Annotated in this window: 106 protein-coding genes and 2 tRNA genes (2 of these 108 cut by a window edge); 59 read left to right on the top strand and 49 right to left on the bottom strand. The window is 65.7% G+C overall.

The window, feature by feature from the left end; all coding sequences use genetic code 11:
• Positions 1 to 870: the 3' portion of a replication-associated recombination protein A gene (locus XH93_RS25150; protein ID WP_194469552.1), read on the top strand. It extends 465 nt beyond the left edge of the window; only the last 870 of its 1,335 coding nucleotides appear in the window; its start codon lies beyond the left edge, outside the window; its stop codon occupies positions 868 to 870.
• Between the two features lie 197 nt (positions 871 to 1,067).
• Positions 1,068 to 1,574, top strand: a complete 507-nt coding sequence (locus XH93_RS25145; RefSeq protein ID WP_194469551.1) for a hypothetical protein — start codon at positions 1,068 to 1,070, stop codon at positions 1,572 to 1,574.
• Positions 1,575 to 1,598: 24 nt separating this feature from the next.
• Here the strand turns inward: XH93_RS25145 and XH93_RS25140 are convergent, their stop codons facing one another.
• A complete protein-coding gene (locus tag XH93_RS25140; protein ID WP_194469550.1) occupies positions 1,599 to 2,501 on the bottom strand; it encodes an alpha/beta hydrolase in 903 nt (300 codons plus the stop codon).
• A 166-nt stretch (positions 2,502 to 2,667) separates the two neighbouring features.
• Here XH93_RS25140 and XH93_RS25135 point away from each other — a divergent pair, with 166 nt between their 5' ends.
• From XH93_RS25135 to blaOXA, 8 genes are all read left to right on the top strand, one after another.
• Positions 2,668 to 3,921, top strand: a complete 1,254-nt coding sequence (locus XH93_RS25135) for an RluA family pseudouridine synthase (protein WP_194469549.1) — start codon at positions 2,668 to 2,670, stop codon at positions 3,919 to 3,921.
• Between the two features lie 167 nt (positions 3,922 to 4,088).
• Positions 4,089 to 5,297 carry an amidohydrolase family protein gene (locus tag XH93_RS25130; RefSeq protein WP_194469548.1) on the top strand — a complete coding sequence of 403 codons (1,209 nt, stop codon included), beginning with the start codon at positions 4,089 to 4,091 and terminating at the stop codon, positions 5,295 to 5,297.
• Between the two features lie 89 nt (positions 5,298 to 5,386).
• Positions 5,387 to 5,695: a hypothetical protein gene (locus XH93_RS25125; protein WP_194469547.1), complete on the top strand. Its 309-nt coding sequence runs from the start codon at positions 5,387 to 5,389 to the stop codon at positions 5,693 to 5,695.
• 115 nt (positions 5,696 to 5,810) lie between these two features.
• Positions 5,811 to 6,590: an ATP12 family chaperone protein gene (locus XH93_RS25120; protein ID WP_194469546.1), complete on the top strand. Its 780-nt coding sequence runs from the start codon at positions 5,811 to 5,813 to the stop codon at positions 6,588 to 6,590.
• 303 nt (positions 6,591 to 6,893) lie between these two features.
• On the top strand, positions 6,894 to 7,367 hold the full coding sequence (locus XH93_RS25115) for a hypothetical protein (protein ID WP_194469545.1): 474 nt from the start codon (positions 6,894 to 6,896) through the stop codon (positions 7,365 to 7,367).
• Positions 7,368 to 7,547: 180 nt separating this feature from the next.
• Positions 7,548 to 9,212, top strand: coding sequence for a flagellar hook-length control protein FliK (locus tag XH93_RS43125; RefSeq protein ID WP_194469544.1), 1,665 nt, complete (start codon positions 7,548 to 7,550; stop codon positions 9,210 to 9,212).
• Positions 9,209 to 9,472 carry an EscU/YscU/HrcU family type III secretion system export apparatus switch protein gene (locus XH93_RS43120; RefSeq protein ID WP_139484382.1) on the top strand — a complete coding sequence of 88 codons (264 nt, stop codon included), beginning with the start codon at positions 9,209 to 9,211 and terminating at the stop codon, positions 9,470 to 9,472. The genes XH93_RS43125 and XH93_RS43120 overlap by 4 nt, the downstream gene beginning before the upstream one ends.
• A gap of 64 nt (positions 9,473 to 9,536) precedes the next feature.
• Positions 9,537 to 10,349, top strand: a complete 813-nt coding sequence (gene blaOXA, locus XH93_RS25100; RefSeq protein ID WP_371814787.1) for a class D beta-lactamase — start codon at positions 9,537 to 9,539, stop codon at positions 10,347 to 10,349.
• A 136-nt stretch (positions 10,350 to 10,485) separates the two neighbouring features.
• Here the strand turns inward: blaOXA and XH93_RS25095 are convergent, their stop codons facing one another.
• Positions 10,486 to 11,841, bottom strand: a complete 1,356-nt coding sequence (locus tag XH93_RS25095; RefSeq protein WP_194475329.1) for a PLP-dependent aminotransferase family protein — start codon at positions 11,839 to 11,841, stop codon at positions 10,486 to 10,488.
• 372 nt (positions 11,842 to 12,213) lie between these two features.
• On the opposite strand from XH93_RS25095, the gene XH93_RS25090 reads away from it, so the two are divergent.
• A complete protein-coding gene (locus tag XH93_RS25090) occupies positions 12,214 to 13,077 on the top strand; it encodes a DMT family transporter (RefSeq protein ID WP_194469542.1) in 864 nt (287 codons plus the stop codon).
• A 161-nt stretch (positions 13,078 to 13,238) separates the two neighbouring features.
• Here XH93_RS25090 and XH93_RS25085 read toward each other — a convergent pair whose 3' ends face one another.
• Complete coding sequence (locus tag XH93_RS25085; RefSeq protein WP_139862971.1) at positions 13,239 to 13,697, bottom strand: cupin domain-containing protein; 459 nt, start codon at positions 13,695 to 13,697, stop codon at positions 13,239 to 13,241.
• Positions 13,698 to 13,796: 99 nt separating this feature from the next.
• On the opposite strand from XH93_RS25085, the gene XH93_RS25080 reads away from it, so the two are divergent.
• Positions 13,797 to 15,350 (top strand): winged helix-turn-helix domain-containing protein, encoded by a 1,554-nt coding sequence (locus XH93_RS25080; protein ID WP_194475328.1) that lies wholly within the window; start codon positions 13,797 to 13,799, stop codon positions 15,348 to 15,350.
• Positions 15,351 to 16,163: 813 nt separating this feature from the next.
• Here the strand turns inward: XH93_RS25080 and XH93_RS25075 are convergent.
• Positions 16,164 to 17,165 carry a dienelactone hydrolase family protein gene (locus XH93_RS25075; RefSeq protein WP_194469541.1) on the bottom strand — a complete coding sequence of 334 codons (1,002 nt, stop codon included), beginning with the start codon at positions 17,163 to 17,165 and terminating at the stop codon, positions 16,164 to 16,166.
• A gap of 112 nt (positions 17,166 to 17,277) precedes the next feature.
• Entirely contained in the window at positions 17,278 to 17,691 is a 414-nt protein-coding gene (locus XH93_RS25070; RefSeq protein ID WP_194469540.1) for a DUF4260 domain-containing protein, read from the bottom strand.
• A gap of 174 nt (positions 17,692 to 17,865) precedes the next feature.
• Here XH93_RS25070 and XH93_RS25065 point away from each other — a divergent pair, with 174 nt between their 5' ends.
• The 3 genes from XH93_RS25065 to XH93_RS25055 all read left to right on the top strand — a co-directional run bounded on the left by XH93_RS25065 (position 17,866) and on the right by XH93_RS25055 (position 20,755).
• Complete coding sequence (locus XH93_RS25065; protein WP_139862930.1) at positions 17,866 to 19,398, top strand: acyl-CoA carboxylase subunit beta; 1,533 nt, start codon at positions 17,866 to 17,868, stop codon at positions 19,396 to 19,398.
• 2 nt (positions 19,399 to 19,400) lie between these two features.
• Positions 19,401 to 20,078: a hypothetical protein gene (locus XH93_RS25060; protein WP_194469539.1), complete on the top strand. Its 678-nt coding sequence runs from the start codon at positions 19,401 to 19,403 to the stop codon at positions 20,076 to 20,078.
• 326 nt (positions 20,079 to 20,404) lie between these two features.
• Complete coding sequence (locus XH93_RS25055) at positions 20,405 to 20,755, top strand: hypothetical protein (protein ID WP_194469538.1); 351 nt, start codon at positions 20,405 to 20,407, stop codon at positions 20,753 to 20,755.
• 146 nt (positions 20,756 to 20,901) lie between these two features.
• Here the strand turns inward: XH93_RS25055 and XH93_RS25050 are convergent, their stop codons facing one another.
• The 4 genes from XH93_RS25050 to XH93_RS25035 all read right to left on the bottom strand — a co-directional run bounded on the left by XH93_RS25050 (position 20,902) and on the right by XH93_RS25035 (position 24,707).
• On the bottom strand, positions 20,902 to 22,479 hold the full coding sequence (locus XH93_RS25050; RefSeq protein ID WP_194469537.1) for a winged helix-turn-helix domain-containing protein: 1,578 nt from the start codon (positions 22,477 to 22,479) through the stop codon (positions 20,902 to 20,904).
• Between the two features lie 119 nt (positions 22,480 to 22,598).
• Entirely contained in the window at positions 22,599 to 22,889 is a 291-nt protein-coding gene (locus XH93_RS25045; protein WP_194469536.1) for a cupin domain-containing protein, read from the bottom strand.
• 86 nt (positions 22,890 to 22,975) lie between these two features.
• On the bottom strand, positions 22,976 to 23,326 hold the full coding sequence (locus XH93_RS25040) for a cupin domain-containing protein (protein WP_194469535.1): 351 nt from the start codon (positions 23,324 to 23,326) through the stop codon (positions 22,976 to 22,978).
• 133 nt (positions 23,327 to 23,459) lie between these two features.
• Entirely contained in the window at positions 23,460 to 24,707 is a 1,248-nt protein-coding gene (locus XH93_RS25035) for a glycerophosphodiester phosphodiesterase family protein (protein WP_194469534.1), read from the bottom strand.
• Between the two features lie 161 nt (positions 24,708 to 24,868).
• On the opposite strand from XH93_RS25035, the gene XH93_RS25030 reads away from it, so the two are divergent.
• The gene (locus XH93_RS25030) at positions 24,869 to 25,189 is read left to right on the top strand and encodes a twin-arginine translocation signal domain-containing protein (RefSeq protein WP_194469533.1); all 321 of its coding nucleotides are present in this window, start codon (positions 24,869 to 24,871) and stop codon (positions 25,187 to 25,189) included.
• A gap of 86 nt (positions 25,190 to 25,275) precedes the next feature.
• On the opposite strand, the gene XH93_RS25025 is transcribed toward XH93_RS25030, so the two are convergent.
• Both XH93_RS25025 and XH93_RS25020 read right to left on the bottom strand, forming a co-directional pair.
• Positions 25,276 to 25,545: a GCG_CRPN prefix-to-repeats domain-containing protein gene (locus XH93_RS25025; RefSeq protein ID WP_139484396.1), complete on the bottom strand. Its 270-nt coding sequence runs from the start codon at positions 25,543 to 25,545 to the stop codon at positions 25,276 to 25,278.
• A gap of 308 nt (positions 25,546 to 25,853) precedes the next feature.
• A complete protein-coding gene (locus XH93_RS25020) occupies positions 25,854 to 26,549 on the bottom strand; it encodes a helix-turn-helix transcriptional regulator (protein ID WP_194469532.1) in 696 nt (231 codons plus the stop codon).
• Positions 26,550 to 26,702: 153 nt separating this feature from the next.
• Between XH93_RS25020 and XH93_RS25015 the strand changes: the two genes are divergently transcribed.
• Complete coding sequence (locus tag XH93_RS25015) at positions 26,703 to 27,011, top strand: NIPSNAP family protein (protein WP_194469531.1); 309 nt, start codon at positions 26,703 to 26,705, stop codon at positions 27,009 to 27,011.
• Between the two features lie 116 nt (positions 27,012 to 27,127).
• Positions 27,128 to 27,940: an oxaloacetate decarboxylase gene (locus tag XH93_RS25010; protein ID WP_194469530.1), complete on the top strand. Its 813-nt coding sequence runs from the start codon at positions 27,128 to 27,130 to the stop codon at positions 27,938 to 27,940.
• Positions 27,941 to 27,999: 59 nt separating this feature from the next.
• Here the strand turns inward: XH93_RS25010 and XH93_RS25005 are convergent, their stop codons facing one another.
• Positions 28,000 to 28,395 carry a hypothetical protein gene (locus XH93_RS25005; RefSeq protein ID WP_139484399.1) on the bottom strand — a complete coding sequence of 132 codons (396 nt, stop codon included), beginning with the start codon at positions 28,393 to 28,395 and terminating at the stop codon, positions 28,000 to 28,002.
• 146 nt (positions 28,396 to 28,541) lie between these two features.
• Between XH93_RS25005 and XH93_RS25000 the strand changes: the two genes are divergently transcribed.
• The gene (locus XH93_RS25000) at positions 28,542 to 29,186 is read left to right on the top strand and encodes a trimeric intracellular cation channel family protein (RefSeq protein WP_194469529.1); all 645 of its coding nucleotides are present in this window, start codon (positions 28,542 to 28,544) and stop codon (positions 29,184 to 29,186) included.
• Positions 29,187 to 29,189: 3 nt separating this feature from the next.
• Here the strand turns inward: XH93_RS25000 and XH93_RS24995 are convergent, their stop codons facing one another.
• Complete coding sequence (locus XH93_RS24995) at positions 29,190 to 30,428, bottom strand: cytochrome c (protein WP_194469528.1); 1,239 nt, start codon at positions 30,426 to 30,428, stop codon at positions 29,190 to 29,192.
• A gap of 232 nt (positions 30,429 to 30,660) precedes the next feature.
• On the opposite strand from XH93_RS24995, the gene XH93_RS24990 reads away from it, so the two are divergent.
• From XH93_RS24990 to XH93_RS24945, 10 genes are all read left to right on the top strand, one after another.
• The gene (locus XH93_RS24990) at positions 30,661 to 34,155 is read left to right on the top strand and encodes an indolepyruvate ferredoxin oxidoreductase family protein (RefSeq protein ID WP_194469527.1); all 3,495 of its coding nucleotides are present in this window, start codon (positions 30,661 to 30,663) and stop codon (positions 34,153 to 34,155) included.
• A gap of 37 nt (positions 34,156 to 34,192) precedes the next feature.
• The gene (locus XH93_RS24985; protein WP_194469526.1) at positions 34,193 to 34,537 is read left to right on the top strand and encodes a hypothetical protein; all 345 of its coding nucleotides are present in this window, start codon (positions 34,193 to 34,195) and stop codon (positions 34,535 to 34,537) included.
• Positions 34,538 to 34,662: 125 nt separating this feature from the next.
• The gene (locus XH93_RS24980) at positions 34,663 to 35,820 is read left to right on the top strand and encodes a thiolase domain-containing protein (RefSeq protein WP_194469525.1); all 1,158 of its coding nucleotides are present in this window, start codon (positions 34,663 to 34,665) and stop codon (positions 35,818 to 35,820) included.
• Complete coding sequence (locus XH93_RS24975; protein WP_194469524.1) at positions 35,820 to 36,209, top strand: Zn-ribbon domain-containing OB-fold protein; 390 nt, start codon at positions 35,820 to 35,822, stop codon at positions 36,207 to 36,209. Before XH93_RS24980 ends, XH93_RS24975 begins: the two co-directional genes overlap by 1 nt.
• Before the next feature lie 205 nt (positions 36,210 to 36,414).
• Complete coding sequence (locus XH93_RS24970) at positions 36,415 to 37,275, top strand: MaoC family dehydratase (RefSeq protein WP_194469523.1); 861 nt, start codon at positions 36,415 to 36,417, stop codon at positions 37,273 to 37,275.
• A gap of 184 nt (positions 37,276 to 37,459) precedes the next feature.
• The gene (locus tag XH93_RS24965; RefSeq protein WP_194469522.1) at positions 37,460 to 38,341 is read left to right on the top strand and encodes an SDR family oxidoreductase; all 882 of its coding nucleotides are present in this window, start codon (positions 37,460 to 37,462) and stop codon (positions 38,339 to 38,341) included.
• A 107-nt stretch (positions 38,342 to 38,448) separates the two neighbouring features.
• The gene (locus tag XH93_RS24960; RefSeq protein WP_139862861.1) at positions 38,449 to 39,405 is read left to right on the top strand and encodes a dihydrodipicolinate synthase family protein; all 957 of its coding nucleotides are present in this window, start codon (positions 38,449 to 38,451) and stop codon (positions 39,403 to 39,405) included.
• A 4-nt stretch (positions 39,406 to 39,409) separates the two neighbouring features.
• The gene (locus XH93_RS24955) at positions 39,410 to 40,210 is read left to right on the top strand and encodes an NUDIX hydrolase (protein WP_194469521.1); all 801 of its coding nucleotides are present in this window, start codon (positions 39,410 to 39,412) and stop codon (positions 40,208 to 40,210) included.
• Positions 40,211 to 40,591: 381 nt separating this feature from the next.
• Complete coding sequence (locus tag XH93_RS24950) at positions 40,592 to 41,500, top strand: DMT family transporter (RefSeq protein WP_194469520.1); 909 nt, start codon at positions 40,592 to 40,594, stop codon at positions 41,498 to 41,500.
• A 307-nt stretch (positions 41,501 to 41,807) separates the two neighbouring features.
• Positions 41,808 to 44,489, top strand: a complete 2,682-nt coding sequence (locus XH93_RS24945) for a PAS domain S-box protein (RefSeq protein ID WP_194469519.1) — start codon at positions 41,808 to 41,810, stop codon at positions 44,487 to 44,489.
• A gap of 411 nt (positions 44,490 to 44,900) precedes the next feature.
• On the opposite strand, the gene XH93_RS24940 is transcribed toward XH93_RS24945, so the two are convergent.
• The gene (locus XH93_RS24940) at positions 44,901 to 45,251 is read right to left on the bottom strand and encodes a GrlR family regulatory protein (protein WP_139484411.1); all 351 of its coding nucleotides are present in this window, start codon (positions 45,249 to 45,251) and stop codon (positions 44,901 to 44,903) included.
• 238 nt (positions 45,252 to 45,489) lie between these two features.
• On the opposite strand from XH93_RS24940, the gene XH93_RS24935 reads away from it, so the two are divergent.
• Positions 45,490 to 45,930 (top strand): hypothetical protein, encoded by a 441-nt coding sequence (locus XH93_RS24935; RefSeq protein ID WP_246799294.1) that lies wholly within the window; start codon positions 45,490 to 45,492, stop codon positions 45,928 to 45,930.
• Between the two features lie 202 nt (positions 45,931 to 46,132).
• On the opposite strand, the gene XH93_RS24930 is transcribed toward XH93_RS24935, so the two are convergent.
• Positions 46,133 to 46,516, bottom strand: coding sequence for a VOC family protein (locus XH93_RS24930; RefSeq protein ID WP_194469518.1), 384 nt, complete (start codon positions 46,514 to 46,516; stop codon positions 46,133 to 46,135).
• A 398-nt stretch (positions 46,517 to 46,914) separates the two neighbouring features.
• On the opposite strand from XH93_RS24930, the gene XH93_RS24925 reads away from it, so the two are divergent.
• Both XH93_RS24925 and XH93_RS24920 read left to right on the top strand, forming a co-directional pair.
• Positions 46,915 to 47,466: a hypothetical protein gene (locus XH93_RS24925; RefSeq protein ID WP_194469517.1), complete on the top strand. Its 552-nt coding sequence runs from the start codon at positions 46,915 to 46,917 to the stop codon at positions 47,464 to 47,466.
• Positions 47,467 to 47,677: 211 nt separating this feature from the next.
• Positions 47,678 to 48,214 (top strand): hypothetical protein, encoded by a 537-nt coding sequence (locus tag XH93_RS24920; protein ID WP_194469516.1) that lies wholly within the window; start codon positions 47,678 to 47,680, stop codon positions 48,212 to 48,214.
• A gap of 121 nt (positions 48,215 to 48,335) precedes the next feature.
• Here the strand turns inward: XH93_RS24920 and XH93_RS24915 are convergent, their stop codons facing one another.
• Positions 48,336 to 48,746 carry a hypothetical protein gene (locus tag XH93_RS24915; RefSeq protein WP_139484415.1) on the bottom strand — a complete coding sequence of 137 codons (411 nt, stop codon included), beginning with the start codon at positions 48,744 to 48,746 and terminating at the stop codon, positions 48,336 to 48,338.
• A 293-nt stretch (positions 48,747 to 49,039) separates the two neighbouring features.
• Between XH93_RS24915 and XH93_RS24910 the strand changes: the two genes are divergently transcribed.
• Positions 49,040 to 49,486, top strand: a complete 447-nt coding sequence (locus tag XH93_RS24910; RefSeq protein ID WP_194469515.1) for a MaoC/PaaZ C-terminal domain-containing protein — start codon at positions 49,040 to 49,042, stop codon at positions 49,484 to 49,486.
• A gap of 284 nt (positions 49,487 to 49,770) precedes the next feature.
• On the top strand, positions 49,771 to 50,064 hold the full coding sequence (locus XH93_RS24905; protein ID WP_139484417.1) for a hypothetical protein: 294 nt from the start codon (positions 49,771 to 49,773) through the stop codon (positions 50,062 to 50,064).
• 326 nt (positions 50,065 to 50,390) lie between these two features.
• On the opposite strand, the gene XH93_RS24900 is transcribed toward XH93_RS24905, so the two are convergent.
• Complete coding sequence (locus tag XH93_RS24900) at positions 50,391 to 50,738, bottom strand: hypothetical protein (protein WP_194469514.1); 348 nt, start codon at positions 50,736 to 50,738, stop codon at positions 50,391 to 50,393.
• A 122-nt stretch (positions 50,739 to 50,860) separates the two neighbouring features.
• Here XH93_RS24900 and XH93_RS24895 point away from each other — a divergent pair, with 122 nt between their 5' ends.
• A complete protein-coding gene (locus XH93_RS24895; RefSeq protein WP_194469513.1) occupies positions 50,861 to 51,241 on the top strand; it encodes a hypothetical protein in 381 nt (126 codons plus the stop codon).
• Between the two features lie 26 nt (positions 51,242 to 51,267).
• On the opposite strand, the gene XH93_RS24890 is transcribed toward XH93_RS24895, so the two are convergent.
• The 4 genes from XH93_RS24890 to XH93_RS24875 all read right to left on the bottom strand — a co-directional run bounded on the left by XH93_RS24890 (position 51,268) and on the right by XH93_RS24875 (position 54,933).
• Positions 51,268 to 52,128, bottom strand: coding sequence for a DMT family transporter (locus XH93_RS24890; RefSeq protein ID WP_194469512.1), 861 nt, complete (start codon positions 52,126 to 52,128; stop codon positions 51,268 to 51,270).
• Between the two features lie 82 nt (positions 52,129 to 52,210).
• Positions 52,211 to 52,747, bottom strand: a complete 537-nt coding sequence (locus XH93_RS24885; RefSeq protein ID WP_246799293.1) for a TetR/AcrR family transcriptional regulator — start codon at positions 52,745 to 52,747, stop codon at positions 52,211 to 52,213.
• A gap of 197 nt (positions 52,748 to 52,944) precedes the next feature.
• A complete protein-coding gene (locus XH93_RS24880; protein WP_139484420.1) occupies positions 52,945 to 53,418 on the bottom strand; it encodes a hypothetical protein in 474 nt (157 codons plus the stop codon).
• A gap of 321 nt (positions 53,419 to 53,739) precedes the next feature.
• Complete coding sequence (locus tag XH93_RS24875) at positions 53,740 to 54,933, bottom strand: alkane 1-monooxygenase (RefSeq protein ID WP_194469511.1); 1,194 nt, start codon at positions 54,931 to 54,933, stop codon at positions 53,740 to 53,742.
• A 149-nt stretch (positions 54,934 to 55,082) separates the two neighbouring features.
• Here XH93_RS24875 and XH93_RS24870 point away from each other — a divergent pair, with 149 nt between their 5' ends.
• On the top strand, positions 55,083 to 56,093 hold the full coding sequence (locus tag XH93_RS24870; protein WP_194469510.1) for an AraC family transcriptional regulator: 1,011 nt from the start codon (positions 55,083 to 55,085) through the stop codon (positions 56,091 to 56,093).
• Between the two features lie 119 nt (positions 56,094 to 56,212).
• On the opposite strand, the gene XH93_RS24865 is transcribed toward XH93_RS24870, so the two are convergent.
• From XH93_RS24865 to XH93_RS24855, 3 genes are all read right to left on the bottom strand, one after another.
• A complete protein-coding gene (locus XH93_RS24865; RefSeq protein ID WP_139484422.1) occupies positions 56,213 to 56,455 on the bottom strand; it encodes a hypothetical protein in 243 nt (80 codons plus the stop codon).
• 281 nt (positions 56,456 to 56,736) lie between these two features.
• A tRNA-Arg gene (locus tag XH93_RS24860) sits at positions 56,737 to 56,813 on the bottom strand.
• Positions 56,814 to 56,898: 85 nt separating this feature from the next.
• Complete coding sequence (locus tag XH93_RS24855) at positions 56,899 to 57,183, bottom strand: hypothetical protein (protein WP_194469509.1); 285 nt, start codon at positions 57,181 to 57,183, stop codon at positions 56,899 to 56,901.
• 223 nt (positions 57,184 to 57,406) lie between these two features.
• On the opposite strand from XH93_RS24855, the gene XH93_RS24850 reads away from it, so the two are divergent.
• Positions 57,407 to 57,850 (top strand): hypothetical protein, encoded by a 444-nt coding sequence (locus XH93_RS24850; RefSeq protein ID WP_139484424.1) that lies wholly within the window; start codon positions 57,407 to 57,409, stop codon positions 57,848 to 57,850.
• 75 nt (positions 57,851 to 57,925) lie between these two features.
• Here the strand turns inward: XH93_RS24850 and XH93_RS24845 are convergent, their stop codons facing one another.
• Positions 57,926 to 60,190 carry a cation:proton antiporter gene (locus XH93_RS24845; protein WP_194469508.1) on the bottom strand — a complete coding sequence of 755 codons (2,265 nt, stop codon included), beginning with the start codon at positions 60,188 to 60,190 and terminating at the stop codon, positions 57,926 to 57,928.
• A 252-nt stretch (positions 60,191 to 60,442) separates the two neighbouring features.
• Between XH93_RS24845 and XH93_RS42790 the strand changes: the two genes are divergently transcribed.
• A complete protein-coding gene (locus XH93_RS42790; RefSeq protein WP_256436477.1) occupies positions 60,443 to 60,565 on the top strand; it encodes a hypothetical protein in 123 nt (40 codons plus the stop codon).
• A 270-nt stretch (positions 60,566 to 60,835) separates the two neighbouring features.
• On the opposite strand, the gene XH93_RS24840 is transcribed toward XH93_RS42790, so the two are convergent.
• The 3 genes from XH93_RS24840 to XH93_RS24830 form a co-directional block, all read right to left on the bottom strand.
• Positions 60,836 to 61,138, bottom strand: a complete 303-nt coding sequence (locus XH93_RS24840; protein ID WP_139484426.1) for a plasmid stabilization protein — start codon at positions 61,136 to 61,138, stop codon at positions 60,836 to 60,838.
• A 21-nt stretch (positions 61,139 to 61,159) separates the two neighbouring features.
• Positions 61,160 to 61,372: a hypothetical protein gene (locus XH93_RS24835; RefSeq protein WP_194469507.1), complete on the bottom strand. Its 213-nt coding sequence runs from the start codon at positions 61,370 to 61,372 to the stop codon at positions 61,160 to 61,162.
• 90 nt (positions 61,373 to 61,462) lie between these two features.
• On the bottom strand, positions 61,463 to 61,687 hold the full coding sequence (locus XH93_RS24830) for a hypothetical protein (RefSeq protein WP_194469506.1): 225 nt from the start codon (positions 61,685 to 61,687) through the stop codon (positions 61,463 to 61,465).
• Positions 61,688 to 62,048: 361 nt separating this feature from the next.
• Here XH93_RS24830 and XH93_RS24825 point away from each other — a divergent pair, with 361 nt between their 5' ends.
• Complete coding sequence (locus tag XH93_RS24825) at positions 62,049 to 63,719, top strand: L,D-transpeptidase (RefSeq protein WP_194469505.1); 1,671 nt, start codon at positions 62,049 to 62,051, stop codon at positions 63,717 to 63,719.
• Positions 63,720 to 63,823: 104 nt separating this feature from the next.
• Here XH93_RS24825 and XH93_RS24820 read toward each other — a convergent pair whose 3' ends face one another.
• Positions 63,824 to 64,651, bottom strand: a complete 828-nt coding sequence (locus XH93_RS24820; protein ID WP_139484430.1) for a YkgJ family cysteine cluster protein — start codon at positions 64,649 to 64,651, stop codon at positions 63,824 to 63,826.
• A gap of 388 nt (positions 64,652 to 65,039) precedes the next feature.
• Here XH93_RS24820 and XH93_RS24815 point away from each other — a divergent pair, with 388 nt between their 5' ends.
• Complete coding sequence (locus XH93_RS24815) at positions 65,040 to 65,912, top strand: DMT family transporter (protein WP_194469504.1); 873 nt, start codon at positions 65,040 to 65,042, stop codon at positions 65,910 to 65,912.
• A gap of 35 nt (positions 65,913 to 65,947) precedes the next feature.
• Here XH93_RS24815 and XH93_RS24810 read toward each other — a convergent pair whose 3' ends face one another.
• A complete protein-coding gene (locus XH93_RS24810) occupies positions 65,948 to 66,607 on the bottom strand; it encodes a peroxiredoxin (RefSeq protein ID WP_139484432.1) in 660 nt (219 codons plus the stop codon).
• 388 nt (positions 66,608 to 66,995) lie between these two features.
• On the opposite strand from XH93_RS24810, the gene XH93_RS24805 reads away from it, so the two are divergent.
• Positions 66,996 to 67,577, top strand: coding sequence for a hypothetical protein (locus XH93_RS24805; RefSeq protein ID WP_194469503.1), 582 nt, complete (start codon positions 66,996 to 66,998; stop codon positions 67,575 to 67,577).
• 41 nt (positions 67,578 to 67,618) lie between these two features.
• On the opposite strand, the gene XH93_RS24800 is transcribed toward XH93_RS24805, so the two are convergent.
• The 5 genes from XH93_RS24800 to XH93_RS24780 all read right to left on the bottom strand — a co-directional run bounded on the left by XH93_RS24800 (position 67,619) and on the right by XH93_RS24780 (position 74,811).
• Complete coding sequence (locus XH93_RS24800; protein ID WP_194469502.1) at positions 67,619 to 69,457, bottom strand: alkaline phosphatase family protein; 1,839 nt, start codon at positions 69,455 to 69,457, stop codon at positions 67,619 to 67,621.
• Between the two features lie 138 nt (positions 69,458 to 69,595).
• The gene (locus XH93_RS24795) at positions 69,596 to 72,820 is read right to left on the bottom strand and encodes an efflux RND transporter permease subunit (protein ID WP_194469501.1); all 3,225 of its coding nucleotides are present in this window, start codon (positions 72,818 to 72,820) and stop codon (positions 69,596 to 69,598) included.
• Positions 72,813 to 74,033 (bottom strand): efflux RND transporter periplasmic adaptor subunit, encoded by a 1,221-nt coding sequence (locus XH93_RS24790; protein WP_194469500.1) that lies wholly within the window; start codon positions 74,031 to 74,033, stop codon positions 72,813 to 72,815. Before XH93_RS24790 ends, XH93_RS24795 begins: the two co-directional genes overlap by 8 nt.
• 113 nt (positions 74,034 to 74,146) lie before the next feature.
• Positions 74,147 to 74,509: a hypothetical protein gene (locus tag XH93_RS24785; protein WP_194469499.1), complete on the bottom strand. Its 363-nt coding sequence runs from the start codon at positions 74,507 to 74,509 to the stop codon at positions 74,147 to 74,149.
• Between the two features lie 74 nt (positions 74,510 to 74,583).
• Entirely contained in the window at positions 74,584 to 74,811 is a 228-nt protein-coding gene (locus tag XH93_RS24780) for a hypothetical protein (protein WP_194475325.1), read from the bottom strand.
• Between the two features lie 186 nt (positions 74,812 to 74,997).
• On the opposite strand from XH93_RS24780, the gene XH93_RS24775 reads away from it, so the two are divergent.
• From XH93_RS24775 to XH93_RS24760, 4 genes are all read left to right on the top strand, one after another.
• Positions 74,998 to 75,537, top strand: coding sequence for a hypothetical protein (locus XH93_RS24775; RefSeq protein ID WP_194469498.1), 540 nt, complete (start codon positions 74,998 to 75,000; stop codon positions 75,535 to 75,537).
• Positions 75,538 to 75,645: 108 nt separating this feature from the next.
• Complete coding sequence (locus XH93_RS24770; RefSeq protein WP_194469497.1) at positions 75,646 to 78,354, top strand: EAL domain-containing protein; 2,709 nt, start codon at positions 75,646 to 75,648, stop codon at positions 78,352 to 78,354.
• Between the two features lie 96 nt (positions 78,355 to 78,450).
• Complete coding sequence (locus XH93_RS24765) at positions 78,451 to 78,897, top strand: PPC domain-containing DNA-binding protein (RefSeq protein WP_194469496.1); 447 nt, start codon at positions 78,451 to 78,453, stop codon at positions 78,895 to 78,897.
• A 336-nt stretch (positions 78,898 to 79,233) separates the two neighbouring features.
• Positions 79,234 to 79,530, top strand: coding sequence for a septal ring lytic transglycosylase RlpA family protein (locus XH93_RS24760; protein WP_139484442.1), 297 nt, complete (start codon positions 79,234 to 79,236; stop codon positions 79,528 to 79,530).
• A gap of 22 nt (positions 79,531 to 79,552) precedes the next feature.
• On the opposite strand, the gene XH93_RS24755 is transcribed toward XH93_RS24760, so the two are convergent.
• A complete protein-coding gene (locus XH93_RS24755) occupies positions 79,553 to 82,015 on the bottom strand; it encodes a PAS domain-containing sensor histidine kinase (protein WP_246799292.1) in 2,463 nt (820 codons plus the stop codon).
• Between the two features lie 71 nt (positions 82,016 to 82,086).
• Complete coding sequence (locus tag XH93_RS24750) at positions 82,087 to 82,851, bottom strand: thermonuclease family protein (RefSeq protein ID WP_194469494.1); 765 nt, start codon at positions 82,849 to 82,851, stop codon at positions 82,087 to 82,089.
• Between the two features lie 203 nt (positions 82,852 to 83,054).
• Here XH93_RS24750 and XH93_RS24745 point away from each other — a divergent pair, with 203 nt between their 5' ends.
• From XH93_RS24745 to XH93_RS24730, 4 genes are all read left to right on the top strand, one after another.
• Positions 83,055 to 83,261, top strand: a complete 207-nt coding sequence (locus XH93_RS24745) for a hypothetical protein (protein WP_194469493.1) — start codon at positions 83,055 to 83,057, stop codon at positions 83,259 to 83,261.
• Positions 83,262 to 83,412: 151 nt separating this feature from the next.
• Positions 83,413 to 85,428 carry an acetyl/propionyl/methylcrotonyl-CoA carboxylase subunit alpha gene (locus tag XH93_RS24740; RefSeq protein WP_139484446.1) on the top strand — a complete coding sequence of 672 codons (2,016 nt, stop codon included), beginning with the start codon at positions 83,413 to 83,415 and terminating at the stop codon, positions 85,426 to 85,428.
• 117 nt (positions 85,429 to 85,545) lie between these two features.
• Positions 85,546 to 86,412, top strand: coding sequence for an oxaloacetate decarboxylase (locus XH93_RS24735; RefSeq protein WP_194469492.1), 867 nt, complete (start codon positions 85,546 to 85,548; stop codon positions 86,410 to 86,412).
• Complete coding sequence (locus XH93_RS24730; protein ID WP_194469491.1) at positions 86,409 to 86,708, top strand: acylphosphatase; 300 nt, start codon at positions 86,409 to 86,411, stop codon at positions 86,706 to 86,708. Before XH93_RS24735 ends, XH93_RS24730 begins: the two co-directional genes overlap by 4 nt.
• A gap of 21 nt (positions 86,709 to 86,729) precedes the next feature.
• Here the strand turns inward: XH93_RS24730 and XH93_RS24725 are convergent, their stop codons facing one another.
• Positions 86,730 to 87,542 carry a class I SAM-dependent methyltransferase gene (locus XH93_RS24725; protein WP_194469490.1) on the bottom strand — a complete coding sequence of 271 codons (813 nt, stop codon included), beginning with the start codon at positions 87,540 to 87,542 and terminating at the stop codon, positions 86,730 to 86,732.
• A 219-nt stretch (positions 87,543 to 87,761) separates the two neighbouring features.
• Here XH93_RS24725 and XH93_RS24720 point away from each other — a divergent pair, with 219 nt between their 5' ends.
• The 4 genes from XH93_RS24720 to XH93_RS24705 are packed head-to-tail and all read left to right on the top strand — an operon-like array spanning position 87,762 to position 90,878.
• Positions 87,762 to 88,319 carry a GbsR/MarR family transcriptional regulator gene (locus XH93_RS24720; protein ID WP_194469489.1) on the top strand — a complete coding sequence of 186 codons (558 nt, stop codon included), beginning with the start codon at positions 87,762 to 87,764 and terminating at the stop codon, positions 88,317 to 88,319.
• Positions 88,320 to 88,343: 24 nt separating this feature from the next.
• Positions 88,344 to 89,009 carry a DUF4166 domain-containing protein gene (locus tag XH93_RS24715; RefSeq protein ID WP_194469488.1) on the top strand — a complete coding sequence of 222 codons (666 nt, stop codon included), beginning with the start codon at positions 88,344 to 88,346 and terminating at the stop codon, positions 89,007 to 89,009.
• Positions 89,006 to 90,442, top strand: a complete 1,437-nt coding sequence (locus XH93_RS24710) for a TIGR01777 family oxidoreductase (RefSeq protein ID WP_194469487.1) — start codon at positions 89,006 to 89,008, stop codon at positions 90,440 to 90,442. Before XH93_RS24715 ends, XH93_RS24710 begins: the two co-directional genes overlap by 4 nt.
• 10 nt (positions 90,443 to 90,452) lie before the next feature.
• On the top strand, positions 90,453 to 90,878 hold the full coding sequence (locus tag XH93_RS24705; RefSeq protein ID WP_194469486.1) for a hypothetical protein: 426 nt from the start codon (positions 90,453 to 90,455) through the stop codon (positions 90,876 to 90,878).
• Between the two features lie 15 nt (positions 90,879 to 90,893).
• On the opposite strand, the gene XH93_RS24700 is transcribed toward XH93_RS24705, so the two are convergent.
• Positions 90,894 to 91,748 (bottom strand): LysR family transcriptional regulator, encoded by an 855-nt coding sequence (locus XH93_RS24700; RefSeq protein ID WP_194469485.1) that lies wholly within the window; start codon positions 91,746 to 91,748, stop codon positions 90,894 to 90,896.
• 121 nt (positions 91,749 to 91,869) lie between these two features.
• Here XH93_RS24700 and XH93_RS24695 point away from each other — a divergent pair, with 121 nt between their 5' ends.
• A complete protein-coding gene (locus tag XH93_RS24695) occupies positions 91,870 to 92,298 on the top strand; it encodes a 4-oxalocrotonate tautomerase family protein (protein WP_194469484.1) in 429 nt (142 codons plus the stop codon).
• 16 nt (positions 92,299 to 92,314) lie between these two features.
• Here XH93_RS24695 and XH93_RS24690 read toward each other — a convergent pair whose 3' ends face one another.
• The gene (locus XH93_RS24690; protein ID WP_194469483.1) at positions 92,315 to 92,977 is read right to left on the bottom strand and encodes a GDSL-type esterase/lipase family protein; all 663 of its coding nucleotides are present in this window, start codon (positions 92,975 to 92,977) and stop codon (positions 92,315 to 92,317) included.
• Between the two features lie 4 nt (positions 92,978 to 92,981).
• Positions 92,982 to 93,713 carry a lipoyl(octanoyl) transferase LipB gene (lipB, locus tag XH93_RS24685; RefSeq protein WP_194469482.1) on the bottom strand — a complete coding sequence of 244 codons (732 nt, stop codon included), beginning with the start codon at positions 93,711 to 93,713 and terminating at the stop codon, positions 92,982 to 92,984.
• A gap of 61 nt (positions 93,714 to 93,774) precedes the next feature.
• Here lipB and XH93_RS24680 point away from each other — a divergent pair, with 61 nt between their 5' ends.
• Together XH93_RS24680 and XH93_RS24675 are read left to right on the top strand one after the other, a co-directional pair.
• Positions 93,775 to 94,020, top strand: a complete 246-nt coding sequence (locus XH93_RS24680) for a FliM/FliN family flagellar motor switch protein (RefSeq protein WP_139484458.1) — start codon at positions 93,775 to 93,777, stop codon at positions 94,018 to 94,020.
• Between the two features lie 108 nt (positions 94,021 to 94,128).
• Positions 94,129 to 94,213, top strand: a tRNA-Leu gene (locus tag XH93_RS24675).
• A gap of 54 nt (positions 94,214 to 94,267) precedes the next feature.
• On the opposite strand, the gene XH93_RS24670 is transcribed toward XH93_RS24675, so the two are convergent.
• The 5 genes from XH93_RS24670 to XH93_RS24650 are packed head-to-tail and all read right to left on the bottom strand — an operon-like array spanning position 94,268 to position 104,806.
• Positions 94,268 to 96,340, bottom strand: a complete 2,073-nt coding sequence (locus XH93_RS24670; protein ID WP_194469481.1) for an SWIM zinc finger family protein — start codon at positions 96,338 to 96,340, stop codon at positions 94,268 to 94,270.
• 7 nt (positions 96,341 to 96,347) lie between these two features.
• The gene (locus XH93_RS24665) at positions 96,348 to 97,508 is read right to left on the bottom strand and encodes a VWA domain-containing protein (RefSeq protein ID WP_194469480.1); all 1,161 of its coding nucleotides are present in this window, start codon (positions 97,506 to 97,508) and stop codon (positions 96,348 to 96,350) included.
• Positions 97,505 to 99,922, bottom strand: a complete 2,418-nt coding sequence (locus XH93_RS24660; RefSeq protein WP_194469479.1) for a DUF5682 family protein — start codon at positions 99,920 to 99,922, stop codon at positions 97,505 to 97,507. The genes XH93_RS24665 and XH93_RS24660 overlap by 4 nt, the downstream gene beginning before the upstream one ends.
• Positions 99,923 to 99,932: 10 nt before the next feature.
• A complete protein-coding gene (locus tag XH93_RS24655; RefSeq protein ID WP_194469478.1) occupies positions 99,933 to 101,036 on the bottom strand; it encodes an AAA family ATPase in 1,104 nt (367 codons plus the stop codon).
• A complete protein-coding gene (locus XH93_RS24650; protein WP_194469477.1) occupies positions 101,036 to 104,806 on the bottom strand; it encodes a DUF4132 domain-containing protein in 3,771 nt (1,256 codons plus the stop codon). Before XH93_RS24650 ends, XH93_RS24655 begins: the two co-directional genes overlap by 1 nt.
• Before the next feature lie 592 nt (positions 104,807 to 105,398).
• Here XH93_RS24650 and XH93_RS24645 point away from each other — a divergent pair.
• Complete coding sequence (locus XH93_RS24645; RefSeq protein ID WP_194469476.1) at positions 105,399 to 105,773, top strand: hypothetical protein; 375 nt, start codon at positions 105,399 to 105,401, stop codon at positions 105,771 to 105,773.
• 3 nt (positions 105,774 to 105,776) lie between these two features.
• On the opposite strand, the gene XH93_RS24640 is transcribed toward XH93_RS24645, so the two are convergent.
• A complete protein-coding gene (locus tag XH93_RS24640) occupies positions 105,777 to 107,150 on the bottom strand; it encodes a polysaccharide deacetylase family protein (protein ID WP_194469475.1) in 1,374 nt (457 codons plus the stop codon).
• Positions 107,151 to 107,246: 96 nt separating this feature from the next.
• Positions 107,247 to 108,062, bottom strand: coding sequence for a polysaccharide deacetylase family protein (locus XH93_RS24635; protein ID WP_194469474.1), 816 nt, complete (start codon positions 108,060 to 108,062; stop codon positions 107,247 to 107,249).
• An 84-nt stretch (positions 108,063 to 108,146) separates the two neighbouring features.
• Here XH93_RS24635 and mgtE point away from each other — a divergent pair, with 84 nt between their 5' ends.
• Both mgtE and XH93_RS24625 read left to right on the top strand, forming a co-directional pair.
• The gene (gene mgtE, locus XH93_RS24630; protein ID WP_139482334.1) at positions 108,147 to 109,565 is read left to right on the top strand and encodes a magnesium transporter; all 1,419 of its coding nucleotides are present in this window, start codon (positions 108,147 to 108,149) and stop codon (positions 109,563 to 109,565) included.
• A gap of 127 nt (positions 109,566 to 109,692) precedes the next feature.
• Positions 109,693 to 110,004, top strand: coding sequence for a DNA-binding transcriptional regulator (locus XH93_RS24625; RefSeq protein ID WP_172626870.1), 312 nt, complete (start codon positions 109,693 to 109,695; stop codon positions 110,002 to 110,004).
• Positions 110,005 to 110,659: 655 nt separating this feature from the next.
• Here the strand turns inward: XH93_RS24625 and XH93_RS24620 are convergent.
• On the bottom strand, positions 110,660 to 110,833 hold the final stretch of the coding sequence (locus XH93_RS24620) for a sulfite exporter TauE/SafE family protein (RefSeq protein WP_194469473.1). 573 nt of this gene lie beyond the right edge of the window; the window shows 174 of its 747 coding nt (coding positions 574-747); its start codon lies off the right edge, out of view — the gene reads right to left on this strand; the stop codon is at positions 110,660 to 110,662.

The raw sequence follows: 110,833 nt of genomic DNA, 5'->3' as shown, positions 1-110,833 counted from the left end.
TCGTTCGAGCTCAACGCGGCGCTGCTGTCGCGCGCCCGCGTGCTGGTGTTCCATTCGCTGGATGCCGCCGCGATCGAGAAATTGTTCGCCAATGCCGAGAAGATCGAGGGCAAGGCGCTGCCGCTCGATGCCGAGGCGCGCGCGGTGCTGGTGCGGATGGCCGATGGCGATGGCCGCGCCTCGCTGACCTTGGCCGAGGAGGTCTGGCGCGCCGCACGCAAGGGCGAGGTGTTCAACGCCGCACAGTTGCAGGACATCCTGCAACGCCGCGCGCCTATCTACGACAAGTCGGCGGACGGCCATTACAATCTGATCTCGGCGCTGCATAAATCGGTGCGCGGCTCCGATCCGGATGCGGCGCTGTATTATTTGGCGCGGATGTTCGACGCCGGCGAGGACCCGCTGTTCCTAGCGCGGCGCGTGGTGCGCATGGCGGTGGAGGATATCGGGCTGGCCGATCCGCAGGCGCTGGTGATCTGCAACGCCGCCAAGGATGCCTATGATTTCCTCGGCTCGCCCGAGGGCGAGCTCGCGATCGCGCAGGCCGTGATCTATCTCGCCACCGCGCCGAAATCGAATGCCGCCTACACCGCGTTTGGCGCGGCGATGGCCGCCGCCAAGCAGGGCGGCTCGCTGCTGCCGCCGAAGCATATTTTGAACTCGCCGACCAAGCTGATGAAGTCGGAGGGCTACGGCTCCGGCTATCAGTACGATCACGACATGCCCGACGCGTTCTCCGGGCAGGACTACTTCCCGGAAGCGCTGGGCCGGCAGACCTTCTACGATCCGCCCGACCGCGGCTTCGAGCGCGAGATCCGCAAGCGGCTGGACTACTGGGCCAAGCTGCGGGCGCAGCGTGGAGGCGGCTGACATCTCCCTGAAATAGCTCTATGCTATTGCGGCAACCTCCGGGGGAATGGCATGGATAACATATGGCTGACCGCTGCCATTGTCGGCGTACCGCTATTGGCTGGCCTCGGCTTGATCGCGGCGCTGGTGCGCAGGATCCTCAACAATCCCGACATTCCCAACGGCATCGCCATCGTGCTTGGCGTTGCGGCCTTGCTGTGTGTGGCGCCGACCCGGGAGGCGGCGAGATCAGCCTGGTCCGCGAGCAGTTGCAGACCCAGAGCCAGCAGATCAAGGCCGACGTCGGCGAGCAGGGGGCCGACGTCAGGAGACAGATCGTGGCACTCCGCCAGCGCGTCGACGCGCTCGAGAAGGCCACCAAGGTCACCGTGCCGGCGGCCGAGAAGGCGGAGACCGACGCCAACAAGAGCAAGGTCGTCGTCGTGCTGTATGTCGCCGATCGCAAGGACCTTGCGATGCAGATGCAGGATTATCTGCTGCAGAAGGGCTATAGCGCCAACGCGGTCTATACCGACTTCACCGAGCTCGGCGACGCCAATCGCCTGTCGTCGGGCACGGTCGCCTTTGTCTCGGGCGAGAACGACTCCTCGCTGCGCAATGAAGTCGAGAAGGTGCTGCGCGCCAAATTCCCGCAGGTGCAAAAGGTGGTCGATGCCAGCACGCCGAAGCTCGCCAGCACTGCGGTTCAGGTCCGGCTGTTCTGAAGGGCGGCTGTTCTGATCGTCGGGCTATTCGACCGACTTCACGAACTCCAGCACCTGATCGGTCAGCCGGGTGTCCGCGGTGTTGATCGCATAGACCTCCGACATGTGGCTGTGCTGCGGCAGCATGAACGCGTGCGCGCAGCCGCTCGGCCGCTTGCAAAGGGCCTGCTTCAGCAGCTCGAACTGCGTGACGAAACGCGGCGGATCGAGCTCGGCCGCGGTGATCAAGAGCGGGATCGGGCTGGCGACCAGGCCCTGCAGCGAGGAGCGCTCCGTGTAGCGCGACGGGTCGGAGCCGTAATAGGCGAGCTCGGCATCGCCCGCTGGCGAGGCCGTCAGGTCATAGATCCCCGACACCATGATCGCGCCGGCAATGCCGCCGCCTTTCACCTTGTAGAACTCCGGGTGCGAGACATAGTTCGCGACGTGGATTGCGCCGGCCGACTGGCCCATCAGGAAGATCCGCGCCGGATCGCCGCCGCGCGAGCCGATGTTGTCCGCCACCCATTGCACGATCGCGCCCATGTCCTCGGCGCCGGCTGGCCAGGGGAAGGCGGGCGCCAGCCGGTAGGTGGCGTTGACGCCGACAAAGCCGTTCTTCACCGCCCACAGCATAATGTTGTCGTAGAACGGGCTGCCGGGGTTGCGCTTGTTGCCGGCGACGAAGCCGCCGCCGTGAATGTAGATCAGCACCGGCCGCGCCGCCGATGCTGCGTCCGGCGTGAAGACGTCGAGCAGATGACGATCCGCCGGACCGTATTTGACGTCGCGCGCGACCTTGACGCCCTGATAGGGCTCCTGCTGCTGCAGCGGCGCATAGAGCGCAGCCGTTTTCGGCGGGTCGATGACCCGGCCGAGCTCCAGCAGCTTCCACGCCAGGTCCTCCGGCATCGGGCTTTGCTGCGCGAGTGCCGGGCCCGCGATCATCGGCCAGCGCCGCCAAAGCCGATAGTGCCAGTTTCATTGCAGGACTCCCGTCATTGCCGTGCGTGGCCGAACATCGCCGATATTGCCCGGAATTGCACCGATTTCGCCGTGACGATTCGCGGCATTTGCGCTACCCACAATGCAGGTCTGGAGCCGAAAAATCACCATGAGCCGCCGCATCAAGAGAACGACATCGCCGGGCGATCGCGCCAAGGGGCGTGAGAAGGGGCGTGAGAAGCCCTCTGGCAAGGTCCGCAGCAAAAGCGCATCGGAGCATCGCGGCCGTAAGGCGGACGATCGCAAATCCGGCGACCGCCCGTTCGTGCAACGTGCGCCGGGTAAATCGCCACGCTTTGCCGAGCCGCGCCGCGACCGGCAGGAGAGGCCGGAGATTGTCGCTGCCAAGGCGGTGAGCGAGCCGCCGCTGCCAACCAAGGTGCAGACCGTCGTCGTCACCGCCGACGAGAACAACATGCGGGTCGACCGCTTCCTCGAGGCGCGGTTTCCGGGCCTGTCGTTCTCGCACATCCAGCGCATCGTCCGGAAGGGCGAGCTCCGGGTCAACGGCAAGCGTGCCGATTCCAAGGACCGGCTGGAGGAGGGCCAGAGCGTCCGCATCCCGCCGCTGCGGCTCGATGCGCCGAAGACCGCCGGCGTGCTGTCGGAAGCCGAGACCAGGACGCTGCAGGCGCTGAAGGAGATGACGCTCTACGAGGACGACGACGTGCTGGTGCTGAATAAGCCGGCCGGCCTGGCGGTGCAGGGCGGCTCCGGCATGACGCGCCATGTCGACCAGATGCTGGAGGTGATGCGCGACGCCAAGGGCCAGAAGCCGCGGCTGGTTCACCGCATCGACCGCGAAACCTCGGGTTGCCTCTTGATCGCCAAGACGCGCTTTGCCGCCTCGTACCTGACCGGCGCGTTCCGCCATCGGTCGGCGCGAAAAATCTACTGGGCGCTGGTCGCCGGCGTGCCGAAGCCGAAGCAGGGCCGCATTTCGACCTATCTCGCCAAGGAGGAGAGCGAGGAGGACACCATCATGCGGATCGCGGCGCATGGCGACGAGGGCGCGAGCCACGCCGTGACCTATTACGCCGTGGTCGAGACCTCCGCGACTAAGCTCGCCTGGGTCTCGCTCAAGCCGGTGACCGGCCGCACCCATCAACTGCGCGCCCACATGGCGCATATCAATCACGCCATCGTCGGCGATCCCAAATACTTCAACAAGGAAAACTGGGAGCTGCCCGGCGGCCTGCAGAATCGGCTGCATCTGCTCGCCCGGCGCATCGTGATCCCGCATCCGCGCGGCGGCGTGATCGATGCCACCGCGCCGTTGCCGCCGCACATGCAGCAATCCTGGAATCTGCTCGGGCTCGAGGCCGAGCGGTTCGACCCGATCGAGAACGCGCCGGAGGAGTGATAGGCCGAAGCGTTTCGAGCGAGGCCGATCCCGGTTCACATCAAGAAAATGTGTCGTCGAATGGACGTCGGGCACAGCAACAACGATCAAACGTTGCCGGCTGCTGCGGCTATCGTGCCGCGCGCTCGCCGATCGCCGGCCTGCCGTGATGATCAAAGGGGTTGTCCATGATTTGGCTCCGCACCGCGCTCGTTCTCGGGCTCCTCGGCTCGGCTGTTGCTTCGGCCGATGCCGAAACCGTCGTGCTCCGCGGCGGCAGTCTCTATGCGTCGCCCGATGCCGCGGCGCTGCCGGATGCGGTGGTCGTGATGACCGACGGCGTGATCAGCGCGGTGGGCAAGTCCGGCGACGTGCAAGTGCCGGCGGATGCGCGCGTGATCGATTGCAGCGGCAAGACCATCGTCGCCGGGTTCTGGAACAGCCACGTGCACTTCACCGAACCCGTCTGGCGCAACGCCGGCGCGGCGCCGGCCGCGCCGCTGACGCAGCACATGCAGGAGATGCTGACGCGCTGGGGATTCACCACGGTGTGGGATCTCGGTTCCGACCCCGGTGACTCGCTGCCGCTGCGCCAGCGTATCGCCAAGGGCGAGATCGCGGGTCCCACCATCCTGTTTGCCGGCAACATCTTTCCCAAGGGCGGACATCCCGTCTACATCCCGCGCGAGGTGCAGCTTCCCGAAGTCGCAACGCCCGAGGAGGCGACGAAATGGGCGCGTGACTGGCTCGCGATCGGTGAGGACGGCATCAAGCTGTTCACCGGCGCGTTCATGGGGGACAAGCCTGTCGTGAACATGGACCCGGCGATCGCCAAGGGTGCGGTCGAGGTTGCGCATGCGCAAGGCAAGCCGGTATTTGCTCATCCGCAGAACAAGGTCGGCGTCGAGACGGTGATTGCATCCGATGTCGACGTGCTCGCTCACACCACGCCCGGCGAGCGCGCCTACACGGACGACCAGCTGGCGCGGTTCAAGGCGCACGGCACCGCGTTGATTCCGACCTTGTCGCTGTTCACCACCGTCGTGCTCGATCCCAACGTGACCAACCGCCTGATTGCGGCAACCACCAACCAGCTCAAGCAATTCTCGGAGAATGGTGGCACGGTATTGTTCGGGACCGATGTCGGATTCACCCAGATCTACGACACGACGCAGGAGGTCGAGCTGATGCATCGCGCGCTCTCGGAGCGCCAGGTGCTGGCCGCGCTGACGACCAATCCGGCGACGTTCTTCAAGGCTGCGAAGAAGGGCAGGGTGGAGACGGGGTTCGACGCCGATCTCGTGGTGCTCGACGGCGATCCTGTCAGCGATGTCAGAAATCTCGCCAAGGTAAACGCCACCATCCGCGCCGGTCATGTGATCTATCAGAAGCCGTGAGAGCCACTCGCGGAACTCGCGGATCGACGCTGCGTTGACCGGTGTGGTAGCGGCTTGAACGGGTGCAGCTGCATCACAAGATATACGCCATGAAACGAATCTTGATCCTCGGCTGTGCGCTGATCTGGGCCGCGGGCGCGGGCAGCGCCGTTGCGCAAATCATTGGGCCCGGCCACTCGATCTCAGACCCGCCACCGATTCCGCGTCCGCCGCCGCCCAAGGTCGAGGTGCCGCCGATCCCGAAACTGGACGCGCTGCCGACCCAGCGGACGGTTACTACGCCCCGTTCGTCGTTCGGCGACCGCGTGAACCGATGCCTCAATGAGGCTGCCGCGGGCGGGCTGAACCAGGCCGATAGCGCCAGCTATTCGCGCTCCTGCGCTGCCGCGCGGGATTAGAAGCAGGAACAGCTCTTTCCGAAGGGTGCGCGGGACGAGTCCCGTCAGCTTTATTTACCGCCGTCGCTGACATATCTTGCGAGCAAATTCTCTCGAACGAAAGCCGGCCGGCGCGATGCGCGAACTCTTCGACGAAGCTGCAGGACAATCCCCGCTCGACCCGCAGGAGGCGGTGCGCCGTCACATCCGCACGCCGCAGCGCAAGCGCTTCTACACCAGCGCCGGCGTTGCCGAAGCCGACGGAGGATTTTCAGTCACGCTCGACGGCAAGCCGATCCGCTCGCCATCGGGCAAGCCGATCGTGGTGCCGGTGCGCGCCATTGCCGATGCGGTCGCGACCGAATGGAACGTACAGGGCGAGACTATCGATCCCCTGACCATGCCGCTGACGCGCCTCGCCAACAGCGTCGTCGAAGGCGTGATCGATCGCGTCGACGAGGTGGCCGACGATGCCGCCAAATTCCTCGGCAGCGATTTGCTGTTCTATCGCGCGGGTCATCCGGAGACGCTGGTCGCGCGCGAAGCGCAGCATTGGGACCCGGTGCTGTTCTGGGCGGCCGACACGCTCGGCGCCCACTTCGTCATGGCCGAGGGCGTCATGCATGTGGGCCAGCCCGAGTCCGCGATCCGCGCGGCGCGCGCCGCGTTTCCGAGCGATCCGTGGTCGGTCGCCGCGCTGCATGTGGTGACGACGCTGACCGGCTCGGCGCTGCTGGCGCTGGCGCTGGCGCATGGCTTTCGCGACGAAGACCAGGTCTGGGCGGCCGCGCATGTCGACGAGGACTGGAACATCGAAAAGTGGGGCGTCGACGAGGAGGTCGCCGCGCGCCGCGCCGCGCGGCTGGTCGATTTCAGGGCCGCAGCCGGCATTCTCAAGGTCTCGCCGGCGATTTGAGCGAGTTCAATTCGGCGCGATTGCCTCAATTGCCGCCCAGTTCGTAGCTATTGTGACGGCGTTGGCATGTTGTTGAGCCGGCGATCACTTGATCGTGGGCGCGGGCTTCTTGCGAGCTCGATTTTTTTCACCAGATCGTTTCACGTTTGCTCGTTCCCAATCGTCTTAGGAATGACGATTGGCATGGAATGGGTGCGCTCGCGTGGATGCGGGCGGCGTCGGCAATGCGTTTCTTTTGGAACTTGTTGGCGTGACACCGAATTGATGCTGGGCCGCGGGGCGTGTGGTGAACGAAGAGAAGATATGTCGCAGTATGTTTTGGATCCCGTGCGTGCCCGCCGACCCGCGATGGCGGTCTCGACCACTCAAATGGTCTGGGTCTGCATCGTCGCCGGAATCGCCATCTATTTCGGCACGGCGCTCTGGCTGGAGCGGACATGGCAGGATCCGGCGCCGAAAGGACACGTGGTCGCACCGTTGGTCCGGCCGTTCCTGCCGTTAGGACAGGCTGCGTTTCGCGCCGAGCCGCTGCTCAAGGACGAGGGGTTGGCCGCGTTGGCGGACAATCCGGACATCGAGGGCGATACCCGATCGCCCGTGATCGTCTACGAGGACAACAAGCCGCTTGGACCATCGCACAGCACCTTCGCCGAGGTCAGCGCCGGTCACGGGCGTTTCGCGCACTGGAAGGGGCAGGGCATCGTGTTCTCGGCGAGCGACGGCACCGATCCGAACACCAACGGTCGCCGCTATTGGGCCGTCATCGCCGCCAAATGAATGGCCGCCAAGTGAGGCGCCGCAAGTGAGATGCACAAGTGAGATGCACCGGGACGGCGCGCCGTCCGGCGGTTAACGAGAGGTTTACGACGCTGGGCTAGCTTGCACCACGGTCTGGACGGAGCGGAAACCTGTCCGGGCCGATCATGGATGCCCCGCCGCCTGGCCGAGACCTCCGATATGGCAATCGCCATCAAACCCGCGCTGCCGGTGCTCGCTTCCGAAGAGGCAGGCAGCGTTGCGCCTGGTCTCGTGCTGCAGCCGGGCAGCGTCATCAATGCGCAGGTGCTGAAGGTGCTGTCCGCCGATCTGGTGCGGATTGCGATTGCGGGCCTCTCGATCGATGTGCAGACCGAGGTGCCGCTGCAGCAAGGTCAGAACCTGCAGCTTGCGGTGTCGCAGAGCGGTGACGGCATCCGCCTGCAACTGGTCGGGCAGGGCGCAGGCGACGCAGCGCGGCTGTCGCCGGAGTCACTCCCGATCTCGCCCGGCGCCAACTCGCAAGCCAGCACAGCGGTTTCGCAGGCGAGCGCAGCGCCGAAGGACGTGCTGACGCCGCTCGAGCGCGTCAGCGTCACCGCGGCCGCGCAAAATGCCGCGACTGTGCAGGGCAGCCAGGCGCCGCTGTTCGCCAATCTTGCGGCGGCGATCGTGACCGGCAATCTGCCGCCAAAGCTGCAGGCGGCGATCGCGCAGGTGCTGCTGCAGCAGACCAGCCTCGACGAAAATCTCAGTGGCGACGACGTCAAGGCCGGGTTCCAGAAGTCCGGCCTGCTGCTCGAGGCCTCGCTTGCCGCGCGTACTGCGCCGTCGGCGGTCGGCGGCGTGCCCGATCTCAAGGCCGCGCTGATCGTGCTGCGGCAGGCGTTGACCTCGCTCGGTCACTCTCTTGGCACGGGGGCGGATGCGCCGAAGCTCGCGGCCGCGCCGGTCGCCCAACAGGCGAGCGCCCAAGGGCCGGTCGCGCAAGAGTCCACGCTGGCGCGCGTCAACGCAGCGCCAAGCCTTTTGCAGACAAGCCTTGTGCCAGGCGCGCCCGATCTTGACGTCCAGGAGATCCTGCTGCCGCAGGCCCGCGTGCCGGTGGCGATCGATCTCGGCGGCGGCAGCGCACGACTTGCCGGCGCGCTGGCGGACGCGCTTGATGCCGGCCCCTCGCCGGGCGCCACGCTCAATCTCATTCAGGAAGCACTGCACGAGCTCGGCAGTCCCGCACGGCAGGGCGTCGCACTCAGGGACCTGCCGGCCGGCGACGCGCTGGTGCGCAGCAGTACGCCGCCGCCGCCGTTGCGTGGCGCGCTGCCGTCCGCGCAGGCCGTCGCGGAGCCGACGATCGTGCCGGGCACGCCGCCCGCCGCCACCGCGCACCGCCTGTTGGAAAACACCGACGCGGCGCTGGCGCGGCAGACGCTGTTGCAGGTCGCTTCGCTGCCGGATCGCAGCGATGCGGCGCGCCCGCAGCTCGAGGCGATGCTGCCGCGCTGGAATTTCGAGATCCCGTTCCTGACGGCGCAGGGCACCGCGATGGCGCAGTTCGAGATTTCGCGCGATGGCGGCGGCAACGAGGTCGAGGCGACCAAGCGGGTATGGCGCGCGCGCTTCACGCTCGACGTCGAGCCGGCCGGCCCGGTGCATGCGCTGGTGTCGTTGCACGGCGAGCGCACCTCGGTGCGGATGTGGGCCGAGCGTCCCGCCACCGCCGCGCAGCTGCGCGCCGGCGCCGGCGAACTGAGCCAGGCGCTGGCGAGGGCCGAGCTCACCCCCGGCGACATCGAGATCCGCGACGGCGCGCCGCAGCAGCCCGCGCCCGCGCGCTCCGGCCACTTCCTGGACCGCGCCACATGAGCGACAGCAAGAACCAGCTCGCCGTCGCCCTGCATTACGACCACGTCGGCGCGCCGCGCGTCATCGCAAAAGGCAAGGGCGCGATCGGCGCAAAAATCATCGAGGTCGCCAAGGCCAACGACATCCCGATCGAGGAAAACGAGGTTTTGGCCGGCGCGCTCTCCAACGTCGAGCTCGGCGACGAGATCCCGGCCGAGCTCTACAAGGCCGTCGCCGAAGTGCTGGTGTTCGTGCTGAAACTGTCGGGAAGGGCGCGGTAATCCTCGTTGCCATCCTTTCACCGCGATGGCATCACCATCATCGTCAATGCCTCGAGGTCCCGTTGTGATCAATCGCCGCCATGCGCTCGGTCTGTTTGCTGCCGCGAGCCTCGTGCCGTCGCGCGGCTTCGCCAATGTGTCGTACCAGCGCAGCGAGTTTCGCGACGATCTGGCGAAGCGGTTCTTCGATCTCGGCACCGAGGGCACCTTCGTCGGCTACAAGGTCGACGACTATCTGATCATCGCCAGCGACAAGGTGCGCTCGGGCGACGGCAGATTGCCGGCCTCGACGTTCAAGATCCCGAACGCGCTGATTGCGCTCGAGACCGGCGTGGTGCAGGACCCCGATAAGGACGTCTTCAAGTGGGACGGCGTGACGCGCGGCATCGAGGCCTGGAACAAGGACCACACGCTGCGCTCGGCGATCGCGGTGTCGGCGTTCCCGGTGTTTCAGGAGATCGCGCGCCGGATCGGCGAAGAGCGGATGAAGAAGTATGTCGACATGCTCGACTACGGCAATCGCGACATCGGCGGCGGCATCGACCAGTTCTGGGTGTCGGGTAATCTGCGCATCGATCCGATCGAGCAGGTCGATTTCCTCGACCGGCTGCGCCGCGGCGTGCTGCCGGTCGGCAAGCGCAGCCAGGAGCAGGTCACCGACATCCTGCCGGTGACGAAAGTCGGCGACGCCGTGATCCGCGCCAAGACCGGCCTGACCGACAAGGAGCACGGCGCGCTCGGCTGGTGGGTCGGCTGGGTCGAGAAGGGGTCCAACGTCACCGTGTTCGCGATGAACATGGACTGCAAGACCCCGGCGTTGATCGACGCGCGGATCAGCGCGACCCAGCAATGCCTGACCGATATCGGTGCGCTGTGACGACCTGACCTGGGCGCGCCGTGGACGGTCACTGCGCGGTTCCAGGGGCACCTGCCAAATACCGAAAAACAACCCCATGCAAAGTAGCTTTGCCGGTGGCAGGGTACCGCTGCCGCCAACCCAGTCTGCTCGCGCCCTACCGCCCGATCGCGCGCTGCAGCGCCGGCATCAGCCTGGGGTCGCGGCACTGCGCGACGTTGAAGCGCATGAAGGCGGACGCCGTCTGCGAGGCGCTGAATACGTTGCCGGGCGCCAGCACCACATTGTCCGACAGCGCCGCGCGCGCCACGTCGGCGGAGTCGCAGCCCTCGGGCAGGCGGCACCAGAGCTGGAAGCCGCCGCGCGGCATCAGCCAGGGCTCGATGCCGACGCGCTGCAGCTTCTCGCCGACGTCGCGGCGGGCGCGCCCCAGCCGCCGGCGCAGCTCCTCGACATGCTTGCGATAGAAGCCGCTCGCCAGCACGCTCGCGATGATCTCGGTCGCGACCGCGCTCGGGCCGCCGAACCCGGTCGCGACCTGCAGATCGACCAGATCGTCGATCCAGTCGGCGCGCGCCGCGATATAGCCGCAGCGCAGCGACGCCGACAGCGTCTTCGAGAAGCTGCCGATCCGGATCACGCGGTTGAGCCCGTCGAGCGCGGCAAGCCGTGCCGACGGCTCGGGCTCGAAATCGGCAAAGATATCGTCCTCGACGATCGAGAGATCGTAGGCCGCGGCAGCGTTCAGCACGCGATGCGCGGTCTGCGGCGACAGCGTCGCGCCGGTCGGATTGTGCAGCCCGGCCACGGTGATGTAGAGCCGCGGCCGCTCCGCCGCGACCACCGCCTCGAAGCTCGCGACGTCGGGGCCCGCGGGCGTGTAGGGCACGCTGACCAGCTTGACCTGATGCGCGCGCAGCAGGGCGCGGAAATTGAAATAGCAGGGATCGTCGACCAGCACGGTGTCGCCGGGCCGCAGCAGGAAACGGCAGATCAGGTCGATCGCCTGGGTGCCGGAGGTGGTGAGCAGCAGCTGCTCGGGCGGCACCTCGAGCCCTTCGTCGGCGAACCGCGCCATCAGGATGCGGCGCAGCGCCAGCGAGCCGCGGGTCGCGCCGTAATCGGACAGCACAGCGTCCTCGGCCCGCGCCAGCGCGCGGAACGCGCGGCGCAGCGCCTCGGTCGGCATCCAGTCGGACGGCAGCCAGCCGCAGCCCGGCTTCAGCGCGCTCGCCTCGGCGTCGAGCGATTGCCGCGACACCCAGAGCGGATCGACGGCGCGGTCGCGCTGCGGCTGATCTTTGGCGAGCGCCAGCGGCGGCAGCGCGGCCGCGGAGACGTAGAAGCCGGAGCCGGGCCGGGCCCGGATCAGGCCCTCGGCGGCGAGCCGGTCATAGGCCTCGACAACGGTCGAAGGCGAGACGCCCATGGTCGCGGCAAAGCTGCGGATCGAGGGCAGGCGGTCGTCAGCGGCGAGCGCGCGGCTCGCCACCCTGGCGCGGATCGCATTCATCACCTCGACGGTCCGCGTCGCCTTGGGAGCATTGGATGGCTTCTGCAAGTGTATGCCTACCTTCACCCATACAGTTTGGCGATATTGTACTGATCTGTAGCTGCCTTGGCGAGGCCCCGGCGGCTACCTTCGTGGTGACGTCGAAGCCACGGACTCCGCTTCACCTCGCCCCGCCTGCGGGGAGAGGTCGGAACGCATCGTCCGATGCGTTCCGGGTGAGGGGGAGCCTCCACGAGCGCATCTGCCGCCGGGGTATGAGGAAGCAGCCGCTCACCCCAACCCTCTCCCCGCAAGAGCGGGGCGAGGGGGCGCAGCTTCGCTCGCGGTCGCTATCCGGCTTCGATGTCGGTGCAGATTGAGAAAGCAAGATTGATGGACAAGGCTTCGATCGAGGGTTTCGGCAACGGTCTGCTCGGCGTAATCATCTTCTCCGGCTCGCTGCCGGCGACGCGCGTGGCGGTCGGCGGCTTCTCGCCGCTGTTTCTGACCTCGGCGCGCGCCATGATCGCGGCGCTGCTCGGCGCCCTGCTGCTTGCGGTGCTGCGGCAGCCATGGCCAAAGCGTGCCGACCTGGTGTCGCTGACGATCACCGCGCTCGGCGTCGTGATCGGCTTTCCGCTGCTCACGGCGCTGGCCCTGCAGCACATCACCTCGGCGCATTCGATCGTGTTCATCGGCCTGCTGCCGTTGTCGACGGCGGTGTTCGGCGTGCTGCGCGGCGGCGAGCGGCCAAAGCCGCTGTTCTGGCTGTTTTCCTGCATCGGCAGCGCCACGGTCGGCGCGTTTGCACTGTCGAACGACGGCGCGGCCTCGCTGACCGGCGATTTGCTGATGGTCGCGGCGATCGTCGTCTGCGGCCTCGGCTATGCCGAAGGCGCCGCGCTGTCGCGCCGGCTCGGCGGCTGGCAGGTGATTTCCTGGGCGCTGGTGCTCTCGACCCCGGTGGTGCTGGTCATGACCATGCTGACGCTGCCGCCGAGCTGGGACGGCATCGGCACGCCGGCCTGGCTCGGGCTCGGCTATGTCTCGGTGTTCAGCATGCTCATCGGATTCGTGTTCTGGTACCGCGGGCTTGCGCTCGGCGGCATCGCCAGCGTCGGGCAGTTGCAGCTGCTGCAGCCGTTCTTCGGCCTCGCACTGGCCGGCCTGCTGCTGCATGAGCAGGTGCCGTGGACCATGGTCGCCGCGACCTGTCTCGTCGTCGGCTGCGTCGTGTTCGCGCGCAGATTCGCATAGTGCGCGCTAGGGGCGTGCACTCGTAAGGCCGTGTGTCCGCTGTTGGAGGTAAAGCCGACCTCGAGGCCCGGGACTGGGCAAGTCTGCCAATGACCCGAAGGAGACGTTTGACCACGCGATCGTGGTCAAACAAGTTCCAGATTCTGGCGTCAACGCGGTGCCTAGCCTTTGAGTGCCGATAGCTGATCGGTATCATAGCGGGCTCGCAGCTCGGCAATCGTTGTGGGGTCAGCCGCGCCGCCGCGCGCTACTGTCTCGGCCAGCTCCTCGAAATAACGCTCGTGCCCGGGCGGCGATACCGTCATGAGCACGCGTGCGACCTTGTCCGAAGCGTTGCCGATGTTGTGCGGCACGCCTGGCGGCAGGAACAAGTATGTGCCGGGCGCGGCATGCACGTGTTCGTTGCCCACTTGCCAGTCGCATTCGCCCTCCAGCACATAGAATGTCTCCTCCTGCACGCGATGGACATGTAGCCCAGTGGAGAAGCCCGCTGGAATCGTCCACTCGAACATCGAGGTGTGCCGCGTGTCGTTGCCGGTGACCAGAAATGCCATGGGATGGCCGGCAAGCCTTACGGATTTGCCTTCGCCTGGTCTGCGGATGATCGCCTTTCCACTCATGTCTTGCTCTCCAGCCGGTGTGATCGGGAGCCTTATCCTGCCTTTCCATCGTCCAAAAGTCGTGAAACAACTCCGAAATTGTTGCAAAATGCCACCGAAATGGCTCAGCAGTCCCAACCAGTCACGTACAAATTCGGCTCGTTTGCACTCGATGCCGAGACGGGCGCGCTGATTCGCGGCAATACGCCCGCCTTGCTCGGCCAGCGAGGCGCTGCGCTACTGCGCCTCCTCTTGGAGCGCGCCTCGTCTCCTGTCGGAAAGGACGCGCTGATCGAGGCGGCGTGGCCGGGGCTCAATGTCGAGGAAAGCAATCTCACGGTGCAGATCGCGGCCCTTCGCCGCGCGCTCGAGCAGGACGGCGGTGGGCGCTGGATCGAAACGTTACCGCGTCGCGGCTATCGCTATGTCGGCCCTTCGGTGACACGGGTTGATACAAATGCAGACGAGACAGGGCACTCGGCCACGTTGTGCGTGCCGGAAAAGCCTTCAATTGCTGTGCTGCCATTCGGGCACTCGGTCGAAGCCGCTTGGTTTGCTGACGGCATGGTCGACGACATCATCACGGGGCTGTCGCGCATCAGGTGGCTGTTCGTGATCGCGCGCAATTCCAGCTTCGTCTGGCGCGGCCGCGTCGCTGACGTGAAGCAGGTCGGCCGCGATCTCGGCGTGCGTTATGTTTTGCAGGGCAGCGTGCGGCGCGCCGACGACCGCGTCCGCATCAACGCACAGCTCGCGGATGCCGCAAGCGGCGCACATATCTGGGCCGAGCGTTACGACCGCACGGTAGGCGATTTGTTCGCCTTGCAGGACGAGATCGCGCTGGCCGTGGTCGGCGCCATCGAGCCGAGCCTGCGCCGCGCCGAGGTCGAGCGTATCCGCCGCAAGCGCCCCGATAGTCTCGACGCCTACGAACTCGTGCTGCGTGCCCAGCCGGATGTAGACTCTGGCATGCCCGATCGTGCTGCGATCGCCCTGCCGCAGCTCCAGCGCGCCCTGGCTCTTGAGCCCACTTACGCGCTCGCCCATGGCCTTGCCGCAATGAGCCACCACAATCGCTTTCTGCGCGCAGGGCTGAAGGAAGAGGATCGATCGGCGTCGGTGCGCCACGCACGCCTTGCAATCGTGCATGGGCGCGACGACGCGCTGGCGCTTACCTTTGCCGGGTTTTCACTTGGAATGGATGCTCATGACCGCCAGGCGGCCTTCGCCGCGTTCGAAGCGGCGCTCGCGCTAAGTCCGTCGACCGCCCTCGCATGGATTCTTGGCAGCGTCGTCGCCGGCTGGGCCGGTGAAGCGGAGCGCGCAGTCGACTGGAGCGAGCGCGGCATTCGCTTGAGCCCATTCGATCCATGGGCCTTTGCTGCTTACGACGCGCAGGCGCTCGCCCATTTCTGTCGCGATCGCTATGCAGAGGCTGCAAGTGCAGCCTACAAGTCCAATCTCGCCAATCCCGCCCACAGCATTACGTGGGTTCAGCTCGCCGCTTCTCTCGCCGCGCTGGGGCGGTTCGAGGAAGCGAAGGCGGCTGCCGCGTGCGTGTTGGAATTGCAGCCGACCTTCCGCATCAACAGCCAGTTCGCTGGCGTCGCCTGCGCGCCCGAACTGGCAGCGAAACTTGGCGAAGCGCTGCGCGCAGCCGGTCTGCCGGAATAAGGTGAGTGATCAGCAGGTCGGCTATTGGCCCGGAGCCAGCGTTTGTTCAGAATGCCGCAATGTCCGCAGCCGGGAGGGAAGCCGGCCAAGGTCGAGCGAGGCGTTCGTGGTCGCCTTGTGACCCAAAGCGGACCTTGCGGCGGTCTATCGTTCACGTCGGCCTTGGGCCCTGAGCGGTTTCGGATATGCTGAGCTTGAGGACTGAACCACGAGGACGAGCCGTGCTGCGAAAAGCCCTATGCGTCTCTTCGATTGGCATAGCTGTCGCCGTGCAGCTGCCCTCAGCTTCTGGACAGTCGCCTCGCGACCTGAACGGACAATGTGTCCGTTGGATATGCGAGCATCCGCCCGATCTTAGCTGGTGCCATAAACCACTGAATGGAGCGACGTTGTTTTCTGGACGAGTGATCGCGCTGTCGGCGGAATGCCAAAACATGACTGTTTCACTCCAGGTCGATGACGCAGCGGCAAATAACTTGCCCGCAGACATAGAAATCGACGTGGGTCCGTGCGTAAGGTTTTACGGAAAGGTTGGAGAGACCATTCGGGTCGCTGTAGCAGAGCCGCATACTTTTGACCGGCGACGGTACAAACTTTCCTGCGATTTCCGGTGATGGTCGTAGTGTCCGCTACAGACCGTACCAATTCTGCTTTTGGCCCAAAACCGACATGCCGTGGTCACACGCCGATGTCCGGCTTTAGGGGGAAAGCCAACATGGCGGATTTACGAATACTAGCTTTCTATTTGAACGTGATCTCCGGGCAAACGCCGCGCGTTTGGGGGAAGCCGTTCACACTTTTCCGGATCATGCGCTAGCTCAGCTTGAACAGCGCGGTGAGAAAATCGCTGACCGCCTTGCGCGCCTCGAGCGCGGTGGCCGGGTTGCCGCCGACATGCGGGCTCAGCTCGACGCAGGCATCCTTGTAGCTGAACGGCGCCTGCGTCGCGGTGTTCATCAAGACGCCGCCTTCGCCCTCCTTGATGGTGCAGTGGCGCACGGTCTGCGCGCCCGTCGATTCCACCACCGTGTTGTTGCCGATCAGGCCGGCATCGAAGCCGTGCGCGGAATCAGGATATTCGGTCAGCACCACGTCGCGCTTGGCCTCTCGCAGCCGCGCGACATAGGCCTTGCAGCTTGCGACCGGGTTGTAGTCATCAGGCGTGCCGTGAAAGATCCGGATCGGCCGCGCCGCGACCTCGGTGTCGGTCAGATAGCTGGTCGAGCAGTCCGGATAGAACGGGATGTAGGCCGCGAACTGCGCGCCGGATTTGTTCCAGAGCTTGTGGAAGCGGTCGAGGCTTGCAAACAGCGCCGCCTGTCCGCCGCGCGAAAAGCCCATCAGCACGATCCGGTCAGGGTCGACGCGCGGATGCTTGGCGAGGATCTCCAGCGAGCGGTAGATGTCGACGATCAGGTTGAGCCGGCCGAGCAGGGCCTGGTTCGGCCCGGTCGCGGTCAGGCCGCGGCCGGAAAAACCGTCGATCACGAAGGTCGAGATACCCATGGCGTTGAAGTGGCGCACCCAGCCGTCCATCCCGGCGCCGACGCCGCTCGAGCCGTGCATCAGCACCACCACCGGCAGCCGGCCGGCGCCTTGCGCGATGCGCAATTCGCCCGCGGCGGTGACCGGTTTGCCGTTGGTATCGCCGGTCAAGAATTGCTGGTCGGAGATCGTCAGCGAGGGGATGCCGTAGATTTCGGTGCGGGCGGCGATCTCCTTCGGGATCTGCTGCGCGCTGGTCTCGATGCTGGCGAACAGCAGGGCACAGCAAAACGGCACGGCGGTCGCGATCAGGCGCCAGTTTATCAGCATCGGCTTCCCCCACATGTTTCTTGATTGGGCGCGACTAGACCAAGCGCGGTGCAGGCAGTCAATTTGCGGGCGCCGATGGCTGAGAGGTTTTCCGCATGCGACGCTGTCCACGTCAGGCGGGCTCGTCGCGCGTCTTGCCGATCCGCCCGAGATGGGTGTAGCCGAAACCCTTCGCATATTTCAGGCCGTAGCCGAGCGCGCGGTCGATGCCGATATGGGCGAGCCAGATCATCGCGATCGAGAGCACCAGCGGCTCGGCGCTGGCGAAGCCGATCGTCATCAGCACCATCGGCGCGAGATAGGCGTGGGCGGCGTTGTAGACGACGGCGCCGGCGCGCGGGCCGGCGAGATAGGCGGCAAAGCTCAAATCCGGCACCAGGAAGCACAGCACATAGAGCAGCCAGGAGCCGTCCCAGACCCCATACAGCACGGTCATGCCGACAAACAGCGCCAGTCCCTCCAGCCGGAGCAGGGTGCGAACCCCGCCAGTCGGCGCGCCGGTCTCGGCCGCGGTGGTCTCGTTCATGACTGCCTCCCCAACAACATCTTCGGAGGTAGGTATCGGAAAACCCTACCTTTTTTGCGCCCCACGCCGCCCACAGACCCGGTTTCCAGTTCGGAAAATGCCGTGCTAAAGCGTTTTCGAACGAAGCGGGACCGGTTCGCAGGTGCGAACTGTAGCTAATGCGGGCGGAGACAAATGAAAGACATCCTCGACACCCTCGAAGATCGGCGCGCCGGCGCCAAATTGGGCGGCGGCGAAAAGCGCATCGAGGCGCAGCACGCCCGCGGCAAGCTCACCGCCCGCGAGCGCATCGAGCTTTTGCTCGACAAGGGCTCGTTCGAGGAATTCGACATGTTCGTCGAGCACCGCTCCACCGAGTTCGGCATGGAGAAGACGAAGATTCCGGGCGACGGCGTCGTCACCGGCTGGGGCACCGTCAACGGCCGCAAGACGTTTGTCTTCGCCAAGGATTTTACGGTGTTCGGCGGCTCGCTCTCCGAAACCCATGCGCTGAAGATCACAAAACTGCAGGACATGGCGATGAAGGCGAGGGCGCCGATCATCGGCCTCTATGATGCCGGCGGCGCCCGCATCCAGGAAGGCGTCGCGGCGCTCGCGGGCTATTCCTACGTGTTCCGCCGCAACGTCATCGCCTCGGGCGTGATCCCGCAGATCTCGGTCATCATGGGCCCCTGCGCCGGCGGCGACGTCTATTCGCCGGCGATGACCGACTTCATCTTCATGGTGAAGAACACCTCTTACATGTTCGTCACCGGCCCCGACGTCGTGAAGACCGTCACCAACGAGGTGGTGACCGCGGAAGAGCTCGGCGGCGCCTCGGTGCACGCGACGCGCTCCTCGATCGCCGACGGCGCCTTCGAGAACGACGTCGATGCGCTCTTGCAGATGCGCCGGCTGATCGACTTCCTGCCGTCGAACAATTCCGACGGCGTGCCGGAATGGCCGAGCTTCGATTCCATCGAGCGCGTCGACAATTCGCTCGACACGCTGATCCCCGACAATCCGAACAAGCCCTACGACATGCGGGAGCTGATCCTGAAGGTGGTCGACGAGGGCGACTTCTTCGAGATCTCGGAAACCTTTGCCAAGAACATCATCACCGGCTTCGGCCGCATCGCCGGGCGCACGGTCGGCTTCGTCGCCAACCAGCCGATGGTGCTGGCCGGCGTGCTCGACAGCGACGCCTCGCGGAAGGCCGCGCGCTTCGTCCGGTTCTGCGACGCCTTCAACATCCCGATCGTCACCTTCGTCGACGTGCCGGGCTTTTTGCCGGGCACCGCGCAGGAATATGGCGGCCTGATCAAGCACGGCGCAAAGCTGCTGTTCGCCTATTCGCAGTGCACGGTGCCGCTGGTCACCATCATCACGCGCAAGGCCTATGGCGGCGCCTTCGACGTCATGGCGTCAAAGGAGATCGGCGCCGACATGAACTACGCCTGGCCGACCGCGCAGATCGCGGTGATGGGCGCCAAGGGCGCGGTGGAGATCATCTTCCGCAGTGACATCGGCGACCCCGACAAGATCACCGCCCGCACCAAGGAATACGAAGACCGCTTCCTCTCTCCCTTCATCGCCGCCGAGCGCGGCTACATCGACGACGTCATCATGCCGCACTCGACCCGGCGGCGGATCGCCCGGGCGCTGGCGATGCTGAAGGACAAGAAGGTGGAGATTCCGGCGAAGAAGCACGACAATTTGCCGTTGTGAACATGGCGAAAAAGAAGAGACCGGCTGCCAATGTCAGAGGGGAGGCTGTTGCGAAGGCTGAAGTCGTCGCAAAAGCAATTTATCAACGTAAGCATTCCACCACGCAGGTGATTCCACCCGACGTAACGCGTGCAAAGGCCGGTGCTTGGCTTACGTTGATTTCTCCGATTACAGAGTGGGCTGGGCTCAAAGGAGATCAGCTTCGGCACAAGCGTGATCTATTGCGCATACAGCAAGAAGCGACACTTAATCGCATCGCCGAGCTAGCAAATGATAAGATCGCCCAAGAAGGACGACTTGTCGCTGCAGTCCCTACCAAATTTCTAGTTCCCTTTCTGGAACGTGCTTCGCTTGAAGATGGCGATAGCGAACTATGTGATCGCTGGTCTGATTTGCTAGTGAGCGCCGCAGGTGAGTACGATCCGAGCATGATCAGATTCTCCGCAGTGTTGGCGGAAATTGGATCTGGTGAGGTACAGTTACTAAATCGTCTTGTGCGTAAGGCTCGCGGAAGCCGCGGGCTCACTCATATTGAAGATGTTCCGCACATCTTCGTCCAAAGTATGCTGGGAAAATTCGTCGACAATAATGTCAAGAGTGATGTAGCTGACGGGGAAAAACGAAGGTATCATCGATTCATACGAATATCCCGGTACTGTTTGGACGTTCGTGGGTATTGATTCAGAAGACTACTTCGATTTCAGTCATCCTGATTGGTCTGAAAAGGATGAAGCTATTGCGTCGAACTTGGTAAGCCTTGGCGTTCTGCATCTGTTGGATGGAGTCGGTGGAAGTGCGGGGTTGGAATGGACCGGCCGACTCTATGCTCTCACCTCCTTCGGGCTTCGCTTTCTTTTGGCTTGCGATCGCAACTTGAAGCGTGAATTGGACTCGCTCAACGAGGCGCTCACAGGTAAGTCTTAAGGCAGACGAGCGATGCGCAATTCGTCATTGCGACAATAGACGCTGTACGCGCGCCTGCCTAACACGGTCTGCGAGCTTGTACATGAAGGTCGAGGATGATCCGTCGGACGAAATCTCCGAGCTCGAAGCGCGGATCGAGGAACTTGCGGAGAGCGCCGAGCGATCTCGCAGGATCATTCTCGGCTCGAAGATCGCCATCGCCGCCGGCTTCGCGCTGCTGCTGATCACGCTGCTCGGCCTGTTCGGCGCCGGGCAGTCCGCCGCGCTCGGATCGATTGCGCTGATCCTCGGCGGCATCGTGTCGTACGGGTCGAATGTCAGCACCTTGCGGCAGACCGAGGCCGCGATCGGCGAGGCCGAGGCGCGCCGGTCGGAATTGATCGGCCGGATCGGCCTTCGCTTGGTTCACGATGCGCCGCTGAAGTTGATGTGAGGGACGGCTTGCGCCAATCGTCGCCCGGATGAGCGGCTTGTCCGCCGAAGCCTTGGCGAAGGCGGAAGCGATATCCGGGGCATCTCTGTCGGCGCGGCAAGGTTTACCCGCGTGTCGTTGCGCTCATGCGGGCTACATCATCGCGGTCACTCCGGCAGGCCGGCATCGCGCAGCGCGTTCGCGAACGTCGCAAAATCCTCAGTGCGGCGAAACGGCGTCAGCTCTCTCAAGGTGGCGGCGCGCAGATTGGGGTTGCATTGCCGCGCCTGCAGGACCGCGCCGCCTGCCGGCCCGGGCCGTCCCGCCAGCGCACTGCTGGCCGCAAAAACGCACAGCGAGAGCAGGTAGGCGGGATGATCGCGCAGTGCGTTTTCGGCGCACGAGGCCGCGGCATCATGGCGGCCGGCCAGAAAATGCGCATACGCCATGGCTCCGTGCGCCTCGTGCTGGGTGGAGGGATCGAGCGGGTTGAGCCGCATGGCGTGCGCCGCGTGCTCGAACACGAGGTCCGGCTCGCCCCTCCAGACCCGCAGCCAGGCACTGGTGCCCCAGGCCTGCGCAAAGTTTGGATTGATGGCCAGGGCCCGATCGATGAAGGCCGCGGCGTCGTCGAACTCCTCGGCGATGAAGGCGAGGGCATATGCACCGACGTAGAGCGCAGCCGGATCATCCGCGCCGAGATCGACGGCCTTGCGCGCCAGCCGCGTCGCCTCGGCACGTTCGCGCGCGTGATCGTCGATCCAGCCATTGGCCTTGCGCCGGACGTAGCACCAGGCGGCCATGCCGTAGGCGCAGGCGAGACTGCGGTCGAGCTCGATCGCCTTGGTGAACAGCCGCAGCGCCTCGCTATTTGCGGCGTTGTCGGACCAGCGCGCCTTGGTCAGGCCGCGCAAGTAATGGTCGTAGGCGTCGAGACTTTCGGTCGGCTTGCGCCTGGCCCGCTTGATCGCCTCACGCTGCAGTTTCGGGGCGATGGCGCCGACGACGCTGGACGCCAGGTTGTCCTGCAGATCGAACATGTCCTCGATCGGCCCCTCGAAATGATCTGCCCAGAGATGGACGCCGGTGTCGGCATCGATCAGCTGTCCCGCGATCCGCATGCGGTGTCCGCCCTTGCGCACGCTGCCCTGCAGCACGTAGCGCACGCCGAGCTCGCGGCCGACCTGCTTCACGTCGACGGGCCGGCCCTTGTAGGAAAAGCTCGAATTGCGGGCGATCACGAACAGCCAGCGAAAGCGCGACAGCGCGGTCGTGATGTCCTCGACGACGCCGTCGGCAAAATAGTCCTGCTCCGGATCGGAGCTGAGATTGGCAAACGGCAGCACGGCGATCGAGGGACGATCCGGCAGGGTGAGGGCGGCGGGTCTGGGCGGCTCGGCCGGCCTGTCGGTGATGGCCGCGCCCGCGGACATCGGTAGCTCCCGCACCGCGGCAACGAAACGAAAACCCTTCCGCGGCAGCGTCTTGATCAGGCGCTGCGCCTCGCCGCTATCGCCGATCGCGGCGCGCACGGCGTTCAGCCGCGTGGTCAGCGCGGCCTCGGAGACGATGCGGCCGTTCCAGACCGCCTTGATGAGATCGTCCTTGCTGACGACCCGCTCGCGGTTGCGGATCAGATGTTCGAGCAGGTCGAACACCTGCGGCGCAATGGAAACGACATCCGGGCCGCGCTGCAGCTCGCGCCGGTCGGTGTCGAGTGCGAACTCCTCGAATTGATAGCGCAAGCTGCCAATCCCTCGGGCAGTCTCCCCATCGCAGGGAGGTGGCTCTGGTGCACAGAATAAGTCGCCGGCAAGCGAAATGTAAGCCGACTTGCCTGCCGGCAACAACGCCTGCGACAAATCTACCGCTTCACCGGCTCGCTGACCGGTTTGCCCTTCTCGACCACGAACACGTTGAAGGTCTTTGCGGGCGCGCTTGCTTTGTTATTGGCTTCGTGAACGACGCCGGGCTCGTTGTGATAGGACTGTCCTGCGCCATAGGTTTTCGCTTCGCTGCCTTCCTTTCTGCCGACGACTTCGCCCTCGAGCACGGTCGTGTATTCGTCGCCGGGGTGGGTGTGAAGGCCGGTGCCCGAACCTGGCGGCCACTCGACGATCAGCGCGACAACCTCCTTGTCCGGTTGTCCCGTCATCCTTCGAGACGCGCGCAAGGGCGCGCTCCTCCAGCGAAAGGCGTAGCCTTTGCGCGGGGATGACGGCACCGAGCGCCGGCGCGAGCCTAACTCGATGCCAGCGGCACGTAGTCGTATTCGCCGACGCCTTGCAGGATCAGGAAGGTCAGCGACGTCGTGCCCGCATTGGTGACGAGGTGCGGGCGGGTCGGCCTGACAGCGTAGACTTCGCCGGGCTTCAGGTTCACTTCCTCCTTCGGCTCCTGCAGGAACAGCCGCATCTGGCCTTCCAGCACGTAGAAGGTATCCGAGATGTTGCTGTGGGTGTGCCACGGCACCTTCTGGGTCGGCGAGAGCTGCAGCTCCTGGATGCGGAAGCCGGGGCGGGCGGCGTGCTGGGCGCGGCGCTCGACTTCGTAGAGGTGGCTGGCGTCCTTGATCGGTTGTCCCTGCTTCATGGCGGCCTCCCTGTCGTTGCTCCCGTGGTCGGGGAGAGGGGGCATGCTAACCGGGTTCTGTGGTTCGCGAAACTACTCGCGCCGCCGCTCTATCCCACGTCGTCCCGGCCTTCGCCGGGACGACGGGTGGGCCTCACTTCATCCCCATGCAGTTGGCATAGAATGTCGTGGTCGCCGGCCAGTCGGAGAACATCGCGCGGACGCCGACCTGTTTTGCCAGCACGTCGAGCACGGTCAGCGTGTCGCCGTCGCGGTCGATCGCCGCCTTCATCGATTTGTGGTAGAAGCCGCCGCCCTTGTGCAGCGGGCCGTCGCGCTCCAGCGACCAGCCGATCAGCTCGAGGCCGGCGGCCTTCGCGGCTTTGGCGTAGGCCGACGGCACGATCTCGCCCTTGTCGTTCAGCGCCAGCATCGCGTAGATCGGCGGCCCGAGGATCGCGACGCCCGATGCCTTCAGCTCCTGCATCGAGGGCTTCCAGGTCTCCGGTCTGTTCGGATCGAGGCCGTCCTTCTCGTAGCGCTCCTCGAGATAGACCGCCTGCTTTGCAAAATCCGGCTCGGTCTTTACCCAATAAACGATGTCCTTGAGGCTAAAGCTTTGTGCGAACACGTCGCTCGCCGGAATGCCGGCGGCCTTGTAGGCGGCGAGCATTTGCGTCGCATATTTTTCCTGGGTGTAATCGCCGTCGAACGGCATCGGCACTTCCGCCGCCTTCAGTTCCGGCGTGAACTTTGCGCCGAGGCTTTTGATCAGCGCGATGCTCTCGTCATGGGTCATCAGCGTGCCTGATGTGGCGTAGAGGTCGGTGCGCCAGCGCGGCGTGCCGTTCAAAAATTCCTCCACGGTCGTGGCCGCCGGGTTGAAGCCGTCCATCTTCGCGGTCAGCCGCTTGAACTCGGCGAGCGTGATGTCCGAGGTGCAGCATTTGGCCGACGCCTTCCTGCCAGTGGCGGGATCGGCCGGGCTGAATCCCTGCGTGCACTTCGCGGCGAGGTCGGGCACCGTCAAAATGTTGGTCGTGGTGTGCAGGTCGCATTGCGAGTGGCGGCAGACCAGCTGGCGGTCTTTTGTGAAGGTGACGTCGCATTCGATCACGCCGGCGCCCATCCGCGCGGCGGCGAGATAGGCCTCCCGGCTGTGCTCGGGGAATTGCAGCGCGGCGCCGCGGTGGCCGATCGAGAAATCCGATCTGTGGAACGGGCCGGTGCACTGCGCGAGCTGCTGCTTCAGCGGCCCGTCCTTCATCTTGTCGACCAGATAGAACGGCCGCGGCCCGAGCTGCGCCTCGCGCGGCAGCGCGATGTCTTGCGCCGCGGCCGGCAGCGCCGTGCCTGATATCAGCAGGATCGAGAGCAAAGCGGCGCGGTGTCGGGCTGGCATGGGTGGTCCCCCTCGGGAAGCGTTGTCGTCAGGCGCTCCATCATGGCGCATGTGAGGGCCGTATGCGACGGCGGTCCCGTGTGCGGTTCAGCCGGCGTTCAGATCGGCGCGACGAGACTTGGCTGCGTGACCTCAAGCAACATCGGGAAAGGAAATCTGTCATGGAACGCCGGGATTTTCTCAAGATCGCCTGCGGTGCCGCCGCGGGCGTCGCAGCCTTCGCCGCCACCGCGCAGGCCGCGCCGCTCGCACCGCATCCGCTCAATGAAGATGCAAAGCTGCCGGGCGATGCGCAGGCCCAACCCGCCGTGACCTCGGGTGAGGAAGCTGCGCGCCTCAAGCCGGAAGAGGTGCGCTGGCATCATCACCGCCACTGGGGCTGGCGCCATCGCCATTGGGGCTGGCGCCATCGCCATTGGGGCTGGCGCCGGCGTTGGCACCGCCGGCATTGGCGCCGTCACTGGCGTCGCCGCTATTGGTGAGGCGCACGCGGCGCAGCCGCGGGCTTCCGCACACAAAGAAAAACCCCGCGCGAGGCGGGGTTTTGTTTACTCGGTTCAAGCCGCGATCAGATCGGGCGGCAGCGGCCGTAGCGCCAGGCGAATCCATAGGGGCAGGCGCGCACCCGGGGCGCCACCACGACGGGGCGCTCAACCACGACCGGAGGCCTGACCACGACAGCAGGGCCGGGGGCGACCACGACCGGGCCACGGTTTCTGACGCAGCCGCCATAGGGACCGCGATGCCAGCCGGGGCCGCAGCCACCGGCTGCTTCCGCTGCACTCATTCCGGCGAACGCGGTCGTCACCAAAACTGCCGCTGCAAAAAGATACTTCATGTGTTCTCCCTTTGATTTGGGCCGCACTGCGGCACCGCAACAAACATTCACTCACCGATTCGCCCGGCCGGATCATTGCAGAAGCCGTGCCTTGTGTCGCCGACCATAATGTTGCGGGCTGAATGCGACATGAATGTTGCAGGGCTGCGTCAGGGCGACGCAACCCTAAGGATATGCAGGGCAGTCAAACCAAAATGATGAACCGCCGCTAAAGCGCGATGAGATTGGGTGAATCGTCATCGCGCTTCAGCTCTTTGTTTGAGCATGATCTTTTCGGAAAACCGCTTCACACTTTTCCGGATCATGCTCTATTCGCCGGCCCCGAACAGCGCCGCGAACCGTTTCTCGCCGTTGCGCGAGAAATTGACCACGCGGCTGCCGGGCGTAGAGTCCCGCACCGCCCATTTCAGTTCGGTGAAACGGTCCATCAGCGCCGCGCCGAGGGTGCCGGCGAGATGGTGCCGCCGCTCGCTCCAGTCGAGGCAGGCCTTGCACACCGGACGGCGCGGATGCGTCAGCGCATCGGCGTCGATCTGCAGCTCCTCGGCCATGAAGCGCTTGCCCTCGCCGGTGAGCTCGATCGCCTGCTTGCTCTGGCGCACCAGCCGCTGCCGCCGCATGCTGTCGAGCATCTGCACGCCGAGATCGCCGGCGAGATGGTCGTAGCAGATGCGGGCGCGGCGCAGCGCCGGATCCTTCGGCCCGGTGCGCACCCGCATGTGGCCGGCGCGGGCGGCGATGCCCTGCAGGCCCTCGAGCACGGCGGCAACGTCGGGATCGGTGAGGCGATAGTAGCGGTGGCGGCCCTGTTTCTCCGGCTCGATCAGCCCGCCGGCCTCGAGCTTGGCGAGATGCGAGCTTGCGGTCTGCGGCGTGATGCCGGCCTCCTGCGCCAGCTCGCTCGCGGTCAGCGCGCGGCCGGTCATCAGCGCGGTCAGCATGTTGCAGCGGGCGGGATCGCCGACCAAAGCGGCGACGCGAGAGATGTCGGGTCCTGCTTTCATAGTTCGATGGTAGCCGAAGCATCGACGTCGGGCAAGCTGATAGTCTCTCACCATCGCGTCATTGCGAGCGAAGCAATCCATCGCGCGGCATGCGGGGAAGCATGGATTGCTTCGCTAGCGCTCGCAATGACGGCGAACAAAGAGGGAGTTGCAATGACCGTCACCGTCTTCATCCGCTACCAGCTCGATCCGTTCAAGCGCGCGATGTTCGAGCAGTACTCGAAAAACTGGCTTTCGATCATCCCGCGCTGCGGCGGCGATCTGATCGGCTACTGGATGCCGCATGAGGGCACCAACAACATCGCCTTCGCGCTGATCTCGTTCCAGAACCTCGCCGCCTACGAGGCGTATCGGGCGCGGCTGCGCCAGGACGAAGAGGGCGTGGCGAACTTCAACTTCGCCGAAGAAAATCGCTTCATCCTGGCGGAGGAACGGACATTTCTGCGCAAGGTCGAGCTATAGTCACTACGCGACACGCGCGCGAGCGTTCGGTTCTGATCCAATCCGCGCCGAAGCACTAGCGAGCGCGAGCGCACGCGCCTATCTCAGCGCGGCCAACCAAACTCCGGGAGAGAGTCATGCTGCCAACTGCTGACAAACGCGCCACCTTCAAGAAGCTGCACGAGAGCGGATGCTTCATCATTCCAAACCCGTTCGATGTCGGCAGCGCGGTTGCGCTCCAGCATCTCGGCTTCAAGGCGCTGGCCTCGACCAGCGCGGGCTTTGCCTGGACCATCGCCAAGGCCGACAACCGCGTCACGGTCGACGACGTCTGCAATCATCTGACCGCGGTGTGCGCAGCGGTCGATATTCCCGTCAACGCCGACTATGAGGGCGGCTTCGCCGTCGAGCCCGACAAGGTCGCCGTCAACGTCGCGCGCGGCGTCAAGACCGGCGTCGCCGGGCTCTCAATCGAGGACTCCACCGGTGACGCGGCCAATCCGCTGTACGAGCACAAGCTCGCGGTGGAGCGCATCAAGGCGGCGCGCAAGGCGATCGACGCCGACAACTCTGGCGTGCTGCTCACCGGCCGCTGCGAGGCCTTTCTGTGGGGCAAGCAGGACATCAAGCTGGTGATCGAGCGGCTGCAGGCCTATTCCGACGCCGGTGCCGACGTACTGTATTCGCCGGGCATCAAGACCAAGGAGGACATCACCGCGGTGGTGAAGGCGGTGGCCCCGAAGCCGGTCAACCTCTTGATCGGCGGGCCGGGCCTGTCGCTGCAGGAGGTCGCCGATCTCGGCGTGCGCCGGATCAGCGTCGGCGGGTCGCTGGCGCGGATGGCCTGGGTGGGGTTCATGAAGGCCGCGAAGGAGATGGCCGAGCAGGGCACCTTCGCCGAATTCGCCAACGGCTATTCCGGCGGCGAGCTCAACAAGATGTTCAAGTAGCCGGATATGAAAGCAGCGGGCCGATCAGGCCCGCTGCTCCGGCCGATCCCACGTGTAGATTACTTGTTCTTGTCGCCGGTCGCATCCGACGGCGGGCTCGCGGGCTGTGCCGGCGCCGCGCCGGTCGTCGTGCCGGGCTGGCTGTTTGGCTTCGGCGTCACGTCACGCATGCCCGGAGGCGCCCCGGCCGGATTGGCGGGTTGGGTCTGCGCGGTCTGACTCGACGGGGTCGTGCCGGCCTCCTTCACCGAGGTGTTGTTCAGCCCGTAGAACAGGGCGCCGAGCACCACCGCCACCGCAACGGCGAACATCGCGATCTTGGTGCCGCTGGCCGGCCCCTCCGCGAGTTCGGGATCTGGCTGCAGCTCATTGTCCAGACTGTTGAAGCGCGCCTGACGGCGGATTTCGTCATCGGTCAGGTTGGCGCGATACGGATCGTCAGGGTGGTTCGTCATTTCAAGGTTCCTCCGTTAGCACCCCAAAAGCTAAACGCAGGGGACAATGGCTGGCGCCGGAGGATGTTCCGCGCCAATGTTGCAACCTCTTCATCATGGAACCGGCGATTCCCGGAGTTCCATGCCCGTTCCATGAGGCCTTCGCAATGTGGACCCTGCCGCCCACCGATTCGGTGCTGCACGTGCTTTCGTTCATCGCGGTTGCGGCGCAGTCGATGACGGCGGCGCTTGCGGCGGGAAAGCGCAGCATGGATTGGGCCGGCGTCTGCATGCTCGGGGCGATCACCGCGCTCGGCGGCGGCACCATCCGCGACGTGCTGCTCGGGCATTACCCGCTGGTCTGGGTCGCACATCCGATCTATCTCGTGATTGCGGGAGTGGCGGCGCTGGTCACCATTGGGCTGGCGCGGCTGGTGGTGAGGCTCAATCTCGCCTTCCTCGTGCTCGACGCGATCGGGCTCGTGGTGTTCACGATGGCCGGCTGCGACGTCGCCTGGCAGGTCGGCGTTCCCGTGGCGATCGTGATCGTCTCCGGCATGATCACGGGCTGCGCCGGCGGCGTACTGCGCGACATCCTCTGCAACGAGGTGCCGCTGCTGTTTCGCAGCGAGCTGTACGCCAGCGTCTCCGTGGTCACCGGGCTGTTCTACGCCGCCGCCCTCCGCCTGCAGCTGAACGACACGCTCTGGGCGGTGCTGCTGACCTTCGTGCTCGGCCTGACCTTCCGGCTGCTCGCGATCCGCTACAAATGGGAGATGCCGAAATTCGTGTTCAGCGGCGAGGAGCGCTGAGCGCTATCTCGTCTTGCTATTTTCCTTGCGCGCCTTCGCGACCTCGTCTGCGGTGACCGCGGGCGCCGCATTGCCCCAGGCATTGCGGATGTAGGTCGTGACATCGGCGATCTCCTGATCCGTCAGCTTCGGATAGGCCGGCATCGAGCCGGTGTTCGGCGCCCGCGGCGTCGTCATGCTCTGTGCGCCATCGAGGATGATGCGCAGCGTGCTCGCGGGATCGGCCGATTGCAGATTGGCGTTGCCGGGCAGCGGCGGATAGATCCGCGGCGCGCTGGAGCCATCGAGCTCATGGCAGGCGACGCAGGCGCCGCGGTAAATCCGCTCGCCGTCGCTCATCTGCTCCGGGGAGGGCGTCGTGACCGCGGGCTCCGGCGCGCCGGCCGGCAGGCTCTTCAGATAGACCGCGATCGCCCGCACGTCGGCATCGCTCATCTTCGACGTCGAATTGAGCACCACCTCGGACATCAAGGGACCGGCATGGCTGCGCGCATTGCGGCCGCTCTGCAGATACTCGACGATGTCGTCCACGCTCCACGATTTCAACCCGCTGCGCGCGGCGCCATCGAGCCTTGGCGCGAACATGCCTTGAACCACATTGCCGCCGAAGGCCTGGTCGCGCTTGTCGGCGCCGAAGATATTCTTGGGCGTATGGCAAGCGCCGCAATGGGCGAGGCCCTCGACCAGATAGCGGCCGCGATTCCATTCCGCGCTCTTGCCCTGGTCCGGCTGGATGATGCCTGGTGTCAGGAACAGGGCGTTCCACGCCCGCATCAGCCCGCGATAGTTCAGCGGCCAGCGCAACTCCGGCGGCGGCGCTTGGTTGCTGACCGGGCCGAGCGTCGCGAGATAGGCGCGGATCGCCAAAATGTCGTCGCGGATCAGTTTTGTGAAATTGGGGTAGGGGAAGGCGGGGTAATAACGCGCCCCCGTCGGCGAGACGCCGGTACGCAGGGCGCGGACAAAATCCACGTCGCTCCAGCCGCCGATGCCGGTATCGCGGTCGGGCGTCAGGTTCGGCGAGAACACCGCGCCGAACGGCGTATCGATCCGCTTGCCGCCGGCAAACGGCTTGGCCGGATCGGCGGTGTGGCAGCTCGCGCAATCACCCGCGATGGTCAGCGCCTTGCCGCGGGCGATGATCTCGTCGGCCGGCGCGGCCGCGCATTCGCGGGCCGCGAACGCAGCGCACAACAGGGCGGTGGCCAGAATCGTTGCGGTTGCTCGACCTCGTCGCGTCATTCGTCCACCGTCCGGCCCGCACGGCGCGTTCCGCCATTTCGCCGCAGGCCTGTCCTGCGACAGAAACCGAAACGCGCTCGCGATATTCCCGGCACGAAGTTGCGATTTTCGAGCAAGCGGCTTCATGGCTCAGAATTGTGCTGCGCGCAGCGAAAAATCCGACATAGACTGGTTCTAACAAGCTCGGATGACTAGCTAAATCAGTCGTCGCGACCAGCAAGAAGAGGGCTAAATGGGAATCAACCAGGGTCCTATCAGTCTCGACCAGAAGTATACCCAAGGCACCGGCCAGGTCTTTCTGACCGGCATCCAGGCCCTGGTCCGCCTGCCGATGGCGCAGATCAGACGCGACCGCGCCGCAGGCCTCAACACGGCAGGCTTCGTCTCCGGCTATCGCGGTTCCCCGCTCGGCGGCTACGACCAGCAGCTGTTCGCGGCCAGAAAACATCTCGAGCAATACAACGTCAAATTCCAGCCCGGCGTGAACGAGGACCTGGCGGCCACCGCGATCTGGGGCTCGCAGCAGCTCGGGCTGTCGCCCGGCGCCAAATACGACGGCGTGGTCGGCATCTGGTACGGCAAGGGCCCCGGCGTCGACCGCTGCGGCGACGTATTCCGGCACGGCAATGCCGCCGGCTCCGCCAAGCATGGCGGCGTACTTTGTCTGGCCGGCGACGACCACGGCGCAAAGTCTTCCACCGTCCCGCATCAGTCCGACCACGCCTTCATCTCCGCGCTGATGCCCTACCTCTACCCCTCCAGCATCCATGAAATGATCGAGATGGGCCTTTTGGGTATCGCGATGTCGCGCTACTCGGGCTGCTGGGTCGGCATGAAGGTGATCACCGAGACGGTGGAGACCACGGCCGAGATCGACCTCACCGACGAAATGACGCCGTTCATCATCCCGCCGGATTTCGAGCTGCCGCCGGGCGGGCTGAACATCCGCTGGCCCGACGACCGCTTCGAGCAGGACCGGCGCTTGCAGGACTACAAGGGCTTTGCCGCGATCGCCTTTGCCCGCGCCAACAAGGTCAACCGCGTCACGATGGATTCGCCGAACGCGCGCTACGGCATCATGGCCTCGGGCAAGAGCTATGAGGACATCCGCCAGGCGCTGCGCGAGCTCGGCATCACGCCCGAGATCGCCGCCAAGATCGGCATCCGCCTCTACAAGATCGGCATGCCCTGGCCGCTGGAGCCGGAAGGCGTGCGCAATTTCGCCGTCGGCCTCGAGGAGATCTTCATCGTCGAAGAACGGCGTGAGATCGTCGAGAACCAGGTCAAGCAGGAGCTGTTCAACTGGCGTGACGACGTCCGTCCGCGCATCGTCGGCAAGATGGACGATCACGACAAGCGGTTTCTGACCTTCGCCGCCGAGCTGAGCGTTGCCTCGCTGGCGAGCTCGCTCACCGAGCGGCTGCTTCGATTGAATCTCAATCCCGAAATCGCGGAGATGCTGCGCGCCAAGGCCGACTGGTTCAACGGCCGGCAGTCGACGCAGATGCAGGCGACGGCGCCGATCAGCCGCACGCCGTATTTCTGTTCGGGCTGTCCGCACAACACCTCGACCAAGGTGCCGGAGGGCAGCCGCGCCATGGGCGGCATCGGCTGCCACTTCATGGCGCTGTGGATGAACCGCTCCACCGAGACCTTCACCCATATGGGCGGCGAGGGCGTGCCGTGGGTCGGCATCTCGCCGTTCACCAACGAGAACCACATCTTCGCCAATCTCGGCGACGGCACCTATTTCCACTCCGGCATTCTCGCGATCCGGCAGTCGATCGCCTCGAAGGCCAACATCACCTACAAGATCCTGTACAACGACGCCGTCGCGATGACCGGCGGCCAGCGCCATGACGGCGATCTGTCACCGCAGCAGATCACCTTCCAGCTTCATGCCGAAGGCATCCGCGAGATCTACCTGGTCTCGGAGAATCCGGATGCCTATCCGGCCGACACCATCGCGCCGGGCGTCAAGCTCTACCATCGCGACGAACTCGAGAACGTCCAAAAGCTGTGCCGCGAAACCAAGGGCACCTCGGCGATCGTGTTCGTGCAGACCTGCGCCGCCGAGAAGCGGCGTCGCCGCAAGCGCGGCCTGATGGAGGATCCGCCGCGCCGCGTGCTGATCAATCCCGCGGTCTGCGAAGGCTGCGGCGACTGCTCGGTGCAGTCGAACTGCATCTCGGTCGAGCCGCTGGAGACCGAGCTCGGCCGCAAGCGCACCATCAACCAGTCGACCTGCAACAAGGACTATTCCTGCGTAAAGGGCTTTTGCCCGTCCTTCGTCACCGTCGACGGCGGCAAGCTGCGGCAGCGCGCGCCCGCCGAGCTTGGCGATATCGGCGCGTTGCCGGAGCCGGCCGCGAAGCCCGCGCTCGACCGGCCCTACAACATTGCGATCGGCGGCGTCGGCGGCACCGGCGTGCTGACGATCGGTGCGCTGCTCGGCATGGCCGCCCATATCGAGGGCAAGGCCTCGATGATCCTCGACATGTCCGGCCTGGCGCAAAAGGGCGGCGCGGTGCTCAGCCACGTCCGGCTCTCCGAGCACACCGCCGACGTGACCTGCTCGCGTATCGTGACCGGCACCGCCGATCTCGTGCTCGCGGCCGATGAGGTGGTGGCGGTCTCCAAGGACACCATGACGCTCTGTGATGCGAGCCGCACCGTCGGCATCATCAACAGCCATGTGATTCCGACCGCGGATTTCATCCTGAACCGCGACTTCAACTTCCAGACCCGCAAGGTCAACCACGTGCTGGAGACCGAGCTGCGCAAGGACTCCGCGTTCTTCGACTTCACCAAGCCGGCCGAGGCGCTGCTCGGCGACTCCATCGCCACCAACATGATGATGATGGGATTTGCCTATCAGCGCGGCCTGCTGCCGCTGTCGGCGGAGGCGATCGAGAAGGCGATCGAGGTCAACGGCGTCTCGATCAAGATGAACACCGAGGCGTTCCGGCTCGGGCGCCTTGCCGCCGTCGATCCGGCGCGGCTGGCCGCGATGATGAAGGGGCAGGATGACGACGTCGCCGCGCCGAAGACGCTGGATGCGATGTCGCTCGACGAGATCATCACCCATCGCATGGCGCTGTTGACCGACTACCAGAGCTCGCGCCTCGCAAAACGTTATCGCAAGCTGGTCGACCAGGTCCGCGACGTCGCCGGCAAGGGCGGCTACGGCGAGGCGCTGCCGCGTGCGGTCGCGATCAACTACGCAAAGCTGCTCGCCTACAAGGACGAGTATGAGGTGGCGCGGCTGTTCAGCGATGGCCGTTTCGAGAAGCAGCTGCGCGACCAGTTCGAGGGCGACTTCAAGTTCAACTTCAATCTCGCCCCGCCGATCCTCGGCGGCGGCCTCGATGCGCAGGGCCGGCCGAAGAAGCGCGCCTTCGGCTCCTGGATGATGTCCGCGTTCAGGGTGATGGCGAAATTCCGCTTCCTGCGCGGCACGCCGCTCGACATCTTCGGCTACAGCGCCGATCGCAAGATCGAGCGCGACTTGATCGCGGGCTACGAGAAGGACGTCGCGACGGTGCTGGGCCTGCTGTCGCCGCTCAATCACGACATCGCAGTCGAGCTGCTCTCGCTGCCGGATCGCATCCGCGGCTACGGCCCGGTGAAGGAGAAGGCGATCGCGGAGGCAAAAGTTCGCTACGCGCAACTCGCCGCCGACCTTGCCAACCCGCCGCCCGCGCCAAGGCAGATGGCGGCGGAGTAGGGTGACGACACCGGTCCTCTGTGATGGCGGGTAGCTAATGGACGTGACCAAGAAAATCGTTACGCAGTTGCCGCCCAGTGAACTCTGGAACGAAGACGGTCCGTTGGATGCGCATCGCGTTGAGAATGTAGGGGCGGCGGAAGTCGTGGGGCTCTTGCAGAACGGCGCAACCTTTGTGATTGCGGATGTAGGATTACCGCTTCGGTGGATCCCTGAGGACGATCGCCTCGCCTTTTGGAAAGACGAAGTGAAGGGTCGGCTAGTCGCTTCAGACGCGAATAGTTTTCACCTCGAAGACTACCCGGGCAACTACTGCTACGTCGCGGCGATGTGGTCATGCGCGTCGCTTGGGGCGGTGATCGTCCTGGAAAAACATCACTAGTTCACTTGATCCGCGGCCGCGCAACTCCTGACAGTCTCGCCTGACGGAATATTTCCGCGCTTGCCAAGGCCGCAGCGGCGGTTCAGAAAAACGCTGGAGATGAGGAAACGCCAGCGGAGAGCGATTTGACCATCAAGGGCAAGGCCTACATTGCCGGGATATTCGAACATCCCACCCGGCACGCACCCGATAAATCAACAGCACAGCTGCACGCCGAGGTCGCCAAGGGCGCGATCGAGGATGCCGGGCTGACCAAGGACGACATCGACGGCTATTTCTGCGCCGGCGACGCGCCGGGCGGACTGTGGCCGATGGTCGATTATCTCGGCCTCAACACCAAGAAGCTGCGCCATGTCGATTCCACCGAGACCGGCGGCTGTTCCTATCTGATCCATCTCGGCCACGCCGCCGAGGCGATCGCCGTCGGCAAGTGCTCGGTCGCGCTGGTGACGCTGGCGGGCAAGCCGCGCACCGGTCCGATGCCGCTGCGGGCCGCCGGCGGCGAGGCCGATTTCGAGTCCGCCTACGGGGCAACCACCCACAATGCCTACGGCATGTGTGCCATGCGCCATATGCACGACTACGGCACCACCTCCGAGCAGCTGGCCTGGATCAAGGTCGCGGCCTCGCATCACGCGCAATACAATCCGCACGCGATGCTGAAAGAGGTCGTCACCGTCGAGGACGTCTTGAACTCGCCGATGATCTCCGACCCGCTGCACCGGATGGATTGCTGCGTCGTCACCGACGGCGGCGGCGCGATGATCGTCACCACGCCCGAGATTGCCAAGAGCCTGAAGAAGCCGCTGGTGCGGCTGATCGGCCATGGCGAGGCGATGAAGGGGCCGCGCGGTGGCAAGGATCTCGACCTGACTTATTCCGCCGGCGTGTGGTCCGGTCCGCGCGCCTTCGAGGAAGCGGGCGTGACACCGAAGGACATCAAGTATGCCTCGATCTATGACAGCTTCACCATCACGGTGCTGATGCAGCTCGAGGACCTCGGCTTCTGCAAGAAGGGCGAGGGCGGCAAGTTCGTCGCCGACGGCAATCTGATCTCCGGCGTCGGCAAGCTGCCGTTCAACACCGATGGCGGCGGCCTCTGCAGCAACCATCCGGTCAACCGCGGCGGCATGACCAAGATTCTCGAGGCCGTGCGCCAGCTGCGCGGCGAGGCGCATCCGAAGGTGCAGGTGAAGAACTGCGACCTCGCGATCGCCCACGGCACCGGCGGTCTGCTCGGCGTTCGCCACGCCGCCTCAACCTGTATTCTGGAGCGTGCGTGATGTCCGAAGCGAAGAAGTACAATGCCCCGGTGACCAATCCGGAGACCGCGCCGTTCTGGGAAGCGGCCAAGGCGGGCAAGTTCATGATCAAGCGCTGCACCACCTGCGGCGAGGCGCATTACTTCCCGCGTGCGATCTGCCCGTTCTGCTTCTCCGACAAGACGGTGTGGGAAGAATCGAGCGGCGAGGCCACGGTCTACACCTACAGCCTGATGCGGAAGTCGCCGACCGGTCCCTACGCGATCGCCTATGTGACGCTGAAGGAAGGCCCGTCGCTGCAGACCAACATCGTCGATTGCGATCTGGAGAAGGTGAGGATCGGCCAGAAGGTGAAGCTGGTGTGGAAGCCGACCGACGGCGCGCCGTTGCCGTTCTTCACGCCGGCCTAAGAAGTACCTTCTCCCCTTGTGGGAGAAGGTGGCAGCCGAAGGCTGCCGGATGAGGGGTATCTCTCCGCGCGTCGAGTCTCTCTGCGGAGGCAACCCCTCACCCAAGTGAGTTTGTTGCGCTGCTTGTGTAGCCCTCTCCCACAAGGGGAGAGGGCGCTGTAACGGACACCACGCCGCAGAGAGAAAATTCGGGGAGAAACGACAAATGCCGATCGTGTACGAACAGCTGATGGCCCTGAAAAATCTCGGCCAGAAATACAGCTACAGCGACCGCGAGGTGATGCTGTACGCCTACGGCATCGGCATGGGTGCCGATCCGATGGACGAGAAGGAACTCGCCTTCGTCAACGAAGGCGTGCTGACGCCGCGTCCGCTCAAGGTGGTGCCGACGTTTGCGTCGGTCGCCGCGTGGGGCGCCGGGCCCGGCGAGATGAATCTCAACCGCGTGATGGTGGTCGACGGCGAGCGCGACATCACCTTCCACAAGCCGTTTTCGACCGCGGCCCACATCACCGCCGACTCCACGGTCCTCGATGTCTTCGACAAGGGCAAGGACAAGGGCGCGGTGATCCGTCACCAGACCGTGCTGAAAGACGAGAAGGGCGACAAGCTCGCAACCCTGGTCGCCTCGCGCTTCGCCCGCGGCGACGGCGGCTTTGGCGGCCCGTCGGACGGCCAGCCCGACCCGCACAAGGTGCCGGAGCGCGCGCCAGACCAAATCGTCGACATCACGACGCGGCCCGACCAGGCGCTGGTCTACCGGCTCTGCGGCGACCGCAACCCGCTGCATTCCGATCCGGAGTTCGCGAAAAGGGCCGGCTTCCCGCGGCCGATCCTGCACGGCATGTGCACCTACGGCATCACCTGCCGCGGCGTGCTGCAGACCTACGCCGATTACGATCCCGCCGCCTTCAAGCAGCACGTGGCGCGGTTCTCCTCGCCGGTGTTTCCCGGCGAGACCGTGACCATGGAGCTGTGGAAGGACGGCAATGTGGTGTCGTTCGAGGCCAAGGTGAAGTCGCGTGGCGTCACCGTAATCCGCAACGGCAAGACGGTGCTGGCTTAGCCACGCGCAGCGGCCGTTGGCTCCCTCGCCCCGCTTGCGGGGAGAGGGTGGGGTGAGGGGCTCTCACCGCGCGTAGTGACCGTGGTGAGACCTGTACCCCCTCACCCGGATCGCAAGGGCGATCCGACCTCTCCCCGCAGGCGGGGAGAGGTGAAGAAGAAAGAACAAAACGGAGAAAACAACCATGGGATTACTCGACGGCAAGGTGGCTCTGATCACGGGCGCCGGCGGCGGACTGGGTGAGGCCTACGCAAAGCTGTTCGCGCGCGAGGGCGCGGCGGTCGTGGTCAACGATCTCGGCGGGCCGCGCGACGGCTCCGGCGCTGACACGTCGATGGCCCAGAAGGTGGTCGATGCGATCAAGGCCGAGGGCGGCCGTGCGGTCGCCAACGGCGCCGACATCTCGACCTTGGCCGGCGGCCAGTCGGTGTTCGACGACGCCATCAAGCATTTCGGCCGCGCCGATATCCTGGTCAACAACGCCGGCATCCTGCTCGACGAGACCTTTCACAAGGCCAAGGAAGCCAACTGGGACAAGGTGCTGAAGGTGCACCTCAAGGGCACCTTCTGCTGCACCCAGCCGGTGTTCAAATGGATGCGCGACAATGGCGGCGGCGTCATCGTCAATACGTCCTCGACCTCGGGGCTGATCGGCAATTTCGGCCAGACCAATTACGGCGCCGCCAAGGGCGGCATCTGGGGCCTCTCCAACGTGCTGGCGATCGAGGGCCGCAAGTACAACATCCGGATCTGGACGCTGGCGCCGGGCGCGCTGACCCGCATGACCGCGGACCTGCCGCGCTACAAGGAGAACCCCGGCGCGGCGCTCGGGCCGGATGGCATCGCGCCGGCCGTGCTCTACATGGTCAGCGACCTCTCGGGCGACCAGACCGGCAAGGTGCTCGGCGTCTCCGGCCCGCGCGGCGTGCGCGAGATGCGGATGATGGAAATGGAGGGCTGGACGCCGCCGTTCACGGGCTGGAAGGCCGAGGACATCGTCACCCACGCCAAGGAGATCTTCTTCTCCGAAGAGGAGATCAAGAAGTCGGCGCGGCGGTTCAAATAGGGGAACGCCATTCCCGGGGCGAGCCTGCGGCAGGCGGCGCATTCCCGATGCGCAATGGCGGATCGGGAAATGACGCGGTATAGAGAGCGGGAACAAACGAGGCATCCATGACAAAACTCACCGCCCAGGCCGCCGGCACCTTCGCCATCGCGCCGACCCCGTTCCATGACGATGGCCGCATCGACGAGGCCTCGATCGACCGTCTCACCGATTTCTACACCGATGTCGGCTGCGACGGCGTCACGGTGCTGGGCATTCTGGGCGAGGCGCCGAAGCTCGATGCCGCCGAGGCCGAGCAGGTGGCGCTGCGCTTCGTCAAGCGGGCCAAGAAGCTGCAGGTGATCGTCGGCGTCTCGGCGCCGGGCTTTGCCACCATGCGCGCGCTGGCCAAGAAGTCGATGGATGCGGGCGCTGCCGGTGTCATGATCGCGCCGCCGCCGCATCTGCGCACCGACGACCAGATCACCGGCTATTTCAAGCAGGCGCAGGAAGCGATCGGCGACGACATTCCGTGGGTGCTGCAGGATTATCCGCTGACGCTGACCGTGCAGTTCACGCCCGCGGTGATCCGCAAGATCGTGATGGATTCGCCGTCCTGCGTGATGCTCAAGCACGAGGACTGGCCGGGGCTGGAGAAGATCTCGACGCTGCGCAACTTCCAGAAGGACGGCTCGCTGCGGCCGCTGTCGATTCTGGTCGGCAATGGCGGCCTGTTCCTCGACTTCGAGATGGAGCGCGGCGCCGACGGCGCGATGACCGGCTACGCCTTCCCGGAGCTTTTGATCGACGTCGTCAATCTCTCCAAGGCCGGCAAGCGCGACGCCGCGCACGATCTGTTCGACGCGCATCTGCCGCTGATCCGCTACGAGCAGCAGCCGGGCGTCGGCCTCACCGTGCGCAAATACGTGCTGCAGAAGCGCGGCATCATCTCCTCCAGCGCGCAGCGCAAGCCGGGCGCGGTGATCACGCCGCAGGCGAGGGCGGAGGTCGACTATCTGCTGTCGCGGGTGGCGCGGGTCGACCGCCGCGCCAATCTGCAGCCGCAATCCAGCGCGGCGGGCTAAGACCATGGCCGAGATCGCTGCCACCCGTCCTGCGTCCACCGTGCTGCTGCTGCGCGACGGCACTACTTCAGCTGAAATCGAAATCTTTATGATGGTCCGCCATCACCAGATCGAGTTCAACTCGGGCGCGCTGGTGTTTCCCGGCGGCAGCGTCGACAAGAACGACAACGAGATCGCAGCTAACCCCGCGCTCTATTCCGGCGGCGAAGGCCTCGACGCCGACGCGCTCGGCTTCCGCATCGCCGGCGTCCGCGAAACCTTCGAGGAGAGCGGCATCCTGCTGGCGCGGCCGAAGGGGTCGTCCGAGCTGGTCGATGCCAAGCGCGCCGACGCACTCGCGCTCGCGCACCGCAGCGCGCTGAACGAAGGCAAGATCACCTTCCAGACCATTCTCACCGACAACGGCCTGGTGCTCGCGCTCGACGCGCTGGTGCCCTATGCGCACTGGATCACGCCGGAGGGCATGCCGAAGCGGTTCGACACCTGGTTCTTCCTCGCCGCAGCGCCGCCCGAACAACTCGGCGCGCATGACGGTAAGGAATCCACCGACTCGATCTGGGTGTCGGCGCGCGAGGCGCTGGCCGGCGGCGAGAGCGGCCGCTTCAAGCTGCCGTTCCCGACCACCCGCAACCTGATCCGGCTCGGCAAGCAGCCGAACGTTGCGGCCGCGCTTGAAGACAGCAAGGGCATGTCGATCGTCACGGTGATGCCGGTGATGACCAAGACCGCCACCGGCCGCCAGCTCCGCATCCCCAAGGAAGCCGGCTACGACGGCGAGGTTTTTGACGTCGGCGCGATGGGGTGAGCCGTCATCCTGAGGTGCGAGCCCCTTCGGCGAGCCTCGAAGGATGAATCGGCCACCAGCCGGGCCGTCGACCCTTCGAGGGCCGCTGAAGAAGCGGCCACCTCAGGGTGACGGTGATAGGATTGAGCGCACAGCCTCTCCGCTGTCGTCCCGGGACCCATAACCACAGCTGTGCATTGTTGCGCGACGCTGGGACGACTATTTTTTTCAACAACACGACCCTGTGGTAAATGGGTCCCGGCCCCCGTGCGCAATTGCGCACTAGGCCGGGACGACGAAGGGAAAGAGAAGCGCGTCGCTCACACTTCGGTCGGCGCCGAAGGATCGACTTGCACCGGCGATGTAATTTCCGTCTCAAACCCACGAGACGGAATCCCCGCCATGACCACCGCATCGCGCCAGCCCGGCATGGCCTTCGAGCTGGCGCTGCTGCTCGCGCTCGCCACGCTCTGGGGCGGCTCCTACACCTTCATCAAGCTCGGGGTCGAGACCATCCCGCCGATCACGCTGATCGCGGCGCGCACCGCGATCGCTGGAGCACTGCTGCTCGTCATCATGCGGATGCGCGCCGTGACCATGCCGACGGATGGCGCGACCTGGCGCCGCTTCACGTTCCAGGCCTGCCTCAACAGCGTGATCCCGTGGACGCTGATCGCCTGGGGCGAGCGCTTCGTCGATGCCGGGCTCGCCACCATCCTCAATTCGGCCTCGCCGATCTTCACCTTCCTGTTCACCGCGATGGTCACCCGCCATGAGGCGGCGAGCCCGCGAAAACTGTTCGGCGTGATGGCCGGCATGGCCGGCATCTGCCTGATCGTCGGCGTCGACGCGTTCCGCGATCTCGGCACCGGCCTGGTGGCCGAGGTCGCGATCGTCGCCGCCACCATCTGCTATGCCTGTGCGGCGATCTTCAGCCGCGGCTTCAAGGGCCTCGATCCGATGGCGCCGGCGGCGGGCTCGCTGCTCGCCGGCGCTGCGATCCTGATCCCGCTCAGCTTCGCCGTCGAGCGGCCGTGGACGCTGGCGCCGTCGACGACGTCGCTCGCGGCGCTGCTGGCGCTCGCGGTGTTCTCGACCGCGATCGCGTTCGTGATCTATTTCCGCCTGATCCAGACCCTCGGCTCGGTCGGCACCACGGCGCAGGCCTATCTGCGGGTGCCGATCGGGGTCGCGCTCAGCGTCAGCTTTCTGGGTGAGCGGCTGAGCCCGACGGCGTGGCTCGGGCTCGCCTGCGTCGTGGTCGGGGTTGCCGCGATGACCATCCCGGCGCGGAAAACTGCCGCCGCCTGAAGTTTCGTCTGCCGAAACCGACAGGCAGGAATCATGACGCCGCGGCGACGGTGCCGGCTGCGGGGCCAAGAGCGCACCGCTACGGCGATTCGCCGACGTCATCAGGCTGGACCTCGCGGCCTGGACCGGGGCCGTCAGGGGAGGCGGGTAATCCCACCGGACTGACGCCGGCCCTGTGCCGATTTCGGGCACGCCACGTCATCAGGGTGACGCGGATCACACCCTAACTGGCTCCGGTGCTTCAGCATTTCCCCATCGCCCGTAATTTCCCGTATATTGCCCTCCATTGGACCCCGGCCCTGACCATATGACCGTTGAACTGCCGCCGAATTCGCAAGCGCCGCGAGCATTTTCCCTCTCGATCGGCCAGCTCACCTTCGGCAGCTTCCTGCTGGTGCTGGCTGTGATCATCATCACATCCACCGCCAGCGTGATCGCGATCCGCCATATCGACACGACCTTTGCCGAGCTGCAGCGGCTGCAGAGCGTCGGCGACATCTCCGAGGATATCGACCGCCGCATGAACGAGCTGCGGCTGGCGGCGCGGGATTTCGTCACCGAGCCCGGCAGCCAGTCGATTCAGGTCGCCGAGGCGGCTCAGTCGCTGAGCGAGATTCTGAAGAAGACCCGTATCCGGCTTGCCCCCGAGCAGCAGGACATGATCGACGGCGTCACCCAGCGGCTGGCGACCTATCGCGGCGGCATCGAGCGGATTTCGACACTGCTGAGCCGCCGTGCCGAGCTGGTCGCGGGCCTGCCGCCGCTGCGCGATGCCTTCGACAAGGCGGTCGCCGACAGCCCGGAGCCCGCCTTGGCGGCCGCGCTGTCGCAGACCCAGAGCCGCATCGCGACCGCGCTGCTGGCGCACAACACCTCGGCGGCCGAGCAGGCCGCGCAGAGCATGCGCGCGATGACCATCGCCGATCCCGCGCTGCGGACGGCGGTCGACAATTATGCCGAGGCGATCAGCGCGATCGCAACGCGCGAGGGCCAGATTGCCGACATCGACCGCGAGGTGCTCGGCGAGGAGGGCCGGCTGATCCAGCGCGTCACCGAGCTGCTGCGCGAGCTCAGCACCCGCCGCGGCCATGTGCTGTCGCGCGACTTCGCGCGCACGCTGGCCGAGGCCAAGTGGCAGAGCATCGTGCTGGGCACCGCCGGCGTGCTGATCGGCCTGTTCGCCGCGGTGCTGGTGGTTCGCCGCACCGTGCGGCCGCTGGCCAAGATCGCCGGCTCGATCCGCAAGGTCTCCGGCGGCGAGAAGAGCGCGTTCATCCCGGGCGCCGATCTCGACAACGAGATCGGCGACATCGCGCGCGCCGCCGAGGTGTTTCGCCAGACCCTGATCGACGCCGACAGCGCGCGCGAGGCCGCACTGCGCGCGCTCGCCGAGCAGCGGCTCGCCGAGGAGAGCTATCACAAGCTGTTCGAGGCCTCGGTCGAGGGCATCTATGTGACGACGCCGGGCGGTACGCTGCTCAACGCCAACCCGGCGCTGGCGCGGATGATGGGCTATGCCACGCCGCAGGACCTGATCAACGGCATCGACGACATCGCCTCCACCGTCTATGTCGATCCGGCGGCGCGCGCACGGTACCAGGACCTGATGCAGCGCGACGGCATGGTGCGCGACTACGAGTACCAGGTCCGTGCGCGCGACGGCTCCGCGCTGTGGCTGTCGGATTCCGCCACCGTGGTGCGTAACGATGTCGGCGAGGTGATCCGCTACGAGGGCACGGTGCGCGACATCACCGACCAGAAGCGCGCCGAAGACGCTATCGCCGAAGGCCGCCGCCTGCTGCAGATGGTCATCGACACCGTGCCCGCCGTGATCAACGTCAAGGACAGTGAGCTGCGCTATGTGCTGATGAACCGCTACATGGCCGGCATCTTCGGCATCGAGCCGCAGGACGCGATCGGCCGGACCACCGCCGATCTGATGTCGCGCTACGGCGCGGCCAAGAGCGACGAGAACGACAAGCGCGTGCTGTCGGCGCGGCGCGAGCTCGGCTTCTACGAGGAGGAGTACAAGGATTCCGCCGGCAACATGCGGCAGTGGCTGGTCAACAAGCTGCCGATCCTCGACGCCCAGGGCGAGATCGAGAACATCGTCACGGTCGCGCTCGACATCGGCGAGCGCAAGCGCTCTGAGCAGGAGATGCGCAAGGCGCGGGACTCCGCCGAGGCCGCGCTGCGCAATCTGCGCGAGACCCAGAACTCGCTGATCGAGGCGGAGAAGCTCGCCGCGCTCGGCCGCCTGGTCGCCGGCGTCGCCCATGAGGTCAACAACCCGGTCGGCATCAGCCTGACGGTGGCGTCCGCGCTCGAACGCAAGACCGCGACCTTCGCCAGCCAGGTAGAGCGCGGCGAACTGCGCCGCTCCAGCCTCAACGAGTTCCTGAACACGACGCGGGATGCCTCGTCGCAGCTCGTCGCCAATCTCAACCGCGCCGCCGAGCTGATCCAGTCGTTCAAGCAGGTCGCCGCCGACCGCAACTATTCCGACCAGCGCAGCTTCGATCTCGGCGATCTCACCGAGCAGGTGGTGATGAGCCTGCGGCCCGGTCTGCGCAAGCACAATCTGACGCTCAACGTCGATTGCGAGCCGGACCTGATCATGAACTCCTATCCGGGGCCGTATGGCCAGGTGCTGACCAACCTGTTCCTCAACGCGGTGGCGCACGCGTTTCCGGACGGCAAGGCCGGCGAGGTCGATATCCAGGTGCACGCCTGCGGCAAGGACAATGTCGAGGTGGTGTTCTCCGACAACGGCTGCGGCATGAGCCTCGACGTGCGCCGCCGCGCCTTCGATCCGTTCTTCACGACGCGGCGCGATCAGGGCGGCACCGGGCTCGGCCTCCACATCGTCTACAGCATCGTCACCACGCGGCTCGGCGGACGGCTCAGTCTGGAGTCCGAGCCCGGCCGCGGCACCCGCATCCAGATTATCCTGCCCCGCACCGCCCCGCTGGAGCAGGCCGCGGAGTAGGGGTTTGCTTGCGCGGCTATTTCTGCATGGTGCATTCGCTCTAACCCTGTCATTGCGAGCAAAGCGAAGCAATCCATGTTTCAATTCGGGGATAGATGGATTGCTTCGCTTCGCTCGCAATGACGAGAGAGCAGCTCACTGCCGGTTCCGTCATCCCCGCGCAAAGGCTCCGCCTTTGTCGCTGAAGGTGCGAGCCTTGCAGCGCAATTGCGCTGCTGGGCGAGCCTCGAAGGATGCACGGCTCGTGTGTCGCCACGCGGAGAGAGCCGGGCCGTCGACCCTTCGAGGCTCGCAAGGGCTCGCACCTCAGGGTGACGGGTCAAGCTTCGCGGCTGGCAAGGGCTCGCACCTTCAGCGACAAAGGCGGAGCCTTTGCGCGGGGATGACGGGCCTAGCTGCGACTGCAGAGCATTAATTCACATCCGCAAGCTTGTGCAGCGTGGCGCCGAAGATCTGGCTCGCCTTGCCGACCAGAGCGGTGCCGCTCATGGTGCCGCGCGTTTCGGTGAAGGTGCCGGTCACCCCGATGCCGACGGGGGCAGGGCCTCCGAACAGCGGATTGTCGGTGTCGCGCGGCGTGGTGTGGCGCTGCACCAGCACCTCGCCCTTGAAGGTGTCGCCCTTCACCGTGTAGCTGCCGGTGTAATACAAATAGGCGTCGCCGCCGAGGATCTGACCGTCGCGGAAGAGAATCACGCCGCTGCCCTTGCCGACGCGCCCGTCCAGCAAGGTGACGTGGATTGAGTACAGCCCGTTATTCATGACGTCCCACTTTGCCGGCCCGCCGCGCCCACGGCAGGCCGATCGGTTTTTTATGCCAAAGCACGCAACTTCGCGCAACGCGGCCGGTTATCCCGAGTTGTCCCGACTTGGTGCGAACCCTCGGTTCCTGCCAATGCTGTGACGGCGCGATGACGGCGGGGCCTTGCACGAATCAAACTGGCCCACGAAATGCATAACTGTGGTTGCACTGGCCGGTGAGTGCTGGAGCACACGATACATGACTGACTGCACGGAAGCCGGCGGCCGGTTGGCGCGCCTGTCTCGCGATCATGGAACTCTGGTCCGCCGACGCGCGGTCTGGGTAACGGCGTCACTGCGGTTCGGCCTGGTGGCGCTGCTGTCGGTGGCGGCTGCGCATCTGGCGGAGGCGCGCGATCCCGACGGCCGCTACGCCAATTCGCCGCTGAAGCAATGGTTCGACGGTCTGCGCAGCGGCAAGGGTCCTTGCTGCTCGGACGCCGACGGCAGCGCGCTCAGCGACGTCGATTGGGAGTCCAAGGACGGGCACTACCGGGTGCGCCTCGACGGCCAATGGATGGACGTCCCCGACGACGCCGTGGTCACCGAGCCCAACCGCGCCGGCCGCGCCATGGTCTGGCCGATCCGCAACAACACCGGCATTACGATCCGCTGCTTCATGCCCGGCAGCATGACCTAGCGGGGCGAGCTTACGAGCAGATCCCGCTCCGCGTCATCCCCGCGCAAAGGCTTCGCCTTTGTCGCTGGAGGTGCGAGCCTCTTCGGCGAGCCTCGAAGGATCGACGCCGGCCCCGTCGGTGGCCGTCGACCCTTCGAGGGCCGCTGAAGAAGCGGCCACCTCAGGGTGACGGGTCAGGTTGAATTTTTCCGCTGCTTCACTCTCACGCGTACTTCTGGTCGCGCTCCAGAAGCTCGATCGAGATGCCCTGCGGGCCGCGGATGAAGCAGATGCGCACGCCGGGACGGATCGTGGTCGGCTCCTTGGTGAACTCGACGCCCTTGGCCTTGATCTCGGCGGCGACCGCGTCGATGTCCTTCACCGTCAGTCCGAAATGGTCGAGCCCCTGATAGGGCGTCACCGGCGGCGCGTTGACGCCGTCGCCGGGGGCGACCTCAGCGATGAACACCTTGGCACCGCCGAGCGCGACGTCGATGCGGCCGGGACCGCGGATGATCTCGCCGCCGAGAATGTCGCGCAGCCAGGCGGCGGTCGCCTCGGGATCGGGACTGCGCAGGTGGATATGGTCCCAGGTCACGGTTGGCATCGCGGTCTCCTTGATTCTTGTGCGCTTGCGGCGCGCATTGCCGAGGCGGCTCAAATCTAGAGACGATGCAGAAAGCTGTGAAGCGGTTTTCCCCCGCGAAAACCGCGGCAGCGCGCGCCTTATGGCGCCGACAGAAGCCGGCGCTGAAGCGCCTGCCGCAAAATCACCGTCCCGGAAGGAAACCATTTTGGTCTCCGGCGATTGTCTCGGCTGTGGCGCCCCGACCCTGCGGCCGTCTCAGGACCAGTGCGGAAGCGGTGCCTGTCGGGGCATGGGCGGCAGGTTGCCGCCGGGGTGAGGGCACGGCGATGCGGATCGGCTTGGCGTCGTTTCGAAACCCGTTTCAAGATGTTGCTGTCGGGCGTTTCGGTGCAGGCAGGTTCTTCGCGGGCCTGCTGTTGCCGCTGATTGCCGTCGCGGGGATCACCGCCTGGCTGATGCTCCCGGAGCTCAGCGACGCTGCCGATGAAGCCGTCTCGCCGGCGCCATCCTCGATCATCCTGACAGCGCAGACTCCGTCGTCCGAGCCGCAGCCCGATCACGCCGCCGCGAACAAGGAGACACCGCCCGCGGTCGCGATTGTGCCGGCGAATGAGCCGATCACGGAGGGGATCGCGCCTGCGTCGCCGGCCGCGTCCGAGCCCGGCGTCGAAAAATCGCCGCTCGAGGGCCTGCGCGTTGCCTCGCAATCATGGCGGCGCGGCGGGCTCGGCTCGAAGGCGCTGGTCACGCTGACGCTGCGCAATCGCAACGATTTCGCGGTGAAGGATATCGAGATCGCCTGCGCCTTCGCCCGTCGCGACGGCAGCCCTCTGACCGAGCGCAAGCGCCTGATCACCGACACAATCGCGACGCGGACCCGCAAGACCTATTCACGGATGCTGGTCGGATTCGTCAATATCAACGCAACAAAGGCGAAATGCTCGGTTGTCACCGCGAGCCGCCTTTAATCCCCTATCCCGAAAAAGTGAGCACCCCGGGTGAACCAAAATCGGCGGGGAGGAACTAACTAGTACATCACCAGTTTAGGACATGACTCGGCGACGCCGATGCCGGCTTTCCGGGGGATCATGCGCAACCGACGAGATCGGGCGCACGATGGCGGCTGTCATCGTGCGCATACGAGTTGAACCGCGCCCGCTGCGCGGGGGAGCCAGCAAGATGCCAGTGGCGCGTTACTTCATGTTCGTTGGCGGAGTTCTGCTCGCGCTGCTGTTCGCCTTCGATGCGTTCACGCCGAAGGAGAGCGTGGTCGGCAGCGCCATCCAGTCGGCCGGCGGCATCGACAAGAGCACGGTCCGCATCAAATCGACCCAGAAATTGCCGGAGCTGGTGGTGTATGACACCAATCTGCCGACCATCGTCCCGTCGCAGGTGAATGCCGTGGCTGCGGCCGCGCCGGCAGCCGCCCGCGACAGCTCGGCGCAGGCCCGGGTCCGCGACACCTTCGCCCAGTTCGTTCCGGGCGAGAAGAACGACGCAGCCAGCAAGCCGGTGGTGGCGGAGGCCAAGCCGGTCGAGCAGCCGGCCCAGCCGGCGCAGGCGCCCAAGAAGCGCAAGATTGCCCGCAGCCACGCGCATCCGCCGACCCAGCTGCAGCCGCAGCGCTTCGCGCAGCCCGGCCCGTTCCAGTCGGGTCCGTACCAGCCATATCGCGTCGCACAGCAGCAGCAGCGCTTCGGCTTCTTCAACTGGTAAATCAGCCCAGCCGACGATCCGGCCGCCGCGGCAGACGCCAGCGGCGGCTTTTTTGTCTGAATCGCATCAGGCCGAACGGGCGGTCACGCGACCGCCTTGGCCAAATCCCGGCGAAACGCGGTTAGCGGGGCAGGCGCGGGATCTTGTCGGCAAAGCCGTTGTAGCAGGCCAGCCGCTCGTCCTCTTCCTTCACAAAGCGGCAGTCATTGACGCCCTTGGCGGGAGTGGCCTTCGGCTTCGGCTGCGGCTTGAAGATCTCGTCGTAGCAATTCAGCCGCTCCTTGGTGGCGTCGTCGATGTCCTGGCAGGCCTGCAGCTTCTGCGCGACCGACTGCTTGCCGGCCGGCTCGGCCTTCTCGCCCTTCTTGGCGGCCGACTTGGCCGACTTCTTGCCGACCTGGACCAGCGGCTTGTCGCCGACCATCGGCGGCTGCGCGGCGGCCGGGGCGGTGGCGGGCGGGGCGGCGGTGCCTTGGGCAAGCGCGGCAGCCGGGACGACCAGGAGCGCCAGCGCGAGGATGATCTGTCTCATGTCGAAAATGTCCGAATGGTGATGACCGGGAAGGCGGCGCCGGGAATCCGAAAAGCCCGGCAGCTGCCGTGACTTACCGCATGTTTTGGGGAAATCCTACCCCTCAGCGGACCTCCCCGGAACCGATCCACCGTCAAAATTGGCCCGCCGGGCGGGATTTGGCGCGCCGCGGCCGGGTCAAGGGAAGCGGTCCCGCATCGCCAATTCCGGTGGCGTGCCGAAGCTCATGACCTCCGAGGGAATGGAACGGCGTCGGCGTTGGTCTATCGTCCGTCTGAAACGGGAGGCGCGCGATGCTGTATGCGGAAGATCTCGCCGAGGGACAGACGTTTCAGCTCGGCAGCTATACGATCAGCGAAGCCGAGATCCTGGAGTTCGCCGGGAAGTATGATCCCGTGCCGATCCACACCGATCCCGTTGCGGCGGCCGCCGGCCCGTTCGGCGGCCTGATCGCGAGCGGCTTCAACACCATTGCGATCTATCAGCGCCTCGTGGTGGAGGCGATCTGGAGCAAGGTCGCCGGCATCGTCGGGCGCAGCCTCGAGATTCGCATCCCGAGCCCGGTCCGCCCCGGTGCCACGCTCACCGGCCAATCGCAGGTTCAGAAGATCACGATGCGGCCGGAGCGCCGCGACGCCGTCGTGATCTTCCGGACCGAGCTCGTCAACGACGAGCAGCGCCCGGTGCTGGTCGTGGTGCTCGACGTGCTGATCCGCATGCGGCCGGCGGACATCGCGTGATCGACGACCTTGCGCGCAGTGCTGCGGCAATTACGACAGGCCGGCGGCGGAACAACGGCGCATCAATGACGCCATTCTCGGCGAGGTCGTGCTACCCAGCGCCGCCTGAGCTCGCTGCGCGCTTTCACGCATCGACAGGCACGGAACTTGTGGGGAACGCAGTCAATGCGCCGCGGCTGCGGAACGTTTCGGTGCCGGATCGGTTCGAGACTTCGAGGCCCCCTCAGAGGGCGAGCGGGGAGGGGAAACCAGCCAAAACCGGAACCACGAACAGGAGCAAGCGCATGAAGCTCAATTCCGCGCAGGTCAAGCAGACGATGACGCAAATGAACGCCCAGGTGCTTCCAGAAGATCACCCGGCGGTCGCGCAACTGAACAGCGTGTTCGGCGAGCACACGTTCTTCGTCGACACCAGCGGCCTGAAAGTTCTCGAACCTGCCGAAGCCCCTGACATGCAGGGGCAGACCGGCGAAGTGGTCAGCCTCGCCGAATGGAGCGATCCGGAACTCACCAGTCTTCGGCCGCACGAGCCCGAGCCGACCGGTGTGCTCATCACGCTCGAGCCGAGCAAGCATTGATCGCGCCAGCAGCGCTCCGCGAACGGCCCTGGCGGCCGCTTGCGGAGCGGCTGCCACAAGCCGCAGCGCAGTCGGCCAACGCGCGATGAGATCGCGTCGCATGTTCATCGCGCCTTCGCTTCCCATCCGAGCATGATGCCGGCGCTTGCGCGTCTGCGCGTCACTGCTCGCGACGTTTTGGAATCGGCGACGCGCGACGCGGCGGCGCTCGGCTCGCGGGCGGCGGCAGGAATTCGTCACAGATGCAGTTGCCCTGTCCATCGTCTCGAGCCGGGCTGCCGTCAGGACAGACGTGGCAGAACGGGGGTGGCGGATTCTCCGGCGTGTTACAGGCGCACGACCATACCCCGATGATCGGCTGCCAGGAGCAGAACCAGTTTTCCGGCGCGCATTTCTTTGGCCTCGCGCATGTGCAGGCACTGCCGCCCCAGAATGGCGCAGAGCCGTTCGGGCACGAAGGCACCATGCCCTCGCAGATTTTGTCGGCCGCAGCTCCTCCCGCAAATGCCGTCAGACCAATCAGCACGGCGAAGACAAACGCACAAATCGAGCTCACACGCATAAATATACCTCACTGCTGAAATCGTGGTGAGATTGTACAGCGGATGGCACCGGTCGGCCAGCGCAAATGCCTCGGGGTGGAAGCCCGGCAAGCGGTCTGGTGGCGGCGCCATTTGCCCTCGTGATCGCCGACAGTCCCTAAGGTCACGCCAAGAGGTGCCGAAAGTCACATCCCAAATCAGCCGTGCCTGCCTATGCATCGGTTCCAGGTGCATATCGAGGCGGTGAGGGGCAGATGGGGATGGTGCGGCGCTGGAGCTCCGAGGAGGACGAGACGCTCAGGGAGCTCGCCCGGGCCGGAAAGAATGCGCTCGAGATCAGCAACGCGCTGACCCGCAGCCCCTCCGCGGTGCGCCGCCGCGCCGAAGTGCTGTCCGTCCTCATCATTGCAAAAGCCTATCGCGCGCGTCCCTCGCATGTCGCCACCCATCTCGAGCGGGTGGCGATCGACGCGATCGGGAGTAGCCGCCCGTTTCCCGCGGGCGTCGGCCCGAGCACCATCGCCGGAATGATCGAGAAGGGCTGGATCGTCGCCGACGGCACGACGGGACGGAAGTATCGCGTCACCGACGTCGGCGTCGAGGCGGTGCGGCGCAAGATTCCGAGCGGCGGCTGAGCGGGCGCAGCTCGGTCTCGCGTTGTTCAAGTCGGTCGCATGCTCGGTCTTATCTGTGTGATGGCGACGCCGGAGATCGCGAGCGCTCCACCGAAGATCAGCTTTGGCGTCATGCGGTCGCCAAGGAACAACACGCTCGAGATCAGGGCGAACACCGGAATTAGCAGGCCGAAGGGGGCGACGCGGCCCATGGAGCAGCGCCCGATCAGCCAGAACCAAAGGCCGAACCCGACAATTCCTCCGATGAAGATGGTATAGGCGAGTGCCAACCAGCCGCGCTCATCCGCCGCGACAAGGCTCGTCAGTTGCCCATATTCGAGCAGCAACGACATCAGCATGACCTGCGGCACCGTCAGCAGCGACGACCACCCCATCAGCATCAGCGGATCGAACGGGCCGTAGCGTTTCGTCAGGACGGTGGACACCGCAAATGCGAAGGCTGCCCCGACCACGAGCAGCAGCGGAAGCGGATTTGCCGACAGGTCGGGCTCCGCCGCCAGCACGATCACCCCGATGAATGCAAGCACCACGCCGGCGCATGTGGTGAGCGACGGCCGTTCCGCGAGCAGCGGCCAGGCCAACAGGACGGTGAAAGGCGGGGCGAGTTGATATGCGACCGCCGATATGCTTCCCGAGCCGAGCCCAAGGCCGACATAGAACAGCCCGAAGTTCAGCCCACCAAGGAAAATTGAAATCGCTGCGATAGGGCCGAACTGTTGAGGCGTGGGCCTTTTGACGAACGGAACAAGCAGCAGCGCTATGGCCACGAACCGCAGTGCGAGGAAGAAGAGAGGTGGAAACTCCGTAACGCCCACTTTGATGGCCACGAACTGATAACCCCAGAGCAGGGGAACGGCCACCGCGCAGACGATCTGGATGGCAGACATGGCACCTTTCCTTTACTTTTCATTTCAAGACCGATCGGTCCAAATATCGGCGTGCGAATTCACGGCGCTGTCCACGGGCTGTTTACCTGACGAAGCGATCGAGTAGAGCGTCGGCGGTGGCTTGCGACGTAATCGGTGTGGGGCCGGACTTGGCGATGACGCGCAGCCCCTCGACGAAACAGACGAGAATTCGCGCGGCACTTGAAGGCTCGACACCGTCGGCCAACTTGCCGGCCGCCTTCGCGCGGGAAAGTGCAGCCGCCACCCTGGTCTCCATGGCTTTGAAAAAGCCCGCGGCGCGACGATTGACGTCGGCATCCTGGCCAGCCAGTTCCATGGTCGTGGCCACCAGCAGGCATCCGCGACGGCCTTTCGCACCGCTCGTGCGGTCGACGTAGCCGGCAAAGTAACTCCGCAGGCCGTCGACGGGATCTCTGCGCGGATCGAATTCGATATCCATCCGTGCCAGCGCATCGGCGATGTAGCGATCGAGCGCACACAGGAACAGCGAGTGCTTGTCACCGAAAGCAGCATAGAGGCTGCCGCGCGATAGCTTCGTCGCACGAAGCAGATCGGGCAGCGCCGTGGCGTGATAGCCGCGCGACCAGAACACCTGCATGGCCCGTTCGACGGCGCCGTCGACGTCGAAACTGCGGGGCCGGCCGCGAGGCAACTGTGCCGGGGCTTGATTCATGACCGATATATAGACCAATCGGTCTTTAAATCGCAAGCGCCAAGTACGTGTCGGCGTCGCAAATATCAGCCGCGGCCATGTTCCATGGCGGCAAGGGTGAGAACAAGGCACGGTGGAATCGGCTATTGCCCGAAGCTCATGCCGGGCCGGATCATGCCTTCCAAGATCGCATTCATATGCCGGTCGACCGTCGCGATGTCGGTGGAGGGGCCGACGGCGACGATGCTGTACGCCAAGTGCTGATCCATGGCCTGACAGGCAATCTGGATCAAAAGTTCCTGCGAGTTTGGAAACATCGCGCCGCCACCGACGCCGATTTCGCTGAAACCGTAAATACTGAAACCATGCAACAAAAGTTGCCGCTGGCCCTCCGCTGCGCAGTCGCCGTTCCACTTTTTGATGTAGTCGGCGGTCATCTTTGGCGGAAGCGTATATGCCTGCCATCGCCAATTCATGTACATCGTCGGGCTCGACAGCTTGGAGGCATTGGCGCCGGAGGGAAACAGCTTGTCCCAACTGGTGACCACGGCGGTCGCCAAACTCAAGACGGCGACGATCACCGCAATCCAAGTCGTCTTGCCTGATCCTTCGCTCACGATGCCGGGTCCAACGTTGGTGATGAAAAAGCCCGCGCGAAATGCACTCTGAAAAACGTCCGGGACGAAGTATATCAGAGGTATAGATTTATATCCATCACAACCTGTCGATCCGGCGGGGGGCGCACTCGCGCCGGAATATCTGACCTGGGGTGAGGCTTGGGCGCGTCAGGTGCTCGCCGACCGAAGTCCGAAAGGGCGGCTAACCCGTTGATAGAAGCGCGCTCGAATGGATTTGAATCTCCGACCCTCGGAATCGAAATCCGATGCTCTGGCGGGGTGAGCCGCAAAGGCGCGCGCCGCCGAATTGCGGTGGAGGCACTACGCGCCGGTGGTCGCCGAACCTCCGTCGCGGGACGCGAGATCGTTTGGCTCACCGCGCGGCCGATCGCGCAAGTTCAGCTTGCTCTTGTCGCCGCCGGCCCACGCCAGTGTCTTCGGGTCCATCACGCGGAACCAGAGCGGCGGGATCGCCGCCAGCCCGAACATGCCGGTGTAGCCGTTCGGCAGCCGCGGGATGTCGTCGAAGTCGCGCAGCGACTGGTAGGGGCGCATCGGGTTGGCGTGGTGATCGGAATGACGCTGCAGATGGAACGTCATCAAATTCGAGACGATGTGGTTGGTGTTCCAGGAGTGGCGCGGCTCGACCGGCTGGTAGCGGCCGTTCGGCAGTTTTTCGCGCAGCAGGCCGTAATGCTCGACATAGTTGGCCTGGGTCAGCGCATACCAGCCGAGGAAGTGATGCGCGACGATCAACGGCGCCACCTTCCAGCCGAACAGCGCAATCAGCGCGGCCGCGACGACGAAGGTGAGCGCAAAGCCCTGCAGGATCTCGTTGTTGACCGACCAGACCGGCTCGCCGCGCCGGGTCAGCCGCTCGGCCTCGTTGCGCCAGCCGCGCCGGAATGCGCCGGGCAGTTCGCGCAGCGCGAACGCATAGATCGATTCACCGAACCGCGCGCTGGCGGGATCCTCGGGGGTTGCGACCCAGGTGTGATGGCCGCGATTGTGCTCGACACGGAAATGCGCGTAGCCGACCGCACAGTTGGCGAGCGTGCCGAACAGGATGTTGAGCTTGTCCGGCTTGTGGCCGAGCTCGTGCCCGATCAGCAGCGCGCCGCCGTTGATGGTGCCGACACCGAGCAGCAGCACGATGTAGGACCACCACGGCAGCTCCTGGGTGCCGAAGAACGCGATCAGGGCGACGTAGTTCACCCAGGGAAACAGCACGGTGAAGCGCGCGAGCCTGAGATAATACGGATCGGCCTCCATTGCGGCGACCACCTCGGCCGGCGGATTGTGGGTGTCCTCGCCGATCAGCATGTCGAGCAGCGGGATCAGGCCGAAGATGAAGACGAACGGAATCAGCGTCGCCAGCGGATTGTGCGTCTCGAGATAGAGCCAGTAGGACAGCAGCGGGACCAGCGGCGGGATGAAGGAGAGCATCCACAGATAGCGCTTGCCGTCCCGGTAGGTGATCGTCTCGCCGGCAGCATTGGTGCCCGTGAAGATCATCGCATTCCTCCAGCGTCGCTTTTTCGAGGCGGCGTTTGCCCTTGTTGCGCTCAGCATGCCGCGAGGCGGGGCTGCGCCGCCAGTTCACAACAGGCCAAATTTGTGGCATTTTGCGCCAAGGCTGCTTCATCAGGGAGGTCGCCGACGCCATGCAGGGATCGGACTCGGTTGCCCTCCGTGCGCCGGTCACCGTGAGCTATGCGCGGGCCCTGGTCCGGGCCTTCGGCAAGACGCGGGGCGAGCGCGACGAGCTGCTGAATGGCACCGGCGTGCAGCTTGCGCTGCTCGAGAATCCGGGCGCGCACATGCCGGTTTCGGCGCTGGTGGCGCTGGCTGCCAACATCACCCGCCGGCATGGCGAGCTGTGGCCGTTGTCGGCCGCGGCAGTCTGGTCGACCTCGCTGCAGGGCGCGCTCGACGTCGCGACCCGGACCGCGCCGACCATCGCAGATGCCTTGACCATCGGCGCCCGCTTCGGATCGACCCGCGCGCCCTTCATCCGCAACCAGCTGCGCAAGACCGCGCGGGCGATCCAGATCGAGATCTCGCCCACGGTGGCGATGGACGATGCGCTGTGGCGCGCCGTCGCGCTCGCGGTCGGCCTCAATGTGCACGCGGTGTATGTGCAGCTGCTCGAGGATGCGATCGGCCAGGCGACGCTGCAGTTTCCCTGGCCGCCGCCGGTGGGCGCAGAGCGGCTGGCGCCGCATTTCTCCTGCGCCGTGCAATTCGACGCCGCCGCCTTCGGTTTCGAGGTGCCAAAAGCGCTGTGCACGCGGCCATCGCCGTTTGCCGATCCGGAATTGCACGCCCGGGCGATCGAGGCACTGGAGGCGGTCGAAAAACCGCGGTCCGACAGCGAGGCGTTGGCGCGGATCGTCGAGAACCTGATCGCGGCGCGCCTGCCGCAACGTCTGGCAGAGGAAGAAGCCGCGCGCCTGCTCGGCACCTCGCGGCGCACGCTGGTGCGGCGGCTGGCCGAGACCGGCCACGCCTTCCGGCCGTTGCTCGACGCCGTGCTGCGCGAGCGCGCCCGCGCCATGCTCGCGTCGAGGACGCAATCGCGCGACGCGATGGCCGCCGCGCTCGGCTACACCGACGCGACGAGCTTCAGCCGCGCCTGTCGGCGCTGGTTCGGGGAGAGGGGCGGGCGAGGCTAGAGCATGATCCGGAAAAGTGTGAAGCGGTTTTCCGAAAAGATCATGCTCAAACAAAGAGCAAAAGCGCGATGACGATTCAGCCCAATCTCATCGCGCTGTAGCGGGGCTTGCGAGCAGAGCTATTCCGGCTTTTTGCCAACCACCCATTTCACGATCGGCCAGCCCACCAGGAAGGATGACCCAACGGTTCCGGCCAATCTGACGAACAAGTCGCCGTAATGGCCGTCGAAATAGAACGGTGCCCTGTTATAGAAGATGAGCACGAGGATGACGCTGAGCGCGCAGCAAAGTGCCGCCAGCAAGCGGGAGACCTGTCCCTCCAGATGCGCGACGCGCTCAACGAGATTGTCGTTATCGCCCATCTCACGACTTTCCTTCGGCCCAGGCTCGACAATGGACGGATCGCCTCACATGGACCGGGTGCAAGAGGCGTACGGCGAATGCAGCGTCCTGCAACCGGCAAGGAAGCGCAAGGCGTGGGTTTTACGGGGCAGCCGGTGCGCAGCAGCGTAGGATGGGTAGAGCAAAGCGAAACCCATCAATTCGTACCCGTGGCAGGATGATGGGTTTCGCTGCGCTCTACCCATCCTACAGACCGACGACGGTGACGCTTCACTCAACGACTATGCGGGGTGCTGTTGGGTGGCGCGCTCGGAGAGATTCGAACTCCCGACCCTCGGAATCGAAATCCGATGCTCTATCCAGCTGAGCTACGAGCGCGTTGCGGGTCGATTACCAGACTTGGCCGGGGAGGGCCAGCAACCTCGGCATGCGTGTGCCGCCTGCTGGTCGTCAGCTCAATTCCTCAGAAGCACGGGTGGCGGCGGTGGTCCTGGCCGATATAGGCGGCGGAGCCCTGGTAGCACTTGTTGGTCGAGGGGCCGTCGTAGAACGCGAAAGTGCCCGGGGTCGGGCCGGGGCCGTAATTGTGCAGATAGCTGATGTGGTAGGGCAGGCCCCAATGGGCGTGGCGGTGGTGATGCCGGTGGCGGGGGTAGACGGACATATCGGCCGCGGTCGCCGTGCTCAGGGCCGGAACGGCCAGGGAAACGGTCAGGGCTAGGGCGGCGAGCAGCTTGGTCTTGGTCATTGGCGGCCTCCGGGCATTCACGCTGGAATCGGCAGTTTCGGCCGCTCCGGGCTCCATTTAACCCGGAATCGGCCAGAAAGCTGCGGGAAATCAGCCACAGCACGCCAAATTTTGCCTTTTTGCGGATGCTTAACCGATTGCCAACACAGTCCGGCCAGAGTCTTGCGGTCAGGTCCATCCGGCCTGACCCCTCCCGGCCAGGCTTTTTCGGTTCGAACCTTTCATGCGCATCACGCCCCTTGCCTTGCTGCTCCTGGTTCTGGCTGCCGCGCCGGCGCGGGCGGATCTGCACATCACGCGCGACCACGGCGGCTATGTCGAGGAGTACAAGACCAAGTACAAGCGCATCAAGGAGCGCGGCGAGCGCGTCATCATCGACGGCATCTGCAACTCGGCCTGCACGCTGGTGTTCGGCATCGTGCCGATGAACAAGATCTGCGTCACGCCGAAGGCCAGCCTCGGCTTCCACCAAGCCTATTACGACAAGGCCTTCACCTTCGGCATCAAGGTCACCAGCCTCGAGGGCACCTCCGACCTGATGTCGTACTACCCCAACACGGTGAAGGACTGGATCCGCCGCAATGGCGGGCTCACCACCGAGATGAAGAAGATCAAGAACGGGGTCGAGCTCTGGAAGATCGTCGATCCCTGCCCGGAAGAGTGGTAGCAACCGGCCCACGGGTCATTGTTGTTTGACGCGTTTTCTTTACGCGAACCGGCCTCCACTTCGCTCGAAAACGCTCTAGCTCTTCGGCCTGATCTCGCCGTCCGACACCAGCAGCACCGAGACCTTGGACTTGCCGAGCACGGAAGCGGCGACGCCGCCAAAATTCAGGCTGTCGCCCTGGATGCGGTCGGTGCCGAGCACGACGAGATCGGCGCGGCTTGCGGCGATCTCCTGCAGGATCGCGACCTCGGGCGCGGTGTTGGCGCGCAACGTCGTCGCCACGTTGACGTCGTAACGCGCCGCGGCCGCGGCGATGTCCTTCAAAATCGCTTCCTCGCGGGCCAGCGACATGCTGGCGCTGGTGCGGCGGGCGCCCTTGTCGCGCGTGGTCGAGACATAGACCACCTGCAGCGGCAGCGCGGACAGGCGTGCCAGCGCGATCGCGACCTCGGCGCCGCGCCGCGACACGTTGCTGCCCGACACCGGCACCAGGATTTTTCGCGGGTTCGCGGTCGGATCCTGCTGATGCGCACCCCTGGCGGCGACGATCGCCAGCGGGCCGTCGAAGCCCGCGGTCAATTCGTCGATCCCCTTGTTGAAACCGCCATCGCGGTCGGCGACCTCGTCGATGCCGACGACCAGCAGGTCAAACCCCTTTTTGGCTTCCTCGGCGATCGCCTCCGCCGCCGCCTTCTCGGGCGCGCGGGTGAGGACGTCGACATTGCCGCCGCCATCGGCATCGGCCTTTGCGCTCTCCCTGGCGGCGTTGATCACGGCGGCCTCGTGGCTTTGCTCGTCGCCGCGGTTCTGCTCCGCAAGCCCGGCAGGCGCGCCGACATGCAGCACCGTGATCGGCAGGCCGCGCCCGCCGGCCAATAGACCTGTGAGATGGGAGGCGAATGTCGCGTTGCTGCTGTCGTCGACCGCGAGCAGCAGCCGCTCGAGATTGGCGACGAAACCGCGCTGCTCGTATTCCTCGCGCTCCAGCCGCTCCTTCTCGTCCTGGCCGAGCGGCAGTTTTGACAATGCCGCGCGCAGCATCGGCGGCATCGCAATCGTGGTCAGCACCGCCATGGTCAAGATCATCGAGAACATGGTCTGGCTCAACACGCCCATCGACAGGCCGATGGTAGCGATGACCACCTCGGTCGAGCCGCGCGCATTCATGCCGCTCGCTAGCGCATAGGATTCCTGCCGCGTCAGCCCGCCGAGCGCGCCGCCGGCGAAGGCGCCGCCGAACTTGCCGATGCTCGCGATCAGCACCAGCGCCGCGGTGAGCGCCAGCAGCGACGGATCCTTCAGCACGGTCAGATCGGCGCTCAAGCCGGCGAGGCCGAAGAACACCGGCATGAACAGGCTCGAGATCAGCCCGCGCAGCCGTTCGTCGATCTGCCGGGTCAGGATCGGGGATTCGCCGACCAGCACGCCGGCGATGAAGGCGCCGAGCACGGTGTGCACGCCGATCAGATGCGTGATCATCGCCATCACGCTCATCAGCAGCAGGATGACGGTGATGACGGCCGCGGTGCTCATCAGATTGTCATTGGCCCAGCGGATCAGCCGGAACACCAGGCGACGGCCGATCGTAAAGCTAACCGCGAGGAAGGCGAGGGTGCCGAGCAGCGCCTGCGTCACCGACATGACGTCGAGGGTGCCGCGCGAGGCGAGGCTGAAGATCATCGCGATGATGATCCAGCCGATGGTGTCGTCGATGATCGCGCTCGCGACGATGATCTGGCCGACATTACGGCGCATGAAGTTCATCTCGCGCACCACCACGGCGACGATCTTCACCGATGAGATCGACAGCGCGGTGCCGAGGAACAGCGCTGCGATCAGCCGCGCTTCCGGATGCGGCAGCAGATATTGCGGCAGGAATTCGCCGAGCGCGAAGCCGCAGACGAACGGCACCGCGATGCCCGCGATCGAGATCGTGGTCGCGGCGCGGCCGACCTTGCGCACCAGCTTGAGGTCGGTCTCCATCCCGGTCAGCAACAGCAGCAGCAGGATGCCGAACTGCGCGATGCCGTCGATCAGCGCCTTCTGCTCGCCGGACGGCGGAAAGATCGCAGCCTGCGCCGAAGGCCACAGCCAGCCGAACAGCGAGGGGCCGAGCAGCAGGCCGCCGAGCAGTTCGCCAATCACGGAGGGCTGGCCGATCCGCTGCATCAACTCGCCGAGCCCGCGCCCGACCGCGATCAACAGCGCGATCTGCGCCAGCAGGATGAACTCGGAAGGTTTTGCCGCCTTGCCGGCCTCGGCGCCGGCCGCGGTTGCGGTCGCGAGCAGAATGATCACCGCCCAGATCGCCGGTTGCAGCCGCCGCCCGCGGATCACCATCGCGTCTCCGATTCCAGATCCGGGCCCGAGCGGACAACAGGCCCGCGCGTTGTGGTCCGATCAGCCCATCAACGCCCGGGTTCCAAAAGCGATCCATCGCGCCTTCGCACGGCGGCAGGCTTTCGCTGAGCATGGTGATCTGGAACCGGGGCCAGCCGCATGCGTTGCATCACCATGACGCGAATGTCCCACCGTTGATGAGCCTGGCCCGCGTGCGATCGCGAGCCCTGCTCGCATGCACGGGAGGCCATGATGGCGACCAGAACAAATCTTTCGAAAGCAGAACTCGCGCGCAGCGTCGCCGGCGCGGCGTCGGCAATGATCTTGAGCGGGCTGGCGTTGTTTGCCGTCGCCCATCATCTGAGCGGCGGGTAAGTTATGCAGGGTCGGGGGCAGTCCACCGCCGACGCGATCGACGACGCGCGGATTGTGCGCGCCTCAGAGGCGATCTGCACGATGACCGGCAATCACGAGACCGAACTGAATGAGACCTGCGGCCCGCAAGGCTAGCGCGTCCGTCCGCCCCTGCAGCGGCTTCGCGCGATCACGCGGGAGGTCGCACTGCAGGCGCTTGCGTGCGCCTTCCTGATCGGGGTGCTGCTGGCGCGCCGTTGAGGCGCGCCAATCGACGTGGTCAGTTGCAGATCAAGCCGCGCGGCGCTTGCGCGTGCGCGCCGCCTTCTTCGCCGAGCGCGATCGCGCCGCGGCAGGCCGTTTCGCGGCGGACTTGCCGCCCAGCTTGCCACCCTTGCGCGACGGGGCATGGTTTTCGCGCGTGCCGCGGCCGGAGCCGCTCTTCTTGCCGCCATGGGTCTCCGCATTGACGGTGGCCCATGCCCGGCGCTCGGCCTCGCGCTCGGAAACGCCACGTTTCTCGTAGCCTTCCTCGATATGCTCGGCCTGGCGCTTCTGCTTGTCGGTGTAGCTGGACTTGTCGCCTCTGGGCATTGTGCTCTCCTACTCCTATCGTCAAGACCCTTGTGGTGCGTCGGCGTCGTCATCGTCATCATTCGGCTGCACGACCTCGAACCGCGTCCGGCTGAAGCGGCCCAGACCGCTCAGCTCGTAATAGCCGTCGCGCTCGAGATCGCGCGTCACCTCGTAGACGCGCCCCAGCGAGAGCGTGTCCCGCTGCAGCGTGTTGTCGATGCATCGAACGAGCAAATTCTTGCCGGTTTCCATGCCGTCATCCCCAAGTGTTTCGCCAAAGTGTCGGGCAATTGTCTGATGCGCCATGCTCGCGCCGTCATCGTGACGTGCTGGTCGCGCCGATCACGAGACCTCCTTCGGCAGCTTCCACGCAGGCGCCAGTTCAAACACCTCGTCGTCGGGAATCTGCTTCATGTGATAGCCTGCCGGCAGCACCTGACCGCCGGCCTCGTCGGCGACGGGAACGTCGAGGACGAGCCCGCTGATCAATGCATGTTCCCACGCTTGCTTTTCTGTCGGAAAAGCGCGGTCGATTTGTTTGTCGCGATCGAACAACGCGTAGGGCATTTCGTTTCCTTCGGATGGAATGCCGGTTCGCGGAGGGTCCCGCCGGTCATGCTGAAAACGCTTGCCGCTGGCGGGCGTTCCTAATGCGCGCGGCCGCCGCCAGGCAGCCGGCGATCGGCCAGTCCCCCTGTGGTGAGGTGCGACCAATTGTCGGTCCAGGGTTGCCGCCTTTCGGATCGGCCCGCGCCACCCTTCCGCCGCGGCACGCCGTCATATATGAAATTTGTCACCGGAATGTGCTGATTTGTCCCGGGGATCGGATTGGACGATGTGAAGGTGGCGGCAGTTGGTTAATCCAAAACGCGTAATCTCTGATGTGATCGACGCAAACCGCGGACTGGCATTGCAACCGGGGCATGGCATGGCAAATCGAACGACAACGGCGCAAACCACCGCTGCAATGCGGCGTTGGGGACCTCGCGCCATTGTGACCTTGGCGGCGGTCGTCACACTTGCGGCATCGACCGGCGCCGCCGAGGCGAAACAGCAACGCCGCGAGGCCACCGTCGAGGCGATGGCGCCGCGGCAGGCGGGCGAGCCGCTGATGGCGATCGTCTCGATCGCGAGCCAGAAGGTCACGTTCTACGACGCCGAGGGCTGGATCTACCGCGCGCCGGTGTCGACCGGCGTCAAGGGACGCGAGACCCCGGCCGGCGTGTTCGCCGTGATCGAAAAGGACAAGGATCACCACTCGACGCTTTATGACGATGCCTGGATGCCGAACATGCAGCGCATCACCTGGAACGGGGTCGCGCTGCATGGCGGCCCGCTGCCCGGCTATGCAGCGTCGCATGGCTGCATCCGGATGCCCTACGAGTTTGCGGAGAAGCTGTTCGACAAGGCTTACATCGGGATGCGGGTGATCATCTCGCCGGAGGACGCGGCGCCGGTCGAATTTTCCCACCCGGCGCTGTTCGTGCCGAACAAGGACGCCATTGCCGCGGCTCCGGGCCGGGCGCAGGCCGCGAGCCGCGAGGCCGCGGAGGCCGCGCGCGTCGCCGAGGAGGCGAAGAAGGCCGCCGCGACCACCGCGCGTGACCTCACATCACTCACGGCGTCGCTGCGCAAGCTGGAGCAGCAGAAGGCCCGCACCGCCGCCGAGCTCGCCTTCGCCGACAAGGCGATTGCCAACGCCAAGAACGACCAGGCCAAGGCGAAGGCCGAGGAGTTGAAGCAGAAGGCCGCGCCGAAGGCCGAGGAAGCCGCGACCCAGCTCGAGGCCGCCAAGGCCGACGCGACGTCGAAGCGCGACGCCGCCGCCGCGGCAAAGGACGCCGCCAAGGCGGCCGAGACCAAGAAGGCCGACACTGCCAAGACGGCAACCGAGGCCAAGCTCGCGCTCGAGCCGGTGTCGGTCTACATCAGCCGCTCGACGCAGAAGATTTACGTGAGGCGCAACACCCACAAGGCGTGGCCCGACGGCGGCGAGGTGTTCGATTCCTCGATCGAGGTTCCGGTCACCATCCGCGATCCGAGCCGGCCGATCGGCACGCATATCTTCACGGCGGTGGCGCGCAGCGATTCCGGGCTGCGCTGGACCGCTGTGACGATCGACGAGGGCGACAACGCCAAGGATGCGCTCGACCGCGTCACCATCCCGCAGGAGGTGCTCGACCGCATCGCACCGACCGCCATGCCGCGCTCCTCGATCATCGTCTCGGACGAGCCGCTGAGCAGCGAGACCAACTACCGCACCGAGTTCGTCGCGGTGCTGAGCAACCAGCCGCAGGGCGGCTTCATCACCCGCAAGCCGTCGATGGAGGACCGCATCGCGCGGACCGGCGGTTGGGGCAGCGAGGACGACGACGGTTTTGGCTTCTTCTCCCAGCGCTCCCCGCAGGCCAATAATTATAACTCGGGCAATAGCTGGGACTCTCCCTCGGGGAGCAATTGGTGGGGCCAGCAGGGCAACAGCGCGAACTACCCCCAGCCGGGGACGACGCGCCGGCGCAGCAGCGGCGGTCAGCCGTATTATTATGGCCAGCAGCGCTATTACCAGCAGCCGCAGCAACCGGGCTGGGGCTGGCAGTAAACGCAAGCGCGTTGGCGGCGTGACCGCAGAGGCGAATAGGGCGCAAGAACTTGCGTCCTTCACGGCTCACTGAGCGCCGCAGCGGTCACACCGCGAGCAGGAGGTTATCTCGCAGACGTCGCAGCCTGCGCCTTCGACAATTCAAGCAGCGCGGGCCGATAGGGTGGCTGGGGATCGTCGTCCTCGGGAATCGCGCAATAGCCGAATTCCTGCTGGATGCGCTGGATCTCCATCACGCGTTCGTTCAGGCGCTGCAGATGCTCCAGCGATTTGGCCTTCCAGTATTGGAAAGTGTCGAGCGTGAGGGGCACGAACGCGGTGCCGAACAGCGTCGGATCGGGGACGATGGTGCGGCCGAGCATCATGTATTTGTTGTCGCCGACGATCACGAGGGTCGCGTAGGGGCGCGCCGCGGTCATCCTGATGCCGTTGAGCGACAATTCGACGATCTTGCTGTAGTAGGGTTCCTCGCGCCAGCGATCGGGATTCTCGATATCGACCTGGATGTTCAGGGTGTCCATGCCGAAATGCGGCACGATGCCCGACTTCTCGGGAAACCAGTCGTCGTCGAAATGCCCTTGCAGCCAGGCGCAGCTGAAGGTGCGGCACTGCCGCGGTCGCTGCGCGTAGATCTCGCAGCCGCCGCCGGACATGATGTGCTTGCACGCCGTATTCACGGGCTTGCCGAGGTCGGTGACCTCGAGCACCTTGCAGCACAGCGTGCATGTTCCGCACTGCCGGACCGTCGGTGCCACCGGAATACCGAGCGCCCACGAGCCCTGGCTTTCGCGAAACACCAGCTTCTGCTTCTCCAGCGCGCTCAATGCGCGGTCGACCTTCAATCGGGACAAGCCGGTCGCGTCGATAATCGCTTTTGTTGTCGTCGCGCCGCTTTCGAGCGCCCGAACGACGACCAAGTTCACCTGATCCATTTTCCTGGCTTCTTGTGCCTGGTGTGAGGTCGCGGGCCTCCGCCTGCGACCGCTCGCGTCTTCGTATTCGGAATTGCTGCAGCCGTATGAGGCGAATAACACAGGCCTATCGGCGCGAACAAGATGCCGCAATGTGGGGGAGTTCCCGGGAGCAAATCTCGAAGCATGTTGCGCGATTCCAACCCGTCATCCTGAGGTGCGAGCCTCTTCGGCGAGCCTCGAAGGATGAATCGGCCCGGCTGGTGGCCGTCGATCCTTCGAGGCTCGCAAGAGCTCGCGCCTCAGGATGACGGGACTGACAGCGCCACTGGGCGCAAACCACCCGCGCAGCAAGGTTGCTGAAATCGCGATTGCCGAGTGCCTCATCTTCGGGCAATGACGGCCGCAAATGAACAAGAGCTTTGAGGCAACTGCCGCTCGTCTGGCGCCGGCGATCTTTGTCGTGCTGTGGAGCACCGGATTCATCGGCACCAAATACGTCATCAACAACGCGGAGCCGCTGACCTATCTGGCGATCCGGATGGCGTTCGTGGTGCTGGTGATGGCGGTCATTGCTGCGGCGGCGCGGCCGACATGGCCGGACCGCGCCGGCATCTTCCACAGCGCGGTGGCCGGCATTTTGGTGCACGGCTTCTATCTCGGCGGCACTGCGATTGCGATCGCGCATTCGATTCCGGCCGGGCTGTCGGCGCTGATCCCCGGACTGCAGCCGATCCTGACCTCGACGATCGCAAATCGCTGGCTCGGCGAGCGCGTCACGCCGCTGCAATGGGGCGGCTTGGTGCTCGGGCTCGCCGGCGTCGTGCTGATCCTGCACGATCGGCCGCTGACCGGCGAGGCCGGGTGGGGCTGGCTCGCCTCGATCGTCTCGCTGATATCAATCACGCTCGGCACGCTCTATCAGCGGCGCTACTGCAACCGGATCGACTGGCGCGCCGGCAATCTCGTGCAGTACGTCGCGGTGACGATCTTCTTCGGCATCGGCGCCTGGCTGTTCGAGACCAACGTCGTGCATTGGAACGCCGAATTCATGCTGGCGCTGGCCTGGCTGGTGTTCGCGCTGTCGGTCGGCTCGATCGGGCTGTTGTACTGGCTGATCCGCCACCACGCCGCGACCTCGGTCGCGAGCCTGTTCTATCTGGTGCCGGCGGTGACCGCGCTGATGGCCTATGTGCTGTTCAACGAGCGGCTCGACACCGTCGCGATCATGGGTATGGCGGCCTGTGCCGCGGCGGTGCTGCTGGTCAACCGCCGCGGATAGGCTTGCTCACGCGCCCTGCGCGCAATCGCGGGCGGTCACTTCGGCTGCGGCACGATGCGGATATACGGCTTCGGCGCCTTCCAGCCCTGCGGATAGATCGTCTTGGCCTCGTCGTCGGTGACCGAGCCCGCGATGATCACGTCCTCGCCCTGCTTCCAGTCGGCGGGGGTGGCGACGCGGTGCTTGGCGGTCATCTGCAGCGAGTCGATCGAGCGCAGGATCTCCTGGAAATTGCGGCCGGTGGTCATCGGATAGACCATCACCAGCTTGATCTTCTTGTCCGGCCCGATCACGAACACGTTGCGGACGGTCTGGTTGTCGGCCGGCGTGCGGGTGAGGGGATCGCCGGAGGTCGAGGCCGGCAGCATCTCGTAGAGCTTGGAGACGTTGAAGTCGGTGTCGCCGATCATCGGATAGTTCGGCGCGGCACCCTGGGTTTCCTTGATGTCCTCGGACCATTTGGCGTGGCGGTCGACCGGATCGACCGACAGGCCCATCAGCTTGACGCCGCGCTTGTCGAATTCGGGCTTCAGCTTCGCCAGCGCGCCGAGCTCGGTGGTGCAGACCGGGGTGAAATCCTTCGGATGGGAGAACAGGAGGGCCCAGCTGTTGCCGATCCAGTCATGGAACCGGATTTTACCTTCCGTGGTCTCAGCTTCGAAATCGGGTGCGACGGTGCCAATCGGGAGTGCCATGATCTTACCTCATCTCATTGAAGTTGCTGATGAATTCGTTTTAGAGGTGTCCACGCCAGTATACGGCGCGCAAAGGCTCAAGTGAACTAGCTGATGAAAAAGGTGAAATTCTTCTCTCAGAGGCGGAACTCATAACACCTTCTTTTGATCCGTGCGCGTGCGGCGAAATAGCCCCGGCGGCACGAAAAGCTTGGGCATGCCCAGATAATGCCGCTTATCGCCGCCATCACGCCGCCCCTGGTTGTTATACGACCGAACCGTGACAGGGGTCACGGCGACTAAACGGCAACCATCTAAAAATCTCGGAACGCAAGTTCCGAATCATTAACCACTCGTTTACGCCCGCATGGAAAAGCTGGCTCCAGAATAGGAATTGAAAGCTCCAACAATGTCTGCCCCAAGTACCAAGACCGCTGAGTTTCTCAGCGGTGCGTTGCAACCGTCCTGCCGCAAGACCGCCGCCCATGCGCTGACCATTGTACGCGACGGCGTCATCACCGGCGAAGGCCCGACCACCAGGGGCCGCATCCATTTCTCCCGCTCGCTCGATGCCGATGACGCTGCCTGGTGCGCGCGCATCCTGACGGCGACCGCCGTGGAGCATCAGCCGGTCAGCCGGGCCGAGATCGAGGCGCTGTTCGCGATCAACGAGGCCGCCGCCGAGCGTTCGGACGACGGCAGGTTCGACGACCTGCTCGCCAAGGCGATCGCCCATCACGCCGCCTCCGAGTCCGGGCTGCCGGTGCCGCCGCGCACCGTGGCGCTGTCGCCGGATACCGACATCGAGGGCTGGGCGCCGACGCAAAGCGCCAAGATCGACACCAAGGTTTTGGAATGGATCGCCGGCCAGATGCGCGGCAAGCGCCGCGCCGGCCGCGCGCTGGCAGCGCTGGTGGCGACCCTCGTCGGCGCAACGGCGCTGCCGCTGGCGGCGCAGCTGCCCATCGTGTTCGATATCGGGATGATGTAAAGCCCATCATCCCGATTGAGGGTTTTCGAGAGCGGCGGGGATCACTTCCCCGCCGTTTTCTGTTTGCCGCCCTCGGCCTCGAGTCCGAGCGTCCGTCCTGGGAATCCGGCGACGTCGAAATAGCGGGTCGAGAGCACGCGCTGGAATTTCAGCACCGTGCGCAGGCCGTTGGCCGCCGGTTTGGACGAGATGGTGCCGTCGGCCATCTTCGGCACGATGCCGTTGGGCAGCGCTTCCGACATCACCCGGCCGATCAGCCCGCCATTGTTCGGCGCGCGCAGGCCGAGCAGTTGTGCCGCGGTCATGCCGACGTCGGCGTTGCTGACCGGCAGCGCGTCGACATAGCCCGACTTGAAGTCGGGGCCGATCGCCGCGGTGAAGTTGAAAGTGTCGCCGCGGCTGAAGCTGCCATGCATGCCCTGGCCCTGGCGCAGCACGGTGTCGGCGATTTGGACCGAGCAGTTGGTCGGGATCTCGCAGCCGCTCGACCAGGAGCGGAAGTTGACCACGATCGACGGGTTCGGCGTCACCGCCTTGCCTTTCAGGTTGAGGTTCGACATCGGCAGCGTGCCGGCGAACTTGCCGAGCTTGTCGTCGACAAAGAGGCCGCTGACATAGTCCTGCTCGAGCAGCGCCTTGACGATGCGCTCAGTGAGCTTCTTGTCCTTGTTCGGCAGGTAGATCAGGTCCGAGCCGCCATTGGTCGCGATCACGACATCGGGCTTGGCCGGGTCCTGGCCGAGCACACCGTTGCCGGCCTTGGGATGGGCGTTGTCGGCGACCTTGGCGTTCTTGTCGTTGGGGTCGTAGAGCGGCAGGTTCAGCGCCTTGGCGAGATCGATCGCCAGGAAGCCCATGGGCAGGAAATCCTTCGGCGTGTCGTCGTAGGCGATCTTGGCCGACGGGCTGGTCTTGCTCTCCTTCGAGATCGTCGAGAAACCGTGGTCGGAGGAGACGATGATGTTGGTGCTGTCGGCGAGTCCGAGCTCGCCGAGCGCCTTGCGGAGCTGGGCGAGATTGTTGTCGGCGTTCTTGATGCCGGCCATCGAGGTCGGGCCGTTGATGCCGGGGGTGACAGCGTTGAGGCTGTCGCCAGTGTTGTGCTGGCTGCCGTCGGGATCGCGCGACCAGAACACCAGCACGAACGGCTTGTTGCGCGCCTTGAACATCGGCAGCACCACCTTGGTCGCGACATCGGCCATGTAGGCCTGCTGGTTGACGTTGGCGACGGTGGTGCCGGGGGTCTTGGCATCGCCGGCCTTGGCGTTGTCGCCGCGGCTCGGGGTGGCGACCGGCAGGCCGGCCTTGGTCAAGGCGTCCTTCATCTCGTCGGAGAGCGGCACGCCGGTCTTGCCGCCGGTGGAATCGTCGATCACGATCGTGTTCTTGCCGCGATCGGTGTGGTCGAACAGCAAGGTCGGACCGACCTTGCCGATGGCGGCGGTGCTAAAGCCCTGGCCGCGGGCCATCTTCAGCAGCGTCTCCTCGTTGAGATAGTCGCCGTTGAAATGGTCGTCGACGTCCGCGAGCACGGCGTCGTTCTCGATGAACGGCACCACGGTGTCGCCGGCCGGCACTGAAGTGTAGCCGGTGTAGATCGTGTTGGAGAAGGTGCCGGTGTCGCCGAGGTAATGGCCGGTCGACAGCGCCGAGCTGTTCGCCATGGTGAAGGTCGGGAACAGCGAATGCGAATTCTTGAAGTTGACGCCCTTGTCGCGGATCTCGGCCATCGCCGGCGCCGTCTCGGCCGTCACGATGCCGCCGCGCAGGCCGTCCGGCACGAACAGGATGAGGTTGCGGGGTTTTGCATTTTGCGCCGACGCGGCGCTCGCAGAAAGCGCGATCATGCTCGCGGACAACAATGTAATGGCACGACGCATCTGTTGATTCCCCCTGATCAAGCCCGCGGCAGATCGCCGCCGATCTTCGTTTAGTTTTGCCATATGACAGAATTGTTACAGCGTCCTCACGCTGCGACAACAGTTTAGTTTTTCCAACGAAGCACCGGCGCAAAACCCTCATTCGGCGGGCTGAATCGCCGTTTTCTCATTGCGCGCGGCGCGGCCGGCATGGCCGTACCGCGCATACAGCGCAGGCAGCACGGCGAGCGTCAGCAGCGTCGCGCTGATCAGGCCGCCGATCACGACGGTGGCGAGCGGTTTCTGCACCTCGGCGCCGGTGCCGGTGGCAAACGCCATCGGCACGAAGCCGAGCGAGGCGACCAGCGCCGTCATCACCACCGGGCGGAAGCGGGTGAGGGCGCCTTGCTCGATCGCTCCTAGCATGGGCACACCGCGCTCGCGCAGCTGGCGAACGTAGCTCAGCATCACGAGCCCGTTCAGCACCGCAACGCCCGACAGCGCGATGAACCCGACCGCGGCGGAGATCGAGAACGGCATGCCGCGCAGCCACAGCGCGGCAATGCCGCCGGTGAGCGCCAGCGGCACCGCGCTGAACACCAAAAGCGCGTCGCGCGCCGAGCCCATCGCCGACAGCAGCAACAGGAAGATCATCGCAAAACAGGCCGGCACCACGATCGCAAGGCGCTGGCGCGCCGCCGCGAGGTTCTCGGACTGGCCGCCCCAGGTCATCCAGTAGCCGGGCGGCAGCTTGACGCCTTGCGCCACCTTGGCCTGGGCTTCCTCGACCACCGAGCCGAGATCGCGGCCGCGGACATTGGCGGTCACCACGATGCGGCGCTTGCCGTTCTCGCGGCTGATCTGGTTCGGCCCCTCGGTGAAGGAGAACTGCGCCACACGATTCAGCGGCAGGCTCTGCACCGGCGAGCTCGGCGTCGCCTTCGGCAGCGCGACCGGCAGATTGCTCAGCGCCTCCAGATCGGAGCGCACGCTCTCCGGCAGCCGCACCACGATGTCAAAGCTGCGGTCGCCCTCATAGACGACGCCGGCGTCCTGGCCGCCGACCGCGGCGCCGATCACGTCCTGCACCGCGGAGACGCTGAGGCCGCGCCGGGCGATCGCCGCCTTGTCGACCTTGATCTCGAGCACCGGCAGACCGCCGGCCTGCTCGACCTTGACGTCGGTCGCGCCGCGCACGCTGCGCAGCACGGCCGCAATCTGGTTCGCCGCCTTCTGCATCGGCTCGAACTCGTCGCCGAACACTTTGACGGCGATGTCGCCGCGCACGCCGGCGAGCAGCTCGTTGAAGCGCATCTGGATCGGCTGGGTGAATTCATAGACGTTGCCGGGCAATCGCCGGACCGCCTTCGCAATGTCCTCGATCAGCCGCTCCTTGGTCATCGACGGATCCGGCCACTGCTCGCGCGGCTTGAGGATGATGAAGGTGTCGGAGGCGTTCGGCGGCATCGGATCGCTCGCCACCTCCGCGGTGCCGGTCTTGGAGAACACGAACGACACCTGCGGAAAACGGCTGACGGTCTTCTCGACCGACAGCTGCATCGCCTGCGACTGCGACAGCGCCGTGCTCGGAATTCTGAGCGCGTGCATCGCGATGTTCTTCTCGTCGAGCGAAGGGATGAACTCCTGGCCGAGGCGCGAGAAGCCGAACAGGGCGGTTGCGAACAGCACGACCGCCACGGCAATGACCGGCACGGGTGTTGCCACGGACCGCCGCAGCAACGGGCTGTACCAACGCTTCAGCGCGGCGACGAGACGGTTCTCCTGCTCCTGCACGCGGCCGGTGATGGCGATTGCGATCAGCGCAGGAACCAGCGTCAGCGACAGCACGAAGGCCGCGGCGAGCGCGAGGATCACGGTCAGCGCCATCGGCTCGAACATCTTGCCTTCGACGCCGGTGAAGGTGAGCAGCGGCACATAGACCAAAAGGATGATGGCCTGGCCGTAGAGGCTCGGTTGCACCATCTCGACCGCGGAGGCGCGCACTGTGGCCAGCCGTTCGTCGCGGGCGAGGACGCGGCCGAGCGCCTGCTGCCTCTCGGCGAGGTGACGCAGGCTGTTCTCGGTGATGATGACGGCGCCGTCGACGATCAGGCCGAAATCCAGCGCGCCGAGGCTCATCAGGTTGGCGCTGATCCGGCCCTGCCACATCCCGATCGCCGTCATCAGCATGGCGATCGGGATCACCAGGGCCGTGATCAATGCCGCGCGAAAATTGCCGAGCAGCAGGAACAGCACCGCGATCACCAGCAGCGCGCCTTCAGAGAGGTTGCGCGCCACTGTGCCGATGGTCGCATCGACCAGCTGGGTGCGATCGAGCACCGTCGTGACCTCGACGCCGGCCGGCAGGGACGGCGCAATCGCGCGCAGCTTGGCGTCGACCGCCGACGACACCGTGCGGCTGTTGGCGCCGATCAGCATCAGCGCGGTGCCGACCACGACCTCGCGGCCGTTCTCGCTGGCGCTGCCGGTGCGGGTCTCGCCGCCGATCGACACGGTTGCGAGGTCGCGGATGCGCACCGGTACGCCGCCGCGCGTGGTGACGACGACGGCGCCGAGCTCATCCATGGTCTCGAGGCGGCCGCCGGACCGCACCACAAAGCCTTCGCCGTTGCGCTCGATATAGCGGGCACCGCGGCTGACATTGTTGCTTTCGATCGCCTTGGCGACGTCGGCGAAGGTGAGGCCGAGCGCGATCAGCTTGGCCGCGTCGGGATGCACCTGATACTGCTTCAGATAGCCACCGATCGAATCGACGCCGGCGACGCCGGGCACCATCTTGATCTGCGGCTTGATGATCCAGTCCTGCACCGTGCGCAGATAGGCGTCCTTCTCGACCTCGCTGTGCAGGACCTGCCCATCGGCGGTGAGGAAGCGGCCGTCACTCTGCAGGCCCGGCGCGCCATCGGCCTGCACCGGCCGGCCCGAGAAGTGGACGGTCCACATGTAGATTTCGCCGAGCCCGGTCGAGGTCGGGCCGATCCGCGGCTCGATGCCCTGCGGCAGGCGCGCGCGGACCTCGGTCAGCCGCTCGCCGACCTGCTGACGCGCAAAATAGATGTCGGTGCCTTCGCTGAACACGGCAGTGATCTGCGAGAAGCCGTTGCGGGAGAGTGACCGCGTGCTCTCCAGCCCCGGCGCGCCCGCCAGCGCGGTTTCGATCGGGAAGGTGATCTGCTTCTCGATCTCCGCCGGCGACAGCGCCGGCGCCGTGGTGTTGATCTGCACCTGCTTGTTGGTGATGTCGGGCACCGCGTCGATCGGCAGTTTTGTCAGCGCGACGCCGCCGAGCAGCATCACGATGGCGCCGAGGGTGAGGACGACCCAGCGGCGCTGGATCGCGAAAGCGATGATGCGCTCAATCATGGCTGTGCTCCGCCTCGTCCTTCTCGAGCTCGGCCTTCAGCGTAAAAGTGTTTTGCACGGCGATGGTCTCGCCGGCGGCGAGGCCGGCCACGATCTCGATATCGTCGTCGTCCTCGCGGCCGGTGCGCACGGACCTCGCCTCAAAGCCGTCGGCGTCGCGCACGAACACCGTCGGCGTGCCCTTGATGGTCTGCAGCGCCTTCTTCGACACGATCACCTTCGATGGCGCGCCGGCGAGCGGCACCTCAGCGGTGACGAAGGTGCCGGGCTTCCAGCGGTGCTCCTTGTTGGGCAGGGTCGCGATCACGCGCGCGTTGCGGGTCTCGCGGTCGAGCAGGGGGCTGACGAAGATCACGTCCGCGCCGGCTTCATCCTCGGTGCCGATGGCGCGGATCTTGACCGAGACGCCTTCGCGGACCGCGCCGATGTCCTCGGGCGAGACCGCGAGGTCGACCCAGATGTCGTCGAGATTGACGATGACGTAGAGCTCGCTCTCCTGGCCCTCGCGGCCGATCAGGCCGCCGAGATCGACGCGCCGCTCCGAGACCCGCCCCGAGATCGGCGCCCGCAGGAACTGGGTGCGCAGGCTTTCCGGCGGCTGGTTCGGCAGGTCGGCGATCTCGCTTTCGGAAAGCCCCAGCGCAAACAGTTTTTGCCGCGCGCCGTCGAGCTTGATCTGGGCGTCGTTTGCGGAGAGGCGCGTGCGCAGGAACTCGTTCTCCGACACGGTGCGGCTTTCGACCAGCGTCTTCTGCCTGACGTAGAGCGTCTGCTGCAAATCGTTGGTCAAGAGCGCGGCGAGATAGCCGCTTTTGGCATCGGCCACCTCGCGGCTCTCGATCGCGGCGACGATCTCGCCCTTCTCGACACTGTCGCCGAGACGCTTGCGCAGTTCGGTGACCGTCGCCTGCACGCGCACCGAGACGCGGCCGATATGATCGGCGTCGGGGATCAGCGACCCCGGCGCGAGGAAATGCCGCTTCAGCATGCCGCCGTTTGCCTTTGCAAGCGTGATGCCGGCGTCGCGCACCTGGTCGTCGGCCAACTCAATATGTCCGGGCGCTTCGTGCCTGGCCTTGGGTTGCGAGCCGGTGGTCGCGGCGTCCTGCCGTGCAGCCGGCAGCGTGACCGGCCAGCCGATCGATCCGGCCGCCAGAACAACCAATCCGATGCCGGCGGCGACACCGGCGAAAAATAGAACAATCCGTTTCATCTGCGCCTCTCCGCAGCGCAGGCCTAAGGGCTCGCGCTGTCGCAAGATCGATCTGTGCGGAATCCGGCTCGCGGCCCGAGGGCAGCGAGACGCGGCCGGTCATGCCGACCGGATCAGGCGCGTGGTGGTTTGAACGGAGAGAGGCGGTCGGCCGAGCCCGGCAGGTACATGCTGGCGTCGCCATAGGCGTGCAGCGAATACGCGACGGGGAATGCGGCCTCGAGCGGCGCGACGGAGGCAACGTGCGTCAGGCAATGATCGCCGTGGAGCGCGGCCGGATGCGCCGGGGCCTTGCCGCCGGTGTCGTTGATCGATTGCGCGATGGCGATGGCAGGAGCCGCATCGTCATCGCCGTCGAAGGTCCAGCCGTGGAAGAAGGACAGCACCAGCGCAAACGAAATCAATCCCGCGAGCAGGCTGCGCCAGCGGCGCGTCCCGCGCAGGGAAGATCGAATCGTGGCTGATGACGTCTCCATGCGCCCTAGTTAGCGCCGCATCCGCACCCGTTCAAGCTCGCGCCCGCGACAGATTCGCCGCGAATACTATAACGTTACGCGGGCTCGGCAGCGCGGCGCAGCCACAATCTGCGCGCGGCGACCACAGCCCAGACCGCCTCGACGAGGCCGAACGGCCAGGCGCCCTGCAGGAACCCGTAGGCCGAGCCGAGCGCGCAGGCGACGGCGAACACCAGGATGAACCACGGGCTGCGATCTTCGGCCGCATAGCAGACCAGCATCAGCGTCACCGCGAACAATCCGAACAGCGTCAGTGCGTCCATCGCGTGGCCCAGTCCCTCCGAATCCTCATCGTCGTTACGTTTGAACATGCTCGCCGGAATCTGGCTCTTCAATCGCTCCGACTGTGCCCACACAAACAACGCACCCGGCTACCGCCGTAAGCAAAGGCTTAATGCCTCCGACATAATGTCGTCGTGATCCTGCCCCGCGCGAACCTCCGGTTAACCATGCGGCTTCTGCCAATCAAGGACCCCGAACGGTCCTGGAGAAACATCAAGGCACGATGGAAGAAGGACGCTGAAGGCGTCGGCGAGGATTTCGCCAGCTTCGGCGGCATCGCGGCGTTCGATGCGCTGACCGCCAGGGAAGGCGACAATCAGGGTCTGTACTATCTGGCTGATGGTGAGCGCGTCCACGCGGTCTGCCAGGTCAGGCGCCTGTTGATGAGCAAATATCCAACGCCGGCCTTGAACGTGCGGTTCGTCAACGTGTCGCCGATCTATGATCTCGGCCTTGCCGATACCAGCGAATACGCGCAGATCCTTGTGGCGTTGTTTTCCGGGATCATCTGGCTCTCGCGGGATGCGCTGTCGGCGAACCACATCCGCTTCTTCCTGAAGAGCCCCGGCGACTCGCAATTCTTCGCGCCGCTCCAGGCCGCTACGCCGCTGTCGCCATTCTCGAAATTCACCATCGACGGCGCGCTGATCGAGTGCAGCCTGAGAGAGGCCGGCGCAGCACCCGCGACGCAAGCGGCGGCCTCCTGACCGAGCATTGCCGCGCCGGCCGCAATCGTCTTAACTGCCCGATAACTGATTTTCCTAACGACCCCTTGGGTTGTGTTCCCGTACAAGGGCACCCGCAGGGGCAGAAAAATGTCAGTTGGTTCAACGTGCAGCGTGACGCCGGAAAACCGGTGGCTGTCGATCAAGGGTTTGCTGCGCCCCACGCGGATGGGCGCCATCCAGTGGCTCGTGCTGAGCGCCGCGCTGCTGGTGCTCGCCATCACGCTCGGCACCGGCTACCTTGCATTGCAGTTTCGCGAGCGCGCGCTGGAGATGTCCGAGCGCGAGCTCAACAACACCGCGCTGTTGCTGTCGCGGCATTTTGACCAGCAGCTCAGCGATCTCCAGCACGTCCACGACGATATCGTGAGTTACCTGCAGGCCGGTCAGGTCGACACCGCCGATCAGTTCGAAAAGACGATGTCGCTGCTCAGCGCGCACGAGATGCTGCGCACCCGCCTTGCGGCCCTGCCGCATGTCGGCGGGCTCAACGTCTTCAACGCCAAGGGCTGGCTGATCAACTCGTCCGAGATGTGGCCGGTGCCCGACATCAATATCGCCGACCGGCGCTACTATCAGGAATTCACCTCGGGCAGGCCGACGTCGCCGGTCATCGTCGAGCCGGCGATGAGCAAGGTGACCGGCAACTGGACCACGATCTTCGCCCGCAGGATCACCGGCCGTAACGGCGAGATCATCGGCTTCGCCAGCCGCGGCGTCGAGCCCAGTCATTTCGAGGATTTCGTGGCGTCGCTGGCGCTGCACGGCGACACCGTGATCTCGATGATTCACCGCGACGGCACCATTATCGCGCGCTATCCGCAGGATACCAGCGTGGTCGGCCGCAACATCATCAATCAGCCGCTGTTCCGCAAGGTCCTGAGCCTCGGCGGCAACACGTCGGGCCGCTTCGCCGGCACGTCGGGCGAGGAGAATGTCGGGGCGGTCCGGTCGCTGTCGCATTTTCCGATCCTGATCCTGGCGACGACCCGGACGTCCACCGCGCTGGAGGACTGGCGCGCCCAGACCAAGCTGCAGTTCTGCGCCGCGGTGCTCGCGGTGCTGATCGTCGTCGTCACGATCTTCCTGATCGTGCGCCAGCTGCAGCGCCAGCACGAGGCGGCGCGGCGCCGGCTGTCCGAGAAGAGCCAGCATCTCGACACCGCCATCAACACCATGACGCAGGGCCTGCTGCTGTTCGACGCCTCGGGGCGGCTGGTGATCTGCAATCAGCAATATATCGAGATGTTCGGTATCTCGCCGGAGATCGCAAGGCCCGGTTGCCACCTGCGCGAGTTGGTCCTGCACCGACAGGCGACCGGCACCTTTGTCGGCGACGTCGACGACTACTGCGCCCGTTTCACCAGTCCTGACAATGCCGAGGTCCAGGACTTGGTGATCGCGACGCCCGACGGCCGCAACATCCGCCTGATCTACAAGCGTTCGCCCGACGGCGGCTGGGCCACCACGCTCGAGGACGTCACCGAAGGCCGGCGCGCCCAGGCCAAGATCGAGTATCTCGCGCATTACGATGCGCTGACCAATCTGCCGAACCGGATGCTGTTCCAGCGCCATGCGGAAGGGCTGCTGCTCGAGCCCGCCGCACGCGAATTCGCGATCCTCTACATCGATATCGACGAGTTCAAGCGCATCAATGACACGCTCGGCCATCTGGTCGGCGACGAATTCCTGCGCAGCGTGGCCGAGAAGCTGCGCCGGTCGGTCGGGCCGAACGACTTCATCGCGCGCCTCGGCGGCGACGAGTTCGCGATCGTGCAGCACGACATCGCCTCGGATGACGACGTCAATGGACTGGTCGCGCGGATCTATCAGTCGCTGCGCGCGGCGTTCGACTGCCACGGCCATCGGCTGTCGGGCGATGCCAGCATCGGGATCGCGATCGCGCCGCGCCACGGCGCTGACCTGTTCGGCCTGCTCAAATGCGCCGACCTTGCGATGTACGCGGCGAAGGCCGCCGGCCGCCGGACCTATCGCTTCTTCGATCCGGCGATGGAAGCCCAGGCCAATCTGCGCCGCGAGCTGGAGGCCGATCTGCGCACCGCGCTGGCCGAGGGCGGCTTCGAGCTGCACTACCAGCCGCTGGTCGATCTGCGCAGCGACGAGGTGACCGGCTGCGAAGCGCTGCTGCGCTGGCGCCATCCGGTGCGCGGCATGATCTCGCCGGCGGAGTTCGTGCCGGTTGCCGAGGAAACCGGCCTGATCGAGGACATCGGACAGTGGGTGCTGCGCACCGCGTGCATCGAGGCGGCGGCGTGGCCGGCGCATGTGCGGGTTGCGGTCAACGTTTCGCCGGTGCAGTTCAAGTCGGAGACGCTGTCGCTGAAGGTCGCGAGCGCGCTCGCCGAGAGCGGGCTCGACCCGCGCCGGCTCGAGCTCGAGATCACCGAGGCGGTGCTGATCGCCGATGACGATGCGGCGCTGGTCACGCTCGGCCAGCTTCGCGCGCTCGGCGTCCACATCGCGCTCGACGATTTCGGAACCGGCTACTCGTCGTTGCAATATCTGCAGCGCTTCCCGTTCGACAAGATCAAGATCGACCGGAGCTTCGTCAAGGAAGTGACCCGCAACTCCGGCTCGGCCTCGATCATCCGCGCGGTGGTCTCGATCGCCGCCGACCGCAACATGATCACGACCGCCGAAGGCGTCGAGACCGACCAGCAGCGCGACACCGTGCAGATGCTCGGCTGCACCCAGATGCAGGGCTATCTGTTCAGCAGGCCGGTTCCCGCGCGGGATGTCCGGACCTTGCTTGCGACCGACAGCGTCGAAGCCGCCTGAACAAGCCGTCGTTCGGAGCGAGTCGAGTCGATCAGGAACAATCCACGCCGCCTCAGATTGAGAGCCTAACACTGGCTTTCAGAATCGAGGCGGTCCATGAAAAGCAGGCTGGTATCCGATGCGCCCGGCGCGCAGGTCCATGTCGTCGTGCTCGACAGCGGCGAGGAGGCGTTTGCCGCGCTGACGAAATTCGCCAACGATGAAAAGCTGTCGGCGGCGTCGCTGACCGCGATCGGGGCGTTCGCGCGGGCGACCGTCGGCTGGTTCGATTTCGCGTCAAAGACCTACCGCAAGATCGAGGTCAATGAGCAGTGCGAGGTGCTGAGCGCCGTCGGCGACGTCGCCACCGGCGACGACGGCAAGGCCAGCCTTCACATTCATATCGTGCTCGGATTGTCCGACGGGTCGACGCGCGGCGGTCACCTGCTTGCAGGTCACGTGCGGCCGACCCTGGAGGTGGTGCTCACGGAAGTGCCGACCAGGCTACGTCGCACCAAACGGCCCGATCTCGGCATCGCCTTGATCGATCTCGCCGCGAAGTAGGCGTCGTCCGGCAGGGCTATTGCATATGGCTACCGGCCGGGTCGCATAACTCATCATGCCCAGGCTCGTCCCGCGCAGCCGCGGGCGCCTCCATGATTTCGGAATATTGGAAGAATAACGGTGAGTTGCCCGACGTGTCAAGCGCCTGGTCGAACGCTGGCCCGGTCGAGCGCCGGCCGTCACCGGCTACTTTGCATGGGGTTGTTTTTCGGCATTTGGCGGCGCGCCCCGCTGGGTAGGGGGAGCGAGCTACAAATTTCGATCTGCCGGGGCCGAACGCGGAACCGGAACCGCGGAACCGCGTTCCCTCGCGGGGCTCGACCCGGCAGGCAATCCATGAAGACCGCAGCAACGTCGGCGGCCATACTCCTGTTTGCCTCTTGTGCGGCAAACGCGGAGAGCGGCCTTGCGTCCTATTATCGTGGCATCGGCAGGAACGGCGAGATGACCTGCGCGCATCGCCACAGGGCATTCGGAACCATGCTCACCGTCTCCTATCGCGGGCGATCGATCCGCTGCCGCGTCAATGACCGCGGCCCGTTCATCCGCGGACGCATCATCGACGTGTCGACCACGGCGGCGCGGGCGCTCGGCATCCTGCAGCACGGCGTCGCGCATGTCGTGATTCAGTAGCGGCGCAGCCGGCGCGCGGCGTTCAAGGTCTGGAAGCGCGCTGCTCGGCGATCGCCTTGCGCAGCGTGCGCGACAGCGCCTCGACCGAATAGGGTTTCTGGATCAGCTCGAAGCCGCTGTGGGCGTTCTCGGCAAGCACGTTGCTGTAGCCGCTGGTCAGCACCACCGGCAGGCCGGGGAAACGGTCGCGGATGACGCCGGCGAGCTCGACGCCGTTCATGCCGGGCATGATCACGTCGGAGAACACGAGGTCGGCAGCGAACTCGTCCTCCGAGAGGATCGCCAGCGCCGCATTGGCATTGGCGGCGCGCTTGACCGAGTAGCCGAGGTCCTCGAGCAGCTCGGTGGAGAATTGGCCGACATCGTCATTGTCCTCGACGACGAGGACGCGATAGCCGCGCCCGATCGAGGCCTGCTCGCTGCCGGCGATTGCTGCGATCTTGGCGTCGGCCGGGCGCATCGCCTGCGGCAGATAGATCGTAAAGGTGGCGCCGTGTCCGGGTTTGCTGGTGACTTCGATGTCGCCGTCGGACTGCTTGACGAAGCCGAAGGCCTGGCTCAGGCCGAGACCGGTTCCCTTGCCGACCTCCTTGGTCGTGAAGAACGGCTCGAAGATCGCGTCGAGATTTTCCGGCGAGATGCCGGTGCCGGTATCCCGGATCGAGACCGCGACGAAGTCGCCGCTGCGCGAGGCCTGGGCGCGCAGGGCAGGGATGGTCTGCACCTTCCTGACGGCGATCGTCAGCTGGCCCTCGCCATCCATGGCATCGCGGCCGTTGACCGCAAGATTGATCAGCGCGGTCTCGAACTGGCCGACGTCGGCGACCGCAAAGCAGTCGGGATTATCGATCCGCACCTCGATCTGAATCCGCACGCCGACCAGCGGGCGGATCAGCTGCACCACGCTGTCGACCTGGGCGCCGACGTTGAACACTTCGGGATTGAGCGGTTGCCGGCGTGCGAATGCCAGGAGCTGCGCGGTCAGCTTGGAGGCCCGCTCGACGGTGTCGGCGATCGCATCGATGTAGCGGCGGCGACGCTCGTCGGGGAGATCGCGGCGACGCAGGAAGTCGGTCGCGGAGCGGATGATGGTCAGCAAATTGTTGAAGTCGTGCGCGACGCCGCCGGTGAGCTGGCCGACCGCCTCCATCTTCTGCGACTGCCGCAGCGCTTCCTCGCCGCGGCGGCGCTCGGTGATGTCGACGGCCTCCGGCACGGCGCCGACGATGCTGCCGTGCTGGTCGAGCAGCGGCCGCATCGCGAAATCGAAATAGCGCTCGCCCATCGGCAGGCGCAGCTGCATCTCGAGCTTGACCTCCTCGCCACGCATCACGGTCGCAAAGGCATTCTGGATCGTGCGCGGCACGCCCTCGGTCGCGGCGAACCATGGCGTGTCCCAGAACGGCCTGCCGACGACGTCACTCGCTTCGGCGCGGATGCCGGCCAGCGCCGTCTCGTTGGCGTAGAGCAAATTGCCATCCGGGTTGAGCAGCATCTGATACTGATGGCTGGTTTCCAGGATCGCGCGCGTCTGCGCTTCGCGCGATTCGAGCTGTGCCGTACGCTCCAGAATCCGCCGCTCCAGCGATTCGTTGAGCTTGCGCAGCTCGATCTCGGCCTCCTTGGCCGAGGTGATGTCGTGGGCGACGCCGATGAAGCCGATGTGCTTGCCGTTCGCATCCCAGCGCGGCTGCGATTCCGAGCGTAGCCAGCGCCAGTCGCCGGCGGCGTTGCGGTAGCGCGCCTCGAGCACGAACGGTTTTAGCGAGAGCTCGCCGGTGATCTGCTCCTGCAGGATGCGCGGCAGGTCGTCCGGATGCAGCGCCTTGCGCCAGTCGAACACGATCGCTTCCTCGAACGGCAGGCCGAGGAAGTCGAGATAGGCCTGGTTGGCGAACGAGCGGGTGCGGTCGAGCTTGGTCACCCAGACCGGGACCGGCGCGCTGTCGGCGATCAGGCGGAAGCGCTCCTCGCTCTCGCGCAGCGTCTCCTGCGCCAGCATCTGGTCGGTGACGTCGAGATCGGCGCCGACCAGGCGCAGCGCACGGCCGTTGCGGTCGCGCTCGATCTTGGCGACGACGCGGATCCAGCGGCTCTCGCCGTCGCTCGGGCGGATGATCCGGTATTCGTCGGTGTAATCCTCGCCGCCGCTCTTCAGCACGCTGAACAGATGCTCGATGGTGCGCTCGCGGTCCTCGGGATGAACCCGCGAAATCCAGTCCTCATAGGCCTCGTTGACGTGTGCGTCCGACAGCCCGTGCACCAGCAGATATTCGGGGGAGCGGATGTTGCGCACACCGTCGCGGAAGTCGATCTCGAGCCCGCCGACCCGCGCGATGCGCTGGATCCGCGCCAGCTCGGCCTCGCGCTCCTGCAGCTCGCGATGGGCGCGGTCGCGCTCGCGCGCCAGCTCCTCAAGATGCTGCCGCAGCCGTTCGGCTGCCGCAGTTTCGGGGAGCACATCAGCGGGATCGGACGGGGTCATACGCGCAGGCAACCTCTGCGTTCAGTCAAACACAGGACGAGGCGGCTTTGCCAGCGGTGATTTTGCTGTGGTTACTTGCCCTTGGCGGGTGGGCGGCAATTATAGGCCCTGCGGAACCCGGCCGCCTGCGCATCCTCCTCGGAGCAGAACCAGCGGTCCGGATTGGTTAAGCCGGGGTAACTGCGGCAGGCCTGCAGGTGATAGATGCCGATATTGCCGGTGACGCGGGCGCGCACGGCGTATTTGCCCTTGATGTTGCAGCTTGCGGGCATCGGCAGGCTGTCGGGGAAGAGCGCGGCGCGTATCTGGGTGTCGCGGTCGGCGGGGCAGGAGTTGCCGAGCAGGGCGCCGTCCTTCTTGCCGAGGCGGAAATCGTGCGGCGCGACGAAGCAGCCCTTCCACAGCCCGGCGCGGTTGTCCCGCGCGGCGCCTTCATCCGGCTTGAAGCGGCCGGTCGCCGATGCCTCGAGGTTCAGCGCGTAACCCTTCTGGATCAGCAGCTGGCTCAGGCTGGTCGGGTCGCCCTCGATCTTGCAGACGCCGAGCCGCCGCTTCTTGGAGCTCGGATCGGCGCCGATGTCGTCGCAGCGCACCGGCTTGCCGCCGATCAGTTTTGTCAGTTGGTCCCGTGCTTCGATACCGCAGCTCCAGACGTCGGCGTGCTCGTCGGTGCAGAGCTGGTCGAGCGGCGGTGCGTCGATGCCGTCGAGCCGGTAGGTGGTGTTGCCAAGCTGGACGGTGCCAGCGTCCTTGATCACCGCTGACGCGGCGAGGCCGGGAGGCGCAGTCAGGCATGTCAGGAGAAGCGTCGTCAGAAGGGAAGCACGAAACCGCATTTTTTCACGTCGGGGGCCTGGCTGATGTCACGGACTGTCTAGCACAGTCGGGCACGGTCAAACCAAGAGCCATGGCCGGACCGGCCGATAGCGATGGATCATCCGGCGCGTTGGAGATGGGCAAACTCAACCCAAACGGTACATTGACTTGATGAGAACAAAATAGGAACATAAGCCCGCTCTCTTGATCCGGATATTTCCCCATGCCTGCCGCACTGCCCGAAACTGACGACGATAACGGGCTGGAAGCGGCCGTCGATCAGGCGATTTCCGCCTGCGGCGGGGACATGCGGGCGGCGATCCGCGCGCTGATCGTCGCCAATGAATTTCTGGAGAACGAGGTCAGCGAGCTGATGAAGGCGGTCTCGCACGCCTATGCGCGCGGCCGCTTCCAGAGCTATTCGGGCTGAAATACCGCGCGGGCTGCCGAAGCGGCCGGCAGGGCTGCACTTGCCTACGGGACAATTTGCTGTACCACGGAGTGGTGACGCCCAATCGCCCGTGCCAGATTGCGCGGGGAGGATCCTGCCCAAAGTCCGAAAAAAGCCCAAGCAAGAGAGCATGTTCAAACGAATCCTGATCGCCAACCGCGGCGAGATCGCCTGCCGGGTCATCAAGACTGCGCGCCGTATGGGGATTGAGACGGTCGCCGTCTATTCCGAGGCCGACCGCGACGCGCTGCATGTCGAGATGGCCGATGAGGCCGTGCTGATCGGCCCGCCCGCCGCGGCCGAGAGCTACCTGCTGATCGACAAGATCGTCGAGGCCTGCCGCAAGACCGGCGCACAGGCGGTACATCCCGGCTACGGCTTCCTGTCCGAGCGCGAGGCGTTTCCGCGCGCGCTGGAGGCGGCCGGCATCGTGTTCATCGGCCCCAACCCGGGCGCGATCGCCGCGATGGGCGACAAGATCGAATCCAAGAAGGCCGCCGCCAAGGCCAAGGTCTCGACCGTGCCCGGCCATCTCGGCGTCATCGAGGACGACAAGCACGCGGTGCAGATCGCCGACGAGATCGGCTATCCCGTGATGATCAAGGCCTCCGCCGGCGGCGGCGGCAAGGGCATGCGCATCGCGCATTCGAAGGCCGAGGTCGCCGAAGGCTTCAACCTTGCCAAGGCTGAAGCCAAATCCTCGTTCGGCGACGACCGCGTCTTCGTCGAAAAGTTCATCGTCGACCCCCGGCACATCGAGATCCAGGTGCTCGGCGACAAGCACGGCAACGTGATCTATCTCGGCGAGCGCGAATGCTCGATCCAGCGCCGCAACCAGAAGGTCATCGAGGAGGCGCCGTCGCCGCTGCTGGATGAGACCACCCGCCGCAAGATGGGCGAGCAGGCGGTCGCGCTGGCCAAGGCGGTGAACTACGATTCGGCGGGCACCGTGGAGTTCGTCGCCGGCCAGGACAAGAGCTTCTACTTCCTGGAGATGAACACCCGTCTGCAGGTCGAGCATCCCGTCACCGAATTGATCACCGGCATCGATCTCGTCGAGCAGATGATCCGCGTCGCCGCCGGCGAGAAGCTTGCGATCGCGCAGAAGGACGTCACGCTGACCGGCTGGGCGGTGGAATCGCGCGTCTATGCCGAGGATCCGTTCCGCAACTTCCTGCCGTCGATCGGACGCCTGGTGAAGTACCGTCCACCGGCGGAAGCCAGTCATGACGGCGTCACCATCCGCAACGACACCGGCGTGCAGGAGGGCGGCGAGATCTCGATCCATTACGACCCGATGATCGCAAAGCTCGTTACCCATGCGCCGTCGCGCGCCGCCGCGATCGAGGCGCAGGCGACCGCGCTCGATGCGTTCTATGTCGACGGCATCAGGCACAACATTCCGTTCCTGTCGGCGCTGATGAACCATCCGCGCTGGCGCGAGGGCCGGCTCTCGACCGGCTTCATCGCCGAGGAATTTCCAAAGGGCTTTTCGGCACGGCCGCCGGAAGGCGAGATCGCACGGCGGCTTGCCGCGGTCGGCGCCGCCATCGACCACGTGCTCGGCGAGCGCAAGCGGCAGATTTCCGGCCAGATGGGCGGTCGCGTCGTGCAGCGCGAGCGCCGCCGCGCGGTGTGGCTCGATCGCGCCGAGATCGCGCTCGACGTCGCGCGCGAGGCTGACGCGATCGCGGTGCGCTTTATCGGCAGCGACAGCCTACCGGGCAATCCGCACAATCTGGTGTCGAGCTGGGTGCCGGGCGAGCCGGTCTGGCAGGGCACCATCGACGGCAATTTTGTCGCGCTGCAGGTGCGCGCGATCAACAACGGCTTCCGCCTCGCGCATCAGGGCTTTGAGGTGCCGGTCTACGTCTTCACCGAGACCGAGGCGACCTCGGCGCGCTTGATGCCGGTGAACTCGGCGGCCGACACCGGCAAGAAGCTGCTGTGTCCGATGCCGGGCCTTGTGGTGTCGATCGCGGTGACCGAGGGCCAGGAGGTCAAGGCCGGCGAGACGCTGGCCGTGGTCGAGGCGATGAAGATGCAGAACGTGCTGCGCGCCGAGCGCGACGGCACGGTGAAGAAGATCCATGCCGCCGCCGGCGCCACGCTCGCCGTCGATGCGCTGATTCTGGAGTTCGCGTAAAAGACGCCCCTTTCGTCATTGCGAGCGAAGCGAAGCAATCCATCTTACCTCATAGCGACAGATGGATTGCTTCGTCGCTAACGCGCCTCGCAATGACGTGAATGGAGAGGAACACCCATGGCCTTCCGCAAACGCCGCGAAGCACTGCGCTCGATCCTGTCCGGATCGACCTGCATCCGCCCGGGCTCGGTCTATGATGCGACCTCGATCCGGATCGCAGAAGACCTCGGCTTTGAGCTCGGCATGTTCGGCGGCTCGGTGGCCTCGCTTGCGGTGCTCGGCGACCCTGATGTCGCGCTGATCACGCTGACCGAGCTGGCCGAGCAGGTGCGCCGGATGTCGCGCGCCTCGACATTGCCCTTCGTGGTCGATGCCGACCATGGCTACGGCAATGCGCTCAACGTCCGCCGCACCGTGCAGGAGCTGGAGGCCGCCGGCGCCGCGGGCCTCACCATCGAGGACACCTTGCTGCCGCAGGCGTTCGGCCAGGCCAAGCCGCAGCTGATCTCGCTGGAGGAGGGCGTCGGCAAGATGAAGGCCGCGCTCGACGGCCGCAGCGATGCGTCGCTGGTCATCCTCGGCCGCACCGGCGCCGTCTCGATCGCCAGCCTCGACGATGCAATCGCGCGCGCCAGAGCTTATGAGGCGGTCGGCGTCGATGGACTGTTCCTGACCGGCATCAAGTCGCGCAGCGAGCTGGAGGCGCTGTCGGCAGCAACGACATTGCCGATCGTGGTCGGCGGCACTCCGGAGGAGATGACCGCGCCCGGCTATCTCGCCAGCCAGCGCGTCAGGATCGCGCTGCAGGGCCACGCGCCGTTTGCCGCCGCGACGCAAGCCGTCTACGAAACGCTGAAGGCGCTGCGCGAAGGCACCTCGCCGAAGCACCTGAAGGGCATTGCTTCGGCCGAACTGACCAGCCGCGCGATGCGCGAGTCGGAGATGAAAGCGCGCAGCGGCGAGTTTCTGGGCCTCAAGACATGAGCGGCGTGATCCGCCACGTCACGATCAGCGGCCGCGTCCAGGGCGTCGGTTACCGGGCATGGGTCGAGGACGAGGCGGTCTCGCGGGGCCTTGAGGGCTGGGTGCGCAACCGCCGCGACGGCAGCGTCGAGGCGGTGTTTTGCGGCCCCGAGGACGTCGTATCCGGGATGATCGCGGCATGCGATCGCGGGCCGGTGTCGGCGCGGGTCGGTGCCGTGCAGGCCGCACCGGGCAGTTCCGATCTTCTCAACCTGCGCCGGGCAGGGGAGCGGTTCTCGGTGCTGCCGACGCTGTAGGTCGCACTGCAAGGCGCCGCTTCACCCGGCGGCCGAAATCACCAGCGCCTGGATCTTGCCGTCGATTGCACCCGTGCCGAAACGACGCGCCAGCGCCTCCGCGGCGCTTTTCGTCGCGGCCTCGAGCGCGGCTGCGCCGTGGCTCTCGATCTCGCCGCGCATCGGCGTGCCCTGGCAGTAGGCGACAGCCACATCCTGGGGCGACGCCGCGGGGCTTCGATGGGCGATCGTCTCGATCGCGATGTCCTTGAATCCCGCGGCAGCCAGGTCGGCGCGGATGCGCGCGGCATCGTGGTAGCCATGCGGCGTGCGTGCCAGGAATTGCGGAGGGTTGTCCGGGAATAACGTCTGCAGCGCCTGGATCACGACGTCGGCAAACTCATTGTCCGCGATCCGGTCCCAGACATTGAACAGCAAGCGTCCGCCGCCCCGCAGCACGCGGCGGGCTTCGGCATAGCCCTTGACCCGGTCGGGAAAGAACATCGCGCCAAACTGGCAGGCGACAACATCGAAGCTTGCATCCTCGAACGGCAGGGCAAGTGCGTCGGCCTGTTGCCAGGTGATGTCGGGCCGGTCCGGCATATTGGATTTCGCGCGCGCAATCATCGGCTCGTTCAGATCGGTTGCCACGATCCTGACATCGCGGCCGAGCGCCGACGACAGCGCGCGCGTCACCGCACCGGTCCCGGCGGCGGTCTCGAGCAGGTCGCGCGGCCGGCACGCCCTGACGCGCTGCGCGAGATCGCGCGCGTAGGGTTCGAAGATCATCGGCACGAGCAGCCAGTCGTAGAGTTCCGGAATGGAGCCGACGAACTCCTTGTCAGACGCTGCCATGGCTCGATCTCCTCCGCGCGGCCGCCGACCAGGCCGACGACATCCATCTGTCCAACCCGCCGCCAGCTTGAACGAACGCCGCGACCGCCACAAAGAAAAACCGCGTCACTCGCGCTGAATTGTCATCACACGCAGATCACAGAGATCGTGAGGCCGGACAGTCTTTCGCGGCCGGGCGGGGCTCTTGACTTCCGCTCCGAACTATCAGATATTTCTGTCATGACAGAAACAACCGCCAAGAAGAAACTCCCTGCCGTCGTCGAGCGCTTCGTCCTGCATTGGGGCGACATGGGCGACGAATGGGGCGTCAACCGCTCGGTCAGCCAGATCCACGGGCTGCTCTATCTGGCGGAAGCGCCGATGACCGCGGAGGACATCGCCGACACGCTCGGCATGGCGCGCTCCAATGTTTCCAACTCGATCAAGGAATTGCTGGCCTGGGGATTGATCCGCCGGGTGCCGATCCTCGGCGACCGCCGCGACCACTTCGAGGCCGAGACCGACATCTGGGAGGTCGCGGCCAGGATCGCCGCCGGCCGCAAGGAGCGCGAGATCGACCCGGCCGTCGCCGCGCTGCGCGCCTGCGTGTCCGACGCCGCCGACGATCCGGCGATCAGCCCGGTCGCCAGCAAGCGGCTGAAGGAGATGCTGGCGTTCACCGAGCTGGTCGACCGCTGGTACGAGCAGATGTTGAAGGTGCCGCGGCCGCGCCTGGTCGCGCTGATCAAGCTCGGCGAGAAGATCGTGAGTTTCCTGCCGACAGGCAAAGCCAAATAGGGGCGGCGGTAACGGGAGTGTGCGATGGCGTCAGCAAGGATTTCCACCTTAAGGACATCGCCGGTCTCGGATACCAAACTACTCGACGACCGTCGCTTCCGTGCACTGCTGTCGGACGAGGATTGGGGCCGCCTGCCGGTCGCGATCTGGCGGCGATTTTCAAAACGCTTCGAGGACGGCAACACCGTCGTCTATGTCGGCGAGGTCGATGAGGCCAGCTTCAGCCGGGCCGGCTGGTGGCTGGCGCAGGCGGCGCGGTTGATCGGCGGACCGCTGCCGACCGGCAGCGAGACACAGGTGCCGATGGTCGTCACGGTCACCGAGGACGCCGCCAGCGGCGGCCAGATCTGGAGCCGGATCTGCGCGCGCCGCGACGGCTTTCCGCAGGTCATTCACTCCGCAAAACGCTTCGCCGGCCCGACCGGCCTGGAGGAATACGTCGGCTGCGGCGTCAGCATGGCGCTGCGCATCGCGGTCGAGCACGAGGCGCTGGCGTTTCACAGCGTGTTCTACTCACTGCAGCTCGGCCCATTTCGGCTGCGGCTGCCGGAATGGCTGACCCCCGGCGACCTCACCGTGACCCATTCCGATCTCGGCGGTGGCGACTTCCGCTTCACCCTCGAGATCATCCACCCGCGTTTTGGCCGGCTGCTGCGGCAGTCGGCCGTGTTCAGGGAGGCCTCGTCATGACGCCGCTGCTTTGGACGTTGATCGCGATACAGATCGTGATGGGCGTGTTCGACACCTTCTATCATCACGAGTTCACCGAGCGGCTGGCCTGGCGTCCCTCGCAGCGTTACGAACTCAAGCTGCACGGCGTGCGCAACATGCTCTATGCACTGCTGTTCCTGGTGCTCGGCTGGCTCGAGGTGCACGGCATCTTCGCAATGGCGGTCATCGCGGTGCTGGTCGTCGAGGTCGTGATCACCTTGATGGACTTCGTCGAGGAGGATCTGAGCCGCAAGCTGCCGCCGAGCGAGCGGATCAACCACACGCTGCTCGCGCTCAACTATGGCGCCATCCTCGTGCTGCTGCTGCCGTTGCTGATCGGCTGGGCGATGCAGCCGACCGGCATCGTGCTGGCCTATACCGAATGGCTCAGCATCGTTGCGGCCGCCTCGGCGGTCGGCGCCGCGCTGTGCGGCATCAGGGATTTCGCGGCGGCGCGGCGCCTCGGACGGATGACCTCGGTGCCTGCGGCGAGCCTGGTCGAGAAATTGCAAGGGCGGCAGACCGTGCTGGTCACCGGCGCGACCGGCTTCATCGGCAGCCGTCTGGTCGCAAGCCTCACCGCATCGGGCCATCAGGTGATTGCGCTGATCCGCAACCCGGCCAAGGCCGACATGCTGCCGCCGCCGATCACGCTGATCACCAGCCTCGAGCAGCTGCCTGCGGAGACGCGGATCGACGCGATCGTCAACCTCGCAGGCGAGCCGATCGGTGACGGCCTGTGGACCGAAGCCAAGCGCCGCAAGATTCTGGCCTCGCGCATCGACATGACCGCCGATGTTGTCAGGCTGATCGCTCGGCTCGAGCGCAAGCCGTCGGTGCTGGTGAACGGCTCTGCGATCGGCTGGTACGGGCTCTGGCAGGACCAGGTGCTGACCGAGTCGGCAAAATCCCACGCCTGCTTCAGCCACGAGCTGTGCGAGGCCTGGGAGAACGCGGCGCGGCCGGCCGCCGATCACGGCGTGCGCGTGGCTTACTTGCGGATCGGCCTCGTGATCGGCACCGATGGCGGCTTCATCACGCGGATGCTGACGCTGTTCGAATTCGGGCTCGGCGGGCCGCTCGGCTCCGGCAAGCAGTGGATGTCGTGGATCGAGCGCGACGATCTGGTGCGGCTGATCGCGCATGTGATCGCCAAGCCCGAACTGTCCGGCCCGATCAACGCGACCGCGCCGATCCCGGTGACCAACACCAAGTTCACCGAAGAGCTCGGCCGCCGCCTGCACCGGCCCGCGATCTTCCGCGTTCCCGCCGCGCTGCTGCGCGCGGTCGGCGGCGATTTTGCCGACGAGCTCCTGCTCGGCGGTCAGCGCGTGCTGCCGAACAAGGCGCTGAGCAACGGCTTTGTGTTCCGGCACGAAACCCTGCGCAGCGCATTCGACGCGATCTTATGAGGAGGGGATCATGTCCGACACTTGCGCTCGAGCATTCGGAGGTTGGCTCGCAGGATGTGGCGCCGCAACGGCGGTGATCGCTGCCGTTGGGCAGACCGTGCTCATGATTGCTTCGCATGGCGATCCCGCCCGGCTCGCTTACGGCATCGTGGTGCTTCTACTGCCCTCGGCCGTGATCTTTGTCGTCACCTGCCTGCTGACCGCCATACCAGCGGCAATCGTGATCTGGCTCAGCGAGGAATTCCGGATCCGGTCCGCCGGGTTTTTCGCCGCCGCGGGGGCCGCGATCGGCGCATTGAGCATCACCGTGCTGCTGCGACATCCAGCTGTCTGGACATCCGGCCTCGTATGCCTGTTCGCCGCGGCCGGCTCTGTCGCGGGGCTGACCTACTGGTTCGTCGTGCGCGAGTTGGCCGCTCGCGAACACGCGACGTAAGCTAATAAGATCGGCTCATGCCGCCGTGGCGACGCTGCGGAACGTTGCCGCCAGCGTCCGCAACGCCGCGAGCTTGGCGGGATCACTCACCTTCGAATGCAGCATCACTTTTGATGGGCCGAGCTTCGGCAGCTTGTGCGCCGGTCCGATATCGACTAGGCCCGGCGGCGCGATGCGGCGGACCAGGGGAGCGACTGCGAGGCCTGCAAGCGCGGCCGCGACCACGGCGGTGACGCCGCCGCCGACGAAGCTCTCGGTCCAGGTCACGCCGGCCTTGTCGAGCGCGCGAACGGCGAGCGCCCGCACCCCGCAGGGCGGCGCCAGCGTGGCGAGGGGCAGCGCATCGCCGCGCGGCCACACGAAGCGTTTTGCCGCGAACCAGGCGAACTCGTCTTCCGTCAGCTTCTCGCCGCCGCGACGGCTGCCTTCCTGGCGCACGATCACGGCGTCGAGCTCGCCGGCATCGTAGGCGTCGAGCATGTTGCGCGAGAAGCCGATGGTGACGGCGAGCGCGAGCTGCGAAGCCATCGCGTGCAGCCGCTCCAAGAGCGGCACCAATTCGGGGCCGGCGGCATGATCGCTGATCCCGAGCGTAAGTTGCTGCCGCGCCGGTCGCTCGCCGGACAGCGCACGGTCATGCACCTCGATCAGGGCGCGGGCGTGGTGCAGGAAGTCGGCGCCGTCGGCGGTCAGCCGCACCGCGCGCGGCGAGCGCTCGACCAGCCGCTTGCCGAGCACGGTCTCCAGCCGTTGCAGTTTCATGCTGATCGCGGCCTGCGTGGTGCCGAGCGCCTCGGCGGCGCGGGTAAAGCCCTGCAGTTCGGCGACGAGGAGGAAGGCCTGCACGGTATCGATGTCGAGCGTGGTCATTGATGATCAAAAATCGTTATCATTGATATTGATAGAGATAAGATACCAAGATGATGCGGAGAGGTCTAGCTAGGAGGGGCGCGGCTGACCCGCACCAACGGAATTCAAGGAGAGACCGACCATGCCCCTCATCACCGTCACCTACGCCACCTCGCGCCAGACGCCGTCGCTGAAGTCCGACATCGCCGCAGCCGTCTCGGAGCTCACCGCAAAGATCCTGCACAAGGATGCCAAGGTCACCGCGATCATCGTGAAGTCGGCCGATGCCGCCGACTGGTTTGCCGGCGGCAAGTCGCTCGCCGAGCAGAACCTCGCGAGCTATTGGCTCGACATTCACGTCACCGAAGGCACCAACACCAAGGACGAGAAGGCGGCCTATCTCGCTGCGCTGTTTCAGCGGATGGGCGAGTTGCTCGGCCCGCTGCACAACGAGAGCTACGCCCATGTCGACGAGGTCAAGGGCGACGCCTACGGCTTCGGCGGCCTCGCCCAGGAGCGCCGCTACATCGCCGGCAAGCTCGAGGTCGCGCCGCAGAAGGCAGCGGCCTGATCGCCGGCCGCGTGTCTCACGGGCACTGCCCGTTGATCGCGCTCTCGATCGTCCCGGTCCAGGCGGCATAGCCATCGGCGCTGAGGTGGATGCCGTCCTCGACCTGCGCCTTCGCCGGCGTGTTCAGCGTGCCGACATCGATCAGCGCAAGCGACCGATCGCGGGCGGTCTGCCGGATCACTCGGTCGACGTCGGCGAAGCGCGCGCGGTCGATGGCATTGGCCAGCACGCCGGTTTCGGCAATCGGCGCCAGCGACACGACGAACACCTTGGCGCCGTGCGCGCCGGCCCGCTGCACGATCTCCTGATAGGTCTCGGCGAACGGGCGGCGGTCGACCACCAGGCTGTCATTGACACCGACTGAGACCACGACAATGGCCGGGGCAAACCCGGCGCGGTCGAACTCCTTCAGCAACTGCAGCACGCCGCTCGCGACCGCGCCGGCATAGCCGGCGTTGAAAACTGGCCGACCGCAGAGCGCAGGGGAAAAGCTCGCGCTCTCGACGAGGCTGTCGCCGACGAACGCGATCGCTTTGTCGGTGCCATGACGCGCCATGAAATCTTGCACGCGCCGCATTGTTGCGTCCTGTCGGAGCTTTTCGACCGGCGTTTCCAGCAGCTGATACGCCAAGGTAGCCGCGGCCAGCGCGACGAACGCCACCAGCACCCACTTGCGCATCAGGTCACAGCGCTTCTTGTTTGCGCGTCGCGGTCGCGCCAGCCCCGAACACCTCGGCAAACGCCTGTCGGAGCGCGATGTCGACGTCGGCCATGGTGACGGGCAGCCCGAGATCGACCAGCGAGGTGACGCCGTAGCGCGGATCGACCACGCCGCAGGGTACGATGGCCTGGAAGTGCGACAGGTCAGGCTCGACATTGATCGCGATGCCGTGGAACGAGACCCAACGCCGCAGCCGGACGCCGATCGCGGCGATCTTGTCCTCGTGGCCCGGACCCTTGTCGGGGCGCTTGACCCAGACCCCGACGCGATCCTCGCGGCGCTCGCCGCGGACGTTGAAAGCGTCGAGCGTCCGGATGATCCATTCTTCCAGCGAGGCGACATAGGCGCGCACGTCGGGCCGCCGCCGCTTGAGGTCGAGCATCACATAGGCGACCCGCTGGCCGGGGCCGTGATAGGTGACCTGGCCGCCGCGGCCGCTCTGGAAGGTCGGAAACCGCGGATCGAGCAGATCGCCGGCTTTGCCGCTGGTGCCGGAGGTGTAGAGCGGCGGGTGCTCCAGCAGCCAGACCAATTCGGGCGCCGAGCCGGCCGCAATCGCCGCCACCCGTGCGTCCATCTCGGCGAGGGAATCGGGGTAGGGCACCGGTACGTCCGAAATCCGCCATTCGACCGCGTCGCCGCCCGGCGGGCGCGCAAATCGTGTCAAATCAAGGCTTTGGCGGTCGTTAACCATTGGCTAACCCTAACGTGGTCAGGTGAATCCACAAGTTAGTTCCCCGGTTGGCGGTTCAGAAGTGGCGACCCTCGATAAAGTCAGCGTCGATCTCATGGTGGTCCTCGGCACGACCACAATGCCGATTCACCAAGTGATGCGGCTGTCCCGTGGCGCCATCATCGAACTGGACGCCACCGAGGCCGACGAGGTCAAGATCCTCGCCAATAACCTGCCGATCGCCAGCGGCGTCGTCCTGGTCGACCGCAACCGGATTGCGGTCGAGGTCAAGCAAATGCTGCCGAAATCCCCGGGTGTCCGCAGTTAATTTGCTCATCAATCGCCTTGTCCCGGCATCCGTGATTTGTTACATCGCGCCGTCGATCCGGCGGCGCCCCAAAGGTTCCATCCAAAGGGCTCCATCCGGCATCCCAAAGCGCTCGTGGCGGAATTGGTAGACGCGCTGCCTTGAGGTGGCAGTGGGTAACACCGTGGGGGTTCGAGTCCCTCCGAGCGCACCATAAATCTCCCCTCTATTGAAATCATTCGGGTTTTGGCGGCGGGCTGCGGCCGGATCACGTCCACACCTGAAGCCGGCCGGTAAAACTTTGCAGCGTGAACAGGCCTTGGGCGGCGGCGAGTGCGGCCGCGGAGGTGTCGCGGTCACCGTTTGCGGCTGTCCGCGCGAACAGCTGGGCGAGCGGCCCCAGCGACGCCAGCTGGTAGGTTCCTGCCAGCGGCGCCAGCAACCGCTCGCGCGCTGTGGTGTGCAGGCCGGCTTCCGCGAATCCGATCAAGGCATCGACACCGCCTTGCAGGAGCAGCGACGTCTGGCGCACGGTGGCGTCGGCCGGTGGCGGCGGGGCGAACTGGGCGACGGTGCGGCGCAGGCCGGCCATGATGCGCGAGACCACGTCGTTAGCCGGTGCGGGAGCGCGTTCGGGGAAATCGAGCAGCGTCGCGGTGTCGCCCCATAGCGCGAACGGCTCCAGCACCATTTTGCCGGCCTCGGGCCGCGCCAGCGCGACGATGGCGAATGGCCGCTTGTTGCCGGCATCGCCGAGCGCGGCCTCGAGCGCCGCGATGCGGCGCGCGCCGAGCCCGCGTCCGTCGTCGTCATGATCGAGCGTGAGGGAAATCCAGCTGCCGCTCGCATCCATCAGCGGCCAGCGCAGGCGCTGGGTCAGATCGTCGAACGCCACCGGCGCGATGCGGCTCGGCAGCAGCACGACCGGCTCGGCCGCGAGCGGCGGCGCATCGAGCGACGGCGCGAACGCGCGGGCGAGATGGTCGCCGAGCATCGGCCACGACAGATGGGCGAGGCCGGCGAGCGGCGCGCTGTGATCCTGCGCCCAGGCGGCGATTGGATCGCGGCTCGGCTTGAACGGCGCGACCTGTTCGGCGCGGCTGGTCTGCGACAGCGAGAGCCGGCCGGTCGCGGACGCCTGCGCGCCGGACAGGCGGAAGGTCGACGATGACAGCCGCGCCAGCGTGTGGCCCCACACCGCCTGAGTCCGATAGGCGTCGCGCGGATCGAAGCGGGTGTCGTGGGCGGTGCTGCGCGCGAGCGTGGCGGTGAAGTGCCGTCCCGTGGCGGGCTCGACGAAATGCCCGGTCACGCCGACTGCGCCGGTGATGGTCTCGAACATCGCGGCGCCGAGCCCGATCAGATCGACATCGCCGATCGGCTCGTATTCCGCGCGCACCGTGCCGGCCAGCCGCCGCAGCCGCGCGTCGTCCTTGGTCTGCGACAGCGCATGGAGCAGGGCATGCGCGAACGCGATCTCGCGCAAGAGCTCCACCGGATCGTGATTGACGTTGCGCAAGCGGCGCTGCTCCAGCCCCTCGGCGATCCGGCGCAGGCTGGCGGACAGCCGCGGCATCGCCTCAGCGCGGCTGGAGACCGCGAGCAGCATCAGCCGCTCTTCGAGTGCGCGCGACGGCACCGCAAAACCCTGCGCATAGGCGCGGCGCACCGAATCCTGCATCGCCGCGAGCAGCGGGCCGTCGGGTGCAAACTCCTTCGGCTCGGCGGCAGCTTCCGCGTCATCGAGCTCGATGGCCTCCTGGCCGAAATGGCGCCGCGCGGCGAGGATCGCGGCGGCATGGCCCGCGGGGCGGCGGCGCTCCGGCAGGCTTGAGGCGATCGCGCCGAACTCGCCCTGGCCGGGAATCGCGACCTCGATCTCCTCCGCCTTCGATCGCAGCACGACCTTGAGCGAGAGCTGGCCGGGCTCGACCGTTACGGCATCGGCCAGCGCGAACAGCCGCATCGCCTCGCGCAGGCCGGTTTTGCCGGCCGCGCTTTGCAGCGCCTTGCGATCGAACGCCGCAAGCCGCGCCGGCCAATCGATCTCGACGGCCGGTGCCGCCGGCTGCTCGCCACCCTGTGTCCGCAGCGCGAGCACGACCGCGATGCGGTGCCGGCAGGTGGTGGCGGCCGGGCAGCTGCAGCGCGCCTTGGCAAGCCCTTTGTCGTCGAGCCGCACCGTGGCGCCCTCGATCTTGCCGACGATCTCGTCAGCGCCGATCGTCTCGAACTGCACGTTGGCCGCATCCGTGCGCGCGCGGCGTACGATGCCCTTGGAGGTCATCGCCTCCAGCGTGGCATCATCGATCTGTGCATAGAGCGAGATGAGTTTTGTCATCGAGGCCCTAATCCATGATTCCGACCAGCCATTCGGCGAAGCGGTCGGGCGTCATCGCCGCGATCTGCATGCCGAGGCCGGCCAGCTTTTCCGCGGCCGAACGGTTGAACACCGCCTCGCCATTGGTGTCGAGCGCAGCGAGGCCGATCAGCCGGGTGCGGGCTTCCGCCAGCCGCCGGACACAGCGCAGCAACTCGGCGAGCGAGCCGCCTTCCTCGAAATCGCTGATCAGCGCGATCACGGTGCGGCTCGGGTTGACGACCAGGCTCTCGCAATAGGTCATGGCGCGGGCGATGTCGGTGCCGCCGCCGAGTTGTACCGAGAGCAAGAGATCGACGGGATCGGCAAGCTTGTCGGACATATCGACGATCGAGGTGTCAAAGGCGACGAACCTCACATCGACCGCCGGCAATCCTGCAAGGATCGAGGCCATCACGGTGGCGTGGATCAGCGAGTTCAGCATCGAGCCGCTCTGGTCGACGCACAGGATGATGGTCCAGGGCATGCGGCGCTTCTGTCGGGAGACGAAATGCAGCCGCTCGGCGATGATCGCCTTACGCTCGGGATCGAAGTGCCGCAGGTTGTCGCGGATGGTGCGACGCAGATCGAGATTGGCCGCCGAGCGCAGCCGGCCGCGGCGGAAGCGATCGCGCCGGCCCGACAGCGCGCGCTCCATCTCGGCCTTCAGTTTGCGCTTCAGATCCTCGACCACCGCATCCACCACCCGGCGGATTGCTTCGACCAGATTGCGGTCCGCCTTGCCCTTGAAGGCAAGCAGCACCTTCATCAGGTCGAGATTGGGCTGCAGCTTCTCGAGCGCAGCCGGACTGGCGAACAGGCCGGCGAGGCCGAGATCGTTCAGCGCATGGCCCTGAATGGTCTCGAACACCGAGGCCGGAAACAGCTTGCGGCTGTCGGTGAGCCAGTCGGGAATCGTGATCTGGCTCGGATCGAGCGAGCCCTTGCGGCCGCTGCCGAGCCGCAGGCCGCGCTGACGGCCGCGCTCCGCATAGATGCGTTCGAGGAGTTGATCGCGACGCCGATCCTCCGCCGACAGGCCCGAACCGCCGAGCTGGTTCTCAGCATAGCGCCCGAGCGCCATGCGCCAGCGCAGCAGGCGACGGGTTTTCTCTGCAGACAATTGCGTGGGCTTGCCGCCGGGCGTCATGGCGCGGGCTCCAGCCAGGCCGCGAGGCCGTCCGCTTGCCACTGGCTGCGCAGACGCTCGCTGAGCATGAGATGATCCGCCAGCACCCGCGCGTCCGGCACCTGCTGTAGCAGCGCCAGATCGTCTTCGCTCGCGCCGTGCGCGGACGCAACGATGGCGGCAACCTTGTCCGTCTCCTGTGGGCTGAGCTCGGCAAACGCCATGCGCAGTTGCGGCAACAGGTCGAGGAAGCCCTGGTCGTCGACCGCACCGAACAGGTCGTCGATGGCGGTGATGACGCTGCTGTCATTGACGAACAGCTGCGGTGCCAGCGCCATCACGCCCGACAGCGTGCGAATGGCGTCGCCGGGACGCTCGAATGCGCCGGCCAACGCGGCCGACAATCGCTGACCGGCCTCGGCCTCATCGATCAGGTTGACCAAAGCGGCCAGCGCAATGACGGCGCCGGTCAGCTGCGGATCGAGCTGCGCGGACATCAGACCGTGCAAGGCATCGCGCAGCGGCTGGGTCGCGAATGGCGGATCGGGATCGGCCATCGCCTCGGCCAGCGCCGCGAGACACGCGATCGCGCCGCCGACATTGTCGGCGTTGACGGCGGCAAGGTCGGGCAGCAGTTCGGCGATGCGCCGCGCCAGCCGGTCGAGCAGGGCAGGCAGGAGGTCCGCGAATGCCTTTATGGCAGCGTCGGACGGCATCGCCCTGGCCCGGCTGTTGAGGGCCTGGCCGATCACCAGCGCGTTGGTCAGGCGCAGCAGTTGCGTGTCCGCACCGACGGCGTCGCTGACGGCCGCAATCAGCGTGTCGGCGGCGCTGCCGATCCCGGCATCGAAGGCGATGCTCAGCAAATTGAACGCAGCCTCGGCATTGTTGCGCTGGCCTTCCCGTTCGAGATCTTCGAGCCTGCGGATCAGGAGTGCGGCGGCAACATTGCGGACGGTTTCGCCATCGCCGGCCCGCTCGATCAGCGCGGCCTCGACGGCAGGCGACCAGGCATAGGTCCAGGTCTCCATCAGCATGTCGGCGCGGAAGCCGTAGACGCGGTCCGGGCCCTTGACCCGCTCGGCGAAGGGCGGCGCGACCAGCCGCATCGCGTGCAGGAACCGGCTGGTCTGGCCGTGGCGCGGCTTTCGGTAGATGTCGAGCTCGCGCGTCTTGGGGATGGCGTCGTCGAGCGACAGGCCGAGCGATCGTGCCTCGCTGCGCGTGCGCTCGATCAGCGGCGGCAGCCGGCTGCCGGGCGGCAGGTCGCCGAGGCGGTCGCCCTGGAGATATGTCGTGAAGGCGGCGAGCAGCGGATGCGCCCCGACCTCGATCTCCTGCTTGATCGCCGAGGACTGCAGCGCGTCGAACAGCTCGGTTCGGCCCGGCTCGGACAGGCCGCGCAATTCGGCCAGCCGGCGCGCTGTTTCGACCATCGACTGCAGGGTCGGGAACGAGAATGCCAGCGCCGGTTCCTTCTCGATCAGATGCGCGCGAAAGCCGACCAGGATGTCTTCCGTCAGCGAGTTCTTGGCATCGTCACCGGTTCCGATCAGGCGTTGCCACACCCGCTCGTAGAAGCCCGGCAGCGGCAGGCCGGCGCCATAGCCGTTGAGCCGGTCGAGCGCGCGAAAATCGTAGCGGACGAGCCAGGCATTCGAGCGGGCAGTGGCGCCGGCCGGCCGCGGCGCATCCGCTTGTGCATCGATCAGCGCGGGCGTGTGAAAGCCGCCGGTGATGATGGCGATCGGCCCCGAGCGCGCCGCGATCGCCTCCTGGATGCAGGAACGCATCATGGCCTCGCGCGGCAGCGTCCCGTCGGCCTCCAGCTCGTCCGGGTCCGACGCGGCGCGCAGCGCGGAGCAATAGGCGCCGACGCTGGCGAAGAAGCCGCGCCAGTCGGTACCGCGGGCACGCGCCTCGAACAGGCCGTCCCACAGCGCGAGGCCGTCGCGAAAGCCGGTCCGCGCGCACATCGCCTCCACATAGGCGCCGCGATCGAACATGGTCTCGCGCATCGGCAGCAGCGGCTGGTCCCGGCGATCGCGACGGTCGGAAAGCATTGCGGGATGGCGCGACGGCAGGTCGATGAAGCGGACGGTCGAGCCAAGCTCGGTCGCTTGTTGGATCGCGACGAATTCGGGTGAATGGCGGCAGATCGGATAATAGGTGGTGCCGCCGCGGCCTTTCTCGGCCGCATCGGGCAGCGCTACCATGGCGACCGGCGGCACGACACCCGGCGCCAGCAGTTCGGTAATCAGCGGCTCGAAATCGACCGGCCCCTCGATCAGGACGGCAGAGGGGCGGATCGCGCGCAGCGCCTCGCGCAGGTGCAGCGCGCAGGCCGGCGAGTGATGACGGATCGGAAAGAAATGAAGGTTGCGCTCGGCGTCAAACAGGCGGATGGCGGTTGCAGAGGGATCGAGTACGCTCATGCCGTGAGCCTCAGCTCTCGTCCTTCATCGCTTTCACTGCGCCGAGGAAATCCGCCCACACCTTGCTGCGGCGGGCGCGCTCCTTGACGATATGGTCGACATAGGCGCGGACCTTCTTCACATCCTCCGCATTGTCCTTGACGATCACGCCCTGCAGCTGCCGGCCGATATGGGCGCCGCCGACATCGCCGTTGCCGAGAAATGCCGCCTCCAGCGCGGCCGCATGGGCGATGTTGACGGCCTCCGCGGTCGACATCACCGCCGACGGCTTTGACAGCGGCACATGATCCTTGGTCTGGCCGCGGCGCAGATCCTGGAAGGTCGTGACCAGAAGGTCGGTGACCTCGTCGGGGAAGTTCACGGAGATTTCGGCCTGGCCGAGCCGCTTGCCGACCTCCTGGCGGATCAACTCGATCTCGAGCGCCGGATCGGTCAGCGGCACCACGGTCTCGAAATTGAAGCGGCGCTTCAGCGCGCTCGACATCTCGTGCACGCCGCGGTCGCGCAGGTTGGCGGTGCCGATCACCGAAAAACCCGGCGCGGCGTAGACGCTGGCGCTCTCGCCGAGTTCGGGCACTGTCATCACTTTTTCCGACAGCACCGAGATCAGCACGTCCTGAATCTCGGGCGGGCATCGCGTCAGCTCCTCGACGCGGACGACGCGGCCGAGCCGCATCGCTTCCATCACCGGGGAGGGGACCAGCGCGCGCGGCGTCGGGCCCTCGGCGATCAGCAGCGCATAGTTCCAGCCGTAGCGGACATGGTCCTCGGTGACGCCGGTCGATCCCTGCACAGTCAGCATCGAGGAGCCGCTGATCGCGGCCGCCAGCAATTCCGACAGCATCGACTTGGCCGTGCCGGGCTCGCCGACCAGCATCAAACCTTGCTCGCTCATCAGCGCGACCAGCGCGCGTTCGACCAGCGCATCGTCGCCGTAGAATTTGCGGCGGATGGCAAGCTTGCTGTCGCCGAGAATGAAGCTGCGCACCGCGCGGGCGGAGAGTGCCCATCCCGGCGGGCGCCGGCCCTGATCGGACGCCTTGAGCGCCGCGAGCTCGTCGGAGAATCTCGCTTCGGCGCTCGGGCGCAGCTGCAACGCGTTTCGCTGTTCCATTACCAGGCCACCTTGTTGCGCCAGTCCTCGGCAAATCCGCTGCCGGCGCTCGCAATCTGATGCAGGTCGTTCCAGACTTCGCTCAAGAGCACCGGCGGCACGTCGTTGAGCGCGAGCTGCGCGCCATAGCTCGATCGACCGCCCTTGCGCGGGCGGACGAACTTGGCCGCAACCAGCGCCACAGCGCGATTTTCCTCCGGCAGCGGCGATCCCGTGAATTCGATCACGGCATTGATGCCGATGCCGCCGAACGGCTTGATGTATTGCGTGAACCAGCCGCCGTCCTCGGCCTGCGCGCGCTCATAGCCGAGTTTTTGCGCGGCGCTGCGCAGCTTGAAGGCCTCGATGATGTGGCCGGCGCGATCGTCGATCGAGATGCCGCTCGCGCTCGCCAGCACCGGGCGGTCGAGCTGGTTGAACAGCGGCTCGACCTTGTAGTCGTCGAGATGCTGTTTCCAGGCCTCGCTCTGTTCGGCCGTGAGCAGCGAACGGTGCGCCAGCTGGATGGCAACGAAGGCTTCGGGGTCGACGGCGTTGTCGCCGCTGTCGGTCAGCGACAAATCTTCGAGCGGCCGGAACGACCCGATCACGTCGCCTTGCGCATCCAGGCCAAGCCAGATCAGGCGCTGCACCAGCCGCCCGACGATCGGGTGCTCGAGCAGGAAGCGCTTCCATTCGGCGAGCTGCCAGCGCCGGCCGACGCAGAGCGCCTCGTAGAGCCGCTTGGCCTGGAATTCGTGAACCTGCTTCAATTCCTTCTTGGCGTTCGACAGCGCCTTCTTGGCTTCCGCAGCGCTTTCCTTGTCGGGGCCCTCGCTGACCTGCGGCAGGGCCTTCACCACCTTGCCGTCGGGGTTGTAGAGCGTCAGCACGTCTTCGGCGTCGAGCTTGGCCTGATAGAGGCGGGTGCCGATTTCGAGATCGAGAATGCCGCGCTCGTCGAGGCCTGCCGTCGGGATGGTGCGGTCGGCCAGTTCGTCGGTGCTCCAGCCGCGTTCGTCGGCGATCCGTTCGACCAGGGCCTGTGCCAGCAGCTGGACCGAGTTGGTGCGATGGCGGCGCGCGATCGACAGCAGCATCTGCAGCGCGGCGGCCGACGGATTGCCGCTCAGATATTCCGTGACCGCCTTGACCTGCGCGACCCGCGTGTAGTGATCGCGCATGTAGGTGCGGACCATCTGGACCGCGAAGGTGCCTTCCGCACGTGTCGCGAGCCCGAGGATGCCGCGGTCAGCGTGGGCGTTGTTGAGATAGATGCCGAGCTTCTCGGCACGCAGGTCGGCGAACGCCTTCTCATAGGTGTAGGAGCGGTAGAACTCGTTGTTCCAGCGCTTGGCATAGCCCTGATACTGGTCATAGCGCGCCTGGGCATGCGCCTTGGCGTGGGCGTTGGCTTCGTCTTCCGAGCAATGCGCGGCGTCGTAACGCAGGAAGCTGCCGAGGATATGGCGGCCGAGGGCTTCGGCGCTTTCGGGCGCGAGCTCCTCGAGCCAAAGCGAGAACAGCGTGTTGCCGCCGGGCTGCGCCAGCTTGCCGGCCAGTGCGATCCACCAGCGCGGCACGTCCGACGGAACGGTGCCGCCGCTGGCCCAGCTCAACGCGGGCAGGCTGTCGAGCGGAAACCAGGCGATATCCTTGGCCTTCTTGCCCTTGAGGCCGGCTGCGGCTTCCTTGATCAAAATCTCCGGCGAGACGTAATTGGAGATGTCGACATCGAGCCGGCGCAACGCGCCGAGGATGGCCGCGCGCACCAGCTCGGACTTCTCCTTGCCGAGCGCGGTCTTGAGCGGGTCGATGCTGCTCTTGGCGCCGATCGCGCCGAGCATCTGCGCAACGCCCGAGCGCACGTCCTGCTTGCTGTCGGACAGGAACGGCACCAGGCGCTGCTCGATGCCGTCGATGTCGAGCAATAAGGCACGCGCCGGCGCGTTGAGGGACTTCTTGGTCGACAGCGCGTGGCTCAGCACCGTGTTGAAATAGCGCGCCGGCAGTTTTGGAAACAGCCGCAGCAGCCCGAGCGCGTTCAAGGTCGGCGGTTCGCGGAAATCGGTCGCCGCCGCCTGCCCGAGCGCCTGGTCGAGCACATCGAATTGCGCCGCGAGATACGGCCAGACCGCCTCCGCGGGCAGGTCTTCGGAAATGCCGGCATTCAGCGCCTGCACCGCCAGTGTCTTCGCTTCCAGCCCCGGCTGGATCAGCGCGGCGAGGGTTCGCAGGTCGTTGCCATTGGTCAGTCGCGCATGGATCGCGCCGTGGATGGCGCCATGGCCGTTCATCAGGTTTGAGATCAACCAGATGTGGTTCCTGCTTGAAGCGGCAAGGATGGCGCGTGCGCGGCAGAGATGCCACAGCGTGAGGTCGGGACTGTTGAAGGGCGGTTCGGCCGCCGCCTCGACGCCGTAGGGCGCGAAGACTGAATAATAGCCGATCTTGGCAACCTCGGCCTCATCGATCGGACTGTCCGTGGCCAGCAGCGCGCAATATTTGTCGACGATGGCGGGATCGACTGCTTTCGGCTGCACCGGTGCAGTCCAGTTCTTGCGTTGCTCGGCCGTGGCGTTGTCGTGGCGCGCCTTCTGGTTCTCGTAGCTCTTCATCCATTGCACGTAGGCCTTGTCGAGCAGGCCGAGATATCCGGCCTTGACGCTATCCGGCAGCGGCGCTGGTCGCGGCATCGCCGCGAGCGGCGGGCAAAGCACTTCGGTGCCGTCAGCAGCGAGATAGCCGTCCGCGCCGTCGGCGCTGAGCGTGCGCGGCGCCGCTGTCGCTTCGTCGCGAACGACGGCCGATCCCATCCCCAGTTCGATGACCTTGCGGACCGTCTTGGATGTTTCCTTGGCGAGATGGTTTTCGAGCACCGGCCGCGCCGCTTCGCCCAACACCAGCGGCAGCAACTGCGCGGCCTGTGCGCGCTCCGTCGGATTGCCGTCGGCGAGGGTCTGCGTGGCGCTGGCGGCGAGCGTTTCCGGCGGAGAGGCGAGCAGGGCGTTCTGCGCCGCCTCGCGAACGGCCTTGCTCGTGGACAGCAGGTACTGCTGGTAGATGAAGTGAAAATACTCATCCCTGACCAGGTCGAACTGCTTCAGGACATGAATGACGGTGGCCTGGGACGGACGGTCATACTTTGCGAAGGCTGCCATGACGGCCTGCTTTTCGGCCGGCAGGCTATTCTTGAAATCGAACTTCGATGCGACGTCGTAATTGTGGAAGTAGTATAGGCTAGCCTTCTCGAGCACGAGCAGGTCGAGCGCAAACAGGGTTGCGTTGTCGTCCGGGTCGCGCCAGTTCAGGACGGCGTTGAGATCGGCGCGCGGCTTCTGCTCCGATCCATACGAGAGATAGGCCCGGAGCCACGTCGGGCTCGGTCCCTCGTGGCCGTAGAGGCCATAGCGCGATCCTTTCTGAGGCGCGGTGATGACCTCGAAATAGCGACGCATCCAGGTCGCTTCTGGTCCGTGCTGGCGCTTGAGAACATTGCTGCGGGCGAGGGCCGCCTTCTGTACCGCAGCCTGCGTTGCCGCGTTGCCGGTGTGTGCGTAGGAGCTGAGTGCCGTCTGGACGGCGTTCGCCTGTTGCTCGAGTTGCAGCAGCACGGAACTGTGCTCGCCGTTGAGGACATAGGCGATGGTGCGCTGTGCAAGGTCCGGGCTGATCGTCTCCAGCCGTCTGAGATCAGTCGCGATATCTGCCGCTGTGGCCCTGTCGGCGTCCGTGGCGCGCCGTGCCGCCGATTTGCCGATGCCGATCACCGATTTGATGAAATCAAACATAGGTGCAATCTGGATTTAGAAAAGGGATCCTGCCATCGCCGACGTCGGCGTGGCGCGCAATCGGAGAGGAGTCATCACGTCATGGTAGCGTCCGTAGATCACGGCTGCACGAACGGGTACGCAACTTGGCCGGCGGAACGCGGCGGGAGCCGCATGCCGCGATAGCATCGGAGGCAGCAGTATCGTCTAAAGAACATGGCTCAATTCCGATCCGAGGCTTTAGGAACATCGCAACGCTCCTGACGCTTGTTCGCAATGATCCGGCTTCGATGGCCGGCTTGGCGCTGGCGCCGGCGTTGGAAAACGCATATAGCCGAGCGGTGCATCGGCGCTTGTCTGCCTCGGCAAGCTGTTGAAGTTGCTGATCTCTTCTCTCGCCCTCGAACACGCCACCAATCCCGCTACCATTTGGTCCGTCCGACCAGGCCCGAACAGAACGCCGCTACCCGCGCGTTTTGGGGAGGGCAATGCCGTCTCGCAACACCGGTCGCGTAGTTTGTCGGATGCAGGGGCTTGCCGGTTCGGCGCTGCCGGCCGCAAGCACCTGTTTTCCCGATCGCCGCGCCGAATGCCTGTCCACCCGGAGCGCCCGATGACGCTGCTGAGCTATGCCTACCGTATCGTCTCCAATTTCGTGTTCCTGGGGCTGGTCTACTTCACGCTGAACGTGCTGGGGCAATATTCGCAGCGCGCCACCGTCGCGATCCTGCTGCTGGTTTATGCGGCGATGCATGCATTCTCCGCGGTGCGCTCCTTCTATTTCTTCCAGCGCATCGAGCGGCTGGAGGGCGAGACGCGCCGGCTGGCGTCGGCCGCGGGCGAGGGGCCCAATTCGGCGGCATCGCGCAAGCAGATCGTCGCCGATGTCACCGGGCTCAGGCATGCCGGCGAGATCAAATCCTATATCGACCTGCTCTTCCTGGCGCTGGTGATCCTGCTCTGCATCGCCAAGATCGTCACCAATTAGAGTCTAGTCGGCCACGCGTTTGGCGATCGCGGATGCTTCTGCACGCGGCGCGCGCTTGGCGATATGGAGTGGACGGCCGTTCGGCTTCGGCTGCGCGGCAGGTTGAGCGTCCGCATGGCCCTTGCCGTGGGCCGCGGCGGGCGCGTGATGCGCGGCCTGCTTCGGATGCCTCGCCTGGCGCGCGGAGATCGCCTGCGCGCGCGGCGCCGAGCTGGCTGCCGCATCGGGCGCGCGCTGGGCGAGCTTGCGGCCGGCAGGCGAGCGCGCTGCGAGCAGCGTCAGGCCGAGCGCTTCGGGAACGCGAAACACGTCAGCGGCCGGAATCGGCAATGTCGCCACCGGCGCCAGCTGGGCGGGCCGCGGCTGCGGCCACAGCGTCCGCCGAACCGGGGCGAGGCGGGTCCGCTGCGCGTGGTCGAGCATCTCGGCGTCGCGCCAATCCAGGTCGGCGAGCACCGGCGCCGGCAGCGTCCGCGTCTCGGTGAAGACGAAATTCGGTACCCTCGGCCAGCGCGAGATCGCCACCGTCTCCGACGGCGGATGCAGGTACCATTGCTGCGGCTCGGTCGGCGTCGCCGGACGATCGGCCGTCGCCGGCACGACGTGGACGATGCGATAGCCGCGCTCCTTCAGCGTGGCCAGGATCCGCGGCAGCGCCGCGACGGTGCGCGGCTGAATGTCGTGCAGCAGCAAGATGCCCTTGCGCTTGGCCTCGATGCGCTGAATCGCGAGGTCATAGACCCGCTGCGGCGAGACGTGGCGCCAGTCGTCGGCCGGGAAGTCGGCGCTCCAGGTCTGTATGCCCTGTGAGGCCAGGTAATTCTCGACGATCTCGGCACGCATCAATCCGGGGATTCGGAAGAACGGCGCAAGCTTGCTCTTGTCGCCGTTCAGCGCGGCCAGGGTCGAGGCGATGCCGTCGTCGATTTCCTGCCGGGCCCGCTCGAGCGGCATCCGGTCCATGGTCAGCGGATGGTGTTGGCTGTGGGTGCCGACGGTGTGCCCGGCCGCGATCAGCTTGCGCACGCCTTCGGGGTTGGCGTTGGCCTGGCTGCCGATGATGAAGAAGGTCGCCTTGACGCATTGGCTGGCAAGGATCGCCAGCACCTGGTTGGAGTATTTCGGCAGCGGTCCGTCGTCGAAGGTCAGCACCACCTCGTGATCGGCCAGCGGCAGCGTCTCGCGATACTGCATGGTGCCGATCCGCGGATGCTCCCTGGGATCGACCACCAGGGTCCGCGAGGTGCCGAGCGCGTTGGGGTCCTGGCAATCCGCGGCGCGGGCGCCCTGCGGCGTCATGAAGCAGCAGCTGAGCAGCGCCGCGCCGATCACGGTCAGCGACCGCTTCCGGATAGTCGTCAGGACGTTCGCAATCATCGATCTCGGCCGCATTCCAAACGCACTGACGAATCCCTTAAGCGTGGCGCCATGAATGCCGCCTTAACGGTCTGTAATCCAGCCCCTATTCCGGGTTCAACGTGTCCGGTCCGACACGGTTTTCATCGCCGCCGGGACGATGTGGACGACATGGTAATTGTGCTCCTGCAGATACCTTAAAAAGGCCGGCAGCATCTCGGCGGTCCGCATTTGCGGGTCATGCAGCAGGATAATTCCCTTGCGGGCGGCCTCGAGCCGTCCGGTGAGCAGCTTGAGCTCCTCGTCGGGCGTCATCCTGACCCAGTCGCTGGCCCAGAAATCGGCCCCGAACACCGCAATACCGCGCTTTTCGAGGTGATTCAGCAGCTCGGGCGTCGACTCGAAATAGGGGAACCGGAAGAACGGCGTGGCCGGGATCGTGCTCGCGGTCCCGCGCAGGGCCATCCCGACCGCCTCGATCCCCCGATTGATGTTGGCTTCGGCCTGTTCCGCCGAGAGCTTGTTGAGATGCGGATGATCCCAGGTGTGATAGCCGATGGTGTGGCCGAGGCGCACGACCTTGCGGACCATATCGGGATGATCAGCCGCGTTGCGGCCGACCATGAAGAAGGTGGCGCGGACGCATTCGGCCGCCAGCGCCGTCAGCACCTTGTCGGTGACGACAGGCGTCGGCCCGTCGTCGAAGGTCAGCACCACCTCGCGATCGCGCAGCGGCAGGGTCTGCGGAAAGCTCTTCAGCCCGACCCGCGGATAGGTCGCAGGATCGACCTCGAGCACCCGCGCGGTGCCGAGCGCGTCCTTGCGTTGGCACTCGGCGGCCTGCGCCGGGGCGATCAGCGCAGCCGGCGCCAGGGCGACCAGCGTCGCGATGGCGCTCAAGATCGACCGTGGTCCGCTCGACATCTTTCTCATTGCGCAGGGCCCCGCCGGTTCGGTAATCCGGTCCGCACTAATCAGACCAGTTTTTCCCCTCCTGTCAAACCTTCGAGACGCGGCATGGCCGAGGAAATCGACGTTGCCCGATCTGCCGAGACCCTGCTCGACCGCACCCCGATGCGGGACGAGGAGGGCCAGCTCCGCCACGAATTCGTCGCGGCGATCACCAGCGCGATCCACGCCGCCGACCGGCCGCTGCTGTGCGAGGTGGTGGCGGAACTGCACAAGGCCGACCTCGGCGACCTGATCGCGGCGCTGGAGCCCGAGGACCGCGTCACCCTGGTCGAGATAACAGGTGCGGATTTCGACTTCTCGGCGCTCAACGAGGTCGACGAGGCGGTCCGCGAGGAGATCCTCGAGGAACTCGAGCCGGAGACGGTCGCCGAGGGCGTCCGCGAGCTCGAATCCGACGACGCCGTCGAGCTGCTCCAGAGTCTCAACGAGGAGGACCAGGAAGAGATCCTGGAGAAGCTGCCGGCGGCCGAGCGCGAGGACATCGAGCGCAGCCTGCTGTATCCGGAAAACTCCGCCGGCCGGCGGATGCAGACCAAGTTCATCGCGGTCGCCCCGGATTGGACCGTCGGTCAGGCGATCGACTACATGCGCGACACGCCCGATCTGCCGGATCGATTCTACGAAATCTACGTGGTCGACGCCGACAAGCACTGGCTGGGCGCGGTTCCGCTCGACGTGCTGCTGCGCGCGCGCCGCCCGGTTCCGATCACCGACCTGGTCGACGAGGACCGCCGCCGCGTCTCCGCGCTGGAGGACCAGGAGCAGGTGGCGCGGATGTTCGGCAAGTACAATCTGGTCGCAGCCCCCGTGGTCGACACCACCGATCGCCTGGTCGGCGTCATCACCATCGACGACGTCGTCGACGTGATCGAGGAGGAGGCCGACGAGGACCTCAAGGCGCTCGGCGGCGTCACCCATCCCGAAGAGCTCTCCGACACGGTCTGGACCATCGCCCGCGGCCGCTTCAATTGGCTCTTGGTCAACCTCGCCACCGCGTTCCTGGCTTCCTCGGTGCTCGGTCTGTTCGAGGGCCAGCTCGAGAAGATGGTGGCGCTCGCGGTGCTGGCGCCGATCGTGGCGAGCCAGGGCGGCAATGCCGCGACCCAGACCATGACGGTCGCGGTGCGCGCGCTCGCCACCCGCGAGCTCGGCTCATTCAATGCGCTGCGCGTGGTGCTGCGCGAGACCATGGTCGGGCTGGTCAACGGCATCGCGTTTGCCGTCATCACCGGGATTGCCGCGGTGGCCTGGTTCAAGATCCCGGGCCTTGGCCTCGTCATCGGCCTTGCGATCATCTGCAACCTGGTCGCCGGCGCGCTCGGCGGCATCCTGATTCCGATGGTGCTGGAGCGGGTGCGGGCCGATCCTGCGGTGGCCTCCGGCACCTTCGTCACCACGGTCACCGACGTGGTCGGGTTCTTCTCCTTCCTCGGCATCGCGACGCTGTGGTTCGGGCTGAAGTAGCGCAGCGTTTTCGAGCGAAGTGACGCCCGGTTCGCGGGAAGAAAACGCGTCAGACGAGAGCAGCTTTATCGTTAATCGGGCCTTAACGGGCGTCATGCATAATGCCTCCATCTTCCAGGGGGCCATCATGCGGCGCTTGCGGCTCAAGGCGGACGGACGGATCGTCGAACTGCGCGACGGCAGGGAATTTCCGCTTGCCGCGGCCGAACCCGCACCCACGTCGGCGGCCACGCAGCCCGCCGTGCGCGACCTGCGCCGCCGCGCCCGGCTCACCCAGCTCGAATTCGCCGCCAAGCTCGGCGTACCCGTGGAAACCATCCGCAACTGGGAGCAGGGCAAGCGCGCACCGCGCGGACCCGCCCGGGCGCTGCTCGCCGTGATCGCCCATTCGCCGGAGACGGTGTTCGCCGCGCTGGCGAGCGAGCCGACGGCGGCGTGACGCACGGGTGTTGGTTTGATTCAAGTGTCAAACAGCTAGCTCGGTGTCATCACCCGCGCAGGCGGGTGATCCAGTATTCCAGAGACAGTGGTGATTGAACCGATGGGCCGCGGCGTACTGGATCGCCCGGTCGAGCCGGGCGATGACGGTTGTGGGAGGGGGCGCAGTTTTGCCATCTCGCGACATGGATTGTCCGAGCTTTGCGTTTCGTTTCGCCGCTCTGAGAACAGAGGGCGCAGGGAAAGCCGGGTGCCGATTGCACCCATGGGCCCGGTGCAACAAAAAAGCACCGGGGTAGGACCACAGGTGTAACCGGAAACAACCCGGCTTTCCCTGCGCGATGGGTTACGGCTTATACGTGCTCTCCCCGGCGAGACTGGGCTTTTTTGTCACCGTCCTCGCAAGACGCATTCCCATCCTGCGAGAAGACACCTGCCACTAGGGCGTCAGGCCTGCACGACTTCACCGTCCGCCTCGCATGCTGTCGTCACTGACATGCGCGGCGTCCACCGCATCTCACCGCAACACTCCAGACGATGCGCAGCGCCCCTCGATCGGGTGAGACGGCGCGCATTAAATCCGTGACTTGGGGTGCCTGTCAAGAACAAATTCGGAAAATACGAACATCCCGTAGGACAGGCAATGACCGCACGGATTAGCGGCCGGCAGATGTCAACGCCGTCACGATAAGCGACAGGCCGGCAAACAGGAGCAGCACAAGCACGGTCTTGCGGAACGTCTCGTCGTCGATCTTCCCGAACAGCCTGAAACCAGACCACAGACCGGCGACCATGAAGGGGACACCCCATGCGTACAGCATCAGCGTATC

Origin of the sequence: Bradyrhizobium sp. CCBAU 51753 (genome assembly GCF_015291565.1) — a bacterium.
Classification (GTDB): Bacteria; Pseudomonadota; Alphaproteobacteria; order Rhizobiales; family Xanthobacteraceae; genus Bradyrhizobium; species Bradyrhizobium ivorense.
The sequence above is the reverse complement of the archived record's forward strand: the minus strand, read 5'-3'. Positions and strand labels throughout refer to the sequence as shown.

What these genes read in the sequence shown, in the direction of transcription:
- XH93_RS24910 (WP_194469515.1), top strand. Translation starts at nt 49,040, where the DNA reads ATGCTGTATGCGGAAGATCTCGCCGAGGGACAGACGTTTCAGCTCGGC.
- XH93_RS25005 (WP_139484399.1), bottom strand. Translation starts at nt 28,395, where the DNA reads ATGACGAACCACCCTGACGATCCGTATCGCGCCAACCTGACCGATGAC.
- XH93_RS24835 (WP_194469507.1), bottom strand. Translation starts at nt 61,372, where the DNA reads ATGGAAACCGGCAAGAATTTGCTCGTTCGATGCATCGACAACACGCTG.
- XH93_RS24720 (WP_194469489.1), top strand. Translation starts at nt 87,762, where the DNA reads ATGACAGAAACAACCGCCAAGAAGAAACTCCCTGCCGTCGTCGAGCGC.
- XH93_RS24705 (WP_194469486.1), top strand. Translation starts at nt 90,453, where the DNA reads ATGTCCGACACTTGCGCTCGAGCATTCGGAGGTTGGCTCGCAGGATGT.
- XH93_RS24635 (WP_194469474.1), bottom strand. Translation starts at nt 108,062, where the DNA reads ATGAGAAAGATGTCGAGCGGACCACGGTCGATCTTGAGCGCCATCGCG.
- XH93_RS25010 (WP_194469530.1), top strand. Translation starts at nt 27,128, where the DNA reads ATGCTGCCAACTGCTGACAAACGCGCCACCTTCAAGAAGCTGCACGAG.
- XH93_RS24870 (WP_194469510.1), top strand. Translation starts at nt 55,083, where the DNA reads ATGCAGGGATCGGACTCGGTTGCCCTCCGTGCGCCGGTCACCGTGAGC.
- XH93_RS24920 (WP_194469516.1), top strand. Translation starts at nt 47,678, where the DNA reads ATGCCAGTGGCGCGTTACTTCATGTTCGTTGGCGGAGTTCTGCTCGCG.
- XH93_RS24855 (WP_194469509.1), bottom strand. Translation starts at nt 57,183, where the DNA reads ATGACCAAGACCAAGCTGCTCGCCGCCCTAGCCCTGACCGTTTCCCTG.
- XH93_RS25135 (WP_194469549.1), top strand. Translation starts at nt 2,668, where the DNA reads ATGAGCCGCCGCATCAAGAGAACGACATCGCCGGGCGATCGCGCCAAG.
- XH93_RS24940 (WP_139484411.1), bottom strand. Translation starts at nt 45,251, where the DNA reads ATGAATAACGGGCTGTACTCAATCCACGTCACCTTGCTGGACGGGCGC.
- XH93_RS25075 (WP_194469541.1), bottom strand. Translation starts at nt 17,165, where the DNA reads ATGCTGATAAACTGGCGCCTGATCGCGACCGCCGTGCCGTTTTGCTGT.
- XH93_RS24895 (WP_194469513.1), top strand. Translation starts at nt 50,861, where the DNA reads ATGGGGATGGTGCGGCGCTGGAGCTCCGAGGAGGACGAGACGCTCAGG.
- XH93_RS24750 (WP_194469494.1), bottom strand. Translation starts at nt 82,851, where the DNA reads ATGCGGTTTCGTGCTTCCCTTCTGACGACGCTTCTCCTGACATGCCTG.
- XH93_RS24715 (WP_194469488.1), top strand. Translation starts at nt 88,344, where the DNA reads ATGGCGTCAGCAAGGATTTCCACCTTAAGGACATCGCCGGTCTCGGAT.
- XH93_RS25120 (WP_194469546.1), top strand. Translation starts at nt 5,811, where the DNA reads ATGCGCGAACTCTTCGACGAAGCTGCAGGACAATCCCCGCTCGACCCG.
- lipB (WP_194469482.1), bottom strand. Translation starts at nt 93,713, where the DNA reads ATGGTTAACGACCGCCAAAGCCTTGATTTGACACGATTTGCGCGCCCG.
- XH93_RS24660 (WP_194469479.1), bottom strand. Translation starts at nt 99,922, where the DNA reads ATGAGCGTACTCGATCCCTCTGCAACCGCCATCCGCCTGTTTGACGCC.
- XH93_RS24875 (WP_194469511.1), bottom strand. Translation starts at nt 54,933, where the DNA reads ATGATCTTCACGGGCACCAATGCTGCCGGCGAGACGATCACCTACCGG.
- XH93_RS24905 (WP_139484417.1), top strand. Translation starts at nt 49,771, where the DNA reads ATGAAGCTCAATTCCGCGCAGGTCAAGCAGACGATGACGCAAATGAAC.
- XH93_RS25055 (WP_194469538.1), top strand. Translation starts at nt 20,405, where the DNA reads ATGAAGGTCGAGGATGATCCGTCGGACGAAATCTCCGAGCTCGAAGCG.
- XH93_RS25040 (WP_194469535.1), bottom strand. Translation starts at nt 23,326, where the DNA reads ATGAAGCAGGGACAACCGATCAAGGACGCCAGCCACCTCTACGAAGTC.
- XH93_RS24770 (WP_194469497.1), top strand. Translation starts at nt 75,646, where the DNA reads ATGTCAGTTGGTTCAACGTGCAGCGTGACGCCGGAAAACCGGTGGCTG.
- XH93_RS24900 (WP_194469514.1), bottom strand. Translation starts at nt 50,738, where the DNA reads ATGGCGCCGCCACCAGACCGCTTGCCGGGCTTCCACCCCGAGGCATTT.
- XH93_RS24915 (WP_139484415.1), bottom strand. Translation starts at nt 48,746, where the DNA reads ATGAGACAGATCATCCTCGCGCTGGCGCTCCTGGTCGTCCCGGCTGCC.
- XH93_RS24640 (WP_194469475.1), bottom strand. Translation starts at nt 107,150, where the DNA reads ATGATTGCGAACGTCCTGACGACTATCCGGAAGCGGTCGCTGACCGTG.
- XH93_RS24755 (WP_246799292.1), bottom strand. Translation starts at nt 82,015, where the DNA reads ATGACCCCGTCCGATCCCGCTGATGTGCTCCCCGAAACTGCGGCAGCC.
- XH93_RS25030 (WP_194469533.1), top strand. Translation starts at nt 24,869, where the DNA reads ATGGAACGCCGGGATTTTCTCAAGATCGCCTGCGGTGCCGCCGCGGGC.
- XH93_RS24670 (WP_194469481.1), bottom strand. Translation starts at nt 96,340, where the DNA reads ATGACAAAACTCATCTCGCTCTATGCACAGATCGATGATGCCACGCTG.
- XH93_RS24785 (WP_194469499.1), bottom strand. Translation starts at nt 74,509, where the DNA reads ATGGAGACGTCATCAGCCACGATTCGATCTTCCCTGCGCGGGACGCGC.
- XH93_RS24740 (WP_139484446.1), top strand. Translation starts at nt 83,413, where the DNA reads ATGTTCAAACGAATCCTGATCGCCAACCGCGGCGAGATCGCCTGCCGG.
- XH93_RS24985 (WP_194469526.1), top strand. Translation starts at nt 34,193, where the DNA reads ATGGACGTGACCAAGAAAATCGTTACGCAGTTGCCGCCCAGTGAACTC.
- XH93_RS24725 (WP_194469490.1), bottom strand. Translation starts at nt 87,542, where the DNA reads ATGGCAGCGTCTGACAAGGAGTTCGTCGGCTCCATTCCGGAACTCTAC.
- XH93_RS24655 (WP_194469478.1), bottom strand. Translation starts at nt 101,036, where the DNA reads ATGGAACAGCGAAACGCGTTGCAGCTGCGCCCGAGCGCCGAAGCGAGA.
- XH93_RS24650 (WP_194469477.1), bottom strand. Translation starts at nt 104,806, where the DNA reads ATGTTTGATTTCATCAAATCGGTGATCGGCATCGGCAAATCGGCGGCA.
- XH93_RS25035 (WP_194469534.1), bottom strand. Translation starts at nt 24,707, where the DNA reads ATGCCAGCCCGACACCGCGCCGCTTTGCTCTCGATCCTGCTGATATCA.
- XH93_RS24690 (WP_194469483.1), bottom strand. Translation starts at nt 92,977, where the DNA reads ATGCGCAAGTGGGTGCTGGTGGCGTTCGTCGCGCTGGCCGCGGCTACC.
- XH93_RS25095 (WP_194475329.1), bottom strand. Translation starts at nt 11,841, where the DNA reads ATGAATGCGATCCGCGCCAGGGTGGCGAGCCGCGCGCTCGCCGCTGAC.
- XH93_RS24745 (WP_194469493.1), top strand. Translation starts at nt 83,055, where the DNA reads ATGCCTGCCGCACTGCCCGAAACTGACGACGATAACGGGCTGGAAGCG.
- XH93_RS24800 (WP_194469502.1), bottom strand. Translation starts at nt 69,457, where the DNA reads ATGCGTCGTGCCATTACATTGTTGTCCGCGAGCATGATCGCGCTTTCT.
- XH93_RS43125 (WP_194469544.1), top strand. Translation starts at nt 7,548, where the DNA reads ATGGCAATCGCCATCAAACCCGCGCTGCCGGTGCTCGCTTCCGAAGAG.
- XH93_RS24990 (WP_194469527.1), top strand. Translation starts at nt 30,661, where the DNA reads ATGGGAATCAACCAGGGTCCTATCAGTCTCGACCAGAAGTATACCCAA.
- XH93_RS24995 (WP_194469528.1), bottom strand. Translation starts at nt 30,428, where the DNA reads ATGACGCGACGAGGTCGAGCAACCGCAACGATTCTGGCCACCGCCCTG.
- XH93_RS24945 (WP_194469519.1), top strand. Translation starts at nt 41,808, where the DNA reads ATGACCGTTGAACTGCCGCCGAATTCGCAAGCGCCGCGAGCATTTTCC.
- XH93_RS25125 (WP_194469547.1), top strand. Translation starts at nt 5,387, where the DNA reads ATGAAACGAATCTTGATCCTCGGCTGTGCGCTGATCTGGGCCGCGGGC.
- XH93_RS25020 (WP_194469532.1), bottom strand. Translation starts at nt 26,549, where the DNA reads ATGAAAGCAGGACCCGACATCTCTCGCGTCGCCGCTTTGGTCGGCGAT.
- XH93_RS24850 (WP_139484424.1), top strand. Translation starts at nt 57,407, where the DNA reads ATGCGCATCACGCCCCTTGCCTTGCTGCTCCTGGTTCTGGCTGCCGCG.
- XH93_RS24930 (WP_194469518.1), bottom strand. Translation starts at nt 46,516, where the DNA reads ATGCCAACCGTGACCTGGGACCATATCCACCTGCGCAGTCCCGATCCC.
- XH93_RS25140 (WP_194469550.1), bottom strand. Translation starts at nt 2,501, where the DNA reads ATGATCGCGGGCCCGGCACTCGCGCAGCAAAGCCCGATGCCGGAGGAC.
- XH93_RS24735 (WP_194469492.1), top strand. Translation starts at nt 85,546, where the DNA reads ATGGCCTTCCGCAAACGCCGCGAAGCACTGCGCTCGATCCTGTCCGGA.
- XH93_RS25060 (WP_194469539.1), top strand. Translation starts at nt 19,401, where the DNA reads ATGGCGAAAAAGAAGAGACCGGCTGCCAATGTCAGAGGGGAGGCTGTT.
- XH93_RS25130 (WP_194469548.1), top strand. Translation starts at nt 4,089, where the DNA reads ATGATTTGGCTCCGCACCGCGCTCGTTCTCGGGCTCCTCGGCTCGGCT.
- XH93_RS24805 (WP_194469503.1), top strand. Translation starts at nt 66,996, where the DNA reads ATGTCTGCCCCAAGTACCAAGACCGCTGAGTTTCTCAGCGGTGCGTTG.
- XH93_RS24825 (WP_194469505.1), top strand. Translation starts at nt 62,049, where the DNA reads ATGGCAAATCGAACGACAACGGCGCAAACCACCGCTGCAATGCGGCGT.
- XH93_RS24935 (WP_246799294.1), top strand. Translation starts at nt 45,490, where the DNA reads ATGACTGACTGCACGGAAGCCGGCGGCCGGTTGGCGCGCCTGTCTCGC.
- XH93_RS24665 (WP_194469480.1), bottom strand. Translation starts at nt 97,508, where the DNA reads ATGACGCCCGGCGGCAAGCCCACGCAATTGTCTGCAGAGAAAACCCGT.
- XH93_RS25015 (WP_194469531.1), top strand. Translation starts at nt 26,703, where the DNA reads ATGACCGTCACCGTCTTCATCCGCTACCAGCTCGATCCGTTCAAGCGC.
- XH93_RS24765 (WP_194469496.1), top strand. Translation starts at nt 78,451, where the DNA reads ATGAAAAGCAGGCTGGTATCCGATGCGCCCGGCGCGCAGGTCCATGTC.
- XH93_RS24775 (WP_194469498.1), top strand. Translation starts at nt 74,998, where the DNA reads ATGCGGCTTCTGCCAATCAAGGACCCCGAACGGTCCTGGAGAAACATC.
- XH93_RS25115 (WP_194469545.1), top strand. Translation starts at nt 6,894, where the DNA reads ATGTCGCAGTATGTTTTGGATCCCGTGCGTGCCCGCCGACCCGCGATG.
- XH93_RS24795 (WP_194469501.1), bottom strand. Translation starts at nt 72,820, where the DNA reads ATGATTGAGCGCATCATCGCTTTCGCGATCCAGCGCCGCTGGGTCGTC.
- XH93_RS43120 (WP_139484382.1), top strand. Translation starts at nt 9,209, where the DNA reads ATGAGCGACAGCAAGAACCAGCTCGCCGTCGCCCTGCATTACGACCAC.
- XH93_RS24700 (WP_194469485.1), bottom strand. Translation starts at nt 91,748, where the DNA reads ATGACCACGCTCGACATCGATACCGTGCAGGCCTTCCTCCTCGTCGCC.
- XH93_RS25065 (WP_139862930.1), top strand. Translation starts at nt 17,866, where the DNA reads ATGAAAGACATCCTCGACACCCTCGAAGATCGGCGCGCCGGCGCCAAA.
- XH93_RS24810 (WP_139484432.1), bottom strand. Translation starts at nt 66,607, where the DNA reads ATGGCACTCCCGATTGGCACCGTCGCACCCGATTTCGAAGCTGAGACC.
- XH93_RS25045 (WP_194469536.1), bottom strand. Translation starts at nt 22,889, where the DNA reads ATGACGGGACAACCGGACAAGGAGGTTGTCGCGCTGATCGTCGAGTGG.
- XH93_RS24975 (WP_194469524.1), top strand. Translation starts at nt 35,820, where the DNA reads ATGTCCGAAGCGAAGAAGTACAATGCCCCGGTGACCAATCCGGAGACC.
- XH93_RS24955 (WP_194469521.1), top strand. Translation starts at nt 39,410, where the DNA reads ATGGCCGAGATCGCTGCCACCCGTCCTGCGTCCACCGTGCTGCTGCTG.
- XH93_RS25000 (WP_194469529.1), top strand. Translation starts at nt 28,542, where the DNA reads ATGTGGACCCTGCCGCCCACCGATTCGGTGCTGCACGTGCTTTCGTTC.
- XH93_RS24890 (WP_194469512.1), bottom strand. Translation starts at nt 52,128, where the DNA reads ATGTCTGCCATCCAGATCGTCTGCGCGGTGGCCGTTCCCCTGCTCTGG.
- XH93_RS24820 (WP_139484430.1), bottom strand. Translation starts at nt 64,651, where the DNA reads ATGGATCAGGTGAACTTGGTCGTCGTTCGGGCGCTCGAAAGCGGCGCG.
- XH93_RS42790 (WP_256436477.1), top strand. Translation starts at nt 60,443, where the DNA reads ATGGCGACCAGAACAAATCTTTCGAAAGCAGAACTCGCGCGCAGCGTC.
- XH93_RS24960 (WP_139862861.1), top strand. Translation starts at nt 38,449, where the DNA reads ATGACAAAACTCACCGCCCAGGCCGCCGGCACCTTCGCCATCGCGCCG.
- XH93_RS25085 (WP_139862971.1), bottom strand. Translation starts at nt 13,697, where the DNA reads ATGAGTGGAAAGGCGATCATCCGCAGACCAGGCGAAGGCAAATCCGTA.
- XH93_RS24830 (WP_194469506.1), bottom strand. Translation starts at nt 61,687, where the DNA reads ATGCCCTACGCGTTGTTCGATCGCGACAAACAAATCGACCGCGCTTTT.
- XH93_RS24790 (WP_194469500.1), bottom strand. Translation starts at nt 74,033, where the DNA reads ATGAAACGGATTGTTCTATTTTTCGCCGGTGTCGCCGCCGGCATCGGA.
- XH93_RS24865 (WP_139484422.1), bottom strand. Translation starts at nt 56,455, where the DNA reads ATGGGCGATAACGACAATCTCGTTGAGCGCGTCGCGCATCTGGAGGGA.
- XH93_RS24695 (WP_194469484.1), top strand. Translation starts at nt 91,870, where the DNA reads ATGCCCCTCATCACCGTCACCTACGCCACCTCGCGCCAGACGCCGTCG.
- XH93_RS24730 (WP_194469491.1), top strand. Translation starts at nt 86,409, where the DNA reads ATGAGCGGCGTGATCCGCCACGTCACGATCAGCGGCCGCGTCCAGGGC.
- XH93_RS24780 (WP_194475325.1), bottom strand. Translation starts at nt 74,811, where the DNA reads ATGGACGCACTGACGCTGTTCGGATTGTTCGCGGTGACGCTGATGCTG.
- XH93_RS24710 (WP_194469487.1), top strand. Translation starts at nt 89,006, where the DNA reads ATGACGCCGCTGCTTTGGACGTTGATCGCGATACAGATCGTGATGGGC.
- XH93_RS24970 (WP_194469523.1), top strand. Translation starts at nt 36,415, where the DNA reads ATGCCGATCGTGTACGAACAGCTGATGGCCCTGAAAAATCTCGGCCAG.
- mgtE (WP_139482334.1), top strand. Translation starts at nt 108,147, where the DNA reads ATGGCCGAGGAAATCGACGTTGCCCGATCTGCCGAGACCCTGCTCGAC.
- XH93_RS24840 (WP_139484426.1), bottom strand. Translation starts at nt 61,138, where the DNA reads ATGCCCAGAGGCGACAAGTCCAGCTACACCGACAAGCAGAAGCGCCAG.
- XH93_RS24760 (WP_139484442.1), top strand. Translation starts at nt 79,234, where the DNA reads ATGAAGACCGCAGCAACGTCGGCGGCCATACTCCTGTTTGCCTCTTGT.
- XH93_RS24885 (WP_246799293.1), bottom strand. Translation starts at nt 52,747, where the DNA reads ATGCAGGTGTTCTGGTCGCGCGGCTATCACGCCACGGCGCTGCCCGAT.
- XH93_RS25025 (WP_139484396.1), bottom strand. Translation starts at nt 25,545, where the DNA reads ATGAAGTATCTTTTTGCAGCGGCAGTTTTGGTGACGACCGCGTTCGCC.
- XH93_RS24645 (WP_194469476.1), top strand. Translation starts at nt 105,399, where the DNA reads ATGACGCTGCTGAGCTATGCCTACCGTATCGTCTCCAATTTCGTGTTC.
- XH93_RS25070 (WP_194469540.1), bottom strand. Translation starts at nt 17,691, where the DNA reads ATGAACGAGACCACCGCGGCCGAGACCGGCGCGCCGACTGGCGGGGTT.
- XH93_RS24815 (WP_194469504.1), top strand. Translation starts at nt 65,040, where the DNA reads ATGAACAAGAGCTTTGAGGCAACTGCCGCTCGTCTGGCGCCGGCGATC.
- XH93_RS24965 (WP_194469522.1), top strand. Translation starts at nt 37,460, where the DNA reads ATGGGATTACTCGACGGCAAGGTGGCTCTGATCACGGGCGCCGGCGGC.
- XH93_RS25080 (WP_194475328.1), top strand. Translation starts at nt 13,797, where the DNA reads ATGGCTCAGCAGTCCCAACCAGTCACGTACAAATTCGGCTCGTTTGCA.
- XH93_RS24950 (WP_194469520.1), top strand. Translation starts at nt 40,592, where the DNA reads ATGACCACCGCATCGCGCCAGCCCGGCATGGCCTTCGAGCTGGCGCTG.
- XH93_RS25090 (WP_194469542.1), top strand. Translation starts at nt 12,214, where the DNA reads ATGGACAAGGCTTCGATCGAGGGTTTCGGCAACGGTCTGCTCGGCGTA.
- XH93_RS24625 (WP_172626870.1), top strand. Translation starts at nt 109,693, where the DNA reads ATGCGGCGCTTGCGGCTCAAGGCGGACGGACGGATCGTCGAACTGCGC.
- XH93_RS24845 (WP_194469508.1), bottom strand. Translation starts at nt 60,190, where the DNA reads ATGGTGATCCGCGGGCGGCGGCTGCAACCGGCGATCTGGGCGGTGATC.